The 114,450-nt window shown below is 49.6% G+C and carries 104 protein-coding genes and 7 tRNA genes (1 of these 111 cut by a window edge); 56 read left to right on the plus strand and 55 right to left on the minus strand.

Features of this window, described 5'->3' with window-relative positions:
- Positions 1-22: 22 nt before the first annotated feature.
- The 4 genes from ACTHTK_RS08020 to ACTHTK_RS08035 form a co-directional block, all read right to left on the minus strand.
- Complete coding sequence (locus ACTHTK_RS08020; RefSeq protein ID WP_107722979.1) at positions 23-229, minus strand: helix-turn-helix transcriptional regulator; 207 nt, start codon at positions 227-229, stop codon at positions 23-25.
- 97 nt (positions 230-326) lie between these two features.
- Entirely contained in the window at positions 327-1,265 is a 939-nt protein-coding gene (locus ACTHTK_RS08025; RefSeq protein WP_107722980.1) for a hypothetical protein, read from the minus strand.
- A 185-nt stretch (positions 1,266-1,450) separates the two neighbouring features.
- Positions 1,451-2,692, minus strand: a complete 1,242-nt coding sequence (locus ACTHTK_RS08030; RefSeq protein ID WP_107722981.1) for a tyrosine-type recombinase/integrase — start codon at positions 2,690-2,692, stop codon at positions 1,451-1,453.
- A gap of 197 nt (positions 2,693-2,889) precedes the next feature.
- Positions 2,890-2,974 (minus strand) — tRNA-Leu (locus ACTHTK_RS08035).
- A 161-nt stretch (positions 2,975-3,135) separates the two neighbouring features.
- On the opposite strand from ACTHTK_RS08035, the gene ACTHTK_RS08040 reads away from it, so the two are divergent.
- The 4 genes from ACTHTK_RS08040 (at position 3,136) to ACTHTK_RS08055 (ending at position 4,698) form a co-directional block, all read left to right on the plus strand.
- Entirely contained in the window at positions 3,136-3,801 is a 666-nt protein-coding gene (locus ACTHTK_RS08040; RefSeq protein ID WP_199903841.1) for a hypothetical protein, read from the plus strand.
- Positions 3,794-4,387: a GTP cyclohydrolase II gene (gene ribA / locus ACTHTK_RS08045; protein ID WP_107722983.1), complete on the plus strand. Its 594-nt coding sequence runs from the start codon at positions 3,794-3,796 to the stop codon at positions 4,385-4,387. The genes ACTHTK_RS08040 and ribA overlap by 8 nt, the downstream gene beginning before the upstream one ends.
- Positions 4,388-4,512: 125 nt before the next feature.
- Positions 4,513-4,588: transfer RNA gene (locus ACTHTK_RS08050), tRNA-Val, on the plus strand.
- Positions 4,589-4,621: 33 nt separating this feature from the next.
- Positions 4,622-4,698, plus strand: a tRNA-Asp gene (locus ACTHTK_RS08055).
- A 190-nt stretch (positions 4,699-4,888) separates the two neighbouring features.
- Here the strand turns inward: ACTHTK_RS08055 and parE are convergent.
- Together parE and ACTHTK_RS08065 are read right to left on the minus strand one after the other, a co-directional pair.
- Positions 4,889-6,874: a DNA topoisomerase IV subunit B gene (gene parE, locus ACTHTK_RS08060; RefSeq protein WP_070583358.1), complete on the minus strand. Its 1,986-nt coding sequence runs from the start codon at positions 6,872-6,874 to the stop codon at positions 4,889-4,891.
- Positions 6,875-6,942: 68 nt separating this feature from the next.
- A complete protein-coding gene (locus ACTHTK_RS08065; protein ID WP_004520487.1) occupies positions 6,943-7,479 on the minus strand; it encodes an RNA pyrophosphohydrolase in 537 nt (178 codons plus the stop codon).
- Positions 7,480-7,807: 328 nt separating this feature from the next.
- Here ACTHTK_RS08065 and ACTHTK_RS08070 point away from each other — a divergent pair, with 328 nt between their 5' ends.
- The 3 genes from ACTHTK_RS08070 to ACTHTK_RS08080 all read left to right on the plus strand — a co-directional run bounded on the left by ACTHTK_RS08070 (position 7,808) and on the right by ACTHTK_RS08080 (position 10,698).
- The gene (locus tag ACTHTK_RS08070; protein ID WP_107722984.1) at positions 7,808-8,947 is read left to right on the plus strand and encodes a polyamine ABC transporter substrate-binding protein; all 1,140 of its coding nucleotides are present in this window, start codon (positions 7,808-7,810) and stop codon (positions 8,945-8,947) included.
- Between the two features lie 107 nt (positions 8,948-9,054).
- Positions 9,055-9,327, plus strand: a complete 273-nt coding sequence (locus ACTHTK_RS08075; protein ID WP_003680574.1) for an ACT domain-containing protein — start codon at positions 9,055-9,057, stop codon at positions 9,325-9,327.
- A gap of 15 nt (positions 9,328-9,342) precedes the next feature.
- Complete coding sequence (locus ACTHTK_RS08080; RefSeq protein ID WP_036493871.1) at positions 9,343-10,698, plus strand: PFL family protein; 1,356 nt, start codon at positions 9,343-9,345, stop codon at positions 10,696-10,698.
- 97 nt (positions 10,699-10,795) lie between these two features.
- Here ACTHTK_RS08080 and ACTHTK_RS08085 read toward each other — a convergent pair whose 3' ends face one another.
- Together ACTHTK_RS08085 and ACTHTK_RS08090 are read right to left on the minus strand one after the other, a co-directional pair.
- Complete coding sequence (locus tag ACTHTK_RS08085; RefSeq protein WP_107722985.1) at positions 10,796-11,275, minus strand: DUF4410 domain-containing protein; 480 nt, start codon at positions 11,273-11,275, stop codon at positions 10,796-10,798.
- Between the two features lie 182 nt (positions 11,276-11,457).
- Positions 11,458-12,987 (minus strand): helicase HerA-like domain-containing protein, encoded by a 1,530-nt coding sequence (locus tag ACTHTK_RS08090; protein ID WP_107722986.1) that lies wholly within the window; start codon positions 12,985-12,987, stop codon positions 11,458-11,460.
- Positions 12,988-13,228: 241 nt separating this feature from the next.
- Between ACTHTK_RS08090 and ACTHTK_RS08095 the strand changes: the two genes are divergently transcribed.
- Together ACTHTK_RS08095 and murI are read left to right on the plus strand one after the other, a co-directional pair.
- On the plus strand, positions 13,229-14,458 hold the full coding sequence (locus ACTHTK_RS08095; protein WP_107722987.1) for a multidrug effflux MFS transporter: 1,230 nt from the start codon (positions 13,229-13,231) through the stop codon (positions 14,456-14,458).
- Between the two features lie 60 nt (positions 14,459-14,518).
- Positions 14,519-15,328 (plus strand): glutamate racemase, encoded by an 810-nt coding sequence (gene murI / locus ACTHTK_RS08100; protein ID WP_049331752.1) that lies wholly within the window; start codon positions 14,519-14,521, stop codon positions 15,326-15,328.
- A gap of 70 nt (positions 15,329-15,398) precedes the next feature.
- Here murI and pgmB read toward each other — a convergent pair whose 3' ends face one another.
- The 3 genes from pgmB to ACTHTK_RS08115 form a co-directional block, all read right to left on the minus strand.
- Entirely contained in the window at positions 15,399-16,064 is a 666-nt protein-coding gene (gene pgmB, locus ACTHTK_RS08105; RefSeq protein ID WP_070461995.1) for a beta-phosphoglucomutase, read from the minus strand.
- A 12-nt stretch (positions 16,065-16,076) separates the two neighbouring features.
- On the minus strand, positions 16,077-18,335 hold the full coding sequence (locus ACTHTK_RS08110; protein ID WP_107722988.1) for a glycoside hydrolase family 65 protein: 2,259 nt from the start codon (positions 18,333-18,335) through the stop codon (positions 16,077-16,079).
- 74 nt (positions 18,336-18,409) lie between these two features.
- Positions 18,410-19,762, minus strand: a complete 1,353-nt coding sequence (locus ACTHTK_RS08115) for an SLC45 family MFS transporter (RefSeq protein WP_308538419.1) — start codon at positions 19,760-19,762, stop codon at positions 18,410-18,412.
- Between the two features lie 340 nt (positions 19,763-20,102).
- Between ACTHTK_RS08115 and ettA the strand changes: the two genes are divergently transcribed.
- The gene (gene ettA / locus ACTHTK_RS08120; RefSeq protein ID WP_003747462.1) at positions 20,103-21,779 is read left to right on the plus strand and encodes an energy-dependent translational throttle protein EttA; all 1,677 of its coding nucleotides are present in this window, start codon (positions 20,103-20,105) and stop codon (positions 21,777-21,779) included.
- A 65-nt stretch (positions 21,780-21,844) separates the two neighbouring features.
- On the opposite strand, the gene mtrR is transcribed toward ettA, so the two are convergent.
- Entirely contained in the window at positions 21,845-22,480 is a 636-nt protein-coding gene (gene mtrR, locus ACTHTK_RS08125) for a multidrug efflux system transcriptional repressor MtrR (protein ID WP_004520505.1), read from the minus strand.
- 232 nt (positions 22,481-22,712) lie between these two features.
- Here mtrR and ACTHTK_RS08130 point away from each other — a divergent pair, with 232 nt between their 5' ends.
- The 3 genes from ACTHTK_RS08130 to ACTHTK_RS08140 are packed head-to-tail and all read left to right on the plus strand — an operon-like array spanning position 22,713 to position 28,668.
- Complete coding sequence (locus tag ACTHTK_RS08130; RefSeq protein WP_440378142.1) at positions 22,713-23,981, plus strand: efflux RND transporter periplasmic adaptor subunit; 1,269 nt, start codon at positions 22,713-22,715, stop codon at positions 23,979-23,981.
- An 11-nt stretch (positions 23,982-23,992) separates the two neighbouring features.
- Positions 23,993-27,205: an efflux RND transporter permease subunit gene (locus ACTHTK_RS08135; RefSeq protein ID WP_440378143.1), complete on the plus strand. Its 3,213-nt coding sequence runs from the start codon at positions 23,993-23,995 to the stop codon at positions 27,203-27,205.
- A 56-nt stretch (positions 27,206-27,261) separates the two neighbouring features.
- The gene (locus tag ACTHTK_RS08140) at positions 27,262-28,668 is read left to right on the plus strand and encodes an efflux transporter outer membrane subunit (protein WP_440378144.1); all 1,407 of its coding nucleotides are present in this window, start codon (positions 27,262-27,264) and stop codon (positions 28,666-28,668) included.
- 74 nt (positions 28,669-28,742) lie between these two features.
- On the opposite strand, the gene ACTHTK_RS08145 is transcribed toward ACTHTK_RS08140, so the two are convergent.
- Positions 28,743-30,080, minus strand: a complete 1,338-nt coding sequence (locus ACTHTK_RS08145) for a GTPase/DUF3482 domain-containing protein (protein WP_107722992.1) — start codon at positions 30,078-30,080, stop codon at positions 28,743-28,745.
- 573 nt (positions 30,081-30,653) lie between these two features.
- Complete coding sequence (locus ACTHTK_RS08150) at positions 30,654-31,115, minus strand: winged helix-turn-helix transcriptional regulator (protein WP_079453694.1); 462 nt, start codon at positions 31,113-31,115, stop codon at positions 30,654-30,656.
- Positions 31,116-31,331: 216 nt separating this feature from the next.
- Here ACTHTK_RS08150 and alr point away from each other — a divergent pair, with 216 nt between their 5' ends.
- Complete coding sequence (alr, locus tag ACTHTK_RS08155; RefSeq protein WP_070748124.1) at positions 31,332-32,390, plus strand: alanine racemase; 1,059 nt, start codon at positions 31,332-31,334, stop codon at positions 32,388-32,390.
- Positions 32,391-32,449: 59 nt separating this feature from the next.
- On the opposite strand, the gene ACTHTK_RS08160 is transcribed toward alr, so the two are convergent.
- On the minus strand, positions 32,450-33,193 hold the full coding sequence (locus ACTHTK_RS08160; RefSeq protein WP_107722993.1) for a pseudouridine synthase: 744 nt from the start codon (positions 33,191-33,193) through the stop codon (positions 32,450-32,452).
- A 330-nt stretch (positions 33,194-33,523) separates the two neighbouring features.
- On the opposite strand from ACTHTK_RS08160, the gene ACTHTK_RS08165 reads away from it, so the two are divergent.
- Together ACTHTK_RS08165 and ACTHTK_RS08170 are read left to right on the plus strand one after the other, a co-directional pair.
- Positions 33,524-35,605 (plus strand): carbon starvation CstA family protein, encoded by a 2,082-nt coding sequence (locus ACTHTK_RS08165; RefSeq protein ID WP_107738029.1) that lies wholly within the window; start codon positions 33,524-33,526, stop codon positions 35,603-35,605.
- On the plus strand, positions 35,595-35,789 hold the full coding sequence (locus tag ACTHTK_RS08170; RefSeq protein ID WP_003747442.1) for a YbdD/YjiX family protein: 195 nt from the start codon (positions 35,595-35,597) through the stop codon (positions 35,787-35,789). Before ACTHTK_RS08165 ends, ACTHTK_RS08170 begins: the two co-directional genes overlap by 11 nt.
- A gap of 117 nt (positions 35,790-35,906) precedes the next feature.
- Here ACTHTK_RS08170 and ACTHTK_RS08175 read toward each other — a convergent pair whose 3' ends face one another.
- The 5 genes from ACTHTK_RS08175 to ppsA form a co-directional block, all read right to left on the minus strand.
- Positions 35,907-36,197 carry a chaperone modulator CbpM gene (locus ACTHTK_RS08175; RefSeq protein WP_003747441.1) on the minus strand — a complete coding sequence of 97 codons (291 nt, stop codon included), beginning with the start codon at positions 36,195-36,197 and terminating at the stop codon, positions 35,907-35,909.
- Between the two features lie 15 nt (positions 36,198-36,212).
- Positions 36,213-37,172 carry a DnaJ C-terminal domain-containing protein gene (locus ACTHTK_RS08180; protein ID WP_039862375.1) on the minus strand — a complete coding sequence of 320 codons (960 nt, stop codon included), beginning with the start codon at positions 37,170-37,172 and terminating at the stop codon, positions 36,213-36,215.
- 192 nt (positions 37,173-37,364) lie between these two features.
- Positions 37,365-37,859 (minus strand): hypothetical protein, encoded by a 495-nt coding sequence (locus ACTHTK_RS08185; RefSeq protein ID WP_036491298.1) that lies wholly within the window; start codon positions 37,857-37,859, stop codon positions 37,365-37,367.
- Between the two features lie 172 nt (positions 37,860-38,031).
- Positions 38,032-38,736: a LysM peptidoglycan-binding domain-containing M23 family metallopeptidase gene (locus ACTHTK_RS08190; RefSeq protein WP_440378145.1), complete on the minus strand. Its 705-nt coding sequence runs from the start codon at positions 38,734-38,736 to the stop codon at positions 38,032-38,034.
- Positions 38,737-39,006: 270 nt separating this feature from the next.
- The gene (ppsA, locus tag ACTHTK_RS08195; RefSeq protein WP_440378146.1) at positions 39,007-41,391 is read right to left on the minus strand and encodes a phosphoenolpyruvate synthase; all 2,385 of its coding nucleotides are present in this window, start codon (positions 41,389-41,391) and stop codon (positions 39,007-39,009) included.
- A gap of 417 nt (positions 41,392-41,808) precedes the next feature.
- Here ppsA and ppsR point away from each other — a divergent pair, with 417 nt between their 5' ends.
- Positions 41,809-42,630 carry a posphoenolpyruvate synthetase regulatory kinase/phosphorylase PpsR gene (gene ppsR, locus ACTHTK_RS08200; protein ID WP_070588146.1) on the plus strand — a complete coding sequence of 274 codons (822 nt, stop codon included), beginning with the start codon at positions 41,809-41,811 and terminating at the stop codon, positions 42,628-42,630.
- A gap of 55 nt (positions 42,631-42,685) precedes the next feature.
- Here ppsR and dcd read toward each other — a convergent pair whose 3' ends face one another.
- The 4 genes from dcd to ACTHTK_RS08220 all read right to left on the minus strand — a co-directional run bounded on the left by dcd (position 42,686) and on the right by ACTHTK_RS08220 (position 45,592).
- Positions 42,686-43,252, minus strand: a complete 567-nt coding sequence (gene dcd, locus ACTHTK_RS08205; RefSeq protein ID WP_003680541.1) for a dCTP deaminase — start codon at positions 43,250-43,252, stop codon at positions 42,686-42,688.
- 125 nt (positions 43,253-43,377) lie between these two features.
- Positions 43,378-43,809 (minus strand): hypothetical protein, encoded by a 432-nt coding sequence (locus ACTHTK_RS08210; protein ID WP_308880968.1) that lies wholly within the window; start codon positions 43,807-43,809, stop codon positions 43,378-43,380.
- 22 nt (positions 43,810-43,831) lie between these two features.
- A complete protein-coding gene (locus tag ACTHTK_RS08215; RefSeq protein WP_440378377.1) occupies positions 43,832-44,614 on the minus strand; it encodes an ADP-ribosylglycohydrolase family protein in 783 nt (260 codons plus the stop codon).
- Between the two features lie 78 nt (positions 44,615-44,692).
- The gene (locus ACTHTK_RS08220) at positions 44,693-45,592 is read right to left on the minus strand and encodes a recombination-associated protein RdgC (RefSeq protein WP_440378147.1); all 900 of its coding nucleotides are present in this window, start codon (positions 45,590-45,592) and stop codon (positions 44,693-44,695) included.
- Positions 45,593-45,725: 133 nt separating this feature from the next.
- Here ACTHTK_RS08220 and ACTHTK_RS08225 point away from each other — a divergent pair.
- Positions 45,726-45,801: transfer RNA gene (locus ACTHTK_RS08225), tRNA-Glu, on the plus strand.
- A gap of 125 nt (positions 45,802-45,926) precedes the next feature.
- Positions 45,927-47,222, plus strand: a complete 1,296-nt coding sequence (gene serS / locus ACTHTK_RS08230) for a serine--tRNA ligase (RefSeq protein ID WP_440378148.1) — start codon at positions 45,927-45,929, stop codon at positions 47,220-47,222.
- 65 nt (positions 47,223-47,287) lie between these two features.
- Here the strand turns inward: serS and ACTHTK_RS08235 are convergent, their stop codons facing one another.
- The 3 genes from ACTHTK_RS08235 to ACTHTK_RS08245 form a co-directional block, all read right to left on the minus strand.
- Positions 47,288-47,527, minus strand: a complete 240-nt coding sequence (locus ACTHTK_RS08235; RefSeq protein WP_107723002.1) for a putative hemolysin — start codon at positions 47,525-47,527, stop codon at positions 47,288-47,290.
- A gap of 129 nt (positions 47,528-47,656) precedes the next feature.
- Positions 47,657-48,460 (minus strand): basic amino acid ABC transporter substrate-binding protein, encoded by an 804-nt coding sequence (locus tag ACTHTK_RS08240; protein WP_004521100.1) that lies wholly within the window; start codon positions 48,458-48,460, stop codon positions 47,657-47,659.
- A gap of 76 nt (positions 48,461-48,536) precedes the next feature.
- On the minus strand, positions 48,537-48,788 hold the full coding sequence (locus tag ACTHTK_RS08245; protein ID WP_003680526.1) for an NGO1151 family protein: 252 nt from the start codon (positions 48,786-48,788) through the stop codon (positions 48,537-48,539).
- A 161-nt stretch (positions 48,789-48,949) separates the two neighbouring features.
- On the opposite strand from ACTHTK_RS08245, the gene ACTHTK_RS08250 reads away from it, so the two are divergent.
- The 4 genes from ACTHTK_RS08250 (at position 48,950) to ACTHTK_RS08265 (ending at position 52,041) form a co-directional block, all read left to right on the plus strand.
- Entirely contained in the window at positions 48,950-49,750 is an 801-nt protein-coding gene (locus ACTHTK_RS08250) for a hypothetical protein (RefSeq protein WP_440378149.1), read from the plus strand.
- Positions 49,751-49,871: 121 nt separating this feature from the next.
- A complete protein-coding gene (locus ACTHTK_RS08255; protein ID WP_107723004.1) occupies positions 49,872-50,432 on the plus strand; it encodes a DUF3465 domain-containing protein in 561 nt (186 codons plus the stop codon).
- 143 nt (positions 50,433-50,575) lie between these two features.
- Positions 50,576-51,745: an O-succinylhomoserine sulfhydrylase gene (gene metZ / locus ACTHTK_RS08260; RefSeq protein WP_107723005.1), complete on the plus strand. Its 1,170-nt coding sequence runs from the start codon at positions 50,576-50,578 to the stop codon at positions 51,743-51,745.
- Positions 51,746-51,834: 89 nt separating this feature from the next.
- Positions 51,835-52,041 carry a DUF2788 domain-containing protein gene (locus ACTHTK_RS08265; protein WP_003747401.1) on the plus strand — a complete coding sequence of 69 codons (207 nt, stop codon included), beginning with the start codon at positions 51,835-51,837 and terminating at the stop codon, positions 52,039-52,041.
- 67 nt (positions 52,042-52,108) lie between these two features.
- On the opposite strand, the gene ACTHTK_RS08270 is transcribed toward ACTHTK_RS08265, so the two are convergent.
- Positions 52,109-52,900: a Cof-type HAD-IIB family hydrolase gene (locus ACTHTK_RS08270; RefSeq protein WP_107723006.1), complete on the minus strand. Its 792-nt coding sequence runs from the start codon at positions 52,898-52,900 to the stop codon at positions 52,109-52,111.
- Positions 52,901-53,098: 198 nt separating this feature from the next.
- On the minus strand, positions 53,099-54,490 hold the full coding sequence (locus ACTHTK_RS08275) for a 3'-5' exonuclease family protein (protein WP_049332047.1): 1,392 nt from the start codon (positions 54,488-54,490) through the stop codon (positions 53,099-53,101).
- Between the two features lie 115 nt (positions 54,491-54,605).
- On the opposite strand from ACTHTK_RS08275, the gene ACTHTK_RS08280 reads away from it, so the two are divergent.
- The 17 genes from ACTHTK_RS08280 (at position 54,606) to ylqF (ending at position 68,953) form a co-directional block, all read left to right on the plus strand.
- A tRNA-Arg gene (locus ACTHTK_RS08280) sits at positions 54,606-54,682 on the plus strand.
- 12 nt (positions 54,683-54,694) lie between these two features.
- A tRNA-Glu gene (locus ACTHTK_RS08285) sits at positions 54,695-54,769 on the plus strand.
- A 169-nt stretch (positions 54,770-54,938) separates the two neighbouring features.
- Positions 54,939-57,164, plus strand: a complete 2,226-nt coding sequence (locus tag ACTHTK_RS08290; RefSeq protein ID WP_107723007.1) for a DNA internalization-related competence protein ComEC/Rec2 — start codon at positions 54,939-54,941, stop codon at positions 57,162-57,164.
- A 316-nt stretch (positions 57,165-57,480) separates the two neighbouring features.
- Positions 57,481-58,101: a phosphoribosylanthranilate isomerase gene (locus tag ACTHTK_RS08295; protein WP_107723008.1), complete on the plus strand. Its 621-nt coding sequence runs from the start codon at positions 57,481-57,483 to the stop codon at positions 58,099-58,101.
- Positions 58,102-58,137: 36 nt separating this feature from the next.
- Positions 58,138-58,740, plus strand: a complete 603-nt coding sequence (locus ACTHTK_RS08300) for a DNA glycosylase (protein ID WP_107723652.1) — start codon at positions 58,138-58,140, stop codon at positions 58,738-58,740.
- Positions 58,741-58,744: 4 nt separating this feature from the next.
- Entirely contained in the window at positions 58,745-59,155 is a 411-nt protein-coding gene (locus ACTHTK_RS08305; RefSeq protein ID WP_107723009.1) for a hypothetical protein, read from the plus strand.
- Positions 59,156-59,267: 112 nt separating this feature from the next.
- Entirely contained in the window at positions 59,268-60,470 is a 1,203-nt protein-coding gene (gene trpB / locus ACTHTK_RS08310; protein ID WP_049322854.1) for a tryptophan synthase subunit beta, read from the plus strand.
- A 193-nt stretch (positions 60,471-60,663) separates the two neighbouring features.
- Positions 60,664-61,569 carry a DMT family transporter gene (locus ACTHTK_RS08315; protein WP_107723010.1) on the plus strand — a complete coding sequence of 302 codons (906 nt, stop codon included), beginning with the start codon at positions 60,664-60,666 and terminating at the stop codon, positions 61,567-61,569.
- Between the two features lie 52 nt (positions 61,570-61,621).
- The gene (gene bioA, locus ACTHTK_RS08320) at positions 61,622-62,911 is read left to right on the plus strand and encodes an adenosylmethionine--8-amino-7-oxononanoate transaminase (RefSeq protein ID WP_107723653.1); all 1,290 of its coding nucleotides are present in this window, start codon (positions 61,622-61,624) and stop codon (positions 62,909-62,911) included.
- Positions 62,908-63,564 carry a dethiobiotin synthase gene (gene bioD, locus ACTHTK_RS08325; RefSeq protein ID WP_107723011.1) on the plus strand — a complete coding sequence of 219 codons (657 nt, stop codon included), beginning with the start codon at positions 62,908-62,910 and terminating at the stop codon, positions 63,562-63,564. Before bioA ends, bioD begins: the two co-directional genes overlap by 4 nt.
- Positions 63,554-64,048, plus strand: coding sequence for a chorismate--pyruvate lyase family protein (locus tag ACTHTK_RS08330; RefSeq protein WP_107723012.1), 495 nt, complete (start codon positions 63,554-63,556; stop codon positions 64,046-64,048). The genes bioD and ACTHTK_RS08330 overlap by 11 nt, the downstream gene beginning before the upstream one ends.
- Positions 64,049-64,221: 173 nt before the next feature.
- A complete protein-coding gene (gene ubiA, locus ACTHTK_RS08335; protein WP_107723013.1) occupies positions 64,222-65,142 on the plus strand; it encodes a 4-hydroxybenzoate octaprenyltransferase in 921 nt (306 codons plus the stop codon).
- Positions 65,143-65,411: 269 nt separating this feature from the next.
- The gene (ptsN, locus tag ACTHTK_RS08340) at positions 65,412-65,861 is read left to right on the plus strand and encodes a PTS IIA-like nitrogen regulatory protein PtsN (RefSeq protein ID WP_003680500.1); all 450 of its coding nucleotides are present in this window, start codon (positions 65,412-65,414) and stop codon (positions 65,859-65,861) included.
- A gap of 3 nt (positions 65,862-65,864) precedes the next feature.
- Positions 65,865-66,827 (plus strand): HPr(Ser) kinase/phosphatase, encoded by a 963-nt coding sequence (gene hprK / locus ACTHTK_RS08345; protein ID WP_004520066.1) that lies wholly within the window; start codon positions 65,865-65,867, stop codon positions 66,825-66,827.
- Positions 66,808-67,662 carry an RNase adapter RapZ gene (gene rapZ / locus ACTHTK_RS08350; protein WP_063068857.1) on the plus strand — a complete coding sequence of 285 codons (855 nt, stop codon included), beginning with the start codon at positions 66,808-66,810 and terminating at the stop codon, positions 67,660-67,662. The genes hprK and rapZ overlap by 20 nt, the downstream gene beginning before the upstream one ends.
- Positions 67,663-67,696: 34 nt before the next feature.
- Positions 67,697-67,933 carry a lipoprotein gene (locus ACTHTK_RS08355; protein WP_003684875.1) on the plus strand — a complete coding sequence of 79 codons (237 nt, stop codon included), beginning with the start codon at positions 67,697-67,699 and terminating at the stop codon, positions 67,931-67,933.
- Positions 67,934-68,026: 93 nt separating this feature from the next.
- Entirely contained in the window at positions 68,027-68,953 is a 927-nt protein-coding gene (ylqF, locus tag ACTHTK_RS08360; protein ID WP_107723014.1) for a ribosome biogenesis GTPase YlqF, read from the plus strand.
- Between the two features lie 70 nt (positions 68,954-69,023).
- Here ylqF and ACTHTK_RS08365 read toward each other — a convergent pair whose 3' ends face one another.
- From ACTHTK_RS08365 to ACTHTK_RS08400, 8 genes are all read right to left on the minus strand, one after another.
- Entirely contained in the window at positions 69,024-69,617 is a 594-nt protein-coding gene (locus ACTHTK_RS08365) for a LolA family protein (protein ID WP_004520070.1), read from the minus strand.
- Between the two features lie 58 nt (positions 69,618-69,675).
- Entirely contained in the window at positions 69,676-71,898 is a 2,223-nt protein-coding gene (locus ACTHTK_RS08370) for an NADP-dependent isocitrate dehydrogenase (RefSeq protein ID WP_107723015.1), read from the minus strand.
- A 172-nt stretch (positions 71,899-72,070) separates the two neighbouring features.
- Entirely contained in the window at positions 72,071-73,273 is a 1,203-nt protein-coding gene (locus ACTHTK_RS08375) for a beta-ketoacyl-ACP synthase (RefSeq protein ID WP_107723016.1), read from the minus strand.
- Between the two features lie 3 nt (positions 73,274-73,276).
- Positions 73,277-73,795 (minus strand): hypothetical protein, encoded by a 519-nt coding sequence (locus ACTHTK_RS08380; RefSeq protein ID WP_107723017.1) that lies wholly within the window; start codon positions 73,793-73,795, stop codon positions 73,277-73,279.
- 97 nt (positions 73,796-73,892) lie between these two features.
- Positions 73,893-75,131 (minus strand): NAD(P)/FAD-dependent oxidoreductase, encoded by a 1,239-nt coding sequence (locus ACTHTK_RS08385; RefSeq protein WP_107723018.1) that lies wholly within the window; start codon positions 75,129-75,131, stop codon positions 73,893-73,895.
- Positions 75,132-75,266: 135 nt separating this feature from the next.
- The gene (locus ACTHTK_RS08390) at positions 75,267-77,585 is read right to left on the minus strand and encodes an MMPL family transporter (protein ID WP_107723019.1); all 2,319 of its coding nucleotides are present in this window, start codon (positions 77,583-77,585) and stop codon (positions 75,267-75,269) included.
- A gap of 93 nt (positions 77,586-77,678) precedes the next feature.
- Positions 77,679-78,296 (minus strand): 4'-phosphopantetheinyl transferase family protein, encoded by a 618-nt coding sequence (locus tag ACTHTK_RS08395; protein ID WP_107723020.1) that lies wholly within the window; start codon positions 78,294-78,296, stop codon positions 77,679-77,681.
- A gap of 52 nt (positions 78,297-78,348) precedes the next feature.
- Positions 78,349-78,861, minus strand: a complete 513-nt coding sequence (locus ACTHTK_RS08400; RefSeq protein ID WP_234394562.1) for a hypothetical protein — start codon at positions 78,859-78,861, stop codon at positions 78,349-78,351.
- 199 nt (positions 78,862-79,060) lie between these two features.
- On the opposite strand from ACTHTK_RS08400, the gene ACTHTK_RS08405 reads away from it, so the two are divergent.
- Positions 79,061-79,153 (plus strand) — tRNA-Ser (locus ACTHTK_RS08405).
- 80 nt (positions 79,154-79,233) lie between these two features.
- Complete coding sequence (locus tag ACTHTK_RS08410; RefSeq protein WP_049332414.1) at positions 79,234-79,794, plus strand: pseudouridine synthase; 561 nt, start codon at positions 79,234-79,236, stop codon at positions 79,792-79,794.
- A 55-nt stretch (positions 79,795-79,849) separates the two neighbouring features.
- Here the strand turns inward: ACTHTK_RS08410 and ACTHTK_RS08415 are convergent, their stop codons facing one another.
- From ACTHTK_RS08415 to ACTHTK_RS08430, 4 genes are all read right to left on the minus strand, one after another.
- Positions 79,850-80,656, minus strand: coding sequence for a DUF4198 domain-containing protein (locus ACTHTK_RS08415; protein WP_440378150.1), 807 nt, complete (start codon positions 80,654-80,656; stop codon positions 79,850-79,852).
- 151 nt (positions 80,657-80,807) lie between these two features.
- Positions 80,808-82,184, minus strand: a complete 1,377-nt coding sequence (radA, locus tag ACTHTK_RS08420) for a DNA repair protein RadA (RefSeq protein WP_188212190.1) — start codon at positions 82,182-82,184, stop codon at positions 80,808-80,810.
- Between the two features lie 95 nt (positions 82,185-82,279).
- Positions 82,280-83,752, minus strand: a complete 1,473-nt coding sequence (locus ACTHTK_RS08425) for a S41 family peptidase (protein ID WP_063075383.1) — start codon at positions 83,750-83,752, stop codon at positions 82,280-82,282.
- 214 nt (positions 83,753-83,966) lie between these two features.
- A complete protein-coding gene (locus tag ACTHTK_RS08430) occupies positions 83,967-85,874 on the minus strand; it encodes a peptidoglycan DD-metalloendopeptidase family protein (RefSeq protein ID WP_440378151.1) in 1,908 nt (635 codons plus the stop codon).
- 173 nt (positions 85,875-86,047) lie between these two features.
- Between ACTHTK_RS08430 and ACTHTK_RS08435 the strand changes: the two genes are divergently transcribed.
- The 7 genes from ACTHTK_RS08435 (at position 86,048) to ACTHTK_RS08465 (ending at position 90,373) form a co-directional block, all read left to right on the plus strand.
- Positions 86,048-86,593: a CreA family protein gene (locus ACTHTK_RS08435; RefSeq protein ID WP_049328632.1), complete on the plus strand. Its 546-nt coding sequence runs from the start codon at positions 86,048-86,050 to the stop codon at positions 86,591-86,593.
- Between the two features lie 27 nt (positions 86,594-86,620).
- Positions 86,621-87,169 (plus strand): YqgE/AlgH family protein, encoded by a 549-nt coding sequence (locus tag ACTHTK_RS08440; protein ID WP_004520085.1) that lies wholly within the window; start codon positions 86,621-86,623, stop codon positions 87,167-87,169.
- Complete coding sequence (ruvX, locus tag ACTHTK_RS08445) at positions 87,162-87,617, plus strand: Holliday junction resolvase RuvX (protein ID WP_107723027.1); 456 nt, start codon at positions 87,162-87,164, stop codon at positions 87,615-87,617. Before ACTHTK_RS08440 ends, ruvX begins: the two co-directional genes overlap by 8 nt.
- 163 nt (positions 87,618-87,780) lie before the next feature.
- A complete protein-coding gene (locus ACTHTK_RS08450; RefSeq protein ID WP_440378152.1) occupies positions 87,781-88,203 on the plus strand; it encodes a YidB family protein in 423 nt (140 codons plus the stop codon).
- A gap of 150 nt (positions 88,204-88,353) precedes the next feature.
- Positions 88,354-88,902, plus strand: coding sequence for a carboxymuconolactone decarboxylase family protein (locus ACTHTK_RS08455; protein WP_440378153.1), 549 nt, complete (start codon positions 88,354-88,356; stop codon positions 88,900-88,902).
- A gap of 124 nt (positions 88,903-89,026) precedes the next feature.
- Positions 89,027-90,118 carry an acyl-CoA dehydrogenase family protein gene (locus ACTHTK_RS08460; protein WP_440378154.1) on the plus strand — a complete coding sequence of 364 codons (1,092 nt, stop codon included), beginning with the start codon at positions 89,027-89,029 and terminating at the stop codon, positions 90,116-90,118.
- A gap of 84 nt (positions 90,119-90,202) precedes the next feature.
- Positions 90,203-90,373, plus strand: a complete 171-nt coding sequence (locus ACTHTK_RS08465; RefSeq protein WP_003680460.1) for a rubredoxin — start codon at positions 90,203-90,205, stop codon at positions 90,371-90,373.
- A 47-nt stretch (positions 90,374-90,420) separates the two neighbouring features.
- On the opposite strand, the gene dapC is transcribed toward ACTHTK_RS08465, so the two are convergent.
- From dapC to ACTHTK_RS08485, 4 genes are all read right to left on the minus strand, one after another.
- Positions 90,421-91,611 (minus strand): succinyldiaminopimelate transaminase, encoded by a 1,191-nt coding sequence (gene dapC, locus ACTHTK_RS08470; protein ID WP_440378155.1) that lies wholly within the window; start codon positions 91,609-91,611, stop codon positions 90,421-90,423.
- A gap of 121 nt (positions 91,612-91,732) precedes the next feature.
- Positions 91,733-92,905 (minus strand): NAD(P)H-dependent flavin oxidoreductase, encoded by a 1,173-nt coding sequence (locus ACTHTK_RS08475; protein ID WP_440378156.1) that lies wholly within the window; start codon positions 92,903-92,905, stop codon positions 91,733-91,735.
- Positions 92,906-93,245: 340 nt separating this feature from the next.
- Positions 93,246-93,926, minus strand: coding sequence for an OmpA family protein (locus tag ACTHTK_RS08480; protein ID WP_308186825.1), 681 nt, complete (start codon positions 93,924-93,926; stop codon positions 93,246-93,248).
- A 218-nt stretch (positions 93,927-94,144) separates the two neighbouring features.
- Positions 94,145-95,020 (minus strand): YoaK family protein, encoded by an 876-nt coding sequence (locus ACTHTK_RS08485; protein ID WP_107723031.1) that lies wholly within the window; start codon positions 95,018-95,020, stop codon positions 94,145-94,147.
- Positions 95,021-95,180: 160 nt separating this feature from the next.
- Here ACTHTK_RS08485 and ACTHTK_RS08490 point away from each other — a divergent pair, with 160 nt between their 5' ends.
- From ACTHTK_RS08490 to ileS, 3 genes are all read left to right on the plus strand, one after another.
- Entirely contained in the window at positions 95,181-95,570 is a 390-nt protein-coding gene (locus tag ACTHTK_RS08490; RefSeq protein WP_004520101.1) for a hypothetical protein, read from the plus strand.
- A 123-nt stretch (positions 95,571-95,693) separates the two neighbouring features.
- Positions 95,694-96,620 carry a bifunctional riboflavin kinase/FAD synthetase gene (ribF, locus tag ACTHTK_RS08495; RefSeq protein ID WP_107723032.1) on the plus strand — a complete coding sequence of 309 codons (927 nt, stop codon included), beginning with the start codon at positions 95,694-95,696 and terminating at the stop codon, positions 96,618-96,620.
- Between the two features lie 137 nt (positions 96,621-96,757).
- Positions 96,758-99,550, plus strand: a complete 2,793-nt coding sequence (gene ileS, locus ACTHTK_RS08500) for an isoleucine--tRNA ligase (protein WP_440378157.1) — start codon at positions 96,758-96,760, stop codon at positions 99,548-99,550.
- A 373-nt stretch (positions 99,551-99,923) separates the two neighbouring features.
- On the opposite strand, the gene ACTHTK_RS08505 is transcribed toward ileS, so the two are convergent.
- From ACTHTK_RS08505 to ACTHTK_RS08515, 3 genes are all read right to left on the minus strand, one after another.
- Entirely contained in the window at positions 99,924-100,316 is a 393-nt protein-coding gene (locus ACTHTK_RS08505; protein ID WP_049348337.1) for an MliC family protein, read from the minus strand.
- A gap of 239 nt (positions 100,317-100,555) precedes the next feature.
- A complete protein-coding gene (ykgO, locus tag ACTHTK_RS08510) occupies positions 100,556-100,681 on the minus strand; it encodes a type B 50S ribosomal protein L36 (RefSeq protein ID WP_003685279.1) in 126 nt (41 codons plus the stop codon).
- Positions 100,681-100,956: a type B 50S ribosomal protein L31 gene (locus tag ACTHTK_RS08515; protein WP_107857537.1), complete on the minus strand. Its 276-nt coding sequence runs from the start codon at positions 100,954-100,956 to the stop codon at positions 100,681-100,683. The genes ykgO and ACTHTK_RS08515 overlap by 1 nt, the downstream gene beginning before the upstream one ends.
- A gap of 173 nt (positions 100,957-101,129) precedes the next feature.
- On the opposite strand from ACTHTK_RS08515, the gene ACTHTK_RS08520 reads away from it, so the two are divergent.
- On the plus strand, positions 101,130-102,626 hold the full coding sequence (locus ACTHTK_RS08520) for a TrkH family potassium uptake protein (protein WP_440378158.1): 1,497 nt from the start codon (positions 101,130-101,132) through the stop codon (positions 102,624-102,626).
- A gap of 54 nt (positions 102,627-102,680) precedes the next feature.
- On the opposite strand, the gene galU is transcribed toward ACTHTK_RS08520, so the two are convergent.
- The 4 genes from galU to ampD all read right to left on the minus strand — a co-directional run bounded on the left by galU (position 102,681) and on the right by ampD (position 108,277).
- Positions 102,681-103,544 carry a UTP--glucose-1-phosphate uridylyltransferase GalU gene (gene galU, locus ACTHTK_RS08525; RefSeq protein WP_314459615.1) on the minus strand — a complete coding sequence of 288 codons (864 nt, stop codon included), beginning with the start codon at positions 103,542-103,544 and terminating at the stop codon, positions 102,681-102,683.
- 111 nt (positions 103,545-103,655) lie between these two features.
- The gene (ligA, locus tag ACTHTK_RS08530; RefSeq protein WP_440378159.1) at positions 103,656-106,124 is read right to left on the minus strand and encodes an NAD-dependent DNA ligase LigA; all 2,469 of its coding nucleotides are present in this window, start codon (positions 106,122-106,124) and stop codon (positions 103,656-103,658) included.
- Between the two features lie 140 nt (positions 106,125-106,264).
- A complete protein-coding gene (locus ACTHTK_RS08535) occupies positions 106,265-107,533 on the minus strand; it encodes a cell division protein ZipA C-terminal FtsZ-binding domain-containing protein (RefSeq protein ID WP_440378160.1) in 1,269 nt (422 codons plus the stop codon).
- A 177-nt stretch (positions 107,534-107,710) separates the two neighbouring features.
- Positions 107,711-108,277: a 1,6-anhydro-N-acetylmuramyl-L-alanine amidase AmpD gene (gene ampD, locus ACTHTK_RS08540; protein WP_440378161.1), complete on the minus strand. Its 567-nt coding sequence runs from the start codon at positions 108,275-108,277 to the stop codon at positions 107,711-107,713.
- Positions 108,278-108,392: 115 nt separating this feature from the next.
- Here ampD and mltG point away from each other — a divergent pair, with 115 nt between their 5' ends.
- From mltG to ACTHTK_RS08555, 3 genes are all read left to right on the plus strand, one after another.
- Positions 108,393-109,388 (plus strand): endolytic transglycosylase MltG, encoded by a 996-nt coding sequence (gene mltG, locus ACTHTK_RS08545; RefSeq protein WP_440378162.1) that lies wholly within the window; start codon positions 108,393-108,395, stop codon positions 109,386-109,388.
- Positions 109,389-109,454: 66 nt separating this feature from the next.
- Entirely contained in the window at positions 109,455-110,081 is a 627-nt protein-coding gene (gene tmk / locus ACTHTK_RS08550) for a dTMP kinase (protein ID WP_440378163.1), read from the plus strand.
- 263 nt (positions 110,082-110,344) lie between these two features.
- Positions 110,345-111,625: a malic enzyme-like NAD(P)-binding protein gene (locus ACTHTK_RS08555; RefSeq protein ID WP_107723042.1), complete on the plus strand. Its 1,281-nt coding sequence runs from the start codon at positions 110,345-110,347 to the stop codon at positions 111,623-111,625.
- A gap of 300 nt (positions 111,626-111,925) precedes the next feature.
- On the opposite strand, the gene ACTHTK_RS08560 is transcribed toward ACTHTK_RS08555, so the two are convergent.
- The 3 genes from ACTHTK_RS08560 to rodA all read right to left on the minus strand — a co-directional run.
- Complete coding sequence (locus ACTHTK_RS08560; protein WP_107723043.1) at positions 111,926-113,269, minus strand: aldehyde dehydrogenase family protein; 1,344 nt, start codon at positions 113,267-113,269, stop codon at positions 111,926-111,928.
- Between the two features lie 79 nt (positions 113,270-113,348).
- Positions 113,349-114,008, minus strand: coding sequence for a MarC family protein (locus tag ACTHTK_RS08565; RefSeq protein ID WP_107723044.1), 660 nt, complete (start codon positions 114,006-114,008; stop codon positions 113,349-113,351).
- A gap of 1 nt (position 114,009) precedes the next feature.
- Positions 114,010-114,450, minus strand: partial view of a rod shape-determining protein RodA gene (gene rodA / locus ACTHTK_RS08570; protein WP_107723045.1) — the end only. 711 nt of this gene lie beyond the right edge of the window; only the last 441 of its 1,152 coding nucleotides appear in the window; the start codon falls outside the window, past its right edge — the gene reads right to left on this strand; its stop codon occupies positions 114,010-114,012.

The following is a 114,450-nucleotide window of genomic DNA, read 5'->3' on the forward strand; positions in this document are numbered from 1 at the left end:
GCGCGTATTGTTCAGAAAACTCCTACTCTTCGCGTTTGGCGGCCAGTTTGTTGAGATACTCTTCAATCTCACTGGAAAGCCAGCCGGTAATATTGTCTGAAAGTTTGATAGGCTTAGGAAAATCAGGGCGGTGATGGCGGCTCTTAGGGTTTACCCAATTCCAAACAGTCGCTCGTGAAACGCCCATAACGCGGGCGGTATCGTTTACTCGTAATACAGTGTTATTCATTGGTTGCCTTTCTTATAACGGGTTAGATGACAAGCAAAAGAATAGCCGCCTCTGTGGGCGGCTTGTCCTATATAGGATTGCATAAAACCTAATTAGGTTATTGTGAAAGACGGTCGATACCTTGCTTAATATATTTTGCTAATGTGTCTCCAGTGGGGGGCTTGCCTAGTTTATCGGCTTGTCTTTCCCACTCTTGGATAATAGTTTCTGCTGCCTCGTATGGTTTACTGCAATCGGTTTTTGTATAGATAGCGGAAAGTGCCACAATAATTTCAGCTTGTTTATTTTCAGTGCGTTTGCTGATAGATTTTTGTATCTTCATTTTTTCGCTCAATACTTCTTTTAGCTCATTAAAACTCTTACTTGTAAGGCGTAAGGTATCAGTAGTAACCGTTATACTCCATTTATTACTCTCTAAAAAATCTCTATCTGGGTATCTAGGTCGAAACCGATAGTCTTCTACTCTAGTAAAATCGGCTAATGCCTCATTTGGAATGTATTGAAAAAACCAGCCCTCAGTTTTCAAGTCTGTAATGTATGGTAACCCTGCTATTTGTCCGTAATTTTCATTTTCTACATCAATTACTTCCTGTGGTGTTTTACATTCTATCAGTTTTGTTCCAGAAGCTAGTTTGGGGATTCTTACAGTATAGTTTTCAAAAGCCGGATTAATGCCAAGATGCTGTAAACCCTCTGGGGCTGCCTCAATATGCTCCCCATTAATGTCTAATAGATATGGGCATACGCTAACTTTAGCTGATTTTTTAATTTCAATTTCTTGCATTGTGGTGCTGTGAATTGGTGCGAAATAACCTTTAAATAAATAACATTCAATAATTAAGGGATTATCAATATTTGGGAAATAACGTTCTGCCAAGCTCCTTTTAAAAAATCTCATTGTAGATGCTTGTATGCAAAATTCAGTTAATCCGATAGCCCCATAATGGATAATATCATTAACTTCAAAGCTATCATTAAGCTGTTTACTTAATTCATTAGCTGCATCTTTTAAGGTGTAATATGCTCGCCATGCCATTTTTACGGTCTCCTGCATAAATACAAATATTGGTAACCAGTGGTAACCAGTTGGTAACCAGTAAATTTACGTTAACTGGTTACCGCTTTTTCTTTGTATTTATATTTATATTCATATAGTTATATTTGTAAAGTTTTGTGGTAACCAGAGTAACCAGTATATTTACTCACGCGCATAGGGAATTTTTAACCCGTCTTGTCTTTTTGAATCATCTGTAATGCCTGGTTGTATCGCTCCCGTAAATAGTCGCTATACCATTGCATAAACTCGATACGCTGGGGCATATAATCGGCTTGGTAGGCGTATGAATCCTTTATCTTGTTTTCTTCAACGTGGGCAAGCTGTGTTTCAATCGCGCCGCCGTTGAAGTTGTTTTCATAAAGCAAACTACTTGCTACTGCTCTGAAGCCGTGTGGCGTGGCCTTGCCTTTATAGCCTAGTTTCTCGTTAATGATTTTTCCTAGTGTGTTCTCACTGATATGGCGGTTTACGTTGGTTCTACTTGGAAACATAAACCGGCTATGCCCTGTCAGCGTGTGTAACTCTTGAAGTAGCTCTATTGCCCAATCAGAAAGAGGCACACATAAAGCGGGCTTTGGCTTCATCTTTTCGTGCTTCATTCTTTCGGCGGGAATAATCCAACGCTTGTTTTTAAAGTCCACTTCTTCCCACTGGCCGCCGCGTAATTCGTTATTTCTCACAAACACCAGCATGATCAGCATGATGGCAATTTTGTTTTGCCGCTCTATATTGTTTGCCAGTATCAGGCGGCGGTAAAACTCCGGCAATTCTTCACGGGGCAGGGCGGGTTTGTGTTTGGTGGGTAAGTTGGGAATGTGATTTTTCAACAGGCGGGCGGGGTTGTTTTCTGATATTTCCAGCATGGCGGAATAGTCAAAAACTGCTCCTATCCAGCCCCTGATTTTGTCGGCGGTATCAGTAACGCCCCTTGCCATAATGTCATCAAGCAAGTTTTTGATATGGGTTACCTTGATTTCATTAACGGGGATTTCTCCAATGACTGGGAAAACGTCATTTTTCAAATAACGCATGATCCGCTCGGCGTGATGTTCTTTCCAGCGGGGCAAATTGTCCTCGTACCATTGCTTGGCTAAATGCTCAAAAGTATTTAGCAAGGCGGCTTGTCGGGCTGCTTTGGCTTCTTGCTTGGCTTTGTTGGGGTCTTGCCCTTGTGCAATCATGCGGCGGGCGTTTTCGGCGGCTTGGCGGGCTTCTACCAGTGAAACGGTAGGATATTTCCCGATAGTTAAATCTTTCTCTTTGCCATCTATACGGTATCTCATGCGGAATATTTTTCCGCCCGCTGGTGTAACTTCAAGATACAGGCTATTTCCGTCAAATAACTTGATTTTCTTTCCAGTGTCAGCCGGTTTGGCGGCTTTGATTTGGCGGTCGTTTAGTGGCATTTGTGGGTATGCTTTACAGTGGTTTTGGCTGTCCCCTGAATCATACCCACATTTTGTGCTTTACTCAATTAAATGGTATTGGGGGTATTTAGACACTTGGCAAGGGGTATATTGGCCTGAAAGCCTTGCCAGTATTGAATCTTGATTACTATGTTAGATTTGATTAGACGAAAAAAAAGCCCCTAAAAGGGGTTGGGTGGTGCGGACGGAGAGACTCGAACTCTCACACCTCGCGGCGCCAGAACCTAAATCTGGTGCGTCTACCAATTTCGCCACGTCCGCACTAATTTGAACCGTGGATTATACACAAGATTAATGGGGGCGCAAAGTCTTGTTTGCTTGAATTTTTCGGTTTATCCCTTATATAATGATTTATTCCGGCCGTCTGAAAGCAGGGTTTGTTTTCAGACGGCCTCAACTTTACTATTGGTGAGGAAGGGCAGATGCCTGCTTTATTGATTAAAGATTTTTTGCAGACGCAAGGTTTGAAGTTGCCTGCGGATGAGATACATGTTGCTTATTTGACTGCCCAGGCTGTGATTAAAATGGGCAATGCTTCTGTTGAGCGTTCGATTTTGTGGCCGTCTGAAGACGGTTGGCAGTTGGCAGATTATGTTGATGCCGAACATGAATTGTTGCTGAAACAGATTTTTATGGCTTTGGATTCGGTTGCCGAGCGCACCGAGCATTTGAAAAGTGCAGCGGTTTATACAGCGTTTCCGAAAGATGGCGCGTTGTCGCTGGTTCGACTGAGCCGTTGGGGCGTACCGTTGGAAAATGTGATTCCAATCGACGAGCAGGCCGGACAGGCTTTTTTGGCTGTGCGTACGGCGCAAAGCGGTTGGATGAATGTTTGTCAGAATGTGGAGTATTGGCAGGAAATTGGTGAATTGTCGGCCGAACGCAATCATCCCGGCTTGAGCCAGATTTCAGTTCCTGTCTGTATGCCCAGCGGTGCGGTTTTGGGTGTAGTGCATGCCGAGTTTGATGTCAAAGACGGTGCGCCTGATGAAGTATTGGTGTCTTGGATTGCCCTTGCATTAGCCTTGGCGGAACCTTTGAAAAACCTCTTGGGCGTGGCTGAAAACGAGGAAGCGGAAAATGAGTAACGCGTTGAAGTTTGTCGCGTCATGCCGTTTGCCTACGGAATGGGGCGAATTTACCATGCACGGTTTTGAAGAAGAGAGTGGTCAGGAGCATGTCGCATTGACGATGGGCAATGTTTCAGACGGCCTGCCTGTGTTGTCGCGTATTCATTCCGAGTGCTTAACCGGCGATGCTTTATTTTCGGTAAAATGTGATTGCGGTCCTCAGCTTCAAGCAGCGATGCAAGCCATTCAGAAAGAAGGGCGTGGCGTTATCGTATATTTGCGCCAAGAAGGCAGGGGCATTGGTTTGATAAACAAAATCCGTGCTTATCGTCTGCAAGATCAGGGCTTGGATACGGTTGAAGCCAATGTAGCGCTCGGCCTTCCTGTTGATGCGCGCGACTTCACTTTAGCCAAGCAGATTTATGATTATCTGCATATTCGTGAGGTCAGATTGTTGACCAATAATCCTGAAAAAATCCAAACGTTGAAAGATTCCGGTATTAATGTGGTCGAACGGATTGCATTGCATGTCGGCGAAAATGTGGAAAATGAGCGTTATCTGCATACTAAAGCGGATAAATTGGGACATTTGATTTTCGATTGATGGATAGGCATAACGGTAATTTTTGCGGTTAAATAAAATATTCTATATTCTTTCAATGGGATATATTTTTATTTAAATAAAAACCTTGCGCATGGCCTAATTTTTTGATTTAATGACGGCTTATCGGGTGATTAGCTCAGTTGGTAGAGCGTCTGCCTTACAAGCAGAATGTCGGCGGTTCGACTCCGTCATCACCCACCAAGTTTCTTTTTCATTGTCTTTGACAGTGGATGCGCGGTGGTAGCTCAGTTGGTTAGAGTACCGGCCTGTCACGCCGGGGGTCGCGGGTTCGAGCCCCGTCCGCCGCGCCATTATTTAAAAAGCGCTGATTATATCAGTGCTTTTTTATTTGTCTTAAAGACACAATTAAGTTGCGAAAATAGAAACAGGTAAGTAACAGGATATTGAAATACTGTTTAATCTTAATTTCTGATGATTTTAAAAAAGGCCGTTTGAAATTTTTAAAGTTTCAGACGGCCTTTAGTCTATTGAAACAATAGATTAGATATCCAATTCTGCCGTATCGCCCTCTTTTTCCATCCATGCGCGGCGGGCGGCGGCTTCGCCTTTGCCCATCAGTTTGACGAAGATGTCGCGTGTTTCGTCATCCGCGCCTTCGGGGATTTGTACCTGCAACAGGCGGCGGGTGTCGGGGTGCATGGTGGTGTCTTTGAGCTGGTCGGGGTTCATCTCGCCCAAGCCTTTGAAACGGCTGATGGAATAAGCAGTTTCTTTAACACCTTCTTTTTGTAATCGCTCCAAAATGCTGTCGAGTTCGTTTTGGTCGAGGGCGTAGAATTTGCGGGCAGGTTTGCTTTTGCCTTGTGCGTTGACATCGACGCGGAACAGCGGCGGCTGGGCGACGTAGATGTGTCCGTCGTCGACCAGTTTCGGGAAGTGGCGGTAGAACAGGGTCAGCAGCAAAACTTGAATATGAGAGCCGTCCACGTCGGCATCGGACAAGATGGCGATTTTGCCGTAGCGCAGGCCGCTTAAATCGGGATTGTCGTTGATGCCGTGCGGATCGACGCCGATGGCGACGGAAATGTCGTGGATTTCGGCGTTGCCGAAAAGCTGGTCGGGGTGGACTTCGAAGCTGTTGAGCACTTTGCCACGCAGGGGCAGGATGGCCTGCGTGGCTTTGTCGCGGGCGAGTTTGGCGGAGCCGCCGGCGGAATCGCCTTCAACGAGGAAGAGTTCGTTTTCGCGGATGTCTTCGCTTTCGCAGTCGGTCAGTTTGCCGGGCAGGACGGCGACGCCGCTGCCTTTTTTCTTTTCGATTTTCTTAACCGAACGCATCCGCGCCTGTGCCTGACGGATGGCGAGTTCGGCGATTTTTTTGCCGAAGTCCACGTTTTGGTTCAGCCACAATTCCAAAGGGTCGCCCGATACGGCGGCAACGAGTTTCAACGCGTCGCGGTTGGTCAGTTTGTCTTTGGTCTGACCTTGGAACTGCGGGTCGAGGACACGGGCGGAGAGGACGAAGGCGGTTTTGCCGAACACGTCGTCGCTTTGTATTTTTACGCCGCGCGGTAGGAGGTTGTGCAGATTGATGAAATTGTTGACGGCGTTGAACACGGCTTGTTTCAAGCCTGCTTCGTGCGTGCCGCCTAGCGGGGTGGGAATGAGGTTGACATAGCTTTCGTTGGCACACGAGCCTTCTTCCAGCCAAGTCAGGGCAAACGCAGCACCTTCGCCGATACTGAAATCGCCGTTGTGGCCGTCTGAAATGTAGTTTTCGCAAGAGAAGATAGGCACAGCTTCTTGCGCATCGGCAATCAGGTCGGTCAGATAGCTTTTCAGGCCGTCCGGGTAGTGCCAAGTTTGGGTGTATGCTTCGTCTTCGCCTTTAACCGGACGGGTTAGGGAAACGCGTACACCTGGCAATAAGACGGCTTTGGCGCGCAGCAGGCGTTCGAGTTCGGGAATGCTGTAATTCGGACTTTCAAAATATTTGCCGTCCGGCCATACGCGCACTTCGGTGCCGCTGTCTTTGACGGCGCATTTGCCCACTTCAGTCAATGGCTCAATGACGTCGCCACCGGAAAAGACGATGCGGTGGACTTTGCCTTCGCGTTTGACCGTTACTTCAAGGCGGGTGGAAAGGGCGTTAGTAACAGATACGCCGACACCGTGCAGACCACCTGAAAAGGCATAGGCGCTGCCGCCGTCTTTTTTGTTGAACTTGCCGCCTGCGTGCAGACGGGTAAACACGAGTTCGACTACGGGTACGCCTTCTTCGGGGTGCAGGCCGACGGGAATGCCGCGGCCGTTATCACGGACGGAAAGCGAACCGTCTTCATGAATTTGTACGTCAATTTCAGTAGCGAAACCACCCAACGCCTCGTCCGCCGCGTTATCAATCACTTCCTGACAGATATGGGTCGGGCTGTCGGTACGGGTGTACATGCCGGGACGTTCTTTGACCGGCTCCAAGCCTTTGAGGACGGTAATGCTGGATTCGCTGTATTGATTGTTTTTAGCCATAGGAATAATGTAAAGGCCGTCTGAAAGGATGAAAAACAACGCTTTCAGACGGCCTGAAAGCGTTTGGGTTATAGGTTTTCTATTGGATTGCGCCGGATAAAGTCTTCATAGCTTTCTATGCCGCGCAAGAAACGGGAGAGTTCGGTCAATGCATCCAAATACACGCCGCGCTTGAAATCGATGACTTCGTCAACCGGAGCCCAGTATTGGTGCCAGCGCCAGCCGTCAAATTCAGGATGATGGCAGGCGCGGAGGTTGACGTCGCTGTCGCGGCCGACCAAACGCAAAAGATACCAAATCTGTTTTTGTCCGCGATACGAACCGCGCCATTCGCGGCGCACCCAGTGGCTGGGAACGTCATAACGCAACCAGTCGCGCGTACGGCCAACGATTTTGATGTGTTGCGGCAACAGGCCGACTTCTTCGTACAATTCGCGGTACATGGCGGTCTCAGGGCTTTCGCCCGGCTTGATGCCGCCTTGCGGAAACTGCCATGAATGTTCGCGTACGCGTTTGCCCCAAAAGACTTCGTTACGCTCGTTAATCAGGATAATACCGACATTGGGGCGATAGCCTTCTCTGTCTAACACGGTGTCGCCCTTCATTAAATTCAATCGTGCAATTTTCCCACAAATTGGGCGGTTTTGACAAATCTTGAGGCCGTCTGAATAAGCCCACAGTTTTTTCCAGACGGCATGAAACCGTTTCTGAAAAAATGTTGTTTATGAATAAAACCATAGCTTCAGGCCGTCTGAAAAGGGAGAATTTTTTCTGCTTTAAGGTCTTGCATTCAAAAGCTTTTTGCCGTTTAATGCAAACCTTGCTGAATCAAGGGCAAAGGACACATGCCGGCCGCCCCCACAGTTTCCCTTTTGTAAGTGGCATCTGCCACCGCTGCAATATTTTTACCCCCCGAACAAAAGGTCTGAAACCATGAAAAAATCTTTGATGGCGGCGGCAATCTTGAGCCTCGTCTTGACTGCGTGTAGCGGCGGACAAGGAACCGCCGCAGAATCTTCCGCATCTCAAACTTCCTCTTCCCAAACCGATAAACTCAATATCTACAACTGGTCGGATTATGTCGATCCTGCCACGTTGTCTGCGTTTGAAAAAAATACGAATATCAACGTCCGCTACGATTACTACGATAGCAACGAAGCGCTGGAAGCCAAGCTGCTGACCGGCAAGTCGGGTTATGACCTGGTTGCGCCTTCTATTGCCAATGTCGGTCGTCAGATTAAAGCCGGCGCGTATCAAAAAATCGACAAATCGCAAATTCCCAATTACGCCAATATCGATCCCGATTTGTTGAAAATGATGGAAACCGTCGATCCGGGCAACGAATATGCCGTCCCTTATTTCTGGGGCATCAATACGCTGGCGATCAACAAACAGCAGGTTCAAAAGGCTTTGGGTACGGATAAGCTGCCTGAAAACGAATGGGATTTGGTGTTTAACCCTGAATACACCCAAAAATTGAAATCCTGCGGCATCAGCTATTTCGACAGCGCCATCGAGCAGATTCCTTTGGCTTTGCATTATTTGGGCAAAGATCCGAACAGCGAAAACCCTGACGACATCAAAGCCGCCGTCGATATGATGAAAAAAGTGCGTCCCGACATCAAACGCTTTACCTCGTCGGGCTATATCGACGATATGGCTGCCGGTAATCTTTGTGTATCGGTAGGCTACGGCGGCGACCTCAATATTGCCAAAACCCGTGCCAAAGAAGCCGGAAACGGCGTCGAAGTCGAAGTATTGGCGCCGAAAAGCGGCGTCGGTATTTGGGTGGATTCGCTGATGATTCCGCGTGATGCGCAAAATGTGGCCAATGCACACAAATACATCAATCACACGCTCAATCCGGAAACAGCGGCCAAAAACGGCAACTATGTGACTTATGCTCCGGCCAGCCGTCCGGCGCGTGATTTGATGGATGAAAAATATACCTCTGACGAATCGATTTTCCCAAGTAAAGAATTGATGGAAAAAAGTTTCATTGTCTCTCCCAAATCAACCGATGCGAGCAAACTCAGCGTTCGCCTGTGGCAGGCTTTAAAAGCAGGGCGATAATTAAAATTGAAATTTGAATACTCAGGCCGTCTGAAACAGTTTTTCAGACGGCCTGAGTGTTATAATTGTCAACACTTTTCAAATATCCTATGAGGAGAAACAGCGTTATGAACAATTCAGTCATCACCGTCATCGGTAAAGACCGTGTGGGCATTGTGTACGACGTTTCCAAAATTTTAGCGGAAAACCAAATCAATATTCTCAACATCAGCCAACAGCTGATGGATGATTTTTTTACCATGATTATTTTGGTGGATACTTCAAAATGCACCAAATCGCGTCAAGAGGTTTTGGATTTGTTTGCGGAAGAGAGCAAAAAACTTGCGCTTGATATCCGTATGCAAAACGAAGAAATTTTCCAAGCCATGCACCGTATTTAAGTCGGAGGAAGAGCCATGAGTATTCAATCCGGCGAGATTTTAGAAACCGTCAAAATGGTGGCCGACCAGAATTTTGACGTGCGCACCATTACCATCGGCATTGATTTGCACGACTGCATCAGCAGCGATATCAATGTATTGAACCAAAACATTTACAACAAAATTACCACAGTCGGCAAAGACTTGGTGGCAACGGCAAAATATCTGTCTGCCAAATACGGTGTACCGATTGTGAATCAGCGCATTTCCGTTACGCCGATTGCCCAAATCGCCGCGGCCACCCATGCTGATTCTTACGTCAGCGTGGCGCAAACTTTGGATAAGGCTGCCAAAGCGATAGGCGTGTCTTTTATTGGCGGCTTTTCCGCGTTGGTGCAAAAAGGTATGTCGCCTTCGGATGAGGTGTTGATTCGTTCCATTCCCGAAGCGATGAAGACTACCGATATCGTGTGCAGCTCCATCAATATCGGCAGCACGCGTGCCGGTATCAATATGGATGCAGTTAAGCTGGCAGGCGAAACCATCAAACGCACGGCTGAAATCACGCCCGAAGGTTTCGGCTGCGCCAAAATCGTCGTGTTCTGCAATGCAGTGGAAGACAACCCATTTATGGCGGGCGCGTTTCACGGTTCGGGCGAAGCGGATGCCGTTATCAATGTCGGCGTTTCCGGCCCGGGTGTCGTAAAAGCCGCGTTGGAAAATTCAGATGCAACGACGTTGACCGAAGTTGCGGAAGTAGTGAAGAAAACTGCTTTCAAAATTACCCGCGTGGGCGAACTTATCGGCCGCGAAGCCTCAAAAATGCTGAATATCCCGTTTGGTATTCTCGATTTATCGTTGGCACCAACCCCCGCCGTCGGCGACTCGGTGGCACGCATTCTTGAAGAGATGGGTTTGAGCGTCTGCGGTACGCACGGTACGACAGCGGCATTGGCCTTGCTGAATGATGCCGTGAAAAAAGGCGGCATGATGGCTTCCAGTGCGGTCGGCGGTTTGAGCGGTGCGTTTATCCCTGTTTCGGAAGACGAGGGCATGATTGCGGCTGCTGAAGCCGGTGTGCTGACACTGGACAAACTCGAAGCCATGACCGCTGTCTGCTCCGTTGGTTTGGACATGATTGCCGTTCCCGGCGATACGCCTGCTCATACCATTTCCGGCATCATTGCTGACGAAGCCGCCATCGGCATGATCAACAGCAAAACCACTGCCGTGCGCATTATTCCGGTAACCGGCAAAACCGTCGGCGACAGCGTCGAGTTCGGCGGCTTGTTGGGCTACGCGCCTGTTATGCCGGTCAAAGAAGGTTCGTGCGAAGTGTTCGTCAACCGAGGCGGCAGAATCCCGGCTCCGGTTCAATCGATGAAAAACTGATTGGATTGATGAATAAAAAGGCCGTCTGAAATTGATTTTCAGACGGCCTTTTATTTATAGCTATTTGGTAAAACGTTTTTAGAAAATAATATCTTGATTATTTCCCTTTTTTCAAAATACCGGATTCTGCAATTTTTTTGGCAATGTCTTTAGCTGATCTTTTCAGAACATCTTTGCTATTTCCTCCAAATACTCCCATTGCCAACATACCGTCAGTTTGAATATTACCGACAATTTTTCCGCTTTCTTTATCAACCAGTGTTGTAACGATTTTTGACGTTGCTTTGCCTGCGCCAAAGCCCACCCAATAACGCAGAGCACGGTTTCCTTCATTAAAGTTTTCGATATTGATATTAATATCTAAGTCGTCACCTACGGTATAACCGAGAGCGGTTAATTCATTGTTCAAGTATTGGATAAAAAGTGCGCGTGTTTCGGATGGGATATGATCTTGAGAAAGATCACGAATAGTGTAGCTATGGTAGCTTTTTTCTTTTTGTCCGAAATCAACAGTGCTGGTTGTTGAACAAGCAGATAAAGCAAAGGCTAATGCCGTTAGTGTGAGTAGTTTTTTCATGGTAAAAAGTTCTCTTTTTTAATTGATAAAATGCTTAAGTTTAAGCAAATCGAATTATCAATCATTTTTACTTTTCTTTCAATTTATTATGCTTATATATTAAGGTAATTCAAAGTTTAGCTTTATATAAACAACAAAAGGCCGTCTGAAATTTCAGACGGCCTTTTATGTTTGCAGGCTGATTATTTAAACATATTTTTAATAATGCCCATTACGCTGCGAGAAATGGCGTTGGTAACTTGGCGGTTGATTTGGCTGCCGATGGCGTCGGCAACGTTGTAGCCCAAACCTTGGCCGGATTTTTTACGTCCGCCGCTCAAGCCGCCGATCAGTCCGCCGAGAATGCCGGGATCGGCATTGGCAGCTTCTTTTTCTGCGGTTTTTTGTGCTTTTTCCTGCTCTTTTGCCGCAGCAGCTGCTTCTTTCTCAGCGGCTGCTTGGCTGTCTGCTTCTGTCAGTGCTTCAAAAGCGGAGTAGTTGTCCACCATGTCTTTGTAGGTTGGATACAAATCGTCTTTTTGGAACAGGCGGTTGCGCTCTTCTGCGGCAAGCGGGGTCAAGGAAGATTGCGGCGGCAGGATGAGGGCGCGTTCTACCGGCTCGGGCATACCTTTTTCATCAAGGAAGGAAACGAGGGCTTCGCCGACGCCGAGTTCGGCAATCGCTTCGGCAACTTTGATGTTGGGGTTGCTACGGAAGGTTTCGGCAGCGGCTTTGACTGCTTTTTGGTCGCGCGGTGTAAAGGCACGCAGGGCGTGTTGTACGCGGTTACCCAGTTGGCCGAGAATGGTATCGGGCAAGTCGAGCGGGTTTTGGGTAACAAAATATACGCCCACGCCTTTGGAACGGATCAGGCGCACGACTTGTTCGATTTGTTCGACCAACGCATTGGCGGCATTGTCGAACATTAAATGTGCTTCGTCGAAGAACATCACGAATTTTGGTTTGTCCAAGTCGCCGACTTCGGGCAGGGTTTCAAACAACTCTGCCAGCATCCACAGCAAAAACGCGCTGTACATACGCGGCGAGCGCATCAGTTTTTCGGAATTAAGGATGTTGATGATGCCTTTGCCGTTGTCGGTTTGCATCCAGTCTTGCAGATTGAGGGAAGGTTCGCCGAAGAATTTTTCTGCACCTTCGTTTTCCAAAGTCAGCAGTTGGCGTTGAATCGCGCCGATACTGGCGGCAGAAACGTTGCCGTATTGCGTGCGGTATTCCGAAGCATGGTCGGAAACGTGTTTCAACATGCTGCGCAGGTCTTTCAAGTCCAGAATGTGCCAGCCTCTGTCATCAGCAACTTTGAACACGAGGTTGAGCAGACCTTCTTGCGTGTCGTTCAGATTCATCAGGCGCGCCAAAAGCATAGGGCCCATTTCTGAAACGGTTACGCGTACGGGAATACCGGTTTCGCCGTAAACATCCCAAAAGCGCACGGGGAAATTTTGCAGCCATTGTTCGCCCAAACCAAACTCGGCGATGCGTTCGCCCACTTTGCCGCTGTTTGCACCGGCCTGCGCGATGCCCGACAAATCGCCTTTGACATCGACCAAGAATACAGGGACGCCTTCGCTGCTGAAGGCTTCCGCCATGCGGCGCAGGGTAACGGTTTTACCCGTACCGGTCGCGCCGGCGATCAAGCCGTGGCGGTTGGCCATTTTGCCTTGGATTTCGAGCGTTTTCCCGTCGGCACGCGCAATTTGAAATGTAGTCATGATTATTCCTTAGAATCCGTGATGTGAAACAATTTGTTGTCTTAAAAAACAAGCATTTTAACGTTTGCGGCGAGGGGATTCAACCAAGCAAAGTTTCAGACGGCCTTAAGTTTTGCAAAGGTTTTTTTGCAGTGATTGGACAAGGTTGAAATCTGCTATAATTCCATCCAATCCGCAACCGTCTGACAAGGCGGTTGTTTTCTTTGTTTTTTGAATATTCTTTACGAAAGCGAAAGTCGGAATGACTGCACAACAAGCCCCTTTGGGCGAAAAAACCATGGCCGTGCTGATGGCGATGTTGGTCGCGCTGATGCCGTTTTCTGTCGATGCCTATCTGCCTGCGATTCCCGAAATGGCGAAGTCGCTGGGTTCGGACATTCACCGCATCGAGCAAAGCCTGAGCTTTTTTATGTTTGGTGTGGCGTTTGGTCAGGTGGTCGGCGGTTCGATTTCGGATATTAAAGGCCGCAAACCTGTCGCCTTGGTGGGCTTGAGCATTTACTTCGCCGCCGTTATCGGTTTGACGATGGTGAATAATGTCGAGCAGCTGCTGAACTTGCGTGCCGTGCAGGCGTTTGGCGCGGGGATGACCGTGGTGATTTCCGGCGCGATGGTGCGTGATTATTATTCCGGACGCAAAGCCGCGCAGATGTTTGCCTTAATCGGCATCATTCTGATGATTGTGCCGCTGATGGCACCGATGATTGGTGCAGGCTTGCAGAATTTGGGCGGCTGGCGCATGATTTTCGGCTTTCTGGCCTGCTATTCGCTGCTGCTTTGGGGTTTGATGTGGTATTTCCTGCCCAAGCCGCATCAAAAAGGCAAAATCAGCATGGACGTGTTCGGTGTGGTGGCAGGCAGGTTTAAACGCGTTTTGAGAACGCGTGCCGCGATGGGCTATTTGTTTTTTCAAGCTTTCAGTTTTGGTTCGATGTTTGCCTTTTTGACCGAATCGTCGTTTGTGTACCAACACCTGTATCATGTTTCACCAAACCAATATGCTTGGATATTTGCGCTCAATATCATTACCATGATGTCGTTTAACCGCGTTACCGCATGGCGTTTGAAAACCGGTACGCATCCGCAAAACATCCTCAAATGGGGCATTATCGTCCAATTTGCCGCCAATCTGCTGATGACGGTTTTGATATTGTCGCTGTCTCTGCCGCCTTTGTGGGCTTTGGTGCTGTGCGTGATGTTTTCAGTCGGTACGCAAGGTTTGGTCGGAGCGAACACTCAGGCCTGTTTTATGAGCTATTTCAGCGCAGAGGGCGGCAGTGCAAATGCCGTTTTAGGCGTGTTCCAATCCCTTATCGGCGCATCGGTCGGCATGGCAACGACTTGGCTGCACAATGGTTCCGCCTTGGTGATGGCCGGTATGATGTTGAGCTCGACCGTGTGCGGTATCGTGCTGTTGTGGATTTGCTCGCATCAGGCTTGGATGGAAAACGATAAAAAAGAATATGTTTAACCTTCAGGCCGTCTGAAAACGGTTTCAGACGGCCTCAACACTATATTGAAGAAATTAACCATGAGTACCAGCAAACAACGCCCCATCGGCGTATTCGATTCCGGCGTCGGCGGCTTGACCAACGTCCGCGCCCTGATGGAACGCCTGCCGATGGAAAACATCATCTATTTCGGCGATACCGCACGCGTTCCCTACGGCACCAAATCCCGCGCTACCATCGAAACTTTCGCCATGCAGATTGTCGATTTCCTGCTGGAAAACGATGTCAAAGCACTCGTCATCGCGTGCAACACCATCGCCGCCGTTGCCGGACAAAAAATCCGCCAAAAAGCAGGCAATATGCCCGTATTGGACGTTATCTCAGCCGGTGCGGAAGCCGCTTTGCAAACCACCAAAAACAACCGAATCGGCATTATCGCGACCAATACCACCGTCAACAGCAATGCCTACGCGCGCGCTATCCATTCGAAAAACAACGACACGCTGGTGCGCACACAAGCCGCGCCCCTGCTTGTGCCATTGGTAGAAGAGGGCTGGCTCGATCACGAAGTCACCCGCCTGACCGTGCGTGAATACCTGAAGCCGCTCTTGGCCGACGACATCGACACGCTGGTGTTGGGTTGTACCCATTTCCCACTGCTCAAACCGCTTATCGGCCGCGAAGCGCAAAACGTCACCTTGGTCGATTCCGCCATCACCACCGCCGAAGCCACCGCCAAAGCCTTAGCGCAAGCAGGTTTGCTGAATACAGAAAACGACAACCCGGATTACCGCTTCTACGTCAGCGACATCCCACTGCGTTTCCGCACCATAGGCGAACGCTTTTTGGGTAGAAGTATGGAACAGATTGAGATGGTAACATTGGGTTGATGGGTGATATTAAAGGCCGTCTGAAAACCTGATTCAGGTTTTCAGACGGCCTTTTTACTTCCTTAGAATTTTATCTGCCCGACTGTTCCCACACGTTTTGCAAGTAGGCGTAGGTCAGCTCGGCGGTGCCGGAGACCAGCTCGATGTCGCTGCCCAAGTCTTCGGCTTTGCCCACGCCGATGGGCAAGGCACCGGCGGCTTTGATGGCGGCGATGCCGGCGGCGGCGTCTTCGATACCGATGCAGTGGCGGATGTCCGTGCCCACGCCCTCGGCTGCGGCGAGGAAGATGTCGGGGGCGGGTTTGGAATGCGCGACGGCGGCAGGGTCGGCAATGGCGTCGAAGAAGTGGGTCAGTCCCATGCGTTCTAGCAGGAAGGGGCCGTTTTTACTGGCGGACGCGAGGGCGATTTTTTTGCCGTTTACTTTCAATGCTTCCAGCAGGGGCAAAATGCCGGGATACACGTCTTCGGGTTTGACTGCCTGAATCATCTCGACGTAGTTGTTGTTTTTACGGCGGGTCAGTTCGGCGAACTCGGCTTCGCTGACGGTTTTGCCGCCGTGTGCGAGGATGCGTTTGAGCGAATCGTCGCGCGACACGCCTTTGAGCTGCTCGTTAAACTTGCGGTCAATACTGATGCCCAGTTCTTCGGCGAGCTTTTTCCATGCGCGGTAGTGGTATTCGGCGGTGTCGGTGATGACGCCGTCGAGGTCAAAGAGCACTGCGGTAAAAGTCATTTTGCGCCCTCCTTATTTTTCCAATGCAACGGTGTGGCTGCCGTTGAGCGTGATGTCTTTGCCGTACACCTGCAAATCGAGCGGTTCGCCTTTGAGTAGGGTGAAGACGACGTTTTCTTTACCGACGGCGACTTTAATCAGACGGCCGCGGTAGTTGATGTGGAAGGCGTAGCCTGTCCACGCATTCGGCAGGAACGGTGCGAAGCTGAGTTTGCCGCCCCAAGTTTTCATTTGGGCGAAACCTTGGACGATGGCGAGCCACGAGCCGGTCATGGAGGTGATGTGCAGGCCATCTTCGGTGTCGTTGTTGTAGTTGTCCAAGTCCAGACGGGCGGTGCGCTGGTACATTTCCACGGCTTTTTCTTCTTTGCCCAGTTCGGCGGCGAGAATAGCGTGGATACAAGGCGACAACGAGCTTTCATGCACGGTCATCGGTTCGTAGAAGTCGAAGTTGCGGCGTTTTTCGTCCATGTTGAAACGGTCGCCGAAGAAGTAGATGCCTTGCAAGACGTCCGCCTGTTTGATGAAGGGCGAACGCAGGATTTTGTCCCACGACCATTTCTGGTTGAGCGGCAAATCGTCGGGTGAAAGCGCGGACACGGGGCGGATGTCTTTGTCGAGGAAGCCGTCGTGCTGCACGAATACGCCGAGTTCTCCGTCATGCGGACGGTACATATTCGCGCTGATGTCCGCCCATTTTTCCAACTCGGCGGCGCTCACGTTCAAATCCGGACGCGGGTATTTCGCCAGGGCTTCACGGGTGTAATCCAATACCCATGCGGCGAGGGTATTGGTGTACCAGTTGTTGTTGATGTTGTTTTCGTATTCGTTCGGGCCGGTTACGCCGTGAATCATGTATTTGCCGTTGCGTTTGGAGAAGTGGACACGGTCCGCCCAGAAGCGGGACACTTCGACCAAGACTTCCAAGCCTTCTTTGGCAAGATAGCTTTCATCGCCGGTGTAGTTGGTGTAGTTGTAGATGGCGTAAGGAATTGCGCCGTTGCGGTGGATTTCCTCGAAGGTGATTTCCCATTCGTTGTGGCACTCGATGCCCGTAAACGTTACCATCGGATAGAGCGCGCCCGCCAAGCCCTGTTCGCGCGCGTTGTGCTGCGCATGCGGCAGTTGGTTGCGGCGGTATTGCAGCAGGTTGCGGGTAACTTCGGGTTCCGCTAGTGCGAGGTAGAGCGGCACGGCGTAGGCTTCGGTGTCCCAATAGGTCGCGCCGCCGTATTTTTCGCCGGTAAAGCCTTTCGGACCGATGTTCAGGCGCGCGTCTTCGCCGTAGTAGGTGGAGAACAGTTGGAACAGGTTGAAACGGATGCCTTGCTGCGCTTCGTCGCTGCCTTCAATGACCACGTCGGCGATTTCCCAACGGTGCAGCCAGCCTACTTTGTGCGCGTCCAGCAAGGTTTCAAACGCAACGCCTGCGATTTTTTCCGACAAGGCGTGGCCGGCGGCTTTCACTGCTTCCAAGCCCTGATAATCGCGGCTGGTGGTAATAATCACACGTTTTTCAAAGGTTTCGGGCGTACCGCCGACTTCGGCTTCGAAAGAATTGGAGACCTGCCAGTCGGTTTGGCTGCCGCCGAGGGCTTTGAAGCTGCCGGCGAAGATTTGCTCGGCGTTGACGATGAATTGTTCCACGCCGAAGGGATTGGCAACGGTTTGGGTGGCAATGTAGGAGTGGTCGTCTGAAACGCCTTTGTCTAATACCTGCCAGAATTTTTCTTCGTAGTTGGAGTCTTCGTTTTTCACGTCGGCATCGATGATGGAATCGATGCGGACTTGGTGGGTTTTGCCGTCAACGGATACGGCTTCCCAGCGGATGAGCGCCAGCTCTTTTTGCGCGACGGACAGGAATTTGCACACATTGAAACGCACGCCGAATACGGTGAACGAGCGGCGCAATACGCCGTGCTGCATATCGAGTTCGACGGAGAAGCCGGCAACGTCGTTTTTCGCCAAGTCCACCTCTTGTCCATCAACAAAGATTTTGACTTTGCTGAAATTGAGCGCGTTGATGGCTTTGCCGAAATATTTTGGGTAACCGTTTTTCCACCAGCCGACGCGGGTTTTGTCGGGGAACCACACGCCGGCGATGTAGGTACCCAAGTGGCTGTCGGAGGAGTAGGTTTCTTCAAAGTTGCCGCGCATACCCATATAGCCGTTGCCCAAGCTGGTCAGGCTCTCTTGTAGCCGTTTGTGTTCTTTTTCCAGTTTTGCCGAACGCAGCGTCCAAGGGCTGATTTCCATGATTCTTGTATACATTTATGAAGCTCCTGTTATTAAAATTGTAAGTTCGGCAAAGGTTTCAGACGGCCTTTGCCGATGGTATTGATGGATTATTCGCCGTGGGTCTCTTTAATCAGACATACTGAGAAGGCTCCCAGCAGCAAGATTGCGCCTGCAACCAAGAACATGGTTGCCTGATGGCTGCCCAGCATAGGGAAGAGGATAAAGCTCAGCAGGGAGGCGACGATTTGAGGCATACAGATAGAGCCGTTAAACAGGCCCAAATAAGTACCCATGTGTTTGCCTGAGAGGGCATTGGTCACAATCGTCAAAGGATAGGTAATGATACCGGCCCACGCAATACCGATTAAGGTATAAGACAACACTAGCGCGTATTGATTGCTGATGAAGAAAACGGAGAAGAAACCAAGCGCACCCAAAGCCAAGCAACCGAAATAACCGACTTTATGGTATTTATTCGGTACTTTTGCCAGAATAAACGAGCAGATGACGGCAGCAATGGATTGTACCGCCGCCAAAACGCCGTACCAGTTGCCTGCTTCTTGGTAGCCTACAGAGGAGGCATCAGTTGTCTGCCAAACGTTTTCCGCAATCGCGCCTGCCGAGTAAGTCCACATATATTGGAAGGCAAACCAGCAGAAGAATTGTACCAAAGTAACCGTCCAAAACGCTTTAGGCGCAGTTTTCAAAAGTTCGAACCAGTTGGCTTTTTCCTGATTCGCGGCGACATCGATGCCGTGATAGCGGGCGTAGGTTTCCGGATCGTATTCTTTGACTTTGAAGATGGTGAACGCACTGGTAATAATCAGCAACGCTGCGCCCACATAGAATGCTACGACCACGGTCTGCGGCACGACGCCTTTTTCGGCCGTGTTCGCCAAACCGATATACGCAAACACAAACGGCAGAATCGCCGCCACAACCGCGCCCGTATTCGCTAAGAAACTTTGAATCCCGTAGGCGTAGCTTTTCTGCTCCTCGTTGACCATATCGCCGACCATCATTTTAAACGGCTGCATTGCCATATTGGAGGACACGTCCAACAGCGCAATCATCAGCGCGCCAAACGACAAAGCCGCCAAAGAAGCGTAGCCAAAACCGAAGCTGCCTGAGTTCGGCATCAGAATCATGACGATAACCGCAATCAGCGTGCCGTAAAGCAGATAGGGCAGACGACGGCCGCCCAGGCGTGGCATCCAAGTGCGGTCTGAGTAGTAGCCCACAATCGGCTGAACCAACATACCGGCTAATGGCGGCAGAATGAAAAACCAGCCCAAATTATGCGGGTCGGCGCCTAAAGTTTGAAAAATTCGGCTCATTTGTGAGCTTTGCAGGGTAAAGGCCGTCTGAACGCCGAGATAGCCGAAGCTCAGCATCCAAATCGTACTTTTTGCCAGTGACGGCAAACCTTGTTTTGCTGTTTTTTGCGTATTTTCCGACATGAGGTAAATCCTTTATTTGAAAAGTATTTTTATTGAGAAATCTGAAAGGTTCCTTGGTGTGGTGTTCTCTGTCGTTATTGTTTGTGTGCGTACTTTCAAGGATATAGGTGCATTTTATGAAGCGCGCCGGATATTGGCAATGCCAGTTCAAGGATAAACTGGCTTAAATCAAATTTTTTGCGCTTTGGCATTGATACCGTCGGGCAATGAGGGTATCGGTTCGGCGCGGTGTATATTTTGATGCTTATTTCTATTTTCAGACGGCATTTGAACAAGCAAGTATTGGGGCAATAGGTTAAAATGGGCCGTCTGAAATTTGTTTGATGAAAACGAGAAAACTATGTCCCAACAATACGTCTATTCTATGCTGCGCGTGAGCAAGGTTGTGCCGCCGCAAAAAACCATCATTAAAGATATTTCCCTTTCCTTCTTCCCCGGCGCGAAAATCGGCCTGCTTGGTTTGAACGGCGCGGGCAAGTCCACCGTGCTGAGGATTATGGCGGGTGTGGATAAGGAATTTGAGGGCGAAGCCGTGCCGATGGGCGGCATCAAAATCGGTTATCTGCCGCAAGAGCCGGAGCTTGATCCTGAGAAAACCGTACGCGAGGAAGTGGAAAGTGGTTTGGGCGAAGTGGCTGCCGCACAGAAACGCTTGGAAGAAGTGTATGCCGAGTATGCCAATCCTGATGCAGATTTTGACGCGTTGGCGGAAGAACAAGGCCGCTTGGAAGCGATTATTGCGGCGGGTTCGTCTACCGGCGGCGGTGCAGAGCATGAATTGGAAATCGCTGCCGACGCGCTGCGCCTGCCTGATTGGGATGCCAAAATCGGCAATTTGTCCGGCGGTGAAAAACGCCGTGTGGCTTTGTGCAAACTCTTGTTGAGCAAGCCCGATATGCTTTTGCTGGATGAGCCGACCAACCACTTGGATGCGGAATCGGTCGAATGGCTGGAGCAATTCTTGGTGCGCTTCCCCGGTACAGTCGTTGCGGTAACGCATGACCGCTACTTCCTCGACAACGCCGCCGAATGGATTTTGGAACTCGACCGCGGACACGGTATCCCGTGGAAAGGCAATTACTCGTCTTGGCTGGAGCAGAAAGAAAAACGCTTGGAAAACGAGGCGAAATCCGAAGCCGCGCGCGTGAAAGCGATGAAGCAGGAATTGGAATGGGTACGCCAGAATGCCAAAGGCCGCCAAGCCAAGTCCAAAGCGCGTTTGGCGCGTTTTGAAGAAATGAGCAACTACGAATACCAAAAACGCAATGAAACGCAGGAAATCTTCATTCCTGTCGCCGAGCGTTTGGGTAACGAAGTGATTGAATTTGTGAATGTTTCCAAATCGTTTGGCGACAAAGTGCTGATTGACGATTTGAGCTTCAAAGTGCCTGCGGGCGCGATTGTCGGCATCATCGGCCCGAACGGTGCGGGTAAATCGACGCTGTTCAAAATGATTTCGGGCAAAGAGCAGCCTGATTCCGGCGAAGTGAAAATCGGCCAAACCGTGAAAATGAGCTTGATCGACCAAAGCCGCGAAGGTTTGCAAAACGATAAAACCGTGTTCGACAATATTGCCGAAGGCCGCGACATTTTACAGGTTGGTCAGTTTGAAATTCCCGCCCGCCAATATTTGGGACGCTTCAACTTCAAAGGCAGCGACCAAAGCAAAATCGCAGGTCAATTGTCTGGCGGCGAACGCGGCCGTCTGCACTTGGCAAAAACTTTGTTGAGCGGCGGCAATGTGTTGCTGCTGGACGAACCGTCCAACGACCTCGACGTGGAAACCCTGCGTGCGCTGGAAGACGCATTGTTGGAATTTGCCGGCAGCGTGATGGTGATTTCGCACGACCGCTGGTTCCTCGACCGTATCGCTACGCATATTTTGGCTTGTGAAGGCGACTCTAAATGGGTGTTCTTCGACGGCAACTATCAGGAATACGAAGCCGACAAGAAACGCCGTTTGGGCGAAGAGGGCGCGAAACCGAAACGTATCCGTTACAAACCGGTAACACGTTAATTAGGTTTGAACCAAAAGGCCGTCTGAAACTTTTAATGTTTCAGACGGCCTTTTATTTTTGATGTTTATGATTGTTTTCTTAATTGCGGATGGTTTTCCAATGTATCAATGATGATTTCAATCATGCGTGGGGCAGTTTGCGCTAAATCGAAGCCTTGACCTGAAGAAAGCCAGCGCCAAATCAAGCCGTCTAATGAAGACTTGATGAAGATGACTGCCATATCGATATCCAAATTATCCGCCAACGCTTTTTGTTGTACCGCATCAGTCAGGACGGCAACGATTTTTTCACGCCATAGTGATTGGTGTTTTTTAGCGATGGCAATAACCGCCTCGTTTTGCTCGGTGTGTTCGCATTTTAAAAACAAAATGCTGTGGAATTTGTAGTGAAGCTCGTTGTGTTGCAGGCGCTCGAAAAAACGGGTCAGAGTCAGGCGGAAGCTTGACCAAGCCTGTTCGTTATTGTTGTTCGAGTCTTCTTTTATGCAGCTTTCGATGTCGTCGCAAATCCGTTGGAACAAGGCGTCAAACAAATCTTCTTTGTTTTTGAAATGCCAATACAGCGCGCCGCGCGTTACGCCTGCGGCTTGGGCGATTTCGTTGAGCGAGGTGCGGGCAATGCCTTTCTTATAAAACGTATCCAATGCGGCAAGCATGAGATATTCTTTGGTTTTTAAGGCTTCGGTTTTGGTTCTTCTCATGGTTTTTTTGTAGGAAATGTAAATTTATGGTTCGGATTATAAAAAATTACTTCTGAACATGCAAGAATGTATGTATAATTCGATTCAATACTTGATAGTGTTTCTCAGCACTATATAATATAATCAGCCTGTTTTTTTATAAAAGCAGGCAATTTCTGTTTGTGAAATATGAGATTAAAGTAATCAATTTTTAATTAGTCAAACCCTTATTTATCATAGAGATAGGAAAATTATGGCTCTTTATGCTTCTAAAATGATGCGTGTCGCGGCAATTGCAGCAGCTACTGCGTTGGCGCTTTCCGCTTGCGGCAAAGGCGATGAAAAAGCAGCCGGCCAACAGGCGCAAGGCAGTCAGCAACAGCAAAAACAACCTGCGCCTGAAGTCCGTGTGGTTACTGTGCATCCGGAAACCGTTGCATTGACAACCGAATTGCCGGGCCGTCTGGAATCGTTGCGTACTGCCGAAGTTCGCGCCCAAGTCGGCGGTATTCTGCAAAAACGCCTGTTCCAAGAGGGCAGCTATGTGCAAGCCGGTCAGCCTTTGTACCAAATCGACAGCTCGACTTATGAAGCAAACTTAGAAAGCGCACGCGCCCAGTTGGCGAGTGCGCAAGCGACTTTGGCCAAAGCGAATGCCGACCTGGCTCGCTACAAACCGTTGGTTGCCGCCGATGCCATCAGCCAACAAGAATACGATGCGGCCGTAACGGCCAAGCGTTCAGCAGAGGCAGGCGTCAAATCTGCACAAGCAGCCATCAAATCTGCCGGTATCAGCCTGAACCGCTCCCGCATTACTGCGCCGATTTCCGGCTTTATCGGTCAATCTAAAGTTTCTGAAGGTACGCTGTTGAATGCCGGCGATACCACTGTTTTGGCCACCATCCAACAAACCAATCCGATGTATGTCAACGTTACCCAGTCTGCCAGTGAGGTTATGAAACTGCGTCAACAGGTTGCCGAAGGCAAATTGTTGGCGGCAAACGGCGCGATTGCAGTGGATATCAAATTTGACGACGGTACGGTTTACCCTGAAAAAGGCCGTCTGCTGTTTGCAGATCCGACTGTCAACGAAACGACCGGTCAAATTACCTTGCGCGCCGCCATTCCTAACGACAGAAATATCTTGATGCCGGGCTTGTATGTGCGCGTGTTGATGGAACAAGTGGCAGTAGATAATGCATTTGTAGTGCCGCAACAAGCAGTTAGCCGCGGTACAAAAGATACTGTGATGGTGGTAAATGACAAGAGCGAAATGGAAGCGCGCGTCGTGACCATTGCGCAACAGCAAGGCACCAACTGGGTGATTACAGACGGCCTGAAAGACGGCGACAAAGTGGTTGTCGAAGGTACCAGCATTGCCGCTATGTCGGGTGCTAAACAGGTAACGCCGAAAGAATGGACGCCGCCTGCAAACGCCGCAGCGGCAACCCCGGCAGTTTCAGACGGCAAGGCTGCTTCCGAGGCCAAGCCTGAAGCTAAAGCTGCATCTGAAGCCAAATAAGGAACGCATGAATGTCTAAGTTTTTTATTGACCGCCCCATTTTTGCATGGGTTATTGCGATTTTTATTATCGCAGCGGGTATTTTCGGCATTCAAAAACTGCCGATTTCCCAATATCCGTCCGTTGCTGCACCGACCATTACTTTGCGCGCTACTTATCCGGGCGCTTCTGCTCAGGTAATGGAAGACAGCGTACTGGCCGTTATCGAACGTAATATGTACGGTGTGGAAGGTTTGGACTATATGACGACTTCTGCCAATTCCAGCGGCAGCGGCAGCGTCAGTCTGACGTTTACACCGGAAACCAATGAAGATTTGGCGCAGGTAGACGTGCAGAACAAACTGTCTGAAGTGTTGTCCACATTGCCGTCTACCGTACAGCAATATGGTGTAACCGTATCTAAAGCGCGTTCCAACTTCTTGCAAGTGGTCATGCTTTCTTCTGAAAAGCAATCCATTGAGGAAATGAACGATTACGCCCAGCGCAATATCATTCCTGAACTGCAGCGTATCGACGGCGTAGGGCAGGTACAATTGTTTGGTGCGCAACGCGCCATGCGTATTTGGGTTGACCCGAAAAAACTGCAAAACTACAACCTGTCTTTTGCAACGGTAACCAACGCACTGGCTACTCAAAATATCCAAATTTCTGCAGGCTCTATCGGCTCTTTGCCGGCGGCTGCAGGTCAGACCATTTCAGCAACTGTGACGGCTCAAGGTCAGCTGAGCACTGCTGAAGAGTTTGGCAACATCATTTTGGTATCCAATACCGATGGTTCTAATGTCTATCTGAAAGACGTTGCCAAAGTCAGCTTGGGTATGCAGGACTATTCTACTTCCACACGTTTGAACGGCGTGAATACCACCGGTATGGCAGTGATGCTGTCCAACAGCGGTAACGCTTTGGCAACGGCGACTGCCGTGAAAGAAAAAATGGCAGTTTTGCAGAAGTATTTTCCAGACGGCATGAGCTGGAAAGTTCCTTACGATACTTCCAAATTTGTGGAAATTTCGATTGAGAAAGTGATCCATACGCTTTTGGAAGCCATCGTATTGGTATTCTTGGTGATTTATCTCTTCCTGCAAAATATCCGCTATACGCTGATTCCGACTATTGTCGTGCCGATTTCCCTGTTGGGCGGTTTTGCCTTTATCTCATATATGGGTATGTCGATTAACGTATTGACCATGTTTGCGATGGTATTGGTAATTGGTATTGTGGTCGATGATGCGATTGTGGTCGTTGAAAACGTTGAGCGTATTATGGCGAGCGAAGGTCTGCCGCCTAAGGCTGCAACCAAAAAAGCGATGAGTCAGATTTCCGGCGCGGTGATCGGTATTACTGCCGTGTTGATGTCCGTATTTGTGCCGCTGGCAATGTTTAGCGGTGCAACCGGTAACATTTACAAACAGTTTGCCCTGACCATGGTGGCATCGATCGGCTTCTCCGCATTCCTTGCTTTGACGCTGACTCCGGCATTGTGTGCCACCATGCTCAAGCCGATTCAGAATGGTCATCACGAAGAGAAAAAAGGTTTCTTCGGTTGGTTTAACAAGAAATTCGACAACTGGACACACGGCTACGAAGGCTGGGTAGCCAAAGTCTTGCGCAAGACTTTGCGCATGATGGTTGTCTATATCGGTTTGACTGTTGTGGGCGTATTCCTGTTTATGCGTCTGCCGACTTCCTTCTTGCCGACTGAAGACCAAGGTAACTTGATGTTGAGCGTACAGCTGCCTGCCGGCGCGACCAAAGAGCGTACCGATGCAACTTTGGCTCAAATCACTCAACTGGCGAAATCTGTACCTGAGATCGAGAACATTATTACCGTTTCCGGCTTTAGTTTTAGCGGTTCCGGCCAAAACATGGCTTTGGGCTTTGTCATTCTGAAAGACTGGAGCGAACGTACTGCTCCGGGCAGCGATGCGACTTCTATTTCCGGTAAGTTGACCGGCATGATGATGGCTACGCTGAAAGACGGTTTTGGTTTGGCGATTGTGCCTCCTGCCATTATGGAATTGGGTACAGGCTCCGGCTTGAGCATTTATCTGCAAGACCGTAACAACAGCGGCCATGCCGCATTATTGGCCAAGCGCAATGAGTTGATTGACAAAATGCGCAAAAGCGGTTTGTTTAACCCAAGTACCGTCCGTGCGAGCGGTTTGGAAGATGCGCCGCAGTTGAAAATCGACATCGACCGCTCTGCCGCAGCAGCACAAGGTATTTCGTTCTCTGACATCCGTACTGCTTTGGCTTCTGCTTTGGGTTCGTCTTATGTAAACGACTTCCCGAATCAAGGCCGTCTGCAACGCGTGATGGTACAAGCTGATGCGAGTGCCCGTATGCAGCCTGCCGATATTCTGAACCTGACTGTACCGAATAAATCCGGCGTTGCCGTACCGCTTTCTACCATTGCTACTGTTTCTTGGGAAAACGGTATGGAACAAAGCGTCCGCTTCAATGGTTATCCGGCAATGGAGCTTTCCGGCTCGCCTGTTAATGGCGTGTCTTCCGGTCAAGCCATGGCTGCGGTACAGCAAATGGTTGATGACATGGGCGGCGGTTACAGTCTGGAATGGGGAGGCCAGTCTCGTGAAGAGGCTAAAGGCGGCTCGCAAACTGTCGTATTGTACGCATTGGCCGCTGCCGCTGTATTCTTGGTATTGGCTGCTTTGTACGAAAGCTGGTCTATCCCGTTGGCGGTTATCCTTGTGATTCCGTTGGGCTTGATTGGCGCGGCATTGGGTGTGACTGGCCGTAACATGTTTGAAGCATTACTGGGCAGTATTCCGGCATACGCCAACGATATCTACTTCCAAGTCGGTTTCGTTACGGTGATGGGTTTGAGTGCGAAAAACGCGATTTTGATTATCGAGTTTGCCAAAGACCTGCAAGCGCAAGGCAAGAGCGCGCTTGAAGCTGCGCTTGCCGCCGCACACTTGCGTTTCCGTCCGATTATCATGACTTCGTTTGCCTTCATCTTGGGCGTGGTACCGCTTTATGTTGCCAGCGGTGCCAGCTCCGCCAGCCAACGTGCGATTGGTACGACCGTGGTCTGGGGTATGTTGATCGGTACGATTCTGTCTGTGTTCCTTGTGCCTTTGTTCTATGTGGTTGTGCGCAAATTCTTTAAAGAAACCGCACACGAGCATGAGATGGCCGCCAAACACGCCGCTGAAGCCGGCATGATTGAAGACGGTAAACACGATTCAGACAAGCACTAAAGCAAAGGCCGTCTGAAAAATTTTCAGACGGCCTCAAAATGCTAAAGGATTCTAAAATGAAGAAGATTACATTCAAACCTGTACTGACCGCCGTTGCCGCCGCCGTGGCTTTGTCGGCCTGTACCATGATGCCGAAATATGAGCAGCCTCAAGTTGCCGTGGCCGATACGTTTAAATACGACACTGTTGACGACGGTATCCGTGCAGCCGAATTGGGTTGGCAAGATTACTTTGCCGATCCTCGCCTTCACCGCCTGATCGACATCGCATTGGAACGCAATACCGATTTGCGTACAGCCGCGCTGAATGCGGAAATCTACCGCAAGCAATACATGATTGCGCGTAATAATTTGTTGCCAACCGTCAATGCCAGCGGTACAGGTTCGCGTCAAGGCAGTTTGAGTGGCGGCAGCGTTAGCAGCCAATACAGCGTGGGTTTGGGCGCAGCCTCTTATGAGCTTGACCTCTTCGGCCGTGTCCGCAGCACCAGCGAAGCCGCGTTGCAAGGTTATTTTAATGTGGCCGCAAACCGCGATGCCGCCCATCTGGCCTTGATTTCTACCGTGGCCAAAGCCTACTTTAACGAGCGCTACGCCGAAGAAGCCATGGCATTGGCTCAACGCGTGTTGCAAACCCGTGAAGCGACTTACAAGCTCTCGCAATTACGCCATAAGGCCGGTGTGATTTCTGCCGTTGATTTGCGCCAACAGGAAGCCCTGATTGAATCAGCCAAAGCCGATTACGCATCCGCGGTGAAAAACCGCGAGCAAGCGCGCAATTCTTTGGCCATGCTGATTAATCAACCTTTGCCTGAAGATTTGCCTGCCGGTCTACCTTTGAGCAAGCAGTTCAAATTGACCAAACTGCCTGCCGGTTTGAGTTCGGACGTGTTGCTCAACCGTCCGGATATCCGTGCGGCCGAACACGCGCTCAAACAAGCCAATGCCAATATCGGTGCGGCACGTGCGGCGTTTTTCCCACGCATCAGCCTGACCGGTTCGGTCGGTACCGCTTCCGGCGAGTTGAGCGGCCTGTTTAAGAGCGGCACGGGTATTTGGGCTTTTGCACCGTCAATCACTCTTCCTATCTTTGACTGGGGCACAAACAAAGCCAATCTTGACGTAGCCAAACTGCGCCAACAGGCACAAATCGTTGCTTATGAAGCCGCCGTTCAATCTGCATTCAAAGACGTTTCTAATGCTTTGGTTGCCCGCGAACAGCTGGATAAAAGCTATGCCGCTTTGAGCAAACAAAGCCGTGCCTACAACGACAGCCTGCGCCTCATCAGCCTGCGCTACAAACATGGCGTATCCAGTGCATTGGATTTGCTGGACGCCGAGCGCAGCAGTTACGGCGCAGAAACTGCTCTTTTGGCTAATCAGCTGACCCGTTTGGAAAACCTTGCCGACTTGTATAAAGCACTTGGCGGCGGTTTGAAACGCGAAACCAAAGCTTCTGAATAAATATTTGCCTGCTAAGCTTAAAAGGCCGTCTGAAACATTTGGGTTTCAGACGGCCTTTTTGTTATGCGGCAATTCTAAGCTTTTAATTTCTCGCTTAAAGTGGCGACATAGGCTGCGCGTTCGTTACGGCTGGCTTCGGGCTGGTGTGTATTGAGCGAAGACCATTTGCGGTTGCTGCGCGCTTTGTTGAGTTCGCTTGGCAGTTTGGCTGCATTCCATGGCGCTTTGCGTTCTTTTAGCTCGATATGAGATTGAGCCGCATGGCCGCGCGTTTGCAAGACGTGCAACAAATCCAGTGCGCGTGCGGCGAGCAGGGTAAGGGTTTCCGGATCGGTATGCAGGGTTTGTCGGCCGTTGATTTTGTCGGTGATGTCTTGGGCATTGGGCAAAATGCCGCCCAACAGTCCGCCGATGGCGGTACCCAAACCAAGCGAGCCGCCAAGCGTGGCAATGTCTAAGCCTAAGCCGATGAGCGCGCCTGCGGTTGCGCCGGTACCGGTACGGATGCCGTAATGTTTGAGCAACTCGCTGTCAAACGGATCTTGTTTGAAGGCTTTGGGCATCCATGTGCTGTCGCTGCCGACTTCGTCGTGATAGAAGCGGTAAAGTGTGAACAGGCGTTGTTGCATTTGCCGCTCAAGTTGGCGGATTTCCGATTGCATGACTTCCAAAGTCGGGGCAGGGTCGTCGTTTTCGGCAATTTCTTGGGTGAATGCGGCGGCATCCAGCAGAAAATCAGCAATTTCACGGCGCGCTTCCGTATCCAGCCGTTGCCACTCGCGACGGCGCATATTGATGAGGCGGTCGAGGATGTCGCGCTTAGGTAACATGGTGGCAAGGTTGTCCCACAATCGGATTTCGCCTTCAAAGTCGAAGGCAACGGTATCGAAACCGGCGTAAACATGCAGGTTTCTGCGGGCGAGCATATTGGTCCAAGCGGTCAGGTCTTGATTTTGGGTGAAGTTGAACACGGGCATGATGGGCTTGGCGCACCAAGACAAAATAGTCAGCTCGTCTTTGTATTTGTCGAGGACGGGTTCCCGCGCATCGATGACGTACATGGCCATATCGCTTTGCATGACTTGGCGCAGCACTTTGGCCTCTTGGTTGAATTCGTGATGCGCTTCATGATTGCTGAGGAATTGCTGAATGCGCTCAATACCGTCATCGCGTGCGGATGTGTGGGTTTCCAGCCAGTCCAACACGCCGCCGGCATCTTCAAGGCCGGGGGTGTCGTAGAGATAAACCAAGCTGTCGTCGCCGTCGTTGATGAGGGCTTCTTCGACATGGCGTGTGGTAGAGGGCGCGTTTTTTACTTCACCGAAGGTGCTGTCGCGCAAAAGCGTACGTAAGAGCGAGGTTTTGCCTGTGTTGGTATGGCCGACGACGGCAAGGGAAAGTGGGGTGGTCATGGTCTTTGGGTTGGGTTGATATGGACTATGAATGTGTGAGTATGGAGCCGTTTATCTTTAGTGGCAATATATGTTTCAGACGGCCCTAAATTCTTTTTATATATGGGCGAAAATAGCAAGAAAAATAGGGGGATAGCGACTTTGTTGTTTTTTAGCAAAATACTTGAAAATAGATGGGGAAACAGTTGACAGGAGGGTAGAAGACAAGGATAATTCGCGCCGTTGAGTTGCTTGATGCAGCTTGATTTTTCTCCTCTATTTCTCCTTTGTAGACTTGGCGCATATCGAAACGGTATGCGCATTTTTTTATCTGCATTGAAACATGATTACATTTAAAATCTGTTAATTGAATAATTAAGAAACTTTACAAGAAAAATACTTGCGCGGTTGAATATCTTGTTGCATAATTCGTTTCGTTAGCTGGTTCGAGTAGTCAGTTAATAGTTTCTCCTCTATTTCTCCTTTGTAGACTTGGCACACATTCTGTCGGATGTGTGCATTTTTTTGCTCATTTAAAATAAAGGCCGTCTGAATGTTGTAATCTTTCAGACGGCCTTTGTGTGTTGAATAGAATTAGATGTCTAATACTACTTCTTCTTTGACTTCTTCCATGACAACATAGCTGCGGCTTTCGGACGCAGCCGGCAGTTGCAGCAGGATATTGCCGAGCATATCGCGATAGGCGGACATATTGGGCAGGCGGACTTTGATAAGGTAGTCGTATTCGCCGGAGACTAAGTGGCATTCCAGAATTTGCGGAATCTTCAGCACTTCGCGTTTGAAGTCTTCAAAAATATTGCCGGATTTGGAACGCAGTTTTAGCTCGACAAAGACCAGGAGGCTTTGGCCTAAAGCATGAGGATTCAGATGGGCGTGATAGCCGGTAATAAGGTTGTCGCGTTCCAAGCGGCGGACGCGTTCGGTTACCGGCGTGGTGGAGAGGCCGACTTTTTCAGCCAATTCGGTCATGGGGATACGTGCGTTTTGTTGTAGGAGCTTGAGAATTTTTAAGTCGGTTTTGTCGAGTTCTTTCATGGCCTTGATGTCTGTCGTTTTCATTTGGATTGAATCATAACCTTAAAACAGGCTGAGAAGAAGCATAAATGCCTAAAGGCGCGCATGATTTCTAGATTATGAATAGATTAATCTTGTGTATTTCATGGAATCCTGTGTAGTTTTTGACCTATAATATTTACTTCAAAGTAATAGGGCAGGCCGTCTGAAACGGAATGCCAATAAGAGGAATACATTATGCGTCCGCTCAATGCGCAAATCCGTTTGGATAATTTACGTCAAAATTATCGTTTTCTCAAAGAGTTGCATGGCAATAAATTACTGGCTGTGATTAAGGCCGATGCTTACGGGCATGGTGCGGTCAGATGTGCACACGCGTTGGCGGATATTGCCGACGGCTTTGCGGTGGCAACGGTAGATGAAGGCGTGGAATTGCGTCAAAACGGCATTAAAAATCCGATTGTTTTGTTGGAAGGCGTGTTTGAGGCTGCGGAATATGCGGATGTTGACCGTTATGATTTGTGGCCGGCAATCGGTAGCCAATGGCAGTTGGAGACATTTGTGCATCATGAGTGGCAACGTCCGACAACCGTATGGCTGAAAATGGACTCAGGTATGCACCGTGCCGGTTTCTTTCCTCACAATTATGCCGCCGCCTATACTGCATTGAAACAATCCGAATCGGTTGAAAACATTGTGAAATTCAGCCATTTTGCCTGCGCGGACGAGCCGGAAAACGGTATGACCGAAATGCAGCTTGAAGCGTTTGATTTGGCGTGTGAGGGTTTGGAAGGCGAAGAGAGCTTGGCCAATTCCGCCGCGATTTTGAACGTGCCTGAAGCGCGCCGCGATTGGGGTCGTGCCGGTCTGGCCTTATATGGTATTTCGCCTTTCGGCGGTGTGGATGAGCGTTTGAAACCTGTTATGCGTCTGACTTCCCGCGTTTTCGGCGAGCGTGTGTTGCAACCGCATTCTCCGATTGGTTACGGCGCAACGTTCTACACCAGCAAATCTACCCGTGTCGGTTTGATTGCCTGCGGCTATGCCGACGGCTATCCGCGTCGCGCTTCCACTAATTCCCCTGTGGCGGTGGATGGCAAACGCAGCCGTATTATCGGCAGGGTATCTATGGATATGATTACGGTTGAGCTGGAAGCCTCGAAAGAGGGCTTGGGCGCGGAAGTCGAGCTTTGGGGCGATGTGATTAATATCAATGAAGTTTCCGAAGTTGCCGGTATGATTCCGTACGAAATCCTTTGCAATATCAAACGTGCGAAGTTCACTTATATCGAGTAAGCAGTCAAAGATCAGGCCGTCTGAAATGTGTTTTCAGACGGCCTTTTTGTTATCTGCAATTAAAACGATTCGTCAGCGCGTAAATAACGCCATTTGCCCGGCGGCAGTCTACCGAGTTTGACTTTGCCCATGCGGATGCGTTTCAAACCGACGACGCGCAGGCCGACCAGTTCGCACATGCGGCGGATTTGGCGTTTTTTGCCTTGTCGCAAAATAAAGCGTAACTGGTCTTCGTTTTGCCATTCGACTTTGGCGGGGCGCAATTTTTCTCCGTCCAAACTCAAGCCGTGGTTGAGCAGGGCAAGGCCTTTGTCGTCCAGTTTGCCACGGACGCGGACGAGGTATTCTTTTTCGCTGCTGCTGTTTTCGCCAATCAGCTGTTTGGCAATGCGGCCGTCCTGGGTGAGCACCAACAATCCGACGGAGTCAATGTCCAAGCGGCCGGCAGGGGCTAAGCCGAATTTGTGCTTTTCGCTGAAAGGGATACGACTGTCGTCGCCTTCCCAGTGGTTTTCGGCGGTAATGAGTTCGGCGGCGGATTTATAGCCTTTTTCTGCCTGCGCGCTGACGTAGCCGACGGGTTTGTTCAGAAGGATGGTTACGCGCGCGGCTTGTTTTTCATGGGCTTGTTTGTTGAGGTCGATACGGTCGCGATCGGTGACTTTTTGACCGAGTACGGCGGTTTGGCCGTTGACTTTGACCCAGCCTTGCTCGATATAGCTGTCTGCCTCGCGGCGCGAGCATAAGCCTAATTGCGCCATGCGTTTGGAGAGGCGCATGGTTTCGGAATCGTTGTTTTGCATGGTACGGCAATATAGAGAAATAGGAATGTCGGATTATAGCATTGACCGTTTGTCAGGCCGTCTGAAAACTGAATATTTGGTTTTTCAGACGGCCTTTCGTTTGTTATATGTTAAGGAATATTTAGTTTTGAAGTAAAAAATGAAGGGTATATTGTCTGTTTGTGTTAACCTTACGGACGAACTAATCATTTTGTTTTCAGTCGAATTGGGGTTGAAATGACATTTCACTCATGAAATCATGAAGACTATAATGACTGGTCTTTCTGAAGCGCATTAAGGCAGTTTGTCGCTAAAGCAAGCCTTGGTGCATCACGTTTTAAGGATAAATCAATGAAATCGCTCAAATCATTTTTGATCTGGGGCATTGTGGTTTTGGTAGGCTTGGCCTCCTTTACTACTTTAGCTCTCAGCCGTGGCGAGCAAGTCAGTGCGATTTGGATGGTTACGGCCGCCATTTCGGTATACTGCATTGCCTACCGTTTCTACAGTCTTTACATTGCCAACCGTGTGATGCAGCTTGATCCTAACCGTCTGACTCCGGCAGAACGCCACAATGACGGCTTGGACTATGTTCCCACACATAAAGGCGTACTGTTCGGCCACCACTTTGCCGCTATTGCCGGCGCAGGCCCTCTGGTTGGTCCTGTATTGGCAGCGCAAATGGGTTATCTGCCCGGTACTTTGTGGATTATCTTCGGCGTGGTATTTGCCGGTGCCGTACAGGATATGATGGTACTGTTTGTTTCTATGCGCCGTGACGGTAAGTCTTTGGGCGATATCGTGAAACAAGAACTCGGTACCGTCCCCGGCGTGATTGCATCCATCGGTATTTTGATGATTATGGTCATCATTATGGCGGTGTTGGCGCTGATTGTTGTGAAAGCATTGGTTCACAGCCCTTGGGGTACGTTCACCATCGCAGCAACCATGCCGATTGCCCTGTTTATGGGTATCTACACCCGTTATATCCGTCCGGGCAAAATCGGCGAGATTTCAATCGTCGGCTTTATTTTGCTGATGTTGGCCGTGATTTACGGTGAAGATGTTGCCCGCAGTTCCTTCGGCCATTGGTTCGACCTTGACGGCATTCAGCTGACTTGGGCGATTATGATTTACGGTTTCGTGGCTTCCGTATTGCCGGTTTGGCTCTTACTGACTCCACGCGACTATCTGTCTACCTTCCTGAAAATCGGTACGATTGCAGCTTTGGCTTTGGGTATCGTTATTGTTAACCCAACCCTGCAAATGCCTGCAGTTACCCACTTTATTGATGGTTCAGGCCCAGTATTCTCCGGTGCATTGTTCCCATTCTTGTTCATTACTATTGCTTGTGGTGCGGTTTCAGGCTTCCATGCGCTGATTTCTTCCGGTACCACACCAAAAATGGTGGAAAACGAAACCCACGTCCGCATGATCGGTTACGGCGGCATGATTATGGAAAGCTTTGTGGCCATTATGGCGCTGGCTGCCGCCGCTTCGCTTGAGCCAGGCGTGTACTTCGCGATGAACAGCCCGGCTGCACTGATTGGTACAGATGCCAACACGGCTGCCGAAGTCATTACCACTAAACTGAATTTCCCTGTTGATGCCGCAACCTTGTTGCACACTGCTAAAGAAGTGGGCGAAAACACCATTCTGTCCCGTGCCGGCGGCGCGCCAACCCTCGCAGTCGGTATGGCGCACATCATGAGCCGTCTGATTCCGGGCGAAGCCATGATGGCGTTCTGGTATCACTTTGCCTTGCTGTTTGAAGCCTTGTTCATCCTGACCGCCGTTGACGCCGGTACGCGCGTAGCCCGTTTCATGATCCAAGACTTGGGCAGTATCTTCTACAAACCATTCGGTAACACCGACTCTATCCCTGCCAACCTGGTTGCCACATTCTTTGCCGTGGCATTGTGGGGTTACTTCCTCTATACCGGCGTAACCGACCCTCTGGGCGGCATTAACTCGCTCTGGCCTCTGTTCGGTATCGCCAACCAAATGCTGGCAGGCGTAGCGTTGATTATGTGTACCGTTGTATTGGTGAAAATGAAACGCGACCGCTATGTGTGGGTAACCTTGGTTCCTGCTGTCGGCGTATTGTTCGTAACCTGCTATGCCGGTTTGCAAAAACTGTTCCACAGCGACCCACGCGTCAGCTTCTTGGCTCACGCAGGCAAATACCGCGATGCCTTGGCTTCAGGCGAAGTCCTTGCCCCGGCTAAAGACATTGGCGAAATGTCACAAATCATCTTCAACGACCAAATCAATGCCGGTTTGACCGCTTTGTTCTTGGCAGTTGTCGTGATTGTCGCCGTGTACGGTTTCCGTACCGCCATGAAAGCCCGCAAAGTCGGCTGGCCAACTGCTAAAGAAATTCCAGCAGTGTATCGCGACGGTAAACAGCCGGAGGCTCAGCATGAAGCATAAGCTCGCATCTTGGTGGAAAACCATCAAGTTGACAGCAAACTTGATGGCCGGTGTCCCGGATTATGAAAACTACGTTGCCCGTCAGCGCAAACATAATCCCAATGCGCCGGTCATGACCGAGCTGCAATTCCAAGACTACTGCCGCAAACGCCGTTGCGGCGGCAACGGCGGACGCTGTTGTTAATGAAGGCATAAAAAGGCCGTCTGAAAATACTTTCAGACGGCCTTTTATTATGGAATATCAATAAACATCAAAGATTTTGTCTTGCCATCAATATTTAAGCGAACAACTTGCTAATATTTACTCTTCTTCGAGCAGTACCAGCGGACGCTGTATTTTTCTGAGTTCTTCCACCTCGTCCAAGAGCCGCATAATCAGCCCCAATGCGGGAATGCCGGCTTCAAAATCACGGCTTAAGCGTTGTGCGCGACGGATGCGGGCAAGATGAAAACCACTGAAGGTGCTTTTTTCGGGCGCACCATCGATGCTGATGATGTCTTCTGCTATAAGTTCCAACAGCCAATCACGACGGCAGCGGCTGGCGGCAACAATTTCTTCAAAAGTAAGGGTAACATCGGAGGACTGAATCATAATTTATCCTTTCTCTTATGCTTGTTTCGCGGCAAAGTGTTCGGCCAATTTTTCCCATGCGGCACGGTCGGCTTCGCTCTCTACTGGCGGAACATTAATGCGGATATTGAGATAAAGGTCTCCGGCTTCTTTTGCAGGAATACCTTTGCCTTTGAGGCGGATGCTTTTACCGCTTTGGCTGTTGGCAGGCAGATTGACCTGTAAGCGGCCTGATGCGGTAGGGACGATGATTTTGCCGCCCAATACGGCTTCCCAAGGTTTGACATCTATTGTTTGATATACGTCTTTCCTATTTTTGACGTATAAATCAGGTTGGTCGTGGAACTTGATTTTTAAGTACAAATCACCGTTTTCTCCACCGTTATATCCCGGCAAACCTTGGCCGGCCAAACGGATTTGTTGGCCTTCTGCAATGCCTTTGGGGATTTTGACGTTGAGGGTTTTATTTTGATAAACCGCACGTCCGTATTCGTCTAGAGTCGGCACATTCAAAGTCATGCTACGTTCTGCGCCAACATACGCTGCATAAATATCAATACTCAATTCAGCATGTTGATCCTCGCCTTTTATTGGGCCGCGGGGTTGCTCGGAACGAGTGTGGGATTGGCGGAATGATGAAAACAGATCTTCAAAATTGAAATCTCCCGCTCCGAACGGCTCGCCTTCATGACGTTCATAGCGGAAGCCGCCGCCGTTAAATCCATTGCCAAACGGATTGCCGCCTTGACCGAACGGATTGCCTCCGGCGCTGCGTCCGTAAGGATTAGCCAACATTTCATCGTATTCGGCCCGCTTTTCTTTGTCGGAAAGCGTTTCGTAGGCACGGTTGATTTCTACCGTACGTTCGGCTGCGTCAGGTTCTTTGCTGACATCGGGGTGGTATTTGCGCACCAGTTTTCGGTAGGCTTTTTTGATTTCGGCCTCATCCGCATCTTTGGCAACGCCTAGTATTTCATAATAGTTTTTTTCTGCCATGTTATTCCTTTGACTGCTCATATACAAAATTCTTATAGTTTTAATAATTGAGGGTAGATATTCTAAAATCAAGGGCGTTGAAAATAAAATTCTCTATTTCTGACAATGATTAATGGATAATTTATTTCTTTGTTTCTAGAGAAATAGAAAATATAAAGGCCGTCTGAAATACGGTTTGTCAGACGGCCTTTATCAAATTGGGGTTTTATTTGTCTTGAGCGTTTTTTGTTCGCTAACAATCCATTGAGCAATATCTGAACCCAAGACTTTAGAAGTGCGATTTAAGACTGCACAAGAGCTTTTATAAACACCGAGCATGCCACCGGAAGAATTGCGGGTAAAGGTTTTTTTATTGACTTCTTCGCCATCAACATACAAAGTGGCAACGGCTGTAATACTTTTGGCGTGGCCGACAAAGGCTACGCCTGCGCTCATGGCGGAAGTAATGGAGATATCTGCGTATGTGCCTTGTTTTTTACCGTCACGGACAATAGTTACATCACTTTTGGCTGCAGTTTCTTGCAAAGATTTGGACATGACGTTGCCTATTTGTAAACATTCGGAAACGATACGGGTATCGATTTCTTCTGCATGACGGTAAGGGATGCTTTCATCAATATGAACATCTGCGCTGGCAAATGCAGAAGCAAACAAGAATGCGGTTGCAAGGATGCGGTTAGGAGACATAGTAGGGCACCTAAAATAGAATGTTAAAAAGAGTTGTTATTGTATAACGGTGTTTTCACTCAATCAACATAAGTTAAGTTGGCCAATGCTTTGTTGAGATGGGTGTTATGGTAAGACAAATCAAAAGGCCGTCTGAAATAAAGTTATTTCAGGCGGCCTTTTGATTGAGGTATTAATTTGTTCTAGTCAAATAAGGCAGGGGATCGACTGCTTTGCCGTTTAGACGAACTTCAAAATGCAGCTTGACGCTGTCTGAATCGCTGCTGCCCATGGTGGCGATAACTTGACCTGCTTGGACTTTTTGATCTTTTTGTACCAAAAGCGTGTCGTTATGGGCGTAGGCGGTAATGGTGTAGTCGTTGTGGCTGATTAAAATCAGCTTGCCGTAGCCGCGGACTTCTTCGCCAACGTAGATGACGGTACCGGCTGCGGCAGAACGGATTTGTTGGCCTTGCGTGCCCGCAATATCTATGCCTTTGCTGGTTGTGCCGTTGTAGCGTTGGATAATGGAGGATGAGGCGTTATCGGTCGGCCATTGCAAGCTTAACCGGTTGATCGGGGTAGCGGCGGTTGCTTGGCGTTGCTGCGTAGCAGTATTGCGGGAGGCAACATGACGGCGGACGCGCAATACTTGGCCGACTTCGATTTGTGAGGCGTTGGGAAGGTTGTTCCATGCAACCAGTGTATTGACGTTTTGTCCGTAGCGTTTGGCGATTTGGGTCAGGGTATCGCCGGGGCGGACTTTGTAGTAGCCGTCGGGTACGGCGCGGTTGGAAGAAGTGTTGTTGCCGGCGCAGGCTGCTAAGACGGCAATGGTGCTGATGAGTACCAGACGTTTCAAGGCCGTCTGAAAGGTGGAAATAAAGGTTGTATTCATGGGTTGTTTCGAAATGTATCGTTATGCTGTGTATGATAGATAGGAAGAGTGAAAAAAGGTTCACTCAAAAGGCATGGGATAAAATACAGAAAGGCAGTATCTTAACATTGAAAATTTTTGGATATAGCAGCATATTTTTTTATCATTTTGATGATAAAGGACTTTTTCAGTAAGGTAAAAGAAAGTGAAAGTTTTTTCAGACGGCATTGAATAAGGCAATAAAAATCCCCTGCCAGGATAAACGGGCAGGGGATTTTTGTCTCATCGAACTTATTTGTTCAATTCGTTAGCCAGATACAGCCAAGTTTCAATGACGGTATCAGGGTTGAGCGATACACTCTCGATACCTTCTTCAACCAGCCATTTGGCGAAGTCCGGATGGTCTGATGGGCCTTGACCGCAAATACCGACGTATTTGTTTTGTTTGCGGCAAGCAGAGATTGCCAAGTGCAACATTACTTTAACGGCAGGGTTGCGCTCGTCGAAGGAGTCGGATACCAAACCGCTGTCACGGTCAAGACCGAGGGTCAGCTGGGTCATGTCGTTAGAGCCGATGGAGAAGCCGTCGAAGTATTGCAGGAATTGTTCTGCCAATACAGCGTTGCTTGGCAACTCGCACATCATGATCAGGCGCAGGCCGTTTTTGCCGCGTTCCAAACCGTTTTCTTTCAAGGCTTTGACGACGGCTTCGGCTTCGCCCAACGTGCGGACGAACGGAATCATGATTTCGACGTTGGTCAAACCCATTTCATCGCGAACGCGTTTCAAGGCTTTACACTCGAGTGCGAAGCAGTCTTTGAAGTTATCGGCTACATAACGCGCTGCACCACGGAAGCCCAACATTGGGTTTTCTTCGTGAGGTTCGTAGATGCTGCCACCCACCAAGTTAGCGTACTCGTTGGATTTGAAGTCAGACATACGAACGATGGTTTTGCGTGGATAAACCGAAGCAGCCAAAGTTGCCACACCTTCCGCGATTTTATCGACATAGAAGTCAACAGGAGAAGCGTAGCCGGCGATGCGGCGGGTAATTTCAGCTTTCAACTCGTCGTCTTGTTTGTCAAATTCCAACAAGGCTTTAGGGTGGATACCGATTTGACGGTTGATGATGAATTCCATACGCGCCAAGCCGATACCTTCGCTAGGCAGGTTGGCGAAGCTGAATGCCAATTCAGGGTTACCAACGTTCATCATCACTTTGACAGGGGCTTTAGGCATGTTGTCCAAAGCAACATCGGTAACTTGTACGTCCAGCAGGCCGGAGTAGATGAAGCCGGTATCGCCTTCGGCACAAGATACGGTAACTTCTTGGCCGTCTGAAAGCAGATCGGTAGCATCGCCACAACCTACAACAGCCGGAATACCCAATTCACGCGCGATAATCGCTGCGTGGCAGGTACGGCCGCCACGGTTGGTCACGATGGCAGAAGCACGTTTCATCACCGGTTCCCAATCCGGGTCGGTCATGTCGGTAACGAGTACGTCGCCTGCTTCAACGGAATCCATCTCGGAAGCATCTTTCACCAGGCGTACTTTGCCTTGGCCGACTTTTTGACCGATGGCACGGCCTTCGCACAAGACAACTTTTTCGCCGTTGATAGAGAAGCGGCGCAGGTTGCGGCTGCTGTCTTCTTGGGATTTAACGGTCTCAGGACGGGCTTGCAGGATGTAGAGTTTGCCGTCCAAACCGTCGCGGCCCCATTCGATGTCCATTGGGCGGCCGTAGTGTTTTTCGATGGTCAGCGCGTAATGAGCCAACTCGGTTACTTCGGCGTCGGTAATAGAGAAGCGTTGACGGTCTTCTGCAGGTACATCAACGTTGGTTACAGATTTACCGGCTTCGGCTTTATCGGTAAAGATCATTTTGATTTGTTTCGAACCCATGGTTTTGCGCAGGATAGCCGGTTTGCCTGCTTTCAAAGTAGGTTTGAATACATAGAATTCGTCAGGGTTTACCGCGCCTTGTACGACGTTTTCGCCCAAGCCGTAAGAAGAGGTAACGAAAACGACTTGGTCGTAACCGGATTCGGTATCGATGGTGAACATCACACCGGAGGCACCGCTGTCAGAGCGCACCATGCGTTGTACGCCGGCAGAAAGGGCAACGATGTCGTGTTCGAAGCCTTTGTGGACACGGTAAGAAATGGCACGGTCGTTGTACAGGGAAGCGAATACATGGTGCATTGCTTCTTTAACGTTATCCAAGCCGTTGATATTCAGGAAGGTTTCTTGTTGGCCGGCAAAAGAAGCGTCCGGCAAGTCTTCTGCTGTTGCGGAAGAACGTACGGCAACGGAAATGTCCGCACCGCCGGCATCGGCAACCATTTTGTTCCAAGCTGTTTCGATTTCAGCATCCAGCTGCTCAGGGAACGGGGTATCCAAAATCCATTGACGGATTTCTTTACCCACGCGTGCCAATTCAGCAACGTCTTCAACATCCAGTTGTTTCAGGGCTTCGGAAATACGCTCGCTCAGACCATTGTGAGCCAGGAAAGCACGATAAGCTTCGGCTGTGGTTGCAAAACCGCCGGGAACGCGCACGCCTTTTTCAGTCAGTTGGCTGATCATTTCGCCCAAAGAGGCATTTTTACCGCCCACTCGCTCAACGTCAGTCATACGCAGGTTTTCAAACCAAATAACGTAGTTTTCGGCCATTTGTGTGTCCAATCCAATCCAAAAAATGTTAAAAAAGAAACAAATCCGCCTGCTTATTGTAGCCATTCGTTTGATGGCTGTCATGTGTTTTATCTTTTTAAAAATCACAAATTCGTCTGTGATATTGTGCTTTTCAGGCGTGTAGCCTTCTGAAATGTGAATATCAGATTCATGTTTTTACGTGTTATCTTCTTGTTAAATATGGAAAACAAAATAAGTTAATAAATTTGATAAACAAGATTTATTTTACAATTTTAGAATAAAATTCTACAAAATAGCAAAAAATAAAATTTTGTGCCAATTTAAAAATTGTTCAAATTTGTTGTAATCCTGTGTAATCTGTCGGGAATCGCTTTATTGCAAAGGCTGTAACTGCTATGATTGCCGTCTGAAACGTTACCCTCAAGAGGATTCATTATGACTGATCCACGCCAAGTCTTCTATATTTCCGACCGAACCGGCCTGACCGCTGAAAATATCGGTGAAGCCTTGCTGAACCAATTTGGCAATGTTGAGTTCAAACGCCATACTTATCCGTTTATCGATACGCCTGAAAAAGCGCGTGCTGTTGTAGACAAAGTCAACCAGTCAGCTGAAAAATTCGGCGTGCGTCCGATTGCTTTTGTCAGTGTGGTCAATGACGAAATCCGTGAAATCATCAAGAAAGCCAATGCGTTCCATATTAATTTCTTTGAAACCTTTCTCGGTCTTTTGGAAAAGGAACTCAATACGGAGGCGGTTGCCGCCCGGCAGGGGCACCACAGTATCGGCAATACCCAACGCTATGATGCGCGTATGGAGGCGGTCAATTTTTCACTGAATCATGATGACGGTGTCAGCGATAAAAACCTGCAGGAGGCGGATGTGATTTTGATGGGCGTGTCCCGTTCGGGCAAAACGCCGACCTGTCTCTATCTGGCCCTGCAATACGGTATCCGCGCCGCAAACTATCCATTGATTCCCGATGATTTGGAATCGACTGATTTGCCGCGTATGGTCAAACCTTATAAAGACAAGCTGTTCGGCTTGACCATTCAGCCTGAGCGTCTGCAGGCTATCCGTCATGAGCGCCGTCCTAATTCGACTTATGCCAAAATCGATACTTGCCGCAGCGAGATTGCCGATGCGCAAAATATGTTCAAACGCCACGGAGTGCCGTTTACCAATACAACGGATAAATCTGTGGAAGAACTCGCCGTTCATATCTTGCAGGCATGTAAGTTGAAACGCCGTTTCTAAATGAAATGATAAAAGGCCGTCTGAAATTTCAGACGGCCTTTTTTTATTTTGTGTATTAAGTCTTAGGCAGGGTAACACCGGTTTGTCCCATGTATTTGCCGTTGCGGTCTTTGTATGAAGTTTCGCAGACTTCATCGCTTTCAAAGAACAAGACTTGAGCCACGCCTTCGCCGGCATAGATTTTGGCAGGCAGGGGGGTAGTGTTGGAAAACTCAAGCGTAACGTAGCCTTCCCACTCAGGCTCGAACGGGGTAACGTTAACGATGATGCCGCAGCGTGCGTAGGTGGATTTGCCCAAGCAGACGGTCAGGACGTTGCGCGGGATGCGGAAATATTCGACTGTGCGCGCCAGTGCAAAGGAGTTGGGCGGAATGATGCAACAGTCGTCTTCGACTGTAACGAAGTTTTTTGGGTCGAAGTTTTTTGGATCAACGATGGTGCTGTTGATATTGGTGAAGATTTTAAATTCATTAGCACAACGGATGTCGTAGCCGTAGCTGGATGTGCCGTAGGAAATGATGCGTTGGCCGTTGGCCTCTTTGATTTGGTTGGGCTCGAACGGCTCAATCATGCCGTGTTCTTCGGCCATGCGGCGTATCCATTTGTCGGATTTAATGCTCATGGTGGTTGTCCTGGGGTAAGGGTTGTTTGGAAATTCTTTAAAATCAACACGACAGCCTTTAGGCGGGCTTGTTCATTGATGTTTCAGACGGCCTAAAAGCTGGATAAGGCCGTCTGAAAGGCTGTTTATTTGGTTTTGGAAGCAGATTTCTTAGGCAGTTTGACTTCTTTAATCATACCGTCTTCGCATTTCATGATGAAGACGGGTGTGCCGTTTTGGGAGGCGGTAAAGTTTCCGTGCGCCCTACCTTTTTTGAACATGCCTTCCAGCGTCATATTACGTAATTTGGCGCTGTTGGAGGAGAAAGGTTCGATAAAGGTTTCGCTGTTGCTGGAAACGGTATATACGCCTTTACCGTCAAATTTGCCGTCTTTAAAGGCTCCGACATAGCTGCGGCCGTCTTGGCATTTCCATGTACCTTTGCCGGATGGTTTACCATCTTTGCCGACATCGCCATCATAAGCGCAACCTTTTTCCTGATAAGGATTGATGGTTTCAGCAATGGCAGGCGTACCCAGCATGAAGGCGATAGGGAGTAGGGCGAGGTATTTCATCATTCATTCCTTTTTGCAGGCAGTTTCAGACGGCCTGATATTGGGATTCAAAAGTCAGCAGGGTTTCAGCAATACGGCGTGGCAATATGGCTAAAGCGTGTTCGCGCATAGATGTAGGGATACCATAGCAGGCTTCGGCAATACTGCCGGTAATGGCCGCCAAGGTATCACTGTCTCCGCCCAAGGAAACTGCCAGTCGGATGGCGTGTTCAAAATCATCGCTTTCAAGAAAGGCGGTAACCGCTTGAGGTACGGTTTCCTGACAGCTTTCGTTGAAATGATAATGCGGGCGGATTTGGTCGCAACTTTGGCTAAAGTCGTAGCCGAATTGTCGTGTAATGTTTTCTTTGATTTGCGCTTTGCCTATACCGATACGCGCCCAAAAAATGGCGGCAGCTACGGCTTGCGCGCCTTTAATACCTTCCGGGTGGTTGTGCGTTACGGCGGCGGATTGTTCGGCAAAATGCAGGGTTTCTTCCAATGTGGCAAATGCCCAACCAACGGCAGAAACACGCATGGCCGAGCCGTTGCCCCAGCTATTATAAGGTTCTGGATCTTCCCATTCTATCCATTGTGAAAAGCGGCCGCCATATGCGCCTTTAGGGCAGGGATATGCCCTACACCATCCTTGCAAAATAGAGGCCAAATTATCGATGCAGCCTTGTAAAACCCAATCGGCAATGGCAACAGTGCAAATCGTGTCGTCGGTAAAGTCGCTGTAGCGGTTGAAAATGTCAAAATCGGTGTGACGGTAGTTGTCAAACTCGAATCGTGATCCGGCAATATCGCCAATGACTGCGCCCAACATCATGACATCCTTTCTGATACTTCTATTTATATTTCAGACGGCCTTTGATATTTCCCAATCAAAAGGCCGTCTGAAAAATTACTCTTGCCAGCCGCCTAAATAAGAAACCAGTTCTTCCAACATGGTGCTGATGGCTTCGGTCATCAGGATTTGCGAGGCAAAGGCGAGGCTGGCGGCATCGTCGCCGTTGCTTTCGGCTTCTTCTTGCAAAACGTCCAGATACTGGATGCGTTTGAGCGTAAAGTCTTGAGTGAGGATGAACGCGATTTGTTCACGCCATACCAAGCCCAGCTGGGTAACGGTTTTGCCGTTTTTGACGTGTTGCACCACTTCATCGGCGGTCAGATCTTGTTTGGAAACTTTGACGACCGGAACAACATCGCCTACGCCTTTGAGTTCGCAATCACTGTCCAATTCAAAACCGCCTTCGCAGTGTCCTTGCAGCAGCCAGCTGGTCATCAGGAAGGAGGGCGATTGTTTGGTGTTGGGCAGGGCGGCTTCCAAACCACCCAACGCTTCGCGCAGTTTGGTCAGGATATTTTCCGCTTTGGCAGATGCGGCATTGTTGACCAAAAGATACCCGTGGCGCGTGTCGAAAATCGCCTGTGTGCGGCTGCTGCGCGTAAAGGCACGGGGCAGCAGGTCGTCAGTAATCTGTTCTTTTAGTTCTTGTTTTTCCTTACGGCCGACATTGCGCGCTTCGTTGTTTTGGATTTCCAAAACCTTTTCATCCAAAATATCGCGGATCACGCCGGCAGGCAGGACTTTTTCTTCTTTTTTCAAAGCAATGCGCCAAGTGTAATCGGCAGGGAAAACCAGCTCGGGCGAAAAGGAAACCGGCGTGGCAAAGCCTTCGCTAAACCAGTCCAAACCCTGACAATGGGCAAATTCGGATTGCGCCAATTTGTCGGCAAGGACTTCCAATTCGGGCAACTTGTCTTTGTTGAGCGGATAAAAACTGATTTGCTTAAACCACATGGCGAGTTTTCCTTTTTATTAAAACCGGCATTATACAGGGAAAATAACATACGGAAATCGGCAGTATCTTTAAAAAAGCAGTAAAGGCGTTGACAGAAGAAAAGGCTTTCTGTATAGTTCGCGCTTCGGTTACGCGCCCATCGTCTAGAGGCCTAGGACACTGCCCTTTCACGGCGGCAACCGGGGTTCGAATCCCCGTGGGCGTGCCAAAATTCTTAAAAAACGCTCCTGCTTTTTGTAGGGGCGTTTTTTGTTTTCAGACGGCCTGTCGCTGTGAAAATATCTTTAAATTGGTTTACAATAATGCCATTCTGAATCTTAACGAGAGAAAACAATGTTAGACATCCAATTGCTCCGCAGCAATACCGCCGCAGTTGCCGAACGTTTGGCCGCCCGCGGTTACGAGTTTGATATCGCACGTTTTAATGCTTTGGAAGAGCAACGCAAAGCCGTTCAAGTGAAAACAGAAGAGTTGCAGGCTTCACGCAACAGTATTTCCAAACAAATCGGCGCGTTGAAAGGTCAAGGCAAACACGAAGAAGCTCAAGCTGCGATGGATCAGGTTGCCCAAATCAAGGCGGATTTGGAGCAGGCTGCCGCTGATTTGGATGCGGTTCAGAAAGAATTGGATGCATGGTTGTTGACCATTCCGAACCTGCCGCACGAAAGTGTGCCTGTCGGTAAAGACGAAACTGAAAACATTGAGGTCCGCAAAGTTGGCACGCCGCGAGAATTTGACTTTGAAATCAAAGACCATGTTGATTTGGGTGAGCCTTTGGGCTTGGATTTTGAAGGCGGTGCGAAACTGTCCGGCGCGCGCTTTACCGTGATGAAAGGTCAAATCGCCCGTCTGCATCGCGCTTTGGCTCAGTTCATGCTGGACACGCACACGCTGAAACACGGCTATACCGAACATTACACGCCTTACATTGTGGATGACCTGACCCTGCAAGGTACGGGTCAACTGCCTAAATTTGCAGAAGATTTGTTCCACGTTACCCGCGGCGGCGACGAGAGCAAAAAAACGCAATATCTGATTCCGACCGCCGAAGTAACGCTGACGAATACTGTTGCCGACAGCATCGTGGCCGGCAGTGATTTGCCGTTGAAATTAACTGCGCATTCCCCATGTTTCCGCTCCGAAGCGGGCGCATACGGTAAAGACGTGCGCGGTTTGATTCGCCAGCACCAATTCGACAAAGTGGAAATGGTGCAAATCGTTCACCCGGAAAAATCATACGAAGCGCTGGAAGAAATGGTCGGCCACGCTGAAAATATTTTGAAAGCGTTGGAACTGCCATACCGCGTGATCACTTTGTGTACCGGCGACATGGGTTTCGGCGCAACTAAAACCTACGACTTGGAAGTTTGGGTTCCGGCGCAAAATACTTATCGTGAGATTTCCAGCTGCTCCAACTGCGAAGATTTCCAAGCTCGCCGCATGAAAGCGCGTTTCAAAGATGAAAACGGTAAAAACCGTTTGGTACATACTTTGAACGGCTCAGGCTTGGCTGTCGGCCGTACTTTGGTGGCGGTATTGGAAAACCATCAAAATGCCGACGGCAGCATTAATGTTCCTGCTGCGTTGCAACCGTATATGGGTGGCGTGACCAAATTGGAAGTAAAATAATCGCTGTTTAAAAGAAAAGGCCGTCTGAAACTTGGGTTCAGACGGCCTTTTCTATGATTGAGTAATTATTTGTTGTGTTGACGGAAATATTCCCATTCTTCAACGACTTTACCATCAGGCAAGTGGCACACGCCGTATTCGTTGCCGTCTTTGTCTCTTTTGATTTCGGATTTGCCGCCTTGTTTGACGCAGAATTCGGAAGCCGGATTGGCTGCGCCGAGGTTAGGAGATTCTTGTTTTTCAGAAGCGGAGCAGGCGGCCAAAGCGGTTGCGGCAGCGAGGCTGAGGATGATGGGTTTGATCATGGTGTGTCTTTCATTTGAAAGATAAAAACAAGCGGATTATAGGGGACGCTTGCGTTTAATGGCGTTAACCAGATTAAAGGCCGTCTGAAAAGTTTTCAGACGGCCTTTAGTTTAAGAAGTCAAACCGGATTATTTGGCTGCTTCGGTTTTTTCGCCTTCTTTAGCAAAGTATTTGGCGTAAATTTTATCGTATTCGCCGCTTTCGCGTACTTTTTTCAGCGCATCGTTCAACATTTTGATGGTTGCTTCGTCGCCTTTGCGTGCAGCGATACCGTAGTTTTCGATGGTGAAGTCAGGCAGGGAGATGAAATCCAAGCCTTTAGTCGGGTTGTTTTTCACATAGTTGGCAATAACCGCGCTGTCGCTGACGACGGAATCCAAACCGCCGTTTTCCAATTCTTTGATAATCAGGGGAACGCTTTCAAAGCGGGCGATTTTCGGATTGTCGTTGCCCAAGAGTTTGGAAACGGAGAAGTCGCCGGTGTAGCCGGTTACCACGCCGACTTTGGCCATGTTTTTCAGGTCTTCGGAAGAAGATACTTTTTTGCCTTTCGGAACGAGGACGACTTGGGTGATTTCAAAGTATGGGTCGCTGAAGAGCATGCTTTGTTTGCGGTCGTCAGTGATGGTTACGCCGGACATTACGATGTCCACGTCGCCGTTGTTCAGCGAAGGGAAGAGGCTTTCCCATGGCTGGTGTTTGAATTCGACTTTGAAGTTGCCGGCTTTGGCCATGGCATTCATCAAATCTACGTCAAAACCTTCTACTTTGCCGGCAGAATCCAAAGATTCAAATGGGGCAAACTCGGCGTTAGAGCCGACACGGTACACTTTATCGGCAGGAGCAGAGGCATTGTTGCTTTGACCGCCGCAGGCAGTCAGGGCAAGGGCGGAACAAGCGAGGGCAGTGGCCAGCCATTTTTTCATGTTCATGATATGTGCTTTCTTAATAAAATGTTAACGGATAAAATCTTAGTTTAGCATAATTTTGTGAACAAACTAGCTGAAATTAGTGGTCTTTTTCTCGGAAAAATGCGTAGGTTACGTCATGGAAGAGGTCGGTGTGCGGACTGTCTTCATAGCTCAATTCCGCCAACGCGTCTTCAAAGGCAAGCTGGATGGATTCTACGGCATCGTTGGCCATGTCGGAGGGCAGGGAGCGGATGAGGCCTTTGAGTGCGGTGGCGAGGACGTGGTTTTGCATACGCAAAGCGTCGTTGGCCTCTTCCAGATATTCGAGGCGTTGTTCGATGCTGCTCATGATGTATCCTTGAGTATTAAATAAAATAGTGATTATATAGTGAATTAATATTAAAATGTGACGCTTGCGCCGGCTTGCCGGATATGTCCAACCATCGGCCGCAGTTCAAGCGTTTTTTGTTTGAATGCGGTTCACAATAAAAATGAAAAAACGAGATTATTATGGAAAACAACCGTCTTGACCCCACAGCCCTCGAGGAAGAAGACCTGAATTGGGAAAAACGCTTGGAAAGATTGCGTCAGGCACGACAATTCAATACCGTGCCGACTCATGCCCCATTGGTCAAAAAATCGGACGACGCTGTCGAAGCTGCGCCCAAAACCGCGGCTAAAAAAGAATATAAATTGGATGCGGGCAATCGTGAAAAAGTGCTGGAAGAATATTTGTACCGTTGGCAGTTGGAACACAATACTGCTTTGGCTGACGATGGCGAAGCAGTGGAAACCGATGCAATGGTGGTTTTGCAGGATAACTGGTTGAGCGCGCAATCGGCATTGCAGGCCGCGGCTTCAGAGCGTCATATCGAATCGACCCGCACCGTCAGACTGAATCCGAAATCAGGTGCCGTAGATTTTGATGTGCCTGAAGTGGAAGAAACTGAAAAACCGGAAAATGATGATACGGAAGCGGCTGAAGAGGCGGTTTCAGACGGACTTGAAAAAGAACCGGCCATTAATGTCCATATCAATGTATTGAACCCGCAGGCGATTGGCCGTCGGGAAGTATTCTGCGTTTCTGAAAAAGATTTGACCGAGCGTCTGATTAAGCGTTTGCGCCCCCATGTGGCCGATGCAGTCAACGGCATGATTCGGATTGCCGTGCAAAAACAAATGGCCTTGTTCACTTACCAGTTGCAGCAAATGCTGAACGAGCAGGCGCCGGGCTTGGTGGAGGATGTATTGGAACACAACGTCAAACGTATTTTGGACGATATGAAGACTGAAATGAAATACCGCCGTTGAGTATCTGGGCCGTCTGAAAAGTTTCAGACGGCCTTTGGCATAAATTTCCCTTAAAATTTTGCGAAGCGTGTATAATGGCGGCTCACGTTTTCGTGATAAATATCCTTTCTAAATAGTTGATATGCCCGATGCAGAATCGGGCATTTTTTTTGAGATTGTTATGAATAAAAATAAAATCATTGTATTGCTGATTGCTTTGGTTGCCGTATTTGCCTATAACAAAATGCAAAACAAGCAGCCGGTACAATCGCAGAATCAGCAGAAAATAGAAGCTGTTCAAAAACAAAATAATGCGGGTAAAAAGAATGCCGATACGGCTCAGCAGCAAATCGGTTCAGGCAAAGAATCAGCCGAAGCGGTTTTGAAACAGGCGTTTGAAAACGAGCAAAGCGATATTCAGGTTGAGGGCGAGGGTACGGTATGGAAAACCCTCCCGGATGACAACAAAGGCACGCGCCATCAACGCTTTATCTTGAAGCTTTCCAGCGGTCAAACGCTTTTGGTGGCGCATAATATCGATTTGGCCGATAAAATCAAAGGCTTGAAAAAAGGTGATAAAGTAGCGTTTTACGGTGAATATGAATGGTCGGAGCAGGGCGGCGTTATCCATTGGACGCATCATGATCCGGCAGGCCGGCATACTGACGGCTGGTTGAAACACGATGGCCGCCTTTATCAGTAAAAACGGTTTTCCTGTTTTTTCAGACGGCCCGAAACACGGCCTTCGGCTTGAAAGATGGTAGAAATCGGCGCAAAATGTTAACAAGTTAAACAGACGGAAAATATTGTTTCGTCCATTGGAATACACAGTAGATTGGAGAATAAATGAACAAAAAACTTCATCCGCAAACGCTGGCCATCCGGGGCGGCAAAGAGCAGACCGAATATCGCGAACACAATCAGGCGCTGTTTTTGACCAGCAGCTTCATGTGGGAAAGCGCGCAACATGCGGCAGATTTGTTTTCCAAAAAAATTAAAGGTTTTACCTATACCCGTACAGCCAATCCGACTACTGCCGCTTTTGAAAAACGCATTGCCGCATTGGAAGGCGCAGAGCGTGCGGTAGCCACTTCGACCGGTATGTCCGCGATTCAGGCAGCGTTTTTTACCTTCTTGCAAGCCGGTGATCATGTTATTTCCAGCCGCAGCCTGTTTGGTACAACTGTCGGTTTCATCAATAACATCGTTACCAAGTTCGGCATCGAAGTCAGCCATGTATCGCCGGTTGATGTAGATGAATGGAAAGCTGCCATCAAGCCCAATACCAAACTGTTTTTCTTGGAAACTCCGTCCAATCCATTGGGCGAAGTTGCCGATTTGGAAGTGCTGGCTGAACTGGCGCACAGCATCGGCGCGCTTTTGGTGGTGGACAATAGCCTCTTATCGCCCGTCGGTTCTCAGCCTTTGAAACACGGTGCGGATATTTCCGTTTCTTCCGCAACCAAAGCCATCGACGGCCACGGCCGCGTGATGGGTGGCGTGTTGGCCGGTTCGGAAGAATTGATGACGCAAGTTGCCATGTATTGCAACTCTTGCGGTTTGGCAATGTCTCCGTTTAACGCATGGCAGTTGTTGAGCGGTGTAGAAACCTTATCGCTGCGTATGGAAAAACAGTTCGACAATGCATTAAAAATCGCCCAATGGCTGCAACAACAGCCGCAAGTCCAAGCCGTATATTACACCGGTTTGCCCGACCATCCGCAGGCAGAGCTTATCCGCAAGCAACAAAACGGTGGCGGCATCGTCATCGGCTTTGAAGTCGCCGACCAAGAATCCGCATGGAAAGTCGTGGACGGCGTGGAGCTTTTCTCCCGTACTGCCAACCTCGGCGATGTGCGTTCAACCATCACCCATCCGTGGACAACCACGCACGGCCGGATGCAGCCTGAAGAAAAACTCGCCGCCAATATCCGCCCGGGCTTGATCCGTCTCTCTGTCGGTTTGGAACACATCGACGATTTGATTGATGATTTGCAACAAGCATTGAACAAATAATCTAAAAACAAATTTCAGACGGCCTTAAATTTTAATAGGCCGTCTGAAAGCAATTAAACACACATCTTAAGAATAAAAGGAAAAAAATAATGTCTGAAGCAGAATTCGCCTCATGGGCAATGAAAATCCTCCTCACCGGCCTGATTATCTTTTTGGGCTTTATCGTTTGGAACTTGGGTAAAGAATCCAAAGCCGGCAAATTCGGCATTGCCATGCTCTTCTTGGTTTTGGGCTTGGGTGTGTTTGGATTCGTATTTAAAGAATTGCTGATTAGCTTTTTGGTATTGCCGAAGTAAGCATTACCTTGCTGGAAAACGTACAAGGCCGTCTGAAAATGTTCAGACGGCCTTTTGATTTGATGGTTTAAATGACGCCCAATTCTTGCAAGCCGCGCAGTACGCCGTCTTCATCGATACTTGGGCAGACGAATTGTGCGGCAGCTTTGGCTGCTTCTTCGCCATTGCCCATGGCAACGCCAAAGCCGACGGTTGACAGCATTTCCAAGTCGTTGAAGCTGTCGCCGAATGCCATTACTTTGCTCATATCAATGCCCAGTTTTTCCACTGCGTGGGCGATGCCCCGTGCTTTTGAACCTTCTTTGCGCAGCAGGTCCACAGCATATTCATGCCAGCGGACGGATTTGAAGCCGTGTTGTTGGGTCAGGGGTTGCAGGATTTTTTCTTCTTCCTTATCCACAAAGACCAACATTTGATAAACAGGCTGTTTGCGGAAATATTCTTTGTCCGTCAGGAAGTTGGGCAGGATATGCGATAAGCCTTCGACAACGCGCGGCGAATGGGAGGAAACGGCAATTTCTTGGTTGTTGACGAATGCGTAGTCTATTTTGTGTTGTTCAAGCAGGTTGATGGCGGTTTCTATGTCGGCAATGTCCAATGGGTAGCTTTGCAGGGGTTTGCCGCGAAAGGAAATATATTGGCCGTTGATGGTAACGAGCATGTCGATACCGCATTCTTGAATCAAGGCTTTGACTTTGGCGGGAATGGCGGCTTCCGGACGGCCGGTGGCAATGGCAGTTAAAATGCCTTTGGCTTTTAATGCGCGCATGGCTTGGGCAACCGAAGGACGTAAGGTATCCGTGTATTTTCGGTAGAGGGTGTCGTCGATGTCAAAGAAGATGATTTCAGGGTTGTTCATGGTTTACTCGTTGGGCTGGGTATACACAGCTTTCATTGAAAATTGTGTGAACAGCTTGTGTATAAATTGGTTTAGTATTTGATTGCTATTATAAAAATAAGTTCTGATTAAATTTTAGGCAGATTTTTATTTTGAGAATAAAGTGGAAAGTTATTCACAATAGGCCGTCTGAAGATTTGGTTTTCAGACGGCCTTGTTTTAAGCAATCAAACGGATATTTTCCTTGTCTTGCCTGAATTTGTTTTTAATCACAAGAGGCAGACTGCTGTCGAAATACCAGCTTCCATCAGGCAATGCCAACGCGCCGCCGGCGCAGAGCAGAGTAATGCTGTTTCCGGTCAGGGGATCGGTTTCGGTAATTTCAATTTCGTGCGCTTTGCCCCAATCGGTTACGGGGAGTAGGGCGGCCAGCTCGGTAATGCGTTGATTTTGATGTTTGATGCCGTTTGACTGGCGGCAGTTACCATTGCATTTTCCGACGGCCTCGACAGGGCAGGGTTCGCCTTTTGCGTAGCTGGTCGGCAAAATATTGAGCGAATCCGGGCAGAGTCTGTGTTCTTGCGACCATTGCGTCAAAGCGCGTTTGGCTGCTTTTTTGTGGGCAAACAAACCGTAAGGGCGCCAATTTCTGGTGCCGCTGTTTAACAAGACAATGCGTGCTTGAAGGCTGCCGTGTTCGTCAGCGATAAAGCGGACGGTAGAAAACGATGTGGACTTTTCAGACGGCATCAGTTGGTATTCCTGCATGGTCTGGGCTTTGAGCCATAATGTATGGAGCTGTCCGACTGCAGGAATAAAACGGATGGAGGTTGCGGCTTTGATGTGCGGCGGCAGTTTTTTGCTGTGCAGCAGGGTAGCGGTTTCACTGTATGCGCGTTCATGTGCTTCAATGGCTTGGGCTTTGCCGAAATGGTCAAACCAAACCAATACGCCGTAACTGTCGGGCAGGGCATAGAGCTGTTGGGCAAGCGAATCAGGCAGCCAAGTGGGCAACATTTTCGGATTCATCAATACACGGACGTGTTCGTCCCATTGTTGATGATTTTTTTCTGCCAGACTTAATTCGAGATAATCACACAATGCGGTAACATCGGTCATGGCGCGGTGGCGGTTGGCCGTCTGAATGCCGGTGCGTTCGATAATGCTGTCGAGGCTGTGTTTGTAAAACTCAGGATACAGGCGGCGCGACAGTTGAACTGTACAGAGCGAGGGTGCGGCAAAGTCAGTATGGATACGGGCAAACTCGTGGCGCAGGAAGGTGTAGTCAAAGCGGCTGTTGTGTGCAACAACCACTGCACCTTGCAACAGCGGCAACAAATCGGCTGCAATATCGGCAAAGACAGGCGCGTTTTTCACCGTTTCATCATGAATTCCGGTCAGTCTGGCAACAAATTCGGGAATGCTGCGGCAAGGATTGACCAATTGCTCGTAATGTGTGGCGCGTCCTTGCTCAAAACGAACAAGGGCGACTTCCGTTATCCTGTCTTGATAGAAATTTCCACCGGTCGTCTCCAAATCCACCACGACCACAGGTCGTCCCAAACGGGAAAATGCTTCGGATAAGAGCGGCCAGCGTGCGAAATCTGACATTTTATTCTCTGTAAATTCAATAGCAAATGCGCATTTTACACGCTGTCTGCAAGTTTTCCAAATTAAACGCTTGACAGTAAACAGCCCTCTCTTTATAATTCAAATCTTTCTTGATGCACCCGTAGCTCAGTTGGATAGAGTATCTGGCTACGAACCAGAGGGTCGGGCGTTCGAATCGCTCCGGGTGCGCCACAGAGAATCTCCGCGCCCATCGTCTAGCGGTTAGGACATCGCCCTTTCACGGCGGTAACCGGGGTTCGATTCCCCGTGGGCGTGCCAGTTTATAAAAAAGCGCAATCTGTTTCGGATTGCGCTTTTTTGCGTCTATCAGTTTTGAAATGATTTGAACCTCTCTTTTTATCAGTTAACGCTGGTTGGTATTTGTCATAATATACTAAAAGCATTTATTATTACATATCTAATAATCATAATTTAAGGGAAAACGTTCATGGCGTGGTGGTTTGTGTTGCCTGCTTGGGTGGTTGGGGTAGTGCTTTCGTTTGCGTTGCCGTTTGTGCCGCCATGGTGGGTTTGGTTGGCTGTAATTATTGGCGCGCTTGCGTTGTGTCGAAGATTTGCTGTGGCTTGGTTGGTGCTGGCTGTTTGCGTGGGCATGGCGTTTGGTGTGTGGCGGACTGGGCTGGTTTTGGCTGGTCAATGGCCTGTGGGGGAGGCTGCGGCTAAAGTTTTGATGGTTGAAGTGGCGGATATGCCGCGTGATGATGGTCGGCGCGTGCAGTTTGCGGCAAGGGCTTGGGATGAGCGTGGGCAGGTTTTTGATTTGATGTTGTCGGATTATCAGCGGCGCGATTGGGTGGTGGGCAGCAGGTGGTCTGTATCGGCTCGGGTAAGGCCGGTAATCGGTGAAGTGAATGTGCGCGGTTTGAACCGTGAAACATGGGCTTTGGCCAATGGTATCGATGGCATGGGTACTTTGGGGCGCGACAGGAAACTCGTGCGGCAAGGTGGTGGTTTTGGTTTGGCTGATATGCGTGATGCGGTAAGCCGGAGTTGGCAGAGAACGGCGGACAAATATCCTGAGTTTTCAGACGGCATAGGGCTGATGCGTGCTTTGAGTATTGGCGAGCAATCGGCGTTGCGGCCGCCTTTGTGGCAGGCATTCCGTCCTTTGGGGTTGACGCACTTGGTCAGCATTTCGGGCTTGCATGTGACGATGGTGGCGGTATTGTTTGCCTGGCTGATTAAGCGAATTTTCCGTTATTTGCTGTGGATTCCGGCAAAACCGCGTGTGTGGATATTGGCTGGCGGTTTTGCTGGTGCTTTGTTTTATGCGCTTTTGGCCGGTTTTTCTGTACCGACGCAACGCAGTGTGTTGATGTTGGCTGCGTTTGCGTGGGCATGGTGGCGCGGCAGTGGCGGCTCGGGCTGGACGGCGTGGTGGCAGGCCTTGGCCGTTGTTTTGCTGTTGGACCCGTTGGCAGTATTGGGCGTGGGAACTTGGTTGTCTTTCGGCTTGGTTGCTGCTTTGATTTGGGCTTCATCAGGTCGTCTGAAAGAGTCGGGCTGGCGTTTGGCTGTACGGGGGCAATGGGCGGCAACGGTGTTGTCGGTGGTATTGCTGGGCTATTTGTTTGCTTCGTTACCTTTGCTCAGTCCGTTGGTTAATGCGCTGGCTATTCCTTGGTTTTCTTGGGTGTTGACGCCGTTGGCTTTGCTGGGTTCGGTTTTTCCGTTTGAACTTGTTCAGTTGGTAGCGGCATTTTTGGCGGAATATACTTTACGCGGTTTGGTATGGCTGGCTACGGTATCGCCTGAATTTGCCGTCGCAGCGGCGCCTGTGCCTTCGCTGGTGTTGGCGATGATGGCGGCTTTGCTGTTATTGCTGCCCAAAGGAATGGGCTTGAAACCTTGGGCATGTCTGGTTTTATTGGGTTTTGTGTTTTACCGTCCTGCCAAGCTGGAGGAAGGGATGGCAAGAGTTACGGTGATGGATGCAGGACAAGGTTTGTCGGTGTTGGTGCAAACGCGCAACCGCAATCTTTTGTTTGATACAGGAACGGAGCAAGTGGCGCAAACAGGTATTGTGCCGAGTTTGAATGCTATGGGTGTGCGCCGTTTGGACAGCCTGATTTTGTCGCACCATGATATTGATCATGACGGTGGTTTTCAAAGTGTAGCGGCTGTCGGTACCGATAAATTGCTTGCCGGACAACCTGAGTTTTATCCGAATGCAGAGTTTTGCCAAGAAGACAAATGGCAATGGGACGGCGTAGATTTTGAGTTGCTCAGGCCGTCTGAAAATACGGGCAAGGAAGATAACGACCAAAGCTGCGTATTGCGTGTCGTGGCAAACGGCAAAGCCTTGTTGATAACCGGCGATTTAGGCGTGAAGGGCGAGGCCGGTTTGATTGAGAAATACGGCAATGCGCTGTATAGCCAAGTGTTGGTATTGGGCCATCACGGCAGCAGCACGGCTTCGTCGGGCAGCTTTCTGCATACGGTTTCGCCGCAATATGCCGTGGCATCCAGCGGCTATGCCAATGCCTACAAACATCCGACCGTTGCCGTACAAAATCGTGTCCGCGCGCACGGCATTACTTTGTTGAGAACGGATTTGTCAGGCGCGTTGGTGTTTGCTTTGGGACAGGGCGATATATTTCAAGGCCGTTTGAAAAAGGATAAGTTTTATTGGCAGAAGAAACCGTTTGAGTAAAAAGGATAAAAGGCCGTCTGAAAGACTTTTCAGACGGCCTTAATATTTTTTATTGACGGGCGTTATCCAAATTTTGTGTGAATCCAATTGTGGATAGGTTGGTTTGATATTTGATAATAAAGAATAAATTAATCGTGATGAAAAAATAGGCAGTTTAGAAATAGGGGAATAATCACAAAGTTATTAGTAATATCGGCTGATGGTTGTTTTAAAGTTTAAGGCCGTCTGAACCTGATATTTCATGTTCAGACGGCCTTAAACTTTGTGTTTGTTAACTATATAATATCCGACCCATCTGTTTAAAAAGGCAATCCCCATGAACACCATACGCACCAAAATTTGCGGTATTACCCGACCTGAAGACGCGCTGGCCGCGGCCGAATTGGGCGCGGATGCCATCGGGCTGGTGTTTTACGCCAAGAGCAAACGGGCAGTGAATATTGAGCAGGCGCAGGCGGTTGTGAAAAACCTGCCGCCGTTTGTATCGGTGGTGGCCTTGTTTGTGAATGAAAACGAGCAAACCATCCGTAAGATTTTGTGTCAGGTGCCGATAGATGTGATTCAGTTTCACGGCGATGAAGACGATGATTTTTGCCGTCGGTTTGACCGCCCGTATTTGAAGGCCGTGCGTGTACAGTCAGCTGCCGATATTCAGACGGCCTGTGCCAAATTTCCGAATGCCCGCGCCTTGCTGTTTGATGCTTATCATCCGACCGAATACGGCGGTACGGGACAAAGTTTCGATTGGACCATGTTGCACGGCAATATCGGCAAACCGTGGATACTTGCCGGAGGATTGACTGCGGAAAACGTTGCCGAAGCGGTAAAAATCAGTGGCGCTGCGGCGGTAGATGTGTCCGGCGGCGTAGAAATCTCCGGTGGGGTTAAGAGCAGGGATAAAATGGCGGCGTTTATTCAGGCAGTAAAGGCCGTCTGAAATTTTGTTTGAATGAAAAACAACCGGAATACAGATATGCAAGAGCCAATCGTCGAGTCCCACCCCTTTGCAGCCTTGTTGCCACCGCAGGCAACAGTCATGATGATGGGGACGTTTCCGCCTAAAGAAGAAAAACACGCGATGCAGTTTCATTATCCGAATTTTCAAAACGATATGTGGCGTGTGTATGGGTTGGTGTTTTTTGGTGATGCGACGCATTTTCAAAAGCAGGGCGAAAAGGCGTTTGATGCCGATAAAATCAAAGCGTTTTTGAGTGAGAAGGGGATTGCATCCTGTCCGACCGTGTTGAAGGCAATACGCGAACATGGTAATGCTTCGGATAAGTTTTTAAAAGTGATAGAAACCGTCGATTTAGCGGCAGTATTGGCACAAATGCCCGAGTGCCGCCATCTTTGCACCACTGGCGGCAAGGCAACCGAAGTTTTGTTGGAGATTCAAGGCAGCGGCATGAAAATGCCGAAGACCGGTGAAACAGTACTGTTCCCCTATGCTGGACGTGAGTTAACCCTGACGCGCCTGCCCTCGACTTCGCGTGCCTATCCTTTGAGTTTGGCGAAAAAAGCGGCGGCGTATCGGGCTTTTTTTGAAACGGCTGGATTGACTGTTTTTCAGGAGTAAGGCGATGGACCGTTATGAAATTTCTTTAATGACGTTTATGGCTTTGTGGTGGCTTTTTAATGTCGTCTCAGTGTGGCTGAAGGCCAAACAATGGCATATCAAGGTATTGTTGGGCGGAACGCTTTTGTATGTGATACAAATATCTGCAGTCATTATGTCTGTTAACGGCCTTAATTGGATATTTTTGAACGTAAGCACTATAAATACCAATGAGTTGATTATTGCTTTGCTTGTGCTTAACTTTTTGGGTTGTTGGTTGCTGGCGCTGTGGCTGGGGATGTTGGTATTAAAACTATGCATGAGAAACAAAAACAAAGAAAAATATATTGCGCCGCCGTTGGGTACGGCATTGATTGCAACATCGAGCTGTACGCTGTTGTTCCTATTTTGTCTGCTGATATTATTATTCAATTAGTTGCCGACAAGATGAATGGAAAACAGCTATAATTGCTGACAATTTTTACTTTCAGACGGCCTTTTACTGAATCAGGCCGTCTGAAACCATAAAACGAACAAGGAAAAATCCCATGAAAAATTATCACGCTCCCGACGAGAACGGCTTTTTCGGCGAACACGGCGGCCTGTACGTTTCCGAAACCCTGATTCCTGCTTTGCAAGAATTGGCAGAAGCCTATAAAGCAGCGAAAGAAGATCCTTCATTTTGGGAAGAGTTCCGCCATGATTTGAAACACTATGTCGGCCGACCCAGCCCTGTTTACCATGCCGCGCGATTGTCCGAGCATTTGGGCGGCGCGCAAATCTGGCTGAAGCGTGAAGATTTGAACCACACCGGCGCACACAAAGTGAACAACACCATCGGTCAGGCATTGCTCGCCCGCCGCATGGGTAAAAAACGCGTGATTGCCGAAACCGGCGCGGGTCAGCACGGCGTGGCTTCTGCCACCGTCGCCGCACGCTTCGGCATGACTTGCGATGTGTACATGGGCGCGGACGATATCCAACGTCAAATGCCCAATGTGTTCCGTATGAAGCTGCTTGGTGCGAACGTGGTCAGTGTTGACAGCGGCAGCCGTACATTGAAAGACGCGATGAACGAAGCCATGCGCGAATGGGTGGCGCGTGTGGATGATACGTTCTACATCATCGGCACTGCCGCAGGCCCTGCGCCGTATCCTGAAATGGTACGCGATTTCCAATGCGTGATCGGCAATGAAGCCAAAGAGCAAATGTTGGAAGCCATCGGCCGCCAACCTGATGTTGCCGTTGCCTGCGTAGGCGGCGGCTCGAACGCCATCGGTTTGTTCCATCCCTATATCGAAGAAGAAAACGTACGTTTGGTCGGCGTAGAAGCAGGCGGTTTGGGTGTGGATACGCCCGATCACGCCGCACCGATTACCAGCAAAGCCCCTATCGGCGTATTGCACGGTTTCCGCAGCTATTTGATGCAGGACGAAAACGGCCAAGTTTTGGGTACGCACTCTGTTTCCGCAGGATTGGACTACCCAGGCATCGGCCCGGAACACAGCCATTTGAACGACATCAACCGTGTGGAATACACCGTTGCCAAAGACGACGAAGCACTTGAAGCCTTTGATTTGCTCTGCCGTTTTGAGGGCATTATTCCTGCGCTGGAGTCCAGCCATGCCGTTGCTTGGGCGGTGAAAAACGCGCCTAAAATGAGCAAAGACCAAGTGATTTTGGTCAACCTCTCTGGTCGTGGCGATAAAGACATTAATACCGTGGCGAAACTCAAAGGCATTGAGTTGTAAGCCTTATTGATTGAGCAGCAAAGGCCGTCTGAAAAAGCTGGATTTCAGTCTTTCAGACGGCCTTTGTTTCCGTAATGATTAGCGTAGTATTTTATCCGCGCAAACTCTATTAAGTATCGGCGGCTAAGGAAATTTATCCTTCCAAACCGAGCTTGTACGCTTTCTAAACCGATTATTCAAGTTATCCATCACCATGAAACATTTAGCAATCCATCTAAAACTATTGGGCATGGCGGCGTTTTGGGGCGCATCTTGGCCGATGGGGCGGATGCTGGGACAGGCGTTGCCGCCTTTAACGGGCGGTATGCTGCGCTTTTTGACGGCGGCAATCTTGCTTTTGGGCTGGCTGTTTGCACGGTATCGATTGCGTACTTTGGCAGTTTTGTCGCGCAAACAATGGCTTGGATTGGCACTGGCGGCGGCATTCGGCGTATTTGGTTTTACTGTGTTGTCTATGCTGGGTTTGCAGCGGATTCCTGCTTCAAGGGCGACGGTGTTGGTCACGTTCAATCCTGTGTTGACGATGTTTTTTGCGGCTTTGCTGTTTGGCGAGAAGCTCAACGGCAAGATTGTGTCGGGCATGTTGTTGGCAGTGGCAGGTTCGATATGGGCGGTCACGCATGGCGAGATTGCGGCATTTTTGTCGGGCGGCGGCATAGGGTGGGGCGAAGTGCTGGTGTTTTTCAGCCTTTGCTGCTTGGTTACTTATACGATGATAGGTAGGGCGGTGTTGCAGGGGATTGATGCGCTGACGGTCACCGTGGCTACCGCTTGGCTGGGTGCAATGATGTTGCTGCCGCCTGCGCTGATTTCAGACGGCCTGCCGTTTGGTATGCTTGCCGAAATGGACGGCAGGGGCTGGTTTGCTTTGATTGGGTTGTCTGTCGGGGCAACGGTCTTGAGCTATGCGTGGTATTTTGAAGGCGTGAAGACTTTGGGTGCCGGCAGCGCGGCGGCGTACATCACTTTGGTGCCGGTATTCGGCATTTTGTGTTCCGCTTGGTTTTTGGGCGAGGCATTGCATGTTTCCTTGGTTGTCGGCTGTTTGGCGGCGGTGAGCGGATTGGCGTTGATGCAGTACGGAAGACGTGCCGTCTGAAAAGGTAAATATGTTATATAATAATGAAACTGATCAAACCATTGTTTTCAACATGTCTGAACATTCCTCCCTGCTCGATTTCGACCGTACCCATCTGCTCCATCCCTATACTTCCATGACCGACCCATTGCCTGTTTATCCGGTGCGCCGAGCGGAAGGTGTACACATCGAATTGGCGGACGGCACGCGGCTGATTGACGGGATGTCGTCTTGGTGGTGTGCGATACACGGCTACAATCATCCCGTTTTGAATCAGGCGGTTGAGGCGCAGATTAAGCAGATGTCGCATGTGATGTTCGGCGGTTTGACGCATGAGCCTGCGGTGGAGCTAGGCAAATTGTTGGTCGGGATTTTGCCGCAGGGGCTGGACCGTATTTTTTATGCGGATTCGGGTTCGGTTTCGGTGGAAGTCGCGTTGAAGATGGCAGTGCAATACCAGCAGGCGCGGGGTTTGACCGCGAAGCAGAATATTACGACGGTACGGCGCGGGTATCACGGCGATACTTGGAACGCGATGTCGGTCTGCGATCCGGAAACGGGGATGCACCATATTTTCGGCAGCGCTCTGCCGCAGCGTTATTTTGTCGATAATCCGAAAAGCCGTTTCGACGATGAATGGGACGGGGCGGATTTGCAGCCTGTCCGCGCCTTGTTTGAAGCACATCATGCGGATATTGCCGCCTTTATTTTGGAACCGGTCGTGCAGGGCGCGGGCGGCATGTATTTTTATCATCCGCAATATCTTCGCGGATTGCGCGATTTATGCGACGAATTTGATATCGTGTTGATTTTTGACGAAATTGCCACCGGATTCGGGCGCACGGGCAAGATGTTTGCCTGCGAACACGCGGAGGTCGTGCCGGATATTATGTGTATCGGCAAGGGCTTGAGCGGCGGCTATATGACGCTGGCGGCGGCAATCACTTCGCAAAAAGTTACCGAAACAATTTCGCGCGGCGAAGCGGGTGTGTTCATGCACGGCCCGACATTTATGGCAAACCCGCTGGCGTGTGCCGTTGCCTGCGCTTCGGTCAAACTGCTTTTGTCCCAAGATTGGCAGGCAAATATCCGCCGCATCGAAAGCATCTTAAAAGGCCGTTTGAAAGCTGCATGGGACATTCGCGGCGTGAAAGACGTGCGCGTTTTGGGTGCTATCGGGGTGATCGAGCTGGAAAAAGGTGTGGATATGGCGCGTTTTCAAGCGGATTGCGTGATGCAGGGCATTTGGGTGCGTCCATTCGGCAGGCTGGTGTACCTCATGCCGCCTTACATTATTTCAGACGGCCTCTTAACCGAACTTGCCGACAAAACCGTGCACATTTTGAAGGAACACAACAAATGAAAGGCGTTTACTTCGTCAGCGGCATTGATACGGACATTGGCAAAACCGTCGCCACCGGCATGTTGGCAAAACAATTATTGCAGCAAGGCAAAAGCGTAATCACGCAAAAGCCTGTGCAAACTGGTTGCCAAGACATCGCTGAAGACATCGCCGTCCACCGTAAAATCATGGGCATACCCATGCAGGAAGCCGACAAGCAAGGGCTGACCATGCCCGAAATCTTCAGCTATCCCGCCTCGCCCCATCTCGCCGCCCGTCTTGGCGGCAGGGCTTTGGATTTGGACAAAATCCGTACCACCACTCAAGAGTTGGCGACGCAATACGAAATCGTCTTGGTCGAAGGCGCGGGTGGATTGATGGTTCCGCTGACGGAAAATCTATTAACCATTGATTATATTCAGCAACAAGATTATCCCGTCATCCTCGTTACCAGCGGACGGCTCGGCAGTATCAACCACACCCTGCTCAGCTTCACCGCGCTCAAACAATACGGCATCAGCCTGTACAGCCTGATTTTCAACCATATTCACGACAGCAAAGATGAAACCGTTGCCGGCGATACTTTGGAATATCTTAAAGGCCGTCTGAAAGATGAGTTTCCCGAAGCCAAATGGCAGGAGTTGGCCAAGACAGGGGTGTCAGATGGAGCTTGATATACCGCGTGGCACGCTTTGTTCACATGCCGAAGCTTCAAGTCTTTTGCCGTCTAAGGCCGAACATCTACTGACTGTTTCTTCGCTAACCGCCGCTCTGCGCGCATCAGGCAAGGATTTTTCAGTCGAGCCCGTGTATTTGGGTTTGACGAAGGGAGCAGAAAACGGAGACGAAATCTTTGTGCGCGATGTTTTGCTGAAACTGGACGGCGAAACAGTGATACAAGCTAGAAGCGCGTGCAGACCGGATAGCCGTCTATGGACAGAATTATTGGATTGCGGAACGCAGCCTTTGGGCGAGCGCCTGTTTGACGGTACATTGCCGTTGAAACGTTCGGATTTTGAGTTTCTTCGTTTTGAAGATTCCGACCATCCATCTTTCAGACGGCCTGTTACCGCGCGCCGCTCGTATTTCGATTGGAACGGCGAAACATTGGAATTAACAGAATATTTCTTATTGAAATTAATGGATTTATACCGATAAGGCTGTCTGAAAATAAAACCGATTACCGATGTTTGTCATAATTCTGTTATAATACAATAAATTAAATTGTTAAGATTTGTTTGATTTTAGACGGCAATAAATTATAATAAGAGCTAAGGCTCTAAAATGCCTTTCATTCAGCATCAATACATATACAACGACACATTACACCAATGAACATACGGCGCTTTTTCCTACAATTTTTACCGCGTTACGCTGTCGGACGGATGGTGATATACGCCAAACTGATGCGCATCGACAAACCCATCGGCACCCTGCTTTTGCTGTGGCCGACTTATTGGGCATTGTGGATTGCGTCTAAAGGTGTTCCCGACGCGGATATTTTTATTGCCTTTACCGCAGGTACATTTCTGATGCGCAGCGCAGGTTGCGTCGTGAATGACTTTGCCGACCGCAATTTTGACGGTGCAGTAGAGCGCACCAAAAACCGCCCGTTTGCCAAAGGCTTGGTTTCCAAAACTGAAGCGCTGCTTTTGACTGTCATGCTGTGTCTGATGGCCGCTTTATGCTTGGTACCGCTCAACCGTTTTACTTGGCTGATGAGCCTTCCGGCCTTGTTCCTGGCCGTTACATATCCTTTTACCAAACGCTTTTTCCCATTGCCGCAGTTTTATTTGGGGCTGGCATTTTCGTTCGGCATTCCCATGGCCTTTGCCGCCGTGCAAGGCCGAGTGCCTCCCGAAGCATGGCTGATGTTTACCGCCAATGCCTTATGGACGCTGGCTTACGACACGATTTATGCCATGGCGGACAAAGAAGATGATTTGAAAATCGGCATTAAAACTTCGGCAATCACATTTGGCGAACACGACATTAGCGCAACCATGCTTTGCCATTTTTGGTTTACGGTATTGATGGTAGTGTTGGGTATCAAAATCGGCGCAACTTGGCCGTATTGGCTGGTATTGCCGATAACCGCGTATTGGCAGTGCCAACAATATGCGGCCATCCGTACTCGCGACCGTCAGTTGTGCTTCCAAACGTTTTTGGCCAACAACCGCATCGGCTTGGCGTGGTTTTGCGGATTGGTCTGCCATTATTTCTGGTTGTTTTTGGTTTCCAAATTGTTTTAAAAAACTAGGTTGAGGCCGTCTGAAAAGGAAGGGAAAAGGGGTATGCCGGACATACCCCTTTTTATTTGAATCATAGTTTGTCTAATGATAGAATTTTTACTTTAAATTCAATATAAGCAAACAGTTGGATTATTTTTAGCTCGTTAAAAAATATCAAAAACAACATGGAAAATGTTAGCAGGGCGAGTGTAAATTACGCCTTCAGGATTGAGATTTGCACCGACAATCGGTACAATCCCATTGTTTTGCGACATTTAAAAGAGATACACATGAGCCTGATCGGCGAAATTTTACCTTTGTCCCATATCGTTTTGGATTTGGAAGTCAGCAGCAAAAAGCGTCTGTTTGAAGAGGCTGCACAGCTGCTGGAGAATGAAGCAGAATTACCGAATACCAATGTGTTCGACTGCCTGTTTGCCCGTGAAAAACTTGGTTCGACCGGTTTGGGGCAGGGGGTGGCGATTCCTCACGGTCGTCACGCATGCGTGAAAAAAGCCACCGGTGCGTTTATCCGCACCAAAGAGCCGGTTGCCTTTGATGCGCCTGACGGTAAACCCGTTTCCCTGATTTTCATTCTGCTTGTGCCTGAAAACGCTACCGGCGAACATTTGGAAGTCTTGTCCAAACTGGCCGGCAGATTCTCTCAAAAAGCCATCCGTGAAGCGTTGATGGCCGCGACTTCTGCCGAAGAAGTACGCACACTCCTGAGCGAAGAGTAATTCATGCCCAGCATATCCGTCCGCCGCCTGTTTTCCGACAATCAGCACAAACTCGAACTCGCTTGGGCTGCCGGCAATTCCGGCGCGGACAACCGTATCGGTGTCGAAGCCGATAAACCCGTCTTGGCCTTGGTCGGCCACTTAAACTTTATCCATCCCAACCAAATTCAAGTTGTCGGCGTAGCCGAAGCCGAATATTTACGCCGTCTGGAATCGGGCGAACTTAACTATGATTTCGGTGAGCTTTTCGACATCCCCATGTCTTTGGTCATCGTCGCCAACGGTTTGCCGGTTTCGCCCAAATTACGCGATTATTGCCATACCAACAGTATCCCTCTGCTGACTTCCAAACAGGAAAGCCCGCACTTGATGGACGTTTTGCGGATTTATCTGCAACGCACATTGGCGACTTCCACCATCAAGCACGGCGTATTTTTGGATGTATTTGAAGTGGGCGTACTCATTACCGGGCAATCCGGCTTGGGTAAGAGTGAATTGGCATTGGAGCTGATTTCGCGCGGCCACAGCCTGATTGCCGATGATGCAGTCGAACTTTTCCGTACCGGTCCAGAAATGCTGGAAGGTCGTTGCCCGCCGATGCTGCGTGATTTCCTCGAAGTACGTGGCTTGGGCATACTCAATATCCGCCATATTTTTGGCGAAACCTCCATCCGTCCGAAAAAAATCCTCCAGCTGATTATCAATTTGGTTCCGGCCGACGACGGATACATGAAACAACTCGATCGATTGAGCATCCGTACCGAAACTGAATCTATCCTCAACGTCAGCATCCGTTCCGTTACCCTGCCTGTTGCAATCGGTCGAAACTTAGCAGTATTGGTTGAAGCTGCAGTGCGCAATTACATCCTTCAATTGCGCGGTAAGGACAGCACCAAAGAATTCCTCGAACGCCATCAAACACAACTCAAAGAAAACGAACAAAACCATGAAAATCGTCCTGATTAGCGGCTTATCCGGCTCAGGAAAATCCGTAGCCCTCAAGCAGCTTGAAGATTTGGGCTATTACTGTGTCGATAACCTTCCTTTGGAAATGCTTCCGTCGTTGGTCTCGCTCCATATCGAACGTGCCGATGAAACCAAACTCGGTGTCAGTGTTGACATCCGTTCCGGTATCAATATTCAGGAAGCGCAAGAGCAAATCCAATATTTGCGTAATGAAGGGCATCAAGTCGAAGTCCTCTTTATTGAAGCAGAAGAGGGCGTGTTGGTTCGCCGCTTCTCAGAAACCCGCCGCGGCCATCCTTTGTCCGGCCATAATCTGACCTTGTTGGAAAGCCTGCAAAAAGAACGCGAATGGCTCTTTCCGCTTAGAGACATCGCATATTGCATCGATACGTCCAAAATGAACGCACAGCAGCTGCGTTATGCCGTGCAACAATGGCTCAATATTGAACGTGTCGGTTTGCTGGTCATTCTTGAATCCTTTGGTTTCAAATACGGCGTTCCCAACAATGCCGACTTTATGTTTGATATGCGCAGCTTGCCCAATCCGTATTACGATCCGGAATTGCGCCCCTTTACCGGCATGGATAAGCCTATTCAAGATTATTTGGGCCAGCAGCCGTTGGCTCAAGAAATGGTTGATGACATCGACCATTTTATTAGCCGCTGGTTGCCGCGCCTGCAACAAGAGAGCCGCAGTTATGTAACGATTGCCATCGGTTGTACCGGCGGTCAGCACCGCTCCGTTTATGTTGTGGAAAAACTGGCCGAACGCCTCAAAGGCCGTTACGAACTCCTTGTCCGCCATCGTCAGGCACAAAGCTTGGCAGGACGCTAACTTGCCGTTTCAGACGGCCTCAAAGGAAGAAACCATGAAAAAAATCAGTCTGACCGCATTATCTCTGCTTATCTTGACCGCCTGTGCAACAGAGCCTGTTACTGCTTACCGTTGGCACCGTACCGGTGCGAGCGAAGCTGAAGTTTCCCGCCAAATCAATACCTGCAAATCACAAGTTCAAAATGGAACCAAACGTGGCAATACATCCAAAACGTTTGAGCAATGTATGGATGAAGCAGGTTATTACAGCTATGAACATGGCAACCTCTAAATCCTGATTGACCGATTATCCCAATACCGAGGCCGTCTGAAAAACAATGATTTTTCAGACGGCCTCAGATACGAATAGAAAGAATAAAAAGACATGGCTATCCAATGGTTTCCCGGCCACATGAACAAGGCAAAAAAAGCCATCGCCGAACGCATTAAAAGCGTTGATATGGTGATTGAGATGCTGGACGCGCGTATGCCTGCTTCCAGCGAAAACCCTTTGCTTGCCCAGTTGTCCAAAGGCAAGCCCAAACTGAAAATTTTAAACAAGCAAGATCTTGCCGATCCCGAGCGTACCAAAGTTTGGCTCGAACACTACAACAGCCGCCAAGATACCCGTGCCATTGCGCTTGATTCTTCCGAAACCGGCGCACATGGCAAAATTACCCAAGCCTGCCGTGCCATGATTCCGCATCGCCAAGGTATCGAGAAGCCGCTGCGTGTCCTGATTTGCGGTATCCCCAACGTTGGCAAATCCACCTTGATTAACGGCATGATCGGCAAAAAATCTGCCAAAACCGGCAACGAACCCGGTATTACCAAAGCCGAACAGCGCCTTTTCCTTGCCGACGATTTCTGGCTGTACGATACCCCCGGTATGTTGTGGCCGAAAATTATCGTTGAAGAAGGCGGTTACAACCTTGCAGCTGGCGGTGCAGTTGGACGCAACGCGCTGGATGAAGAAGAAGTGGCACTTGAGCTTTTGGATTACCTCCGCCGCCATTATCTGGCCCTGTTGCAAGAGCGCTATCAGGCCGACAAAGATCCAAGCAGCCATTGGGACGATACTTCTTGGCTTGAGTGGATTGCCAAAAAACGCGGTGCGGTTTTGAGCGGCGGACGGGTCAACTACCAAAAGGCCGCTGAAAATATCCTGACTGATTTCCGCGAAGGCAAAATCGGCAGAATCACGCTGGAAACGCCAAATCAATGGGAAACTTGGCTGAAAAAAGCCAGACAGAAAGAGGCCGAACTTAAAGCCATTCGCGAAGCCAGAAAGGCGGAAAGAAAAGGGCAGTAGCCTTCAGCCGATTAATATAAAAGGCCGTCTGAAATCTATTTTCAGACGGCCTTTTGTTGGAATAGACAATTTAGAGGGCGGTACGGCTGAAGCTGTCCAGAGCTTTATCGGTTTGGATTTGGTTGAACTGCATGATGGTTTTGTCGCCTTGTTTTTCGTCCAATTCGATTTTTCGTACTAGCGTATCGCCGTTGATTTCGATACGGTTGAAGATTTGGCGGGTAATGGCGGTTTTCGGGGTCAGGGTCAACGTCCATTTTTTCTCGTTGCCGTTTAATTTCAAATCAAATTGTTTTTCCAAACCTTGGGTATTGCCGCCCAAAAGGTCGAGGAAGAGTTTGATTTGGCGGCTTTGGCCGTTGAGCTTGCTGGCATTTGGGTTGACCCATTGGCTGCCGTTCCATTGCATGATGCCGTCTGAACGAACGCGCAGGGTAGTTTCAAATGGTTTTTGCATTTTCCAGAGCAGGCCTTTTTGTGGCACAAGGGTAAAGCTGCCGCTGGTGGTCATGGGTTTGCTGAGGGATTTGAGCTGGCGTTGTTGGACAAAATTGCCTTGCACGTTTTGCGGTTTTTGCAGGGTTTGTGCCAATTCGGCAGGGGAAAATGCCCATAAAGCCGGAGCGCTGATGAGGAGAGTAAGAGAAAGAATGGTTTTTTTCATTGTGTTTCCATAAGGTTTGAGGCCGTCTGAAAGTTCAGACGGCCTTTAATTGCTTTAATTATAAGGCTGACAAGGCCTGATTAAAGGTTGCGCTCGGACGCATTGCTTGTGCAGCTTTTTCAGGATTGGCTGCGTAGTAGCCGCCGATGTCGACCGCTTTGCCTTGTACGGCAGAGAGTTCTTCAACGATTTTGGCTTCGTCGGCAGTCAAAGCGGCTGCCAATGGCGCAAATGCGGCTTTCAGTTCGGCATCTTTGTCTTGCGCTGCCAATTCTTGCGCCCAGTAGAGGGTAAGGTAGAAATGGCTGCCGCGGTTGTCGAGTTCGCCTGCTTTGCGTTTAGGCGATTTGTCGTTCAACAGCAGTTTTTCGGTGGCTGCATCCAAAGTGTCGGCGAGGACTTGGGCTTTGGTATTGCCGGTTTTTTGCGCCAGATGTTCAAACGATACGGCGAGTGCGAGGAATTCGCCCAAAGAGTCCCAACGTAAGTGGTTTTCTTCGAGGAATTGTTGAACATGTTTCGGTGCAGAACCACCCGCGCCGGTTTCAAACATACCGCCGCCATTCATCAATGGAACGATAGACAGCATTTTCGCACTGGTACCCAGTTCCAAAATTGGGAACAAGTCGGTCAGGTAGTCACGCAGGACGTTACCGGTTACGGAGATGGTGTCTTCGCCGTTTTTCAGACGGCCTAAGCTGAATTTAGCGGCTTCTTCAGGAGCGAGGACGCGGATGTCGAGGCCGTTTGTATCCAGTTCGGCAAGGTAAGCTTTAACCTTGGCGAGCAGGCTCTTGTCGTGTGGACGGTTTTCATCGAGCCAGAACACGGCTGGTGTATTGCTCAGACGGGCGCGGTTGACGGCGAGTTGTACCCAGTCTTTAACTGGAGCGTCTTTGGTTTGGCACATACGCCAGATGTCGCCGGCTTCAACGTCGTGTTGCATCAGGACATTACCTGCTGCATCAATGACTTGAACTTGGCCGTCAGCTTCGATTTCGAAAGTTTTGTTGTGCGAACCGTATTCTTCGGCTGCTTGCGCCATCAGGCCGACGTTAGGAACGGTACCCATGGTTGTCGGGTCAAACGCGCCGTGTTCGCGGCAGAAGTCGATGGTTGCTTGGTAAACACCAGCATAGCTGCTGTCAGGAATGACGGCTTTGGTGTCTTGCGCTTTGCCGTCTTTATCCCACATACGACCGGAATTACGAATCATCGCAGGCATAGAAGCATCGACGATGACATCGCTAGGAACGTGCAGGTTGGTGATGCCTTTGTCGGAATCAACCATCGCCAAATCAGGGTTGGCTGCGTAAACGGCGGCGATTTCAGCTTCAACGGCTGCGCGGGTGTCCGCATCCAGTTTGTCCAGATTGGCAAGCAGGTTGCCGAAGCCGTTGTTGACGTTGACGCCGGCGGCAGCCAGTTTGTCGCCGAATTTTTCAAATACAGGCGCAAAGAATACTTTGACGGCGTGTCCGAAGATAATCGGGTCGGACACTTTCATCATGGTGGCTTTCATGTGCAGCGAGAACAATACGCCTTTAGCTTTTGCGTCTTTCACTTGTTCGGCAAGGAAGGCGAGCAGGGCTTTTTTGCTCATCACGGTCGCGTCGATGATTTCGCCGGCTTTCAGGACAACAGGCTCGCGCAGCTCTTTTTTGTTGCCTTGTTTGTCGGTGAACACGATGGATACGGAAGTTGCTTCAGGTATGGTAACGGATTGTTCGTTATGGAAAAAGTCGCCGCTTTGCATGGTGGCAACGTGGGTTTTGGAGTCTTTGGTCCATGCGCCCATGCTGTGCGGATGTTTTTTCGCAAAGTTTTTCACTGCTTTAGGCGCGCGACGATCGGAGTTGCCTTCACGCAGGACAGGGTTTACTGCGCTGCCTTTGATGCGGTCGTAGCGTTCGCGTACGGCTTTTTCTTCATTGGTTTGAGGGTCGGCAGGATAGTCGGGAACGGCAAAGCCTTTAGACTGCAATTCTTTAATCGCGGCAGTCAGTTGAGGTACGGATGCGCTGATGTTCGGCAGTTTGATTACGTTTGCATCGGGTTGTTTCACCAGTTCGCCCAATTCGGCAAGCGCATCAGGTACGCGTTGCGCTTCGGTCAGGTATTCTGGAAACGCCGCCAAAATACGGCCGGAGAGAGAGATGTCGCTGGTTTTGACATCAATATCGGCGTGGCGGGTAAACGCCTGCACGATTGGCAACAGGGATTGAGTGGCCAATGCAGGAGCTTCGTCGGTGTAGGTATAGATAATGGTGGATTTAGTCATGGGATTATTCTCTATGTAGGTTAAGTTTTTCTTTTCGGGCACATCGCGAGAAGAAATGTGCTAAGCCTATTATGGCATATTTCGGCGGATTTGGTTGTTGTTTTGATGTTATTGTTTTTTAAGTTGCGGAAAAGAAAAAGGCCGTCTGAAAAGACAGCCTAAATATAAGGACTTATCCGATAATCAAAACGGCATTGCTGCCGCCGAAAGCGAATGATGAGCTGGCGGCAATGCGTTTTTCAGACGACCAGCGGCTGTTTTCGTCGGTCAAAGCAATGTTGGGCAGCTCGGAATCGGGTATGTTGTCCCATTGTTGCGGCGGCAGTTTGCCTTCCGGATTGTATTGGTGGTTGGCCATCAACCAAGCAAACGCGGCTTCAATCGCACCGGCTGCGCCTAAGGTATGACCGGTGGACGGCTTGGTTGAAGTGCAAAGGGTATGGCAACCAAACACTTCGGCAACGGCTCGGCTTTCCATGCTGTCGTTGTGTTGAGTGCCGGTGCCGTGCAGATTGATCCAGCCGATGTCTTCTGCTTTCAAACCGGCTTTATCCAAAGCAGCCTGAAAGGATTGGGCTGCACCCAAACCGTCGGGGCGGGGCGAAGACATATGGTAGGCATCACTGCTTGCACCATAGCCCAACAATTGCATTTCACCGTCAAAATCTGCATCGCGCGTCATCACGAAAAATGCGGCCGCTTCGCCGATATTGATGCCGTTGCGGTTGGCGGAAAAAGGCTTGGCGATGCCGTCTGAAAGTACTTCCAAAGAGGCAAAACCATTAATCGTCAGCGGAGAAAGCGTATCCGCGCCGCCGCAAATTACGACATCACACAATCCCGCACGAAGCAGCCGGGCTGCGCTGATGAGGGCGCGTGCGCCGGAAGTGCAGGCGGTGGAGACGGTATAGCGCAAGCCGTCCAAACCGTACACTTGGGCGATAAATTCGGAGGGCGAAGCCATGGTGTGTTGCAGCTGCTTGAATGGAACATCTGTCCATTCACCGCCTTCGACAACGTGTTGGAACACAGGGATATTTTCATCTGCGCCACTAGTTGACGTACCGGTAACGACAGCAATCCTTTCTTTGCCGTAACGGGCAATGGCCGTCTGAATCAGTCCGTCTATTTGCGAAAGCGCGTGCAGGATAAGCTGGTTGTTGCGGCTGCGATGCGCTTCGGGAATGCTGTCGGGCAGAGGCATCAGGGTTTCTTTGACTGCACCGAAAGCATGCGTTTTGCCTTTTACCCATTGGTCTGAAAAAGTCAGGGGCGTGTTTTCAGACGGCGTGAGTAAGGAATCGGCATGAACTTGCAAGCCGCTGCCCAATGCGCTGGTCAGTGCCGGGCGGCTGAGATAAACAGGAGTATTCATGAATTAGTCTTCTGCAATCGGGCTGACCGTCCAGAAAGTTTGGTCGGGGAAGCCGATGAGGAATTGTTCGGAATGGTGGGCGACACACCACAAATCACGCTCGCGGTAGCTGAACACCGCGCCTTTGCCGTCAGGGCAGAAGCCTTGATGGGTGGCGTTTTGTTGGCGGGCTTCAGGGTAAAGTGTAGTGGCTTGTTCGGCGGCCAAAAGCGGCAACAAGGCGGCAAACAATCGGCGCGAACTGGCATTGGGCATCACAAAACCATCATTTTTCCAGCCTTTGGTGTTGACCGATTGACGCGATACTGGCGCACCCAGTGCATCGGTTTGGACAAAGCGGATGCCGTCTGAATGAGGCTCGACTGCCAAGAGATTGGTTTGAACGGTTTGCCCTGCCGCATTAGTCTGCTCGAGTTTGAACCATTGGCCTTCTTTAGAAAGCGGCAGCAGCGTTTGCGGATGGGGGAGCGAAGTTGCGCATGCGGAAAGCAGCAGTGCGGCAAGCAAAGGGATAAATCGCATAAGGTTTTATCTATCGGTCAAAATATTTAATGGTGTGGATGAAGTTTCAGACGGCCTGTTCTGTTCTCAGGCTTGGCCGTCTGAAAGGCATTCGTCATTATTCTACCTTCAAATCGCCCACCAATGCGGCAAGTGTGGACAAGCGTTGCTCGGATTTTTCCACGAATGGATTGTTCGTGTCCCAAGCGTAGCCTGCCAGAATAGATGAAATCATGCGGCTGATTTCAGGGCTGCGGTTGGGCGCATAGATGGCGTTTTGGAAGCGGAAATCGTACCAGCCGTTTACATAAGTGCGGAATGCGTTCACGCCGATCATCAGTTGGTCGGCAAATTCGGTTTGCCAATCGACGGCTTCGCCTTTGAGCTGTTTGCCCAACAAATCGGCAGCCAGTTTGGCAGAGTGCAGGGCAATGGTTACACCGGAGGAGAAGACTGGGTCGAGGAATTCGGCGGCGTTGCCCAAAAGGGCGAAATGTTTGCCGTATAAGGTTTTTACGTTGGCGGAGTAGCCTTGGATAGAGCGGAATGGGAAGTCGTTTTCCCAAACGGCTTTATCCAAAATTTCCGCCAGCATCGGGCATTCGTACACAAATTTTTTCAACACGGCTTCTGATTCGCCGGCCAGTTTGTCGGGCGTGCCGACAACGCCGATGGAGCAGCGGTTGTCGCCGAAAGGAATCAGCCAAATCCAGACATCGCGATGTTCAGGATGCGTGTTGATCAGGATTTTGTTGCGGTCGAATTTCGGGCTGGTGATGTTGTCGTCGATATGCGTGAAGTGGGCTTGGCGCGGAGGCAGATCGGACGGGCTTTCCAAGCCCAAAAGGCGAGGCAGGACGCGGCCGTAACCGCTGGCATCCAAAACAAATTTGGCGGTCAGTTCATAGTTTTCGCCTGTATCGGTCGCAATGCTCAAACGTGCCACATCGCCGCTGTTGTCAAACGCGGTTACGCCATGTCCGAAGCGGACATCGACGCCTTGTTTTGCTGCTTCATCAATCAGGATTTTGTCGAAGATGCCACGGCGCACTTGATAAATGGTGCCGGGGCCGTCTGAAAATTTTTCAGTAAAGTTGAAATCTGTGTAACGGCTGCCCCATGAAAACGCAGCACCGTCTTTAAATTGAAAGCTGGGTTCGGCATGCACTGCATCGGCAAAACCGGCTTCTTCCAACATTTCCATGCAATGCGGCAACAGGCTTTCGCCGATGACAAAGCGCGGGAAATGTTGTTTTTCCAATACGCAAACTTTAAAGCCTTGTTTGTTCAGCAAAGCGGAAGCAACCGAACCTGAAGGGCCTGCGCCGATAACGGCAACGTCAAATTCTACAGACATTTGAAAATACCTTTGATTTTAATGATAAAAAAATGTTTAAACTAGCGTCTGAAGTTTTTCAGACGGCCTCTTACAACGTGACGATAGAAGTCGAAACAAAATATCGCTTCAATTTCAATCGTCTTCATCTTGTGTCTAATTTTTCAACAATGTGCCTGCCAGCCAAATATTGAATGCCACACCGATGGTAACCGTCATGCCGAACGCGGCAACAGCGGGCGTGCTGCTGATGGCGAGCAGGGCAAAGGAAATGGCTGTTGTCGCAGCGGCAAGCAGCATACCGCCTAATTTTGCCGGCGCGCTGTGATGTGCGGTGGCGGCATAGACGGCATAGTCCACGCCGATGGCGGACACTAGAAGCAGGCCGAACATGGCAAACAGGCTGACGGGAATGCCGGCCAAACCGAGTACGGCAACGGTACAGATGGCGGCGGCCAGCGGCACGGCAAGAATTTTGCTGCCGCGTTTGAAACCAAACATTTTCCACAAAAGCAGCCATGCCAACGCATAGGAAGCCAGTTTCAACCATGCGGTCTGATTGCGCGTGTGGTGGAAAAGCTCGTTTAAGTGGGCGCGCTTGTCTGCCCAATGTACGCCGGAGACGTGTTGCGCCACGGCACGTACGGCGGCTTCATCGGTCATGCCGTTCAAACGCACGACGGCAGCAAAACGGCCTGGTTCTACTTCGCCCAAATACAAGGAACGCCAAGCCTCTGCCAAATCGGTATTCAGGCCGTCTGAAAGCGACAATGATTGCGTATCGGCAGCTTGCAGCAGGGCATCGCGCACGGTTTTGCGCGGAATACCGATTTCTGTGAGCGGTTTCCAGCTATCAGGCAACTTGGTCAATTCGCGCAGGCGGTTTTGGAGTTTTTGCTGTTCCGTTGTCGGCAGGATGAATTGGTCGGGCGATTGGATGCCGGACAGTTTGCCTTGCGCAATTAAGGGTTGCAGGGCGCGGCCGAGTTCGGCAGTTTTCTTCAACAGGGCATCTTCGCTTTGTGCTTCGGCCACCAAATATTTGCCGCCAAAATCCGTGCCGCTCAACTGGCCGATTTGTTGTACCTCGGTCAACATCGCGGTCGGCATATTGACCCATTGACGGATGTCGTCACGCCAGTCGCTGCGCCACAGTCCGACTGCCAGCAAAACTCCGCCCACGATTAACCAGCCGCGTTTGTGCAGGCGATTTTTCAGACGGCCTGACAAGGAATAGAGCTTTTCGGTTAATGCGGCAAAAGGCACGGTTTTGGCACGGTAGTGGCGAAACAGCGGCGGCAGCCATAAAACGGTGGCACCAAACGCGCCAAATAAGGCAAAGCCTGAAAATACCGCGGTTTGGCGCAGTACAGGCAAAGGGGTAAACCACAGCAGCGCGTAGCCCAAGACGGTAATCGTCAGGCTGACGGCAAAACTCGGCAAGACATGTTTCATTGCTGAATCAGCCTGCCAAACGGTCTTTTCAGACGGTCCGAATACCGACGGAGCAAGCCAGTGCAACGGGAAATCCACCAACATACCCACCAGGCTGGTGCCGATGACGATGGTCAGGATATGCACTTCGCCGAACACCAATAAAGCAACTGCCAATCCGGTCAACATACCGGCTGCCAGCGGCAATGACAGCAAAAATACCCGGCCGCTGCGGAAGACCCACAACAGCAGCGCAAAGGTCAGCCCAAGTCCGACTATGCTCATCAGCCGACTTTCTTTTTCTGCGGCTGCTTTGGATACGGCGGCGAACAATGCGCCACCTGCGCTTAAGGTTTCCGCGCCGTTTTCCGAAGCGATTTGACGGCTTTGCGCCATCAGCGGTAAGAGGGCGTCGTTGCCGGAAAATTGATCGCCGCCGGCAAGCCGTCCGCGCAAGAATACCCAAGTTTTGCCTTTGTCTTCGGCAAACAGCATGCCGTTGTCCATGTCCCACTGTAAACGGCTTTGCGGATTGGCCTTGTCGGCAACAAAGCGTCCGAAGCCCAGCCAGTCTTGTTCTAAAGACAAAGGCGAGGGGGCTGCAAACGGATTGGCCGCGGCTTCTGCACGCGCTTGAAAATAGGCTTGCGGCTGCTCAAACAACAGGCGTATTTCGTCTTGGGGCAAAACTGCCAAACTCAGTTTTTGCATATCCACACGTACTTTGTCCAAATTCGGCGTCATGCTGCTATCGACTTGTTCAAATACGCCACTTTTGCGCCATGCATCGGCAATTTGTGAGGCCGTCTGAAAAGCAGTTTCGGCATCGGTACTGCCGGCAAGCAAAATGACTTGCGAATTGAGCTGCGCTTCTGCGGCTTTATCCGCGACCGTCAGTAAGGCATCGTGTTGCTGCTCGCTTGGCAACAATGCGGTCAAGTCGGTTTGGATGCGCGCTTGTGAAGCAAAGGCATAAACCAAAAACAGGGTCAGAAACAGGATAAGGGCAGTATAGAGGCGGTTTAGGAGGCGAAGATTCATCGTTCAGACGGCCTTTTGCAAATGCTGCTGTTGGTGTGTGGAATAAGTAAAAGTGCAGTAAATTAAATCAGATTATTATTATTTTGTCAGTTGTTAGATAGTTTGCCGGTCGGTTAAATCATTGGGTTTGAGCGAACCGAAAAACTGCCATTGCAGAGTGACGGCTTTTTCCTTCCAAACGCAGGAAAGTGCCATCGTATCCGCCAAAATTGCGCTTGTGCCGTGCCAATCGGTTTGCTTTCCAGTGCGTAAACCGACGGGTTGTCCTGAATCGAAAACATAGCCGACCGATTTCATGTCTGACGGGAAATCCAAATTCGCCGCTTTAATCAATGCTTCTTTGAAACACCATAATCGGTAAAACGTTTCAGACGGCCAGTTTACCGTTTCCAAGTAGTCTTGTTCTTCCTGTGTGTAGACCAAAGCCGATAGCGCTTTGAAATCACGCGGGCGGATAAATTCGATATCGACTCCGGCTGTTAAGGGCTGAGGCGCACACAATAAAGCGGCAAAGCCTTGGCTGTGGCTCAGCGATACAGCCGGTAAATCGGTTTTCTGTTTTAATGCGCGGCTGACTTGCCAGTCTTGACGCTGCGCCAGTTGCGGCGTGGCAGCCAAACGTTGTGAATCGGCTGTGTTTAGAGACGCATGGTCGTAGCAGACGGCAAAAGACGGATCGGCCAGTAGGCAGTGAAGGGGTGTTGTATCCATAAAATAGAAAAATGCCAAACTTCATATTGAAGTCCGGCATTTTTGACATTGCTTAGTGGAAGCTGCCTTTCAAAACCACACGGCTGTTGAATGTAGCGATGTGGCATTCGTACTCGTTACCGCCTTTGGTTACTTTGTCAAAGTAGCTAACCAGGTGAACGGATTTGGCTTTTTTACGAAGTGCAGTGCTTTGGAAGCGTTTAACCGCGCTCAGGAATGCGCGTTGGCAGGTTTCATCAGGGGTTTTGCCGACTGAGTTGGAGATTTGACGGGAAGTCAAAGTCGCTCCGGATGTGCTGCCGTAGTGAACACGGATGCTAGGATCTAAAGCGGATTTGGCTTCGGCAGAGTTCAAAGCTACATCGACTTTACACATATAAATGTCGTTTTGACCTTTGCCATTGACTTTATGGCCTTCACCCATGCTGCGGCAGGCAGAGCCGGCGGCAGTTGTTTTTTGAGTAGAAGTTTGAGAGGAGGAAGTAGATGGTTGGGAATCGCCGGATTGTGAGCAAGCGGCAAGCATCAGGGCGGATACGGCAACCAAAGCAGAAAAACGTAACATACGAACTCCTTTGTAATAAGGGGTGTGAAAAAAGGTTTACAGAAAACAGAATCATTTTAACATATATGAAAGAAGTATAAAAATAGGATGATGTAAAAAATATTATATTTTTATTTAAATGATTTCATGGCGTTAAGAAAGTTTGGGGCGGTAATGCTTGACGAGGGAAGGGAGAAAGCGTATATTGCGGACTTCCTTAGGAGTAATGGCTGAGAGGCTGAAGGCACTTCCCTGCTAAGGAAGCATGTGGGGTCAACCTGCATCGAGGGTTCGAATCCCTCTTACTCCGCCAAATATGAAAGACACCGTTTATACGGTGTCTTTTTTATTATCCGGAATTGCTTGAAATCTAAGGCCGTCTGAAAGTGTGAAATGAACGATTTGATTATTCTAAACAAGCCTTATGGCGTGATTTGCCAGTTTTCTGCACATGAAAAACATCAATGCCTTAAGGATTTTGTCGAGAAACCGGGATTTTATCCAGCCGGCCGTTTGGATACGGACAGCGAGGGTTTGCTGCTGTTGACCAATAATGGCCGTTTGCAGGCGCAGATTGCTGACCCGAAATTTAAGCAGGTTAAAACTTATTGGGCGCAGGTGGAGGGTTCTCCTGATGAAGCCAAATTGGATTTGTTGCGCCGTGGCGTAGATTTGGGCGATTTTGTCACCCGTCCGGCCGAGGTCAGGGTATTGGAAGAAGGCGAAGCGGATGTTTTATGGCCACGCGTGCCGCCGATTCGCGTGCGTAAGTCCGTGCCTGATTTTTGGGTGGAAATCAAAATTTCGGAAGGGAAAAACCGCCAAGTGCGAAGGATGACGGCGAAAGCAGGCTTTCCATGTTTGCGCTTGGTCCGTGTGGCAATAGGCCGTCTGAATCTGTTTGATTTGAATTTGGAATTGGGACAATGGCAGTTTGCGCCGCATCGTCCTTAAATAGGATGAATAAAGGCCGTCTGAAATATTCAGACGGCCTTTTGTTATGGAAAAATTAATGATGTGAATGACCGATTTGGAAGGTCAAAGTGGTGTAGTTCGCCTGTTTTTGGCACACGCTTTGATCAGGGAAATCGGCTTTGTGTTCTACGCTGGCTTTCCAGAAACCTTGGCGCAATGGAATGATGCTGACTTCGCCTTTGTCATCGGTGGTGTCGGAGAAGGCTTGGGCTTCGGTTTTATGGGTTTTGCTGCGGTCGCTGGTGTCGAAGCCGTCAAATGTGGCGGTAACGGTGGCGTTAGGCAGCGGCTCGCCATTGAAGAGGACGCGGACTTTGAGGCGTTCGCCGACGTGGACGTTGGCTGGGTTGTCCAAAGGTACGATTTCCAGATGTTGGCCGACTTGCTTGGTAATGATGGCGGTATCTGCGCTTTCATGGCCGACATTGACGATGTTTTTGCCGAACATACGGGTTTGTTCGCAATAGCTTGCATCAGGCATTTCTTTGATGCTTGCCTGCTTCCAGCCTGCGCTGTTTTTTGACCAGAAAGTAGGTTGGTATTCGGCTGTTACCAAGTAGCTACCGTCTTTGACCGGCAATTTGCTGCGGTATTGGTAATTGTATGTGCCTTTTTGAATCATGTTTTCTTTGCCTTTTTCAGTCACCAGTTGCATGGGTTTGCTGAAAATGTGCAGGCGGTCTTTGGCGATGGGCTCAAGCTCCGGGAATTCGCCATAGCCCAATTCGGCTTCAAGGTATTCGCCGCCATGCGTGTGGGCGGTTTCAACCCAAACGCGATGGGCGTGTGCGGCAGTGCTGAATAGGAAGGCTGATGCGATAAGCAAAGCGGTTTTTTTCATGATTTCTCTCCGATTTTCGATGTGTAGAAAAGATAGAATAAAGTCGTTCGTTATAATATAACAAAATTATTTAAATTTAAAGAGAGGCCGTCTGAAAACTTTTAGACGGCCTTTTAGATGATTGTTTTTTGAATCAGATTATCGAAACGGTTTAGTCCCCGTCACGACAAACATCAATCGCTTCTTGCAAACTGCTGACGCCGTAGATTTTCAGGTTCGGAAACTCTTTGGCATTGCGCGGCATATTAGCTTTGGGGACGATGGCGCGTTTGAAGCCGAGTTTTTCCGCTTCTTTGAGCCGTTCTTGTCCGCGTGCGACGGGGCGGACTTCGCCGCTCAAACCGATTTCGCCGAATGCGACCATTTTTTCGGGCAGCGGGCGGTTGCGGAAGCTGGAGAGCATAGCGAGGATGACGGCGAGGTCGGCGGCAGGTTCGCCGATTTTGACGCCGCCGACGGCGTTGAGGAACACGTCTTGGTCGAAGCAGGCAATGCCGCCGTGGCGGTTGAGGACAGCGAGCAGCATGGCGAGGCGGTTTTGTTCGAGGCCGACGGTGAGTCGTTTGGGGGTAAAACCGTGTGCATCATCGACCAATGCCTGAATTTCGACCAAAAGCGGGCGGCTGCCTTCCTGTGTGACCAAAACGCACGAACCGGGCGTGTCGTCGCGGTAGCTGGCAAGGAAGATGGCGGACGGGTTGGATACGCCTTTCAAACCATTTTCGGTCATGGCGAATACGCCCAATTCGTTTGCCGCACCAAAACGGTTTTTGATGGCGCGTATCATGCGGTAGTTGGAATGTTGGTCGCCCTCGAAATACAGCACGGTATCGACCATGTGCTCCAGTACGCGCGGGCCGGCAATCGCACCGTCTTTGGTAACGTGTCCGACCAGTATCATGGCAATGCCCATCTGTTTCGCCATGCGCGTCAGTTGGGCGGCGCATTCACGCACCTGCGACACAGAACCAGGGGCGGAAGTGATTTGGTCGGAATACATGGTTTGGATGGAGTCAATGACGACAACTTCGGGCTGGTGCTGTTTCAAGGCCGTCTGAATCGCTTCCATGCGGATTTCAGCAAGCAGGTTCACGCCTTCGGTGGGCAGCTCCAAACGTTGCGCACGCAGGGCGACTTGTTGGGCGGATTCTTCACCGGAAACGTACAGCACTTTGCGGCTTTGCGCCATTTTGGCGATAGTTTGCAACAGTAATGTAGATTTGCCGATGCCGGGGTCGCCGCCGAGTAGGATGACTGCACCATCGACCAGGCCGCCGCCCAATACGCGGTCAAGCTCACCCATGCCGGTCGGATTGCGCGGCACTTCGGTGGCGGTAACGGCGGAGAGGGATTGGACGGTCGAGGTATCCGCCGCCCAAGATTGGAAACGGGCGTTTTTCGGTTCGGGCGCGGCCAGGCTTTCCTGAAGCGTGTTCCACTCGCCGCAATGCGGGCATTTGCCTTGCCATTTCGGGGAAGTGCCGCCGCATTCGGAACATTGGTAGATGGTTTTGGGGGCTTTTGCCATGATGTTTTCCCTGTGGAATATTTGATGTGTGAAAAGGTCGTCTGAAAACAATCATATCGTTTTCAGACGACCTTTTTTATTGAGAAATAACAGGTTTATTTTTTGCTGTCTTTATCCGCATCTTTTTTCGGTGCAGGTTTTTTCGCCGCCAAACCCAAAGATTTTTGCCATTCGGCTGGATTTTTCACCAAGTCCAAGGCTTTACGGAGTTGATCATCTTTGGCCGGATTTGGAATGCGGCGGCTGGAGATGTCTTCGTCTTTGTCTTTTTTAGACTTGTCTTTATCGGCTTTGGTTTCGGCGTCGGCAGGCGTTTCAGTGCTGCTGTTGACGTCTTGGCCGCCCAACGGATTGCCGATATGGCCGACCAAATCGGCTTCGCGACTTTCAAAGGCGCGGTCTTTGTCTTTGACTTCAACGTCAGGAACAATGCCTTGCGCTTGAATCGAGCGGTCGTTTGGTGTGTAGTAAAGGGCGGTGGTCAGTTTGACTGCGCTGCCGCCGGAAAGCGGAATCAGGGTTTGCACTGAGCCTTTGCCGAAACTTTGTGTGCCGACGACGACGGCGCGTTTGTGGTCTTGCAATGCGCCGGCAACGATTTCGGAAGCGGAGGCCGAACCTGCGTTAATCAGGACGGTCATCGGAATGGTTTTCAGCTCGGCAGGCAATCCGGCCAACGGGTCTTTGCCGCTGGTGGTGATGTAGTCTTCGGCAGTTGCTTTGAGAACCATGCCTTCTTTTTTGTTGCGGCCTTTGGTGCTGACAACGGTTACGTCAGGCTGCAGGAAGGCTGCGGATACGCCGACTGCGCCATTGAGCAGGCCGCCCGGGTCGTCGCGTAAGTCGAGGATGATGCCTTTGAGCGGGCCTTTGTTTTCTTTGACGAGGGCTTGTGCGGCTTCGTTGAGCGCGGCAACGGTGCGCTCTTGGAATTGGGAGACGCGGATGTAGCCGTAGTCTTTTTCAAGCAGGTGATGGCGCACGCTTTTGACTTTGATGATGGCGCGGGTCAGGTTGACGACGATGGGTTTGTCGGCATTTTTGCGTGAAAGGGTCAGGGTGATTTTGGTACCCGGTTTGCCGCGCATTTTTTTGACGGCTTCGCTGACGGTCAGGCCGCGGGTAGAGGTATTGTCGATTTTGACGATGAAGTCGCCGCTTTTTACGCCTGCGCGTTCTGCAGGTGTGTCTTCAATCGGGGCAACGACTTTGACGAAGCCGTCTTCTTGTCCGATTTCCATGCCCAGACCGCCGAATTCGCCGCTGGTGGATTCTTTCATTTCGGCATAGCCTTTTTTGTCCATATACTCGGAATGCGGATCGAGATCGGACACCATGCCTTTCATTGCGCCTTCAAAAAGCTCGGCATCGGGTTTGTCTTGGTAATAGTTGGCTTTGATTTGACCGTACACTTCTGCCATGGTGCGGATGGTTTGCACGGGCAGGGCCTCGTTGTCTTTTTTGTCTTTTTCGGCGGCAAAACTTTGTACACTCAGACTGAGGGCGATGCCGCTAAATGCGCCGAGAGTGTAGATTGCAACTTTTTTCAAAGTGGATTTTGTTGACATTCGTTTGACTTTCTTTTTGTGTACGGTAAGCAAAGTGGTTTTTGTTTTCTCTGAACCCGTTGACTTTATGTGATTTAAACGCTTGGAACAATAAGTTTAAGGTAAAAGTTTGTTGTTTAATGTGCTGAACAGGCGTGAAAATCGTGTTTTATTGTAGTTTATGATGAAAATTCAGACGGCCTGAAGGGAAAATTCACTCAGGCCGTCTGAAAGATCAGTTAATCCATGAAAGCGGATTCATGACTTGTCCGTTGTAGCGAACTTCAAGGTAAAGGCCGGTTTCGCCCGACGGCAAAGTGCCGCTGGTACCAATTTTACTGCCGGCATTGACGGCGTAGTTTTGGGCAATGTCGATTTCGCTCAGGCCGGAGTAAATGCTGACATAGCCGTCGCCGTGGTCGAGAACGACTACTTTGCCGTAGCCTTCAAGCTCGCCGGCAAAAGTAACCGTGCCTGAGGCAATGCTGCTGACCGGAGCAGGAACAGTATTGTAGAACACGCCTTTCCAAACTTCACCATCGCCGCGGTCTTGACCGAACAGGCCTGCCAATGTGCCGTTGACCGGTTTTTTCAGACGGCCTTGCATACGGCTGAAGCTGTTGGCGTTGCTGACGGTAAAGCCTTGGGTGTTCGGGGCTTGAAGTTTCATGTCTTCGTCAGTCAGCGTGGACATGGCGGCGCGTTCGGCTTCGGCTTTTTGTTGGGCGGCAGCCTGCTCTTTGCGGGCTTTTTCGGCGGCGGCCAAGCGGGCTTCGGCGGCTTTTTTACGCGCTTCGGCCTCGGCTTTGCGTTGCTCGGCTTTGCGTTTTTCTAAATCTTTCAAGAGATTGTTGAGGCGTTGCTCGTTTTCTCTGTGGTTGATTTTCTTTTGCGCTTCTTTGGCCATTTGCGCGTTTTGACGGCGGCTTTCGGCTTGTTCGGCAGTATTGGTTACGCCTTGTTGACGCAATGAAGCTTGGATATTGGCTTGCAGTTTTTTCAGGTAAGCCAATTCATTGTTGATTTTTTGCTCTTGCGTTGCCAGCTCTTTTTGTTGTTTTTCCAAGTCTCTCATGACTTGGTCGTTGGCGTTGTTGATATAACGCGTGTAACGCAGGAAGCGGGTTTTTTGACCGGCATCGGCGTTTTTCAGGAAGAGGGCAACCGCGTTAGGCTGGCTGTTTTTATAGTTGCCGGACACAAAACGCGAAATTTGGGCGCGCGTATTGGAAACTTCGGCTTTCAACTGGTTGGCCTCGGCATTTAGCTTTTGGAATTTTTCCCATGCGTCGCGTTGCTTGCGGTTGATGCCGGAGAGGTTGTTGCGCGTTTGTTGCAGCTGTTTGAGCGTGGCATTGACATGGATAATGAAACCCTCGTTGCGTTTGGCAAAGGATTTTTTGGTTTCCATGTCGTTGGCGGCGGCAGTTACGGCTGCTTTGAAATCGTTGTCGGCTGAAGAGACGGCTTTAGGCTCAGCTTTAGGCTCGTCTTTTTTGTTTTGCTCTTTGGCTTTAGTGTCTTTTTTAGCGTCTTTTTTGTCTTCAACAGCTTTTTTGGCAGGTTCTTTGGCTTCGGCCTTTTTGTCTTCGGCTGCTTTTTTTACGGACTCTTTGGTTTTTTTGCCGTCTTTTTTATCCTCAACCGCTTTTTTAGCAGGCTCTTTGGCTTTGGTTTCCTTAGGGTCTGCTTTTTTTACAGGTTCTTTAGCTTTACTGTCTTTTTTATCTTCAGCAGTTTTTTTGTCTTGTTCTTTGGCTTTGCCAGATTTTGCGGCTGCGGCTTTTTTGTCTTTTGCTGTTTCTTTAGGCTCTTCGGCTTTACGGTTGGCCTTTTTATTGTCGGCAGCGGCTTCGGAGGTTTTAGCTGTTTTGTTTTTGGCTGAAGCGCGTTCATTTTTGTCGGCGGTTTCCTTCTCTTTGGCAGCTTTGGCTCTAACCGCTTTTTTGTCTTCCTCTTTTTCTTTTACCGCTTGTTTTTTTGAGGTTTCTTTTTTGACATCTGCCTTAGTGGCTTCTTTCTCTTTTTTTACGGGCGCAGCTTTTTTGACGGCGGCCGCTTTTTCTTTCGGCGCGTCTTTGGCAGCATAGGTTGGCAGGGAGAAACTGAGCAACAGGGCGAGAATGAGGGGTTTGTAACGCATGGTTCGATCTTGCTATCAAAGTAGGAACAATAGGACGGATTATACTGTCTGTCAGGCCGTCTGAAAATAATATCGGGTTGCAATATGGACGAACGGTCTTATATAGTAACGATAGAGTAGGCGGACGGGCTTTAGTCTGCTTGGAAATTGACAGTCTGCATCGACGGGATATTATGAAAAAATATTTATTAGTAGTGTTGGGCGCCATGGTTTTGGCGGCTTGCGGTGACAATACCGATAAAATCGGACGCGCCAGTACGGTGTTTCATATGCTGGGTAAAAACGACCGTATTGAAGTGGAAGGTTTTGACGATCCTGATGTGCAGGGGGTTGCCTGCTATATTTCGTATGCGAAAAAAGGCGGTTTGAAAGAAACGGTCAATCTGGAAGAAGATGCCAGCGACGCATCGGTTTCCTGCGTGCAAAGTGCGGAAGTCATCCGTTATAACGAGGCTGCGGTTTTGAAACCGCGACAAGTGTTCAAACGCAGTGCCAGCATAGCATTTAAGAGCCAACAGATTATCCGCTACTACGATCCGAAACGTAAGTCTTTCGCTTATTTGGTGTACAGCGATAAAATCGTTCAAGGTTCGCCGAAAAACTCTTTGAGCGCAGTATCGTGTTTTGCCCATGCGAAAACCGATACGCCGGTACCGGCAGGCGGTGCGGTTTACGGTGCGTGCGTGGTGGATGCGCCGGTTGCCGACGGACAAAAATAATAAAATCAGCTTATAGATTAAAAGAATATGAATTTAGCCAACCATTTCCTGATTGCCATGCCTCATATGGACGATCCGTTTTTTACGGATACGGTCATTTATGTGTGCGAACACGATGAAGAAGGTGCGCTGGGCATCATCATCAACAAACCTTCGCCGATTACCATGGACATGATTTTCGCCGCCGCCGACCGCAATATCCCGTTGCGCCTGCAACATGAAAACGTGATGATGGGCGGGCCGGTTCAGATTGAGCGTGGCTATGTCGTGCATACGCCGATCGGCCGTTGGCAAAACAGCATGGTGGTAACTGATAATGTGGCGCTAACTTCTTCGCGCGATGTGATTGAAAACTTGTCTAAAGAAGGTGCGGTGGACAAGGCTTTAATCAGTATTGGTTATTCAAAATGGGGCAAAGGGCAGTTGGAACGCGAGCTGGCGGAAAATGTTTGGCTGACCGTGCCTGCGGACGAGCATATTCTTTTTGATGTGCCTTACGAACTCCGTTATGCCGCCGCTTTTGAAAAATTAGGCATCAATCCGAACGCCTTGGTTTCAGGAGTCGGCCATGCCTGATGCAACAAAAGGCACGGTTTTGGCCTTTGACTTCGGCGAGGCGCGTATCGGCGTGGCGCAGGGGGATGCCGAGTTGGGCATGACCCATCCGCTGGCGACGGTAACCGGCAACAGTAATGATGAAAAATTCGAGGCCATTGCCAAGCTGGTCAAAGAATGGCAGCCCAAGTATTTTGTGGTCGGCCTGCCGACGCATACCGATGGCACGGAGCATGAGCTGACCCGTTTGAGCCGCAAGTTTGGTCGCCGTTTGCACGGACGTTTTAACTTGCCGGTTTATTGGGTGGACGAAAGGATGTCTTCCTTATACGCGGAAAGCCTGCTTGCTGAAGCGCAAGTATTTGGCCGAAAACAAAAATCCGTGCTTGACCAAGTAGCGGCGCAGGCGATTTTGCAAGGTTTTTTTGAAGGTGGCGCGGCCGAGTATTTCAATGGCCGCGAAGAATAGCATTATTCATTATAAAGGCCGTCTGAAACTGGGTTTCAGACGGCCTTTGTTTTGTTACGGCTTTGGGATAAAAGAAGTTTAGTTTGGTTAAGCCTGATTTTTTTCAGTGCAAATTTTGCTACACTCCGTTCTCTTTTTTAGACACAAATACAAGGAAAAAGTCATGGCACTCATGGACAATCTTTTGAATGCGGCTACTCAAATGTTAGGTGGCAACAGCGAAAACGGCGCACAAGGTTCTCTGACCGATATGGCGATGGATTTGGTGAAACAGCAAGGCGGCGTGGGCAACCTGATCAACCAACTGCAACAAGGCGGTTTGGGCGATACCCTGAGCAGCTGGGTTTCCAACCAATCCAGCAATCTGCCTGTGTCCGGCACCGACCTGCAAAATGCTTTGGGCAGCGATACGGTAAACCAAATCGCGCAAAAGTTCGGCGTGGATGCCGGCCAAGCAGGCGATTTGTTGGCAAAAGTGTTGCCAGACTTGGTCGATAAAGCGACGCCTAATGGCACGGCTCAAGATGCGGATGGCTTCGGCGTGGACGACATCGCTTCTATGCTGCTGAAAAACTTTATAAAATAATGAGTTGAATCGTTATGATAAGGCCGTCCGAATCCGTTCAGACGGCCTTATAACTTTTGGTTCGCGGTAAATAACCAATAAGTCTTTTTCTGATGGAGACGGATGACTTATGATGTGCACTTCATTTCACCAGATAAGAAGGTTATACACATGTCCCGCTTGACCATACACACAGTTGAAACCGCTCCTGAAGCTGCTAAACCACGCATTGAAGCCGTATTGAAAAACAACGGCTTTATTCCTAACCTGATCGGCGTTTTGGCCAATGCGCCTGAAGCTTTGGCGTTTTATCAAGAAGTTGGCAAGCTGAATGCGGCCAACAGCCTGACTGACGGTGAAGTCGAAGTTGTCCAAATCATCGCCGCCCGTACCAACGAATGCGGTTTCTGCGTTGCCGGCCACACCAAACTGGCTACCCTGAAAAAACTGCTGTCCGAACAATCCATCAAAGCCGCACGCGCGTTGGCTGCGGGTGAGTTTGACAATGCCAAACTGAGTGCTTTGGCGACATTCACCCAAGCCGTTATGGCGAAAAAAGGCGCGGTATCCGACGACGAGCTGAAAGCTTTCTTCGATGCCGGTTATAACCAACAGCAAGCCGTTGAAGTCGTCATGGGCGTTGCTTTGGCAACTTTGTGCAACTATGTCAACAACCTTGCCAAAACTGAAATCAACCCTGAATTGCAGGCATTTGCCTAATCTCATCAAAGGCCGTCTGAAAATTCAGACGGCCTTTTAGTAAAAAGCAAGGATATCCTTGTTGCCAAGAATAATTCATGAGTAGAACCATCTACGCTTCAAACCTTATTCAGAGGAAAAAATCATGACACGCGAAGCTTTACTGAACAATGTTGCCGAACTCGTTAAAAGCAAATTAAAACCATTGGTAGACGACATCGACCGCAAAGGCCTGTACCCGAAAGAATTTATGCTGGAATTGGGCAAAATCGGCGGTTTTGCCGCGACCGGTACGGTTGAAGAAGGCGGTAACGGTTTGGGTTTGGCAACGCAAATCGCCGTATTGCGCGAAATCGGTAAAGAATGCGGCGCGACTTCGTTCAGCGCATGGTGTCAGGCAGCTTGCGCGTGGTATCTGCATCAATCTCCCAACCAAGCGGTTAAAGCCAAATATTTGGCCGATATTCTGCAGGGCAAAGTTTTGGCCGGTACGGGCATGTCCAATACCGTCAAACACCTTGCCAGTATCGAAAAACACAATCTGCAAGCCGAAAGTGTCGAAGGCGGCTACAAAATCAACGGCGCTTTACCTTGGGTATCTAATATCGGCGAAGACCACATTTGGGCAAATACCGCCCAAATCGGCGACAGCTATGTGATGTTTATTACCGGCGGTCAATGGGAAGGCGTTACCCTGCAAGATTGCCCTGAGTTTTGCGGTTTGGAAGGCACGCGCACTTACAGCCTGAATTTTAAAGATGTGTTTATTCCCGATGAAGATGTGATTGCTGCGCCTGAGCAGTTCCAGTCTTATATCCCGACCATTAAAGCCGGTTTTATCTTGCTGCAAATGGGTATCGGCGCCGGTGTGATTGACGGTGCGCTCGGTATTATCCGTATGGCCAATGTAGTGAACGCGGAAGTGAACGCTTACCTTGACCACAGCTACGATGAGTTGAAAGCTGCGTTGGACGGCGCATGGGCGGAAACCGAACGCCTTGCCGATGATGCATGGAACAATAAACCTGACACGCTGGCAACCTTGAAACTGCGTGAAGCGGCTGCTGTATTGGCATTGAACGCCACTCAATCTGCCGCATTGCATGCAGGCGCGAAAGGTTATCTGATGCGCAGCCCGGCACAACGCCGCGTCCGCGAGGCCATGTTCGTCGCCATCGTAACACCGGCCATCAAACACCTACGCAAAGAAATCGCCGCTTTGGAAGCAGCGCAATAAATTCAAAATATCAACAATAAGACACACGAAAGGCCGTCTGAAAATACGGTTTCAGACGGCCTTTTAAAATAGAAGGAACACAAAATGGCTCAATATATGTGCGGCCCTTGCGGCTGGATTTACGACGAAGACCTCGGCGATCCCGAGCACGGCCTGCCTGCCGGAACCAAGTTTGAGGATATTCCCGACGACTGGAAATGCCCTGAGTGCGGCGTAGGCAAAGAAGATTTTTATCTGTTGGATTTCGTGATATAACTTGGTTGATTTAAAAAGGCCGTCTGAAATTTCAGACGGCCTTTGTTTTATCGGCGGTATAAAGCAACTATGGTTTCAGCCGCTTTGACGCAGCTTTCCACATCGGCAACCAGAGCGATGCGGACGTAGCCTTCGCCCGGATTGCCTTGTTCGGTATCGCGGGCGAGGAATCGGCCGGGCAACACTTGGATAGCGGCTTTCTGCCACAGGTTGCGCGTAAATGCCAAGTCGTCGCCATCGGGAACTTTCAGCCAAATGTAGAACGACGCGTCAGGCAGTTTGACATCGAATGCCTGTTGCAAAATGGGGATAACGCGGTCGAATTTTTCTTGGTAGAGGCGGCGGTTGTCAATGACGTGTTCTTCATCGTTCCAAGCGGCAATGCTGGCGCGTTGGACGGGAATGCTCATCGCGCTGCCGTGGTAGGTGCGGTAGAGCAGGAAGTTTTTGAGTAACTCGGAATCGCCTGCGACAAAGCCGGAACGCAAACCGGGGACGTTGGAGCGTTTGGACAGGCTGGTGAACATAATAATGTTGCGCGTGCCGCGTCCTAATTGCGCCGCAGCCTGCAAGCCGCCGATCGGTTTATTGTCGTCAAAATAAATTTCGGAATAGCATTCGTCAGAGGCAATAACGAAGCCGTATTTGTCTTGCAAATCAAAAATTTCTTTCCAGTCTTCTAATTGCAGGACGCTGCCGCTCGGATTGTTGGGCGAGCAGATAATCAGGACTTTGGTGCGCTGCCATACGTCTTCGGGCAGGCTGCTCCAATCGGGGTTGAAGCTGGGCGCAGGACAGTTGGCAAAATGGATTTCGCCGCCGCCCAAAATAGTCGCGCCTTCGTAAATTTGATAGAAAGGATTGGGGCTGATAACGACTGGTTTAGGGCCGTCTGAAGCCGGATTTAAAACGGTTTGGATAAAAGAGAACAAAGCTTCCCGGCTGCCCAATACCGGCAGGATTTCATTATCGGGATTGAGGCTCAAACCATCATAACGGCGGGCCACCCATTCGGCGCAGGCTTGGCGCAGTTCGGGCAGGCCTGCGGTCAGCGGATATTTTTCCAGTTCGTGCAGGGAGGCGGTCAGCGCGTCGGTGATGACTTTGGGCGTCGGGTGTTTCGGCTCGCCGATTTGCAGATGAATGGGCGTTACGCCCTCGGGTGCATCAATGCCTTGCATAGCTTCACGCAGGCGGGCGAAAGGATAGGGTTTGAGATGGTTCAATAATGGGTTCATGATGTTTCTGCCGATAAATTAAGGCAATAATCTTAGCATTTTTTAGATGGATTGGGACAAAAAGGCCGTCTGAAAACAGGGTTTAAATGTTTTTCAGACGGCCTTTTGAGTGTTGGTGCGTTTATTTGGCAGGGACGACGGGCAGGGAACCGTTCAAGAGATAATGAATGGTTTCTTGAACCGTACGGATGGCGTTGCCAAACGGCAGCGGGTCTTTACCACGGAAAAACAGGCCTTTATCGACTTCGCCGCGGAATGCCGCGGAAAGTTGGATGTCGATACAGAATTGACCGGCTTTGGCCAAACCGTCGCGCAAGCCGCAGCTGGTCAGGCAGTTCAGGCCTTGGGTGCAGCGGCGCGGATCGTTTTTGGCATTGGCTTGCAATTTGGCCTCGCGTTTGATGTAGTTGTCGAGGAATTTTGTGCGCACGCCGCGTGCAGGCAAACCGGCAACAGACATGAATTCAACCACTTTTTCGGTTTCCGCACCGGCCAGTGTTTTCTTGAAGTTGATGTGGGCATCGCCTTCTTCGGTCACGGCAAACGCGGTACCGATTTGGACGGCGGATGCGCCCCAGTTTTTCAAGGCTGTTTTGACTTTTTCAAAGTTTGCCATGCCGCCGGCGAGTACCAACGGGATTTTTTCGCTTTCCAAGCCCAAGTTTTTGAATACTTCAAATGTTTCTTCAATAACGCGTTTGAACTCGAATTTGGCATCGTTCACGCCGTCAACGGTTGCCGCACCCAAGTGGCCGGCTGCGTGGGCAGGGTGTTCGATAACGATGGCATCGGGCAAGATGCCTTTTTTCATCCAACGTCTCAAAACGATATTGATACCGCGTGACTCGGACAAAATAGGGAAAAGGGCGACATCTTTGTGGTAGCCCTCGGCCATTTCAGGCAGATCCAAAGGCAAACCTGCACCCATCACAATCGCGTCTGCGCCGGATTCGCAGGCCTGACGGACGTAGGCGGCATGGTCTTTTACGGCTTTCATGACGTTGACGGCAATCATGCCTTTGCCTTCTGAATCGGCTTTGGCTTTTTTGATTTCACGGTCAAGCGCGATGCAGTTTAGGCGGGTGTATTTTTCTTCGCTGGAGTCGATTTTTGATTCGGCCAGCAAATCTTCGTGCAAGTGGCGCAAATCGACGCTGGCGATGGTGCCTACGCCGTTTTCGCGCGCAACAGCGCTGGAGAGTTTTGATGCGGAAACGCCTACACCCATACCGCCTTGTACAACGGGAATCAGTGATTTGCCACGGATAATCAATGGGTCAAAGTTGTTTTGCATGAATGCTCCTTCATAGATTCTGGATGGTGCCGTCTGAAATCCTATGAAATGGATTGGATAACGGACTGATGTGTATATAAATAAGTGTGTTTTTCGCCGCCGTTTTTCAGACGGCATGGGGCGTGTTTTTAAAATTTTAGGAATTATACTCTAAGTTAGTGTAAAAATTAGAGTATTAATACAGTTTTTTTGAAGGAAAAATTGAAAAGTCTTGTTAATAAAGGAATAAATTTTATGATGGGTTGGATTGAGGGGGAGAAATTGCAAACAAAATCTACAAAGAAAAAGACCGTCTGAAATTTCAGACGGCCTTAAGTATGGGAATCAGACAGATGTCGGATTACATTTGTTTTTTAGCGGCATCGATGGCGCGTTGGTCTGGGTTGATCAAGATTTCAACGCGGCGGTTTTGTGCGCGGCCTTCAACAGTAGCGTTGGAGGCGATGGGTTGACGGGAGCCGTAACCGAAAGTGCTCAACCGGGTGCTGCTTACGCCACGGGATTGCAGGAAGATGGCAACAGATTCGGCGCGGTTACGAGACAATGGCTCGTTGATGGCGTCGTTACCGGTGTTGTCTGTGTGGCCGTTGATGGTCAAAGTCGTGTCAGGATATTGAACCAAAGTTTGCGCAGCGGCAGACAAGGCGCTTTGAGCATGGCCGCTCAAGGCAGCGCTGCCGGTAGCGAAGGTTACGTTTTCAGGCATAACCAGTTTGATTTGGTTGCCTTGACGTTCAACTTCGATGTTGGTGTTGGCCAGGCTTTGACGCAGTTTTTTCTCTTGGTAGTCCATGTAACCGCCGATACCGGCACCTACTGCACCACAAGCCAATGCGGAGTTACGCGCGCCTTTACCACCATGGGTCAGCGCACCAACGATGCCGCAAACAGCCGCACCGCCCAAACCATACATAGCGGTTTTGCTGGCAGATTGTTGGCCGGTAGCAGGATCGGTCACACAGCCGGTGAGTGCCAAAGGAATTGCAGTAGCAATAACGGTCAGGGGTTTCAAGAATTTCATGTCGTATCCTCTTTTTAGATGACGGCACGGGCCGTCTGAAAAAAATGAATAAAAACCGCGTGGGTCATTACGAATTAATGATACCGAATATCCGAAACGTAAAAGAACGGGTTTAACCCGATATTACGCAAATATTTGCCAGTTAACATAATACTGAAACATTTCTGCATTTTTCTGACCGTTTGGTTGTTTTGCAGTCAGATGAAAAGTAAGTTTCTTTACGATTTTTTCCGGTTTTTCTTTTTACGGCGATACCAGCTGACAAATGCCCATTTCAATCTGACTTTGACATCGTATCCCACCGAGCCTGCACCCAGTATGAACAAAACGGCGGAAACGGGCAGGGCGAAATGATGGCCGACCAAATGATAACCCCATACACCAACCACGCCGCCCAGCAAAAACGACAGCATCAAGCCGCTTAAAAGCCACATTTTCGGTTTGTTGACGCGGACGTGCGGCAGGCGCGGATGATGTTGTTTGGAGTAGTAAAGCGCGCGTGAAATTTCAATGCCCAAGTCGGTCGCCGTGCCGGTCATGTGGGTGGAGCGGATGGCACCGCCGGAAAGAAGCGTGATAACCGTATTGTGCATACCCATGATAAAACACAATAAAAACAATGCCAAAGACGGCATAATAAAATCAGAGCCGCCAAAATCCCATTCCATCGCGGCAATACCGAACCAACCGAATATCAACAGATAAACTGCTTCCAGCCACATGGAAAACCCAAAGCTGCCACGGAAACGCATCTGCTGCGTCCATAAAATCACCCAGCCCGAATGCGCGGCACCGGCAACAAAACACAACACGCTGATTGTGGCAATAATGGCCACACTCCACTCTTGAAGATACAAAACATCTGCCAACAGCGACATTGAGCCGGTAACATGGGAGGTATAACGTGAGAATGCGAAGTAACCGCCGGCATTAATCGCTCCGGCAAGAAAGGCCATGATGTAGCCCAGCCGTCTGAAACGGGCATCGGAAATATTGTGTTCGTGCAGATACGGGCGATCCGCCTGCCAAAACGGCGGCGTGTGTTGCCTGTGGTGGCGCAATCGGTAGGAGTGGGGCGGTTTGTCAGTGTTCATTGAGTGGGTTTGGAGTTAAACATTCATACAGGGTGTATTTTATATGCAACTGTCTGCTACCAAGAACAAATAATATAAAGTGTTCCTAAGTTGCTACACTTGCTCATTGCAAGATGAGGGCGTACATTAATAGAAAGATATAAACATAAGGAAACATCCGATGAATCCTATCCGTCTGACCTTATTGTTTGGCGCCGTTGCATTGCTTGCCGCCTGTGCCACCACGCCTGAGCAAAAAGCTGCACGCGCCCAAGCGCAGAAACGCTATGAACAGGATCTTCAAGTCAATCTTGCTGCCCAATGCGATCAGGAAACTGCCGCACTGATCCGCCGCAAATTTGACGAAGAAGGCAAACCCGGTGTAGCAACCGCGGAACAAAAAGCCTTCCGCCTCAAATATATCGACAAAGTTTCCGACCCGATGTTCCAAGCCTGCTACAAAATGGCATGGCAAAACTATATTTCCCAAGAGCAGCTGCGCGAAGCACGTTACTATCGCTATTACGACGATTGGGGATATCCGTTTGGCCGTTATCCTTGGTGGTGGTAAGGTATTAACAAACTTTAGGGCCGTCTGAAAGCATATATTTATTGGTTTCAGACGGCCTAAGGTTTATTGAAACGGCAATAACGTTTACAATAGCCGCCTATTCAAACACAATACCCACCACCCATGAACATCTGGCTTGGACAGCGACACGCGCCCAAATTTCCGCAAGGAGCCGCCGTAACCATCGGCAACTTCGATGGCGTACACCTCGGGCACAAACACATTCTACAAAAACTCAAACGAGAGGCAGACCAGCGCGGTCTGCCTGTTGTCGTTGTTGTTTTTGAGCCTCAGCCCAAAGAATTTTTTGCGCGCAAAGCCGGGAAAAAGTTGCCTTACCGCATCAGTCCGCTGCGTACCAAATTGCGCCTTTTGCGTGAAACCGGCTGCGTGGATGCCGTTTGGGTTTTGCGCTTTAACCAAACTTTCTCCGAGATGAGCGCGCAAGTGTTTATCGACCGGCTTTTGCGAAAAACGCTCAATACGCGTTATCTGCTGATTGGCGACGATTTCCGTTTCGGTGCGGGTCGGGAAGGCTGTTTTGAACTTTTGGCACAACAGCCCGATATGCAAACCGAGTGCACACCGTCCGTTATCGTTGAAGACATCCGCACCAGCAGTACCGCCGTCCGCCAAGCCCTTTCAGACGGCAAGTTGGAATACGCCAAAAAACTGTTGGGGCACGATTACGTGTTAAGCGGCAAGGTCAAGCACGGGCAAAAGCTCGGCCGCACCATCAACGCGCCTACCGCCAACGTCCAGCTTCCCCCGTATCATTATGCGCTAAGCGGCGTATTTGTCGTTGAGGCAGACGGCACATTCGGTACGCGCCGAGGCGTGGCCAGCTTTGGTTTTAACCCCACTGTCAGCAACAACCGCTCGCAAAAGTTGGAAGTCCACCTGTTCGATTTCAGCGGCGATTTGTACGGACAACGCATCTTCGTCCGCTTCCTGCACAAACTGCGTGACGAGAAAAAATTTGAAAGTATCGAAGCATTGAAAACCCAAATTTTGCAAGATATGGAAGATGCGAGGGTTTGGGAAGCATAGAAACGCTTCTATACGCTTATAAAATCAAGACAATTGGGCTACAATAAGTCCTTTGATTCTTTCAGACGGCCTGTTCTTTTCAAAATGAGCAATCAGGCCGTCTGAAACCGAAATACCGCAACAATAGAGATTAGAAAATGACCGATTACAGTAAAACCGTAAACCTGCTCGAGAGCCCGTTTCCAATGCGCGGTAATCTTGCCAAGCGCGAGCCTGCATGGCTGAAAAGTTGGTACGAGCAAAAACGCTACCAAAAACTGCGCGAAATCGCTAAAGGCCGTCCGAAATTTATTCTGCACGACGGTCCTCCGTATGCCAACGGTGACATCCACATCGGTCATGCCGTCAATAAAATCCTCAAAGACATCATTATCCGCAGCAAAACCCAAGCCGGTTTTGACGCGCCTTATGTACCGGGTTGGGACTGCCACGGTTTGCCTATTGAAGTAATGGTGGAAAAACTGCATGGTAAAGACATGCCTAAAGCCCGTTTCCGCGAATTGTGCCGCGAATATGCCGCCGAACAGATTGCCCGTCAGAAAAAAGACTTTATCCGCTTGGGCGTGTTGGGCGACTGGGATAATCCTTACCTGACCATGGATTTCAAAACCGAAGCCGATACCGTGCGTATGCTCGGTGAAATCTACAAATCCGGCTATCTCTACCGCGGCGCGAAACCAGTTCAATTCTGCTTGGACTGCGGCTCTTCCTTGGCTGAAGCGGAAGTGGAATATAAAGACAAAGTATCGCCTGCGATTGACGTTGCCTATCCGTTTAAAAACACTGCCGCGCTTGCCGCCGCATTCGGTTTGGCAAGTATCGAAGGCAAAGCGTTTGCCGTTATCTGGACAACCACGCCTTGGACTTTGCCTGCGAGCCAAGCTGTGTCAGCTGGCGCAGACGTGGTGTATCAATTGATTGATACGCCTAAAGGCAAATTGGTGTTGGCCAAAGATTTGGCAGAAGACGCGCTTAAACGTTACGGCTTCACTTCAGACGACCTGAAAGTATTGGCAGAAACCACAGGCGACAAGCTGGAAAACCTGCATATGAATCATCCGTTCCTCGAACGCGATATTCCCATGCTCAACGGCGAACATGTGACCACCGATGCCGGTACCGGTTTGGTGCATACTGCGCCTGCGCATGGTCTGGAAGACTACGCTGTCTGCAATAAATACGGCATCGAGCTTTACAACCCTGTCAACGCCGAAGGCAAATACATCAGCGAAACACCTCGTGTCGCTGGTATGCGCGTTTGGGAAGCCAATCCCGTTATCCTGCAATGGTTGGAAGAAACCGGTAACCTCTTGGCAAGCAGCAAAATCGAACACAGCTACGCCCACTGCTGGCGCCACAAAACGCCGTTGATTTACCGTGCGACCGGCCAATGGTTTGTCGGTATGGACAAAGCAGGTGCTGACGGTAAAACCCTGCGCGACAAAGCCATCAAAGCCGTTGATGACACTGAATTCTTCCCGTCATGGGGTCGTGCGCGTTTGGAAGCCATGATTGAAGGCCGTCCTGACTGGGTGGTTTCGCGCCAACGCTACTGGGGCACGCCGATGACTTTCTTTGTTCACAAAGAAACCGGTGAGCTGCATCCGAACTCTGCTGAGCTTTTGGAGAAAGTAGCACAACGCATCGAAGAAAAAGGCATCGAAGCATGGTTCTCTCTTGATAAGAGCGAACTCTTGAGCGCGGAAGATTGCGAAAATTACGACAAACTTTCCGACACGATGGACGTATGGTTCGACTCCGGCTCGACCCATTATTCCGTCTTGAAACAACGCGAAGAATTGGAATGGCCGGCTGACTTGTACCTTGAAGGCAGCGACCAACACCGCGGCTGGTTCCAATCGTCTATGTTGACTGGTTGTGCCTCATCCATGTGTCGTGCGCCATACAAACAGCTGCTGACCCACGGTTTTGTGGTTGACCAAAACGGCCGCAAAATGTCGAAATCCATCGGCAATGTCGTTGCACCACAAGAAGTTTACAACGAATTCGGCGCAGACATCCTGCGTCTGTGGGCGGCATCCACCGATTACAGCGGCGAATTGGCGATTTCCAAAGAAATCCTCAAGCGCGTAACCGAAAGCTACCGCCGTATCCGCAATACCTTGAGCTTCCTGTTTGCCAACCTCAACGACTTCAATCCTATTGAAGATGCCGTGCAACAGGCAGACATGGTGGAAATCGACCGCTACGCCGTGGTATTGGCACGTCAGCTGCAAGAGCGTCTGGCAGGCGATTACTATCCGCGCTACGCCTTCCACTTCGCCGTAAAAGACATTGTTTCTTTCTGCTCGGAAGACTTGGGCGCGTTCTACCTCGATATCCTGAAAGACCGCCTCTACACCACCAAAGCAGACAGCCATGCACGCCGCAGCGCGCAAACTGCCCTGTATCACATCACACGCAGTTTGGTTCTGCTGATTGCTCCGATTTTGTGCTTTACCGGCGAGGAAGCATGGGACATCATCGGTGGCGGCGAAGAAGACAGCGTCCTCTTCCATACCTGGCATGAGTTCCCGTCTATCAATGAAAAAGCCGAAGCCGAATTGGTGAAAAAATGGACGGCAATCCGCGAAGCACGCGAAGCGGTAACTGCCGCCATCGAGCCTCTGCGTACGGATAAAACCGTCGGTTCTTCATTGCAAGCCGAAACCGAAATTACGGCTCCGGAAGAAATTGCCGACTATCTGAACACTTTGGGCGAAGAATTACGCTTTGCTTTGCTGGTGTCTAAAGCTGAAGTGAAAGTCGGTAATGAACTTGCTGTGACCGCTAAAGCCAGCGATGGTGAAAAATGCGAACGCTGCTGGCACTACACCCACGATGTGGGCACGGTTGCAGGCCATGAAACCATCTGTAAACGTTGTGCCGACAACGTTGACGGCAAAGGCGAAGACAGACATTACGCATAATTGTTTGGTCTAAATAAAGGCCGTCTGAAAACTTTGGTAATAGGTTTTCAGACGGCCTTTGTTTATTGAATCTGTTTCGTATAGCGAATAGATTTTGAAGGGTAATTGGGATTTGTAGTTTTGATAAATAGAGATAGTCAGTATAGGTATAGTGGATTTGACGTATATTGAGAAATATATTCTCGTAGAAAGCACTTTTCAAAGGGTCTTACTTATCCGTGGAGTATGGACGTATTTTGAACCTTCAAATAGCCTCATATTTGCATTTTCTCATTAAACGGAAACTATATTTCTCTTTCGTTTTATCCAATATAAAAGGCCGTCTGAAACAAGTTTTCAGACGGCCTTCAGCTATTCTATTGCTAAGTAGAAATTAGCGTGCAGAGCAAGAAGTTTCTACTTTGTTGCCGTATGGGTCAGTGAAGCCGAAGAATGCTTCGCTGCCTTTTTGATGCCATTCAGCGCCTTTGCCGAACAGGCCTTGGTTGGCAACATAGCGTTCGCCTGAACCTGCAACGGCAGAAGACAGGGTGGCAACTTTGTCGTCAAGGCGTAATTCAACTTGATCGGTGCTCAGGTTGCGGACTTGTACAGACAGACCGTTTTCGCAGCTGAATGATTGAACACGGGCATCATGATCGTGTGCACGGCCGTGGTCATGATTGTGCTCGTGACGGTGACCATGGTCATGTTGATGGGCTTCGGGTGCGGCACAGGCAGCGAGGCTCATGGCGGCGGCAATTGCGAGCAGGGCTTTTACTTTCATTTTTGACTCCTATGGTCAGTGTTGAAGGAAGAATGTAGCGGCATGTTATAAATATCTTTATGGCTTCACAATAGAGATAACCATTATTTACTTTTCTTCCTGTTTCCGGGAGTATGGCAGGATTTTTTGTAGTTTTGATATGAATGATTAATGCCGTTTGAAAAAAAGCCGCACTTGCGCTAGAGGTAAACGAAAGTGCGGAAAATTCAGAGAGTTACATTGAAATATGGGTTGGCCGTTTAACGTTGGCGTGCTTTAAAGCGGGGGTTGCTCTTGCAAATAACGTACACTTTGCCTTTTCGGCGGACAATTTGGCAGTCGCGGTGTCGTTTTTTTGCAGTTTTTAGGGATGAGAGGACTTGCATCATTTATCCTTTCTGAAAGAAGACATCATGGATTGGTAACGTTGGTTGAACTTGCTGGCGCGGCCTTCGACATTGACATTGCGTTGTTTGCCTGTGTACACGGGGTGGGACGCGGAAGAAGTATCAAGCGAAAAGAGGGGATACTCTATGCCGTCTTTCCAAACCATGGTTTTTCCGTGTGTATTGGCACATGAACGGATGAGCCATCCTTGGTCTGCGCCGCTGTCGTAAAACAGGACGGTACGATAGTTGTCCGGGTGGATATCGGGTTTCATTTTTTTCTCCAGTGAGTGTTATGGTATAACATTATACTCCTAGAAAAAGAGCAGGCAAGTGTTTTTTGTTTTTCTTTATCACGGGATTGCGGCATTTTGATAAAATATGCGGTTTCAGACGGCCTTTTTTTCATGAGGCCGTCTGAAACATTTTGTTTTCTGATGATAGGAATATGATGTATCTGCATAAGGGTTTCAGATTGGGCGGTGCGGTAAGCAAGGTAATGCCGATTGTCCATGTATTGTCCAAGCTGGGGCTGTTGTTTTCATTGCTGTTGGCCGTGCCGACACTGATGTCGTATTTTTATCACGACAGCGCATTTTTCGTGTTTGCCTATACGGCTTTGACGGTATTGCTGGTATCGTGCGTTACTTGGGTGCTGACTTTGCGTTTCAACCGTGAGTTGCGGCCGCGTGACGGATTCACCCTGGTACTGATGCTGTGGCTGGCTTTTGCTGTCGTGGCGGCGATGCCGATTTATTTCTATATGCCGTCCATGAGTTTCACCGATGCGTTTTTTGAAGCGATGTCGGGGCTGACGACAACGGGGGCAACAGTGATTTCCGGCTTGGATACGCTGGCGCCGTCGGTGAATTTTTGGCGGCACATGCTCAACTGGCTCGGCGGTATGGGTATTATCGTGCTGGCTGTGGCGATTTTGCCGATGTTGGGCGTGGGGGGGACGCAGCTTTTCAAAGCGGAAATTCCGGGTATGGATAAGGAAAGCAAGATGGCTCCCCGTATTTCGCAAGTGGCCAAACGGCTGTGGTTTGCTTATGCGCTGACAACTGCTGCCGCCTTTGTATCCTTGCATATTGCCGGTATGGGTTGGTTTGATGCCTTGTGCCATGCGATGTCGGCAGTGGCCTTGGGCGGTTTTTCGACACATGATGACAGCGTTGCCTATTTTGATTCCGTAGCAGTCGAATGGACGTTGATGTTTTTTACTGTATGGGGCGGTATCAATTTTGCCAGCCACTTTACTGCACTGGGCAACCGCTCTTTGCAGGTGTATTGGAAAGATGAAGAATGCCGTTCCATGTTGTTAGTTTTGTCGGGCAGTATTTTGATTTCGGCATTGTATTTATGGCAACAGGACGTTTATCAAAGCCTTGGCGAAGCTTTGCGCTTTGTCAGCTTCAACTTTGTGTCCATCGGATTGGCCAGCGGTTTCTCCAATGCTGACTTTGCCCAATGGCCGCTGATTGTGTCGCTGTGGATGTTTTTCCTGTCGAACGTATTGGCAAGCTCAGGCTCTATGGGTGGCGGTATTAAAAATGTGCGTGCGTTAGTGTTGTTCAAATTCAGCTTGCGCGAAATGCTGATTTTGCTGCACCCGCGTGCGGTTCGTACGGTAAAGGTCAACAACCGCTCCATTCCGGATCGCATGGCGCTGACCGTCATGTCGTTCATCTTTATTTATTTTATGACGGTCATCGTATTCAGCTTTTTACTGATGGCGGCAGGCTTGGACTTTTTATCCGCCTTTACGGCAGTCATTGCCTGTATTACCAATGCAGGACCGGGTTTAGGTGCAGTTGGTCCGTCGCATAATTATGCCGCGCTGAGCGATGTACAGAAGTGGCTGTGTACGGCGGTGATGTTGTTGGGACGTTTGGAGATTTTTACCGTTCTGATTTTGCTGACTCCGGCATATTGGAAGAAATAAGTTTGAGAAAAAGGCCGTCTGAAATTTCAGACGGCCTTTTTATAATGGCTGGGCTTAAGCGTATTGTTTGAGCAATTCTTTGAATTGTTCGCCAGTTTCAGGGTGTTTCAAACCATAAGCCACGGTTGCTTCAAGGTAACCCAATTTGCTGCCGCAGTCGTAGCGTTTGCCATCAAAAGCATGAGCCAATACAAACTCATGGTCGAGCAGGCGGGCGATACCGTCTGTCAGTTGGATTTCGTTACCGGCGCCTCGGGGCAGGTTGGTCAACAAGTCAAAAATACGCGGAGTCAGGATGTAGCGGCCGACAACAGCAAGGTTGGAAGGCGCTTCTTCCGGTTTTGGTTTTTCAATGATATTGGTGATACGTTGATAGCTTTTCAGTTTTTCAACTTCAACGATACCGTAAGAGCCTGTTTGGGAAGGATCAATGGTTTCAACGCCTAAAACGCTGTTACCGCTTTGGTTGTACACATTGACCATTTGTTTTAATGCACCTTTAGGCGCATCAATCAAATCGTCTGCCAAAATAACAGCAAAAGGCTCATCGCCAACGGCAGCTTGAGCGCATAACACGGCATGACCCAAACCCAATGCTTCAGTTTGACGTATGTACAAGCAGGTAATATTCGGAGGAAGGATATCGCGAACGTGTGCCAACAGCTTGTCTTTTTGACGCAATTCCAATTCGGTTTCCAACTCGTATGCCTTGTCGAAGTGATCTTCGATGCTGCGTTTGTTACGGCCAGTGATGAACACCATTTCGGTACAGCCGGCTTCAACCGCTTCTTCAACTGCATATTGAATCAGAGGTTTGTCCACAATAGGCAGCATTTCTTTGGGGCTGGCTTTGGTCGCAGGCAAGAAACGGGTGCCCATACCGGCAACGGGGAAGACGCATTTTTTAATGGGTTTCATATTGGTATCCTATTTTGTCTGAGGGATTAGCCCCCGAAAGTGTAATTGTGTGTAACGATAATACCACATGATAAAGTATCAGGCGGCTCGAAAAAGACTGTATATACTGCCTTATCCCAGCAACGACAGCAATTCCTCTTCGCTCAAGATGGCTACGCCCAAAGTTTGAGCTTTTTCCAATTTACTACCTGCAGCTTCTCCGGCGACAACGTAGTCGGTTTTTTTGGATACGCTGCCGGAAACTTTACCGCCAGCAGCCTCAATCATGGCTTGGGCTTGGTCGCGTTTGAGTGTGGGTAAAGTCCCTGTTAATACAAAGGTTTTACCTGCCACGGCTTCATTAATGCCGTCTGAAATCGTTTCATCTTGAAGTTTAGACAGCGTTTGAGCAAAGAAAGTTTTCATATTTTCAAGCAGGGCTGCGTTTTGCGGTTTACTGCGCCATGTCTGCCAATCGGCAGGCAACGCTTTGTCGGTTTGCAAACCTTCTATGCTTTGTCCGGCAAGCTCCCACAAGGCCAGTGCTTTGGTTTCGCTGATTTTAAAATCGGGTAAGCGGGCAATCCAGCGTTGCGGTTCGGCATGGCGTAACGGCGGGATAGTGACAGCTTGGCTTTGCGGGGCAACACCTACAGCCAGCAGCTCGTCTATCATCGCCTGTTGTGCTTCTTGGGCAAAAAAGTGGGCGATGGAGTGGGCAACCACCGTGCCGATATCGGGCAGGCAGGCGAGGATGGGTTCGGGTGCATGGCGGACATGTTCGAGCGTACCGAATGCCTGTGCCAACGTTTTGGCGGTGCGTTCGCCAACGTGACGGATGCCGAGGGCAAAAAGGAAGCGGGCAAGTTCGGGTGTTTTGCTGGCTTCTATGCCTGCAAGGATGTTTTCCGCCCATTTTGTCGGCTGTTTTTTATTGTTTTTGGTAAGCAGAGTATTGCCGGTCTCGCCTTCAAAGTCTCCAATTTCACTGTTTGATGGTTCTTCTTCACTAGCTGACGCTTTATCCGCCGTTTCCTTCATTTTTTGCAGGGTTGGGATATCGAGGCGGTAGAGGTCGGCGAAATGACGAACCAAATCTTGCGCTACCAGCTGCTCGATTTGTTTTTGACCAAGTCCGTCAATGTCCATGGCTTTGCGTGAGGCGAAGTGGATTAAACCTTGCGCGCGTTGTGCTTGGCAAAGCATACCGCCGCTGCATCGGGCAACCGCTTCGCCTTCTTCGCGTTCGATTTCGCTGTGACAGATAGGGCAATGGGTAGGCAGGCGGTAGGGTTTGTGAAGCGGTTCGGCTCGGGTTTCAGAAGGTGTTTCGGCAAACAAATCGTCTTGCAGGCCGTCTGAAACGGAAATATTGCTCTCCTGCATTGGGCGACGTTCAAAAATCACGCGTACCACCTCGGGAATCACGTCTCCGGCGCGGCGCACAACAACTGTGTCACCAACGCGCACGTCTTTACGCGATACTTCGTCCTGATTATGCAGGGTGGCGTTGGTAACGGTAACGCCGCCGACGAATACAGGTTGCAGGCGGGCGACAGGGGTTACTGCACCGGTGCGCCCGATTTGTACATCAATGGCTTCGACAATGGTCAATGCTTCTTCGGCAGGAAATTTGTGGGCAATGGCCCAGCGCGGCGCGCGTGAGATGAAACCCAGTTTTTCTTGTTGCGCCAAGCTGTTGACTTTGACCACCATGCCGTCGATTTCATAAGGCAAAGTAGGGCGTTTTTGCTGCATTTGCTCGTAAAACGCTAATACTTCATTGATATTTGGGAAACAGCCGAAATTACCATCGGGCAGGCTGAAGCCAAGCTCTTTACAGTAGCTCAGCTCTTGTAGGTGTTCTTCTGCGATAAAACCGCCTTGTTGTCGGGCGATGGAATAGGGGAAGAAATGTAGTTTGCGCTGTGCCGTAATGCGTGAATCAAGTTGGCGCAAACTACCGGCGGCGGCATTGCGCGGATTGGCGAAAGGTTTTTGTCCGTTTTCAGCTTGTCGTGCGTTTAAAGCGGCAAAATCGGCTTTGAGCATCAGTACTTCGCCGCGTATTTCGATAAGCTCGGGGATATTTTCTCCATGCAGGCGCAAGGGGATGTTGGATACGGTTTTGACGTTTTGGGTAACGTCTTCGCCTGTTGTGCCGTCGCCACGGGTTGCCGCTTGAGTCAATACGCCATCGCGGTACAGTAGACTGATGGCCAGACCGTCAAATTTAGGTTCGATAACGTATTCCGGTTTTTCTCCGTTTAATCCTCCACGAACGCGCTCATCAAAAGCATACATTTCGGCATGGTCGAACACGCCGTTTTCGTCTTGTGGCGAGAAGGCGTTGGTCAGCGACAGCATCGGTATTTCGTGGCGTACTTCGGCAAAGCCTGCTAAAGGCTCGCCACCGACACGTTGGGTCGGGCTGTCGGGCAGTTTGAACTCGGGGTAGTTTCGCTCCAATGCCTCGAGCTCGCGGAACAATTTGTCGTATTCGGCGTCGGGTACGCTGGGCGCATCTAGGGTGTAGTATTCGTAGGCGTAGCGGTTGAGGAGGTCGGTCAGGTATTTGATACGTTGTGCGGTCGGATTCATGAGCAATCGAAATAGAGTTTTCAGACGGCCTGATGATAGAGAGGCCGTCTGAAAATCGATGAATATTGAAGATGAAGGGATTTTACCTGAAAAAAAGCGGATATGCCGTCATTGCATATCCGCTTTTTGATTGGGGAAGTTTAAGAGAACAGGCGCAGGGCTTGTTTGCTGCCGGGTTTGATGCCGACTTTAAGCATTTCTTCCTGACGGGCCAAAACGTAGTTGCGTACGTCTTTGAGCCATTGGGTGGAAACTTCTTCCATTTGGTCGTTAACCAAATCTAAGCTGAGTTGGCCGGAGAGTTTGACTGCCAAGTCCATGAATTTGTCGAAAGTTTTTTCGCCGGCAGGAACATGCGGAATATCCAGAAGCATGCTGAAACCGCGGTAGGCTTGGTTGTCCAACAGAGGGTTGGTAAATGGTTTGTTGTCCAAAGTATGGATGGAGAACAATTGAGGATTGTTGTTGTCACCGAAATGGAACGCGCCGTCTTCGCCCAGTTTGAAGCCTGTATCTTCCACGGCGGCACGCAACTCTACGCCGCTGATATTGGAATGGGAAACCAAGTGAATGGCGATGGTTTGGTCAACACGCGCACAGAATTGGTCGAGGGCTTGCGCGACTTCGGTGAACGCGTCCAAGTCGGTATGCAAAACTTTGCCGTCCATCAGCTGGGCAAAAGCATCAACCTGTTGGTCGAAGTGTTGCAGCTCTTCACGCGCGGCCAAACCGTTGCGGCTGACAGCTTGCAGGCCCATAACGAAGCCTTGGTAGTAAACGCCCGGAATCGGCTCGGCAACGCGGAAATGGTCGTCCATGGTGCAACCGATGATTTGGAAGCGGTGTGTGCTGGAAAGGCGCGGCAGGGCGTGCAATTCTTGGGCTTGTTTCAGGGAGATGTAGGCCATGTAGTCGAAGCGCGGGTCAAACCAAGGCAACTCGACTTGAGACAATTCGTCCAAGCTGATCAATGGTACTTGTGCCACAGGCTCGGCTGCGGTTCTAACCGGAGCAGAAGCGGCTTCGGCAGGGCTTACGGTAATTTCGTTGTTCAAACCGATAACGGTGTGTTGGACTTTTTCTTCTGCGGAAAAGTCGTCTTCCACAGTCAGCTCGACATCGGTTTTAAGTTGGGCAGGGTGAGCCAGTTTGGCTTTGGCTGCGTAGATTTCATCTTGTTCCTGCAGATTGCGCAATGCCTCTTCGGTTTTTTTGTTTTTCTTGATAAACAAACCTTGGCCGCCGGTTTCTTTGCTGTCGCGGACGTGCTTGGTTTTGCTGGTCAAAAGTGCATCCTTATCGGAATGGCCGAATTGTTCGCGCACTTGTTTGCGGTATTGGTTTTCCTGGTACATGTTGTAACCGATGACCGCCAAAAGGGCGGCGAGGGCTAAGACGATGAAAATCATGGAGTAATCACTTTTTAAAAAGGCAGCATTCCGTCTTTTTCAGGGTGCGGAATCTTGCTGCGCGGGCAGTTCGTTGGAGCCGGACTTTATGCGTCCGAATGAATAGCTGAATTATAACGAAAATAGACGGTTGTGACAGCATTATGTCTGCCAATCATCGTTCAGTCCGTTTGAAAGTTATCCGCGCCGGATGGGGAAACCTGCTTTTTGAAGGCGAGGCCAATCAAAGAAATGTCCGGGATCGGTTTTCCTGTCCAGCGCGATGTCCTGATGACCGGTAACGGTCTGAATCGGATAATGCTCGGAAATAGCGGTCAGCAAGGCTTGCAGGCTGGTGTATTGTGCTTCGGTAAAAGGCTCGAAATCGCAGCCTTCCAATTCGATACCGATGGAAAAAGCATTGCATTTTTCTCTGCCTTGAAACGACGATACGCCGGCATGATAGGCCATGTCGTCGCAGGAAACGAATTGGACGGTTTCGCCCTCACGGCTGATGAAAAAATGGCTGGAGACGCGCAGGGTGTGGATGATGCTGAAGAAAGGATGCTCGTCAGGGTTGATTTGGTTGGTAAACAATTTTTCTACTGCTCCTGTGTTGTACTCAAAAGGAGGAAGGGAAATATTATGGAGGACAACCAATGAGATGTCTTCATCCGGTTCTCGCGGGCTGAAATTGGGCGAATGAGTTTGACGTGCATTCAGCCAACGGCCGTTTTGCCAAGTGTTTTTTGAAGGGGAATTCATGGTTTCAGACGGCCTTTCAGGATAGGAAAACATACGTTGGGGAAGGTGGCAGGCGTGGTGCGCTTGTTTTCGGTTATACTGTCGCCCGACACATTCACAAACCAAGAATCCTACCATGCTGAAAAAATTGTTGAAATGGCTGGCCGTATTTTTGACGGCATTTGCCGCCGTGGTTGCCGCATTGTTGTTTGTTCCGAAAGACAACGGCAAACCATACCGTATTACCGTTGCTAAGAATCAAGGTATCTCTTCCGTCAGCCGTAAACTGGCTCAAGACGGCATTGTTTATAACCGTTATGTGCTGGTAGCCGCCGCATATGTGATGGGCGTACACAACCAACTCAATGCCGGCTCTTACCGCCTGTCTGCCAAAGTATCGGCTTGGGACATTTTAAAACGCATTAAAAAAGGCCGTCCTGACTCGGTCAGCGTGCAAATTTTGGAAGGCGCGCGGTTTGCACAAATGCGCCGTATTATCGACAACACTGCCGATATTGCCCACGATACGCGCGGTTGGAGCGATGAAAAACTGATGGCCGAAGTAGCGCCCGATGCTTTGAGCAGCAATCCTGAAGGACAGTTTTTCCCGGATAGTTACGAAATTGATGCCGGCGGCAGCGATCTTCAAATTTACAAAATCGCTTACCGTAAAATGCGGGAAAACCTGAAAGAAGCATGGGAAGATCGTCAAAGCGGCCTACCTTATAAAAATCCGTACGAAATGCTGATTATGGCGAGTCTGATTGAAAAAGAAACCGCGCACGAAGACGACCGCGCCCATGTGGCCGCCGTATTCGTCAACCGCCTGAATATCGGCATGCGCCTGCAAACCGACCCGACCGTTATCTATGGCATGGGCGATGCGTATAAAGGCAGAATCCGCAAAGCCGACCTGCAACGCGATACGCCTTACAATACCTATACGCGCAGCGGTTTGACGCCGACGCCGATTGCGCTTCCCGGCAAGGCCGCGCTTGAAGCGGCGGGTCATCCGTCTGATGAAAAATATCTGTATTTCGTCTCAAAAATGGATGGTACGGGCTTGAGCGAGTTCAGCCACAACCTTTCTGAACACAACGCTGCCGTACGCAAATATATTTTGAAGAAATAAACCGAATAGGCCGTCTGAAACATTTATAATCCTGTTTCAGACGGCCTTTAAATTGACGATATCCATATGAAACCTAGATTTATTACCCTTGACGGCATAGACGGCGCAGGTAAATCCACCAACCTCGCCGTAATGAAAGCATGGTTTGAGAAACACAAACTGCCCGTATTGTTTACGCGGGAACCGGGAGGTACTCCGGCCGGAGAAGCATTGCGTGAAATCCTGCTCAATCCTGCCACCCAAGTCAGCCTGCGTACCGAAACCCTGCTGATGTTTGCAGCCAGACAGCAACACTTGGAAACAGTCATTCTGCCTGCCCTGAAAAACGGCACGCATGTGGTTTCAGACCGCTTTACCGATGCAACGTTTGCCTATCAAGGCGGCGGACGCGGCGTTCCCCTGCAAGATATTGATACGCTTGAGCATTGGGTACAGGGCGATTTCCGCCCAGATTTAACCTTGCTGTTGGATGTGCCTTTGGAAGTGTCAATGGCGCGCATCAACCAAACGCGTGAGAAAGATCGCTTTGAACAAGAAGAAGCCGAGTTTTTCCATCGGGTACGCGAAGTATATCTGCAACGTGCTAACGAACAGCCGGAACGCTATGCCGTCATCGACAGCAGACAAAGTCTGGACGCGGTAAAAAATCAGATTGAAACCGCGCTAGACAGTCATTTTGGATTGAATGTTTAAGTTTAAATAAAATGCCGTCTGAAAGAAGGGTAGTGTGGCGAAGAAATATTATTACAGAAGTTTTTAGACATAAAACCAAATAAAACGAAATATCAAAACAAATGTAATAAATATCGGTATGCGCCACCAAAAGAACATGATAAAATTACGGTCCCTTACAAAGCCGGTCTGTTAACAACCCGACTTTAGAAATTTTAAACGTCTGAAGCAGCCTGTTTCAGACTTGTTCGCTGTAAAATCTCTCTCGCAAACAGGATCGATAAATGGAAAATTCATTAAAAGAAGCCGCCCTGCAGTTCCACGAATTCCCCGTGCCGGGCAAAATCTCCGTTACCCCAACCAAATCTCTGGCTACGTCTAAAGACTTGGCGTTGGCGTACTCTCCGGGCGTAGCCGCTCCTTGTATGGAAATCCATGCCGATCCGCAAACTGCCTATAAATACACTGCCAAAGGCAATTTGGTTGCCGTGATTTCCAACGGTACCGCAGTGTTGGGTTTGGGCAACATCGGCGCATTGGCCGGTAAACCTGTAATGGAAGGCAAAGGCGTATTGTTCAAAAAATTCGCCGGCGTTGACGTATTCGATATCGAAATCGATGAAAAAGACCCGCAAAAACTGGTAGACATCATCGCTTCTTTGGAACCGACTTTCGGCGGTATCAACCTCGAAGACATCAAAGCGCCTGAGTGCTTCTACATCGAACGCGAATTGCGCAAACGTTGCAAAATCCCTGTATTCCACGACGACCAACACGGTACCGCCATCATTACCGCTGCCGCTGTACTGAACGCTTTGCGTTATACCGGCCGTAAAATCGAGGAAGCGACCTTGGTGTGCTCCGGCGCAGGTGCCGCAGCGATTGCTTGCTTGAACCAATTGCTGGATTTGGGTCTGAAACGTGAAAACGTAACTGTCTGCGACTCCAAAGGCGTGATTTACAAAACCCGCGAAGACAAAGACCGTATGGACGAGTCCAAACAGTTCTACGCCATTGAAGATAACGGCCAACGCGTATTGGCCGATGCCGTTAAAGGTAAAGACATCTTCTTGGGTCTGTCCGGCGCAAACCTGCTGACGCCTGAAATGCTGAACACCATGAACGAAAAACCAATCGTGTTCGCCATGGCAAATCCGAATCCGGAAATCCTGCCTCCATTGGCAAAAGAAACCCGTCCGGATGTGGTCATCGGTACCGGCCGTTCAGACTTCCCGAACCAAGTGAACAACGTATTGTGCTTCCCATTCATCTTCCGTGGCGCATTGGATGTCGGCGCGACCACCATCAACGAAGAAATGAAACGCGCTTGCGTATACGCTTTGGCTGACTTGGCAATGGAAGAGGTAACTGAAGAAGTGATTGCTGCTTACGGTAAGAAATTTGAATTCGGTGCGGAATACCTGATTCCTACTCCATTCGACTCCCGCCTGTTGCCGCGCGTTGCTTCTGCTACCGCTAAAGCAGCTATGGAAATCGGCGTGGCTACCCGTCCAATCGCCGATTTGGATGCGTATGCTGCTAAACTGGCCGGTTTGAAATTGTAATCCGGTAAGTAGTATTTGATTGAAAAGGCCGTCTGAAAGTTGTATTTCAGACGGCCTTTTTGTTTACTGGGTATTTTAGAAATGGCTTAATGCAGCAATTGGAATGAAAAACACGATAAGCTGCTGATTCAACGGAGACGTGGGCATATGGATTGCTTTCTAAGATAGGTTTCTTATTTTTGAAGTATTTTGATTTTGCAGAATTTTTATGGGATTAAATACAATATTTTTGCCAGTTTTTTAGACAACATCAGGCCGTCTGAAATTGGGTTTTCAGACGGCCTGAGTTAATGAAACGGTTTATTTTTGCCAATAGGTTTTGACGTTGACGAATTCGTACAGTCCGAATTCGGATAGCTCCCGTCCGTAGCCTGAAGCTTTGACGCCGCCAAAGGGGAGGCGCAAGTCGCTGCTGGTGTGGCGGTTGATAAAGACAGAGCCTGCTTGGATTTTTTCGGCGTATTGCCATGCGTTTGCCGTGTCGGCTGTGTAGATACAGGCGCCGAGGCCGAAAGGTGTGTCATTGGCAAGTACGACGGCGTGATCAGGATTGTCGGCGCGTAAGATCATGGCAACCGGGCCGAAGACTTCTTCGTGCCAAACGCGGCAGTTGGGATTGACTTGATCCAATACCGTGGCAGGGTAAAACCAGCTTTCGCCATCAGGGATATAGCCGCCGCTCAAGCATTGCGCACCGTGTGCAACCGCATCTTGAACCTGCTCGTGTACGGTTTGACGCAAGTCTTCACGGTGAAGCGGGGCAAGGGTGGTGTTCGGATCTTTGGGGTTGCCGGTTTGCAGTTTGGTGCATTCGGCAAGGAAGAGCGGGATAAATTGATCGGCAATATCTTGGGTAACAATGATGCGTTTGGCGGCATTGCAGGATTGTCCGGCATCGCGGAAACGTGAATAGCAGGCATCGATGGCTGCGCGTTGCAGATCGGCGTCGGGCAGGATGATAAACGGATTGCTGCCGCCTAGTTCAAGGACGGTTTTTTTCAGATGTTTGCCTGCGTGAGCAGCCAGCAGGCGGCCGGTATGGGTTGAACCGGTAAATGCCATGGCATCGGTATCTTCAATGGATTTAAGCGTATCTTCATGGTTTAACCATGCGCCGATAAGCGGCAAACCTTTGGGGACGAGGCTGAAGAGGGTTTCGCTGACGCGGGCGACACTGGGCGCAGGTTTGACCGCGCAGGCATTGCCGGCACATAGGGCAGGGATGGCAAATCGTAAAATCTGCCAAACAGGATAGTTCCACGGCATGACTGCCAAAACAACGCCCAAAGGCTCGAAGCGGACTTGGCTGAGGCTGGCTTGGGTGGCGATGGTTTTATGGGCAAGTAGTTCAGGGGCAAGGCGGACGTAGTAGCGGATAAGCTCGATGGATTTGCTGATTTCGGCACGACATTCGTGCAGGCAACGGCCGACTTCTTCGCAAACCATTTCGGCGAGGCGTTCTTGGTTTTGGGTGAGGCTGTTGGCAAATTGCTGCAAGAGGGCGGTACGCTCGATAATGCTTGATTGTGCGAAGGTTTGCTGAAGGGTTTGGAGGCGGTTTAATTCGTAGGTGAACTCGATATAGCTTTGCACCGGTCTGCTGTAAATGGTTTCTCCGGTGAAAACGTGGGTGCTGTGAAACATGGTTGGCTCCTTTGTTTTTATGTTTTTATGAGGCCGTCTGAAAATGTTTCAGACGGCCTTTTATTGTGATAATTGTACTTCAAGCGACCAGTTGGGGAAAAATAGATTTTAAGCCGGCAACAATAATCTCTACGGAAATAGCAGCAAGCATCATGCCCATAATGCGGTTGAGGATGGTCAGGCCGGTCGTGCCCAAGCGTTTACTGATGCGCCCGGCAACGATCAGGATGAGATAGCAAATCAGGCTGACCAGAAAGCCGGAGATGATAATTAGGGCAATATCGCTGTAATTTTTGGCGGCAGAGGAGTAAATGATGACGGTAGAGATACCACCGGGGCCGATGGTAATCGGAATGGCAATGGGTACGACGGCAATGGCTTTTTCATTGCGGCGGACTTGTTGCGCACTTTGATGTTCTTCTGAATGGGAATCAATTTTGGGTTTGGCAGGATTATCGTTGCCGTTCATTAAGGAGATGGCAATCAGCAAAACCAGAATACCGCCGCCGACTTGGAAAGAGCCCACGCTGATACCGAGTACTTTCAACAAGATACCGCCGCCTAGCGCAAAGACGACAATCACGATGAAAACGGCTAGTGCGGCAGTACGCGCAATTCTGCGTTTTTCTTTGGTGCTGTGGTTTTGTGTCAGATCAAGATAAATTGAGAGCGCGCTGAAAGGATTAATCAGCACGAGAAATGCCACAAGCAGCTTGCCGATTTCTACACCCAGTTCCATATTATTCCTCGCTTTCAGTTAGGTCATCGTTATCCGCATTACGGCGGCGACGGTTTTTGTGTTCGTTGGCAATACCCATCAACAGGGCGAGTACCACCATGATGGAAAGCGTAGCCGTACCGCCGTAGCTGACCAAGGGGAGGGGGACGCCGACGACGGGCAAAATGCCGCTGACCATGCCCATGTTTACAAAGGCGTAGCAGAAAAAGGTCATGGTCAATGCGCCTGCTAGAGTACGGCTGTAAAGGGATTGCGCTTGCGCGGCAATCCACAATCCGCGTGCCAGAATGATAAGGTAAACCAGCAGTAAAAGGATATTGCCAATCAGTCCGAACTCTTCGCCGAATACTGCGAAAATAAAGTCAGTCGTTGATTCGGGAATATAGTCCAAATGGGTTTGCGTACCGTTGAGCCAGCCTTTACCCCATACACCACCCGAGCC

This window comes from Neisseria sp. P0006.S009 (genome assembly GCF_051962915.1).
Taxonomy (GTDB): domain Bacteria; phylum Pseudomonadota; class Gammaproteobacteria; order Burkholderiales; family Neisseriaceae; genus Neisseria; species Neisseria subflava_E.

Coding starts and splice junctions, on each gene's coding strand:
- ACTHTK_RS08020 (WP_107722979.1), bottom strand. CDS start 229: ATGAATAACACTGTATTACGAGTAAACGATACCGCCCGCGTTATGGGC.
- ACTHTK_RS08025 (WP_107722980.1), bottom strand. CDS start 1,265: ATGGCATGGCGAGCATATTACACCTTAAAAGATGCAGCTAATGAATTA.
- ACTHTK_RS08030 (WP_107722981.1), bottom strand. CDS start 2,692: ATGCCACTAAACGACCGCCAAATCAAAGCCGCCAAACCGGCTGACACT.
- ACTHTK_RS08040 (WP_199903841.1), top strand. CDS start 3,136: ATGCCTGCTTTATTGATTAAAGATTTTTTGCAGACGCAAGGTTTGAAG.
- ribA (WP_107722983.1), top strand. CDS start 3,794: ATGAGTAACGCGTTGAAGTTTGTCGCGTCATGCCGTTTGCCTACGGAA.
- parE (WP_070583358.1), bottom strand. CDS start 6,874: ATGGCTAAAAACAATCAATACAGCGAATCCAGCATTACCGTCCTCAAA.
- ACTHTK_RS08065 (WP_004520487.1), bottom strand. CDS start 7,479: ATGAAGGGCGACACCGTGTTAGACAGAGAAGGCTATCGCCCCAATGTC.
- ACTHTK_RS08070 (WP_107722984.1), top strand. CDS start 7,808: ATGAAAAAATCTTTGATGGCGGCGGCAATCTTGAGCCTCGTCTTGACT.
- ACTHTK_RS08075 (WP_003680574.1), top strand. CDS start 9,055: ATGAACAATTCAGTCATCACCGTCATCGGTAAAGACCGTGTGGGCATT.
- ACTHTK_RS08080 (WP_036493871.1), top strand. CDS start 9,343: ATGAGTATTCAATCCGGCGAGATTTTAGAAACCGTCAAAATGGTGGCC.
- ACTHTK_RS08085 (WP_107722985.1), bottom strand. CDS start 11,275: ATGAAAAAACTACTCACACTAACGGCATTAGCCTTTGCTTTATCTGCT.
- ACTHTK_RS08090 (WP_107722986.1), bottom strand. CDS start 12,987: ATGACTACATTTCAAATTGCGCGTGCCGACGGGAAAACGCTCGAAATC.
- ACTHTK_RS08095 (WP_107722987.1), top strand. CDS start 13,229: ATGACTGCACAACAAGCCCCTTTGGGCGAAAAAACCATGGCCGTGCTG.
- murI (WP_049331752.1), top strand. CDS start 14,519: ATGAGTACCAGCAAACAACGCCCCATCGGCGTATTCGATTCCGGCGTC.
- pgmB (WP_070461995.1), bottom strand. CDS start 16,064: ATGACTTTTACCGCAGTGCTCTTTGACCTCGACGGCGTCATCACCGAC.
- ACTHTK_RS08110 (WP_107722988.1), bottom strand. CDS start 18,335: ATGTATACAAGAATCATGGAAATCAGCCCTTGGACGCTGCGTTCGGCA.
- ACTHTK_RS08115 (WP_308538419.1), bottom strand. CDS start 19,762: ATGTCGGAAAATACGCAAAAAACAGCAAAACAAGGTTTGCCGTCACTG.
- ettA (WP_003747462.1), top strand. CDS start 20,103: ATGTCCCAACAATACGTCTATTCTATGCTGCGCGTGAGCAAGGTTGTG.
- mtrR (WP_004520505.1), bottom strand. CDS start 22,480: ATGAGAAGAACCAAAACCGAAGCCTTAAAAACCAAAGAATATCTCATG.
- ACTHTK_RS08130 (WP_440378142.1), top strand. CDS start 22,713: ATGGCTCTTTATGCTTCTAAAATGATGCGTGTCGCGGCAATTGCAGCA.
- ACTHTK_RS08135 (WP_440378143.1), top strand. CDS start 23,993: ATGTCTAAGTTTTTTATTGACCGCCCCATTTTTGCATGGGTTATTGCG.
- ACTHTK_RS08140 (WP_440378144.1), top strand. CDS start 27,262: ATGAAGAAGATTACATTCAAACCTGTACTGACCGCCGTTGCCGCCGCC.
- ACTHTK_RS08145 (WP_107722992.1), bottom strand. CDS start 30,080: ATGACCACCCCACTTTCCCTTGCCGTCGTCGGCCATACCAACACAGGC.
- ACTHTK_RS08150 (WP_079453694.1), bottom strand. CDS start 31,115: ATGAAAGAACTCGACAAAACCGACTTAAAAATTCTCAAGCTCCTACAA.
- alr (WP_070748124.1), top strand. CDS start 31,332: ATGCGTCCGCTCAATGCGCAAATCCGTTTGGATAATTTACGTCAAAAT.
- ACTHTK_RS08160 (WP_107722993.1), bottom strand. CDS start 33,193: ATGCAAAACAACGATTCCGAAACCATGCGCCTCTCCAAACGCATGGCG.
- ACTHTK_RS08165 (WP_107738029.1), top strand. CDS start 33,524: ATGAAATCGCTCAAATCATTTTTGATCTGGGGCATTGTGGTTTTGGTA.
- ACTHTK_RS08170 (WP_003747442.1), top strand. CDS start 35,595: ATGAAGCATAAGCTCGCATCTTGGTGGAAAACCATCAAGTTGACAGCA.
- ACTHTK_RS08175 (WP_003747441.1), bottom strand. CDS start 36,197: ATGATTCAGTCCTCCGATGTTACCCTTACTTTTGAAGAAATTGTTGCC.
- ACTHTK_RS08180 (WP_039862375.1), bottom strand. CDS start 37,172: ATGGCAGAAAAAAACTATTATGAAATACTAGGCGTTGCCAAAGATGCG.
- ACTHTK_RS08185 (WP_036491298.1), bottom strand. CDS start 37,859: ATGTCTCCTAACCGCATCCTTGCAACCGCATTCTTGTTTGCTTCTGCA.
- ACTHTK_RS08190 (WP_440378145.1), bottom strand. CDS start 38,736: ATGAATACAACCTTTATTTCCACCTTTCAGACGGCCTTGAAACGTCTG.
- ppsA (WP_440378146.1), bottom strand. CDS start 41,391: ATGGCCGAAAACTACGTTATTTGGTTTGAAAACCTGCGTATGACTGAC.
- ppsR (WP_070588146.1), top strand. CDS start 41,809: ATGACTGATCCACGCCAAGTCTTCTATATTTCCGACCGAACCGGCCTG.
- dcd (WP_003680541.1), bottom strand. CDS start 43,252: ATGAGCATTAAATCCGACAAATGGATACGCCGCATGGCCGAAGAACAC.
- ACTHTK_RS08210 (WP_308880968.1), bottom strand. CDS start 43,809: ATGATGAAATACCTCGCCCTACTCCCTATCGCCTTCATGCTGGGTACG.
- ACTHTK_RS08215 (WP_440378377.1), bottom strand. CDS start 44,614: ATGTTGGGCGCAGTCATTGGCGATATTGCCGGATCACGATTCGAGTTT.
- ACTHTK_RS08220 (WP_440378147.1), bottom strand. CDS start 45,592: ATGTGGTTTAAGCAAATCAGTTTTTATCCGCTCAACAAAGACAAGTTG.
- serS (WP_440378148.1), top strand. CDS start 45,927: ATGTTAGACATCCAATTGCTCCGCAGCAATACCGCCGCAGTTGCCGAA.
- ACTHTK_RS08235 (WP_107723002.1), bottom strand. CDS start 47,527: ATGATCAAACCCATCATCCTCAGCCTCGCTGCCGCAACCGCTTTGGCC.
- ACTHTK_RS08240 (WP_004521100.1), bottom strand. CDS start 48,460: ATGAACATGAAAAAATGGCTGGCCACTGCCCTCGCTTGTTCCGCCCTT.
- ACTHTK_RS08245 (WP_003680526.1), bottom strand. CDS start 48,788: ATGAGCAGCATCGAACAACGCCTCGAATATCTGGAAGAGGCCAACGAC.
- ACTHTK_RS08250 (WP_440378149.1), top strand. CDS start 48,950: ATGGAAAACAACCGTCTTGACCCCACAGCCCTCGAGGAAGAAGACCTG.
- ACTHTK_RS08255 (WP_107723004.1), top strand. CDS start 49,872: ATGCCCGATGCAGAATCGGGCATTTTTTTTGAGATTGTTATGAATAAA.
- metZ (WP_107723005.1), top strand. CDS start 50,576: ATGAACAAAAAACTTCATCCGCAAACGCTGGCCATCCGGGGCGGCAAA.
- ACTHTK_RS08265 (WP_003747401.1), top strand. CDS start 51,835: ATGTCTGAAGCAGAATTCGCCTCATGGGCAATGAAAATCCTCCTCACC.
- ACTHTK_RS08270 (WP_107723006.1), bottom strand. CDS start 52,900: ATGAACAACCCTGAAATCATCTTCTTTGACATCGACGACACCCTCTAC.
- ACTHTK_RS08275 (WP_049332047.1), bottom strand. CDS start 54,490: ATGTCAGATTTCGCACGCTGGCCGCTCTTATCCGAAGCATTTTCCCGT.
- ACTHTK_RS08290 (WP_107723007.1), top strand. CDS start 54,939: ATGGCGTGGTGGTTTGTGTTGCCTGCTTGGGTGGTTGGGGTAGTGCTT.
- ACTHTK_RS08295 (WP_107723008.1), top strand. CDS start 57,481: ATGAACACCATACGCACCAAAATTTGCGGTATTACCCGACCTGAAGAC.
- ACTHTK_RS08300 (WP_107723652.1), top strand. CDS start 58,138: ATGCAAGAGCCAATCGTCGAGTCCCACCCCTTTGCAGCCTTGTTGCCA.
- ACTHTK_RS08305 (WP_107723009.1), top strand. CDS start 58,745: ATGGACCGTTATGAAATTTCTTTAATGACGTTTATGGCTTTGTGGTGG.
- trpB (WP_049322854.1), top strand. CDS start 59,268: ATGAAAAATTATCACGCTCCCGACGAGAACGGCTTTTTCGGCGAACAC.
- ACTHTK_RS08315 (WP_107723010.1), top strand. CDS start 60,664: ATGAAACATTTAGCAATCCATCTAAAACTATTGGGCATGGCGGCGTTT.
- bioA (WP_107723653.1), top strand. CDS start 61,622: ATGTCTGAACATTCCTCCCTGCTCGATTTCGACCGTACCCATCTGCTC.
- bioD (WP_107723011.1), top strand. CDS start 62,908: ATGAAAGGCGTTTACTTCGTCAGCGGCATTGATACGGACATTGGCAAA.
- ACTHTK_RS08330 (WP_107723012.1), top strand. CDS start 63,554: ATGGAGCTTGATATACCGCGTGGCACGCTTTGTTCACATGCCGAAGCT.
- ubiA (WP_107723013.1), top strand. CDS start 64,222: ATGAACATACGGCGCTTTTTCCTACAATTTTTACCGCGTTACGCTGTC.
- ptsN (WP_003680500.1), top strand. CDS start 65,412: ATGAGCCTGATCGGCGAAATTTTACCTTTGTCCCATATCGTTTTGGAT.
- hprK (WP_004520066.1), top strand. CDS start 65,865: ATGCCCAGCATATCCGTCCGCCGCCTGTTTTCCGACAATCAGCACAAA.
- rapZ (WP_063068857.1), top strand. CDS start 66,808: ATGAAAATCGTCCTGATTAGCGGCTTATCCGGCTCAGGAAAATCCGTA.
- ACTHTK_RS08355 (WP_003684875.1), top strand. CDS start 67,697: ATGAAAAAAATCAGTCTGACCGCATTATCTCTGCTTATCTTGACCGCC.
- ylqF (WP_107723014.1), top strand. CDS start 68,027: ATGGCTATCCAATGGTTTCCCGGCCACATGAACAAGGCAAAAAAAGCC.
- ACTHTK_RS08365 (WP_004520070.1), bottom strand. CDS start 69,617: ATGAAAAAAACCATTCTTTCTCTTACTCTCCTCATCAGCGCTCCGGCT.
- ACTHTK_RS08370 (WP_107723015.1), bottom strand. CDS start 71,898: ATGACTAAATCCACCATTATCTATACCTACACCGACGAAGCTCCTGCA.
- ACTHTK_RS08375 (WP_107723016.1), bottom strand. CDS start 73,273: ATGAATACTCCTGTTTATCTCAGCCGCCCGGCACTGACCAGCGCATTG.
- ACTHTK_RS08380 (WP_107723017.1), bottom strand. CDS start 73,795: ATGCGATTTATCCCTTTGCTTGCCGCACTGCTGCTTTCCGCATGCGCA.
- ACTHTK_RS08385 (WP_107723018.1), bottom strand. CDS start 75,131: ATGTCTGTAGAATTTGACGTTGCCGTTATCGGCGCAGGCCCTTCAGGT.
- ACTHTK_RS08390 (WP_107723019.1), bottom strand. CDS start 77,585: ATGAATCTTCGCCTCCTAAACCGCCTCTATACTGCCCTTATCCTGTTT.
- ACTHTK_RS08395 (WP_107723020.1), bottom strand. CDS start 78,296: ATGGATACAACACCCCTTCACTGCCTACTGGCCGATCCGTCTTTTGCC.
- ACTHTK_RS08400 (WP_234394562.1), bottom strand. CDS start 78,861: ATGTTACGTTTTTCTGCTTTGGTTGCCGTATCCGCCCTGATGCTTGCC.
- ACTHTK_RS08410 (WP_049332414.1), top strand. CDS start 79,234: ATGAACGATTTGATTATTCTAAACAAGCCTTATGGCGTGATTTGCCAG.
- ACTHTK_RS08415 (WP_440378150.1), bottom strand. CDS start 80,656: ATGAAAAAAACCGCTTTGCTTATCGCATCAGCCTTCCTATTCAGCACT.
- radA (WP_188212190.1), bottom strand. CDS start 82,184: ATGGCAAAAGCCCCCAAAACCATCTACCAATGTTCCGAATGCGGCGGC.
- ACTHTK_RS08425 (WP_063075383.1), bottom strand. CDS start 83,752: ATGTCAACAAAATCCACTTTGAAAAAAGTTGCAATCTACACTCTCGGC.
- ACTHTK_RS08430 (WP_440378151.1), bottom strand. CDS start 85,874: ATGCGTTACAAACCCCTCATTCTCGCCCTGTTGCTCAGTTTCTCCCTG.
- ACTHTK_RS08435 (WP_049328632.1), top strand. CDS start 86,048: ATGAAAAAATATTTATTAGTAGTGTTGGGCGCCATGGTTTTGGCGGCT.
- ACTHTK_RS08440 (WP_004520085.1), top strand. CDS start 86,621: ATGAATTTAGCCAACCATTTCCTGATTGCCATGCCTCATATGGACGAT.
- ruvX (WP_107723027.1), top strand. CDS start 87,162: ATGCCTGATGCAACAAAAGGCACGGTTTTGGCCTTTGACTTCGGCGAG.
- ACTHTK_RS08450 (WP_440378152.1), top strand. CDS start 87,781: ATGGCACTCATGGACAATCTTTTGAATGCGGCTACTCAAATGTTAGGT.
- ACTHTK_RS08455 (WP_440378153.1), top strand. CDS start 88,354: ATGTCCCGCTTGACCATACACACAGTTGAAACCGCTCCTGAAGCTGCT.
- ACTHTK_RS08460 (WP_440378154.1), top strand. CDS start 89,027: ATGACACGCGAAGCTTTACTGAACAATGTTGCCGAACTCGTTAAAAGC.
- ACTHTK_RS08465 (WP_003680460.1), top strand. CDS start 90,203: ATGGCTCAATATATGTGCGGCCCTTGCGGCTGGATTTACGACGAAGAC.
- dapC (WP_440378155.1), bottom strand. CDS start 91,611: ATGAACCCATTATTGAACCATCTCAAACCCTATCCTTTCGCCCGCCTG.
- ACTHTK_RS08475 (WP_440378156.1), bottom strand. CDS start 92,905: ATGCAAAACAACTTTGACCCATTGATTATCCGTGGCAAATCACTGATT.
- ACTHTK_RS08480 (WP_308186825.1), bottom strand. CDS start 93,926: ATGAAATTCTTGAAACCCCTGACCGTTATTGCTACTGCAATTCCTTTG.
- ACTHTK_RS08485 (WP_107723031.1), bottom strand. CDS start 95,020: ATGAACACTGACAAACCGCCCCACTCCTACCGATTGCGCCACCACAGG.
- ACTHTK_RS08490 (WP_004520101.1), top strand. CDS start 95,181: ATGAATCCTATCCGTCTGACCTTATTGTTTGGCGCCGTTGCATTGCTT.
- ribF (WP_107723032.1), top strand. CDS start 95,694: ATGAACATCTGGCTTGGACAGCGACACGCGCCCAAATTTCCGCAAGGA.
- ileS (WP_440378157.1), top strand. CDS start 96,758: ATGACCGATTACAGTAAAACCGTAAACCTGCTCGAGAGCCCGTTTCCA.
- ACTHTK_RS08505 (WP_049348337.1), bottom strand. CDS start 100,316: ATGAAAGTAAAAGCCCTGCTCGCAATTGCCGCCGCCATGAGCCTCGCT.
- ykgO (WP_003685279.1), bottom strand. CDS start 100,681: ATGCAAGTCCTCTCATCCCTAAAAACTGCAAAAAAACGACACCGCGAC.
- ACTHTK_RS08515 (WP_107857537.1), bottom strand. CDS start 100,956: ATGAAACCCGATATCCACCCGGACAACTATCGTACCGTCCTGTTTTAC.
- ACTHTK_RS08520 (WP_440378158.1), top strand. CDS start 101,130: ATGATGTATCTGCATAAGGGTTTCAGATTGGGCGGTGCGGTAAGCAAG.
- galU (WP_314459615.1), bottom strand. CDS start 103,544: ATGAAACCCATTAAAAAATGCGTCTTCCCCGTTGCCGGTATGGGCACC.
- ligA (WP_440378159.1), bottom strand. CDS start 106,124: ATGAATCCGACCGCACAACGTATCAAATACCTGACCGACCTCCTCAAC.
- ACTHTK_RS08535 (WP_440378160.1), bottom strand. CDS start 107,533: ATGATTTTCATCGTCTTAGCCCTCGCCGCCCTTTTGGCGGTCATCGGT.
- ampD (WP_440378161.1), bottom strand. CDS start 108,277: ATGAATTCCCCTTCAAAAAACACTTGGCAAAACGGCCGTTGGCTGAAT.
- mltG (WP_440378162.1), top strand. CDS start 108,393: ATGCTGAAAAAATTGTTGAAATGGCTGGCCGTATTTTTGACGGCATTT.
- tmk (WP_440378163.1), top strand. CDS start 109,455: ATGAAACCTAGATTTATTACCCTTGACGGCATAGACGGCGCAGGTAAA.
- ACTHTK_RS08555 (WP_107723042.1), top strand. CDS start 110,345: ATGGAAAATTCATTAAAAGAAGCCGCCCTGCAGTTCCACGAATTCCCC.
- ACTHTK_RS08560 (WP_107723043.1), bottom strand. CDS start 113,269: ATGTTTCACAGCACCCACGTTTTCACCGGAGAAACCATTTACAGCAGA.
- ACTHTK_RS08565 (WP_107723044.1), bottom strand. CDS start 114,008: ATGGAACTGGGTGTAGAAATCGGCAAGCTGCTTGTGGCATTTCTCGTG.